This window comes from Streptomyces sp. 150FB, from assembly GCF_000818195.1.
Taxonomy (GTDB): Bacteria; Actinomycetota; Actinomycetes; order Streptomycetales; family Streptomycetaceae; genus Streptomyces.
Genome location: NZ_JTHL01000001.1, coordinates 6155398 through 6256845 on the forward strand (window position 1 = coordinate 6155398; position 101448 = coordinate 6256845).

Consider the following 101448-nt stretch of genomic DNA (forward strand, 5'->3'; position numbering starts at 1 on the left):
GCCCGCGCGGCGACGCGTAACGGCGTCACGCGTGAAGCGGCCCCGGCCGGACGCACCTGGCGTCCGGCCGGGGCCGCTCCGGCGGTAAAGCGGTACGGCTTCACGCGCCGCTCAGCCGCCGTTGACCTTGGCCGCGATCCGGTCGCCCACCGTCTTGTCGATGTTGCGCCAGTACTGGAGCGCCCGGTCCAGCACCGGCCGGGTCACGCCCTGCGCCAGGTGACCCGCGACGTTCGACACGAGCCGGTCACGCTGCGCGTCGTCCAGCACATTGCGGACCTGGGTGCCCGCCTGGCCCCAGTCGTCGTCCTCGCGGCGCATGGTGTACGCCTCGCGCACCATCTCGCCGCCCTCCGCCTCCCAGCCGGCGGGACGGCCGAACCGCTGCTGGTAGTCGGCCGCAGGACCGCCGTACGAGTTCGGCGCGTACGGCATCGAGGCGTTCGACGACTCGTACCGCATCGGCCCGTCCTGCGCGTACGAGTTGATCGGCACGCGCGGCCGGTTCGGCGGAAGCTGCGCGTAGTTCGGCCCGATCCGGTAGCGGTGCGTGTCCGGGTACGAGAAGAGCCGGCCGAGCAGCATCTTGTCCGGCGAGGGGCCGATGCCCGGCACCATGTTCGCGGGCTCGAACGCGGCCTGCTCGACATGGACGAAGAAGTTCTCCGGGTTCTCGTTCAGGGTCATCCGGCCGACGTCGATCAGGGGATAGTCGCTGTGCGGCCACACCTTGGTCAGGTCGAACGGGTTGAACCGGTAGTCCGGCGCGTCCTCGAACGGCATGATCTGGACCTTGAGGGACCAGGTCGGCGCGTTCCCCGACTCGATCGACTCGTACAGATCGCGCCGGTGGTGGTCGGCGTCCGAGCCCGCCATCTCGTCGGCGGTCTGCTGGCTCAGGTAGTCGATGCCCTGGTCGGTCTTGAAGTGGTACTTCACCCAGAACCGCTCGCCGCCCGCGTTCACCCACATATAGGTGTGCGAGCTGTAGCCGTTCATGTGGCGGAAGGACTTCGGGATGCCCCGGTCGCCCATCAGCCAGGTCACCTGGTGCGCGGATTCGGGCGACAGGGTCCAGAAGTCCCACTGCATGTCGTTGCTGCGCAGCCCGGTGGCCGGGTGGCGCTTCTGCGAGTGGATGAAGTCCTGGAACTTGATGGTGTCGCGCACGAAGAAGACCGGCGTGTTGTTGCCGACCAGGTCGTAATTGCCCTGCTGCGTGTAGAACTTGAGCGCGAAACCACGCGGGTCGCGCCAGGTGTCGGGCGAGCCCTGCTCACCGGCGACCGTCGAGAAGCGCGCCAGCATGTCCGTACGCCGGCCGGGCTGGAAGAGGTCGGCCTTGGTGAACTGGCTGACGTCGTTGGTGACTTCGAAGAAGCCGTACGCTCCCGCTCCCTTGGCGTGCACCACCCGTTCGGGGACCCGTTCACGGTTGAACTGGGCCATTTTCTCGATGAGGTAGTGGTCCTGGAGCAGGATCGGACCGTCGGGCGTGATGGTGAGCGAGTGTTCGTCGCTCTCCACCGCGATACCGGCGTTGTTGGTCGTGTATGGCGGGATCTTGGGGGATGACTCGGTCACAAGCGGCCTCCCGTCGAGAGAAGGCCCGGGGGTCCGGGGACGGCCCCGGGGTGTCAGCGGGTACGGAACCCGCCTGCCCCAGTGAACCTCCCCGACACCCCCTCGGCAACATTTGGACTTCGTCCAGAACCGCACGGGGTACGGACTACGTACGGGTCGCGATCTCGAACCAGACGACCTTGCCGGTCGACAGACGCGTCGCTCCCCACCGCCGTGCCAGCCGGTTGACCAGGAACAATCCCCGCCCGCCCTCATCGGTGTCACGTGCGCGCCGCTGCCTCGGCAACTGCGGCGAATCGTCGCCGACCTCGCAGCGCAGTACGTCCGTACGCAGCAGTCGCAGCGTCACGGGACGCTCGGCGTACCGCACGGCGTTGGTCACGACCTCGCTGATGAGCAGCTCGACGGCGTCGCTCATCTCCTCCAGGTCCCAGCGGGCCAGCGCCTTGCGGGCGAGGCGTCTCGCCCTTCCGGGCGCCGCGTCCTCCGGCTCCAGGAACCAGTAGGCGACGTCGCTCGGCGCGATCCCGTCGAAGCGGGCGGCCAGCAGCGCGATGTCGTCGTCCCGGTCGCCCGGGCCGAGGACATCGAGCACGTCGTCGCAGAGCGCCTCCAGCGGCGGCGCGTGGTCGGGTCCGGTGAGCTGCGCGGTGGCGGCGAGGCGCTCGCGCAACTGCTCGATGCCCGTCCACACGTCCCGGACCCGCGACTCGACGAGCCCGTCCGTGTACAGCAGCAGGGTCGCCCCGGCGGGGGCGTCCAGCTCGACGGCCTCGAAGTCCACCCCGCCGACGCCGATCGGCGCTCCCGGCGGTACGCGCAGCACCTCGGCGCGCCCGCCCAGATGCAGGAGTATGGGCGGCGGATGGCCGGCGTTGGCGATGGTGATGCGGTGCGAGACCGGGTCGTAGACCGCGTACAGGCAGGTCGCCATCCGGTCGGTGCCGAGCCGCTGGGCCTGCTCGTCCAGATGGTGCAGCACCTCCTGCGGGGGCAGGTCGAGGCCGGCGAGGGTCTGCGCCGTCGTACGGAGCTGGCCCATGATCGCCGCCGAGGTCATGGAGTGGCCCATGACGTCGCCGACGACCAGGGCGACCCGGCTGCCCGGCAGCGGGATCGCGTCGTACCAGTCGCCGCCGACCCGGGCGGTCTCCGCCGCCGGAAGGTAGCGCGACGCCAGCCGTACGCCGGTCGGCTGCGGGAGGTTCTCGGGGAGCATGGTGCGCTGGAGCTCGTCGGCGATGTACGCCTCGCGGCCGTACAGCACCGCCTTGTCGATGCCCAGCGCCGTATGGGTCGCGAGCTGCGCGGCGACCAGCAGGTCGTTCGGCTCGAAGGCGGCCCGGTCCGGTCTGCGCAGGAACACGGCGGCGCCGATGACGCGGCGCCTGCCGCGCAGCGGCGCGAGGATCGCCCGGTGCCCGGTCGGCACGACCCGGTCGGCGCCCAGCAGTTCGGGCAGCGCGGCGCGGGCGGCGGCCGAGTCGCCGAAGACGGGGCGCACCCCGCGCAGCACCTCGTTGAGCGCGCCGCCCGACCGCACCTCGCACAGCTCGTTGGCCGGCATGACGTCGGACTGCGGGTCGAGGACCGGCAGCGGGGCGTTCTCCGTCGCCAGCAGCGGGATACCGCCCGCCGTCTCGGTGTCCTCGTCGGACAGCCGCAGCCGGTCGGTGCGCCGCAGCCGCAGGACGAACGGCGACACGGGCCGCTCGTCACCGACGGGCAGCGGGTCGCGCAGATAGACGAGTATCGCGTCGGAGAACGTGGGTACGGTCGCCCGGCAGAGGCCGAGCACGATCTCGTCCAGGTCTATGCCGCGTGCGATACGCCGGGTGGCCGCCCCGACGAAGCGCAGCCGGTCGCCTTCGCGCCGCGCCGTGATCGTGGGGTCGAGCACAGGTCCTGCCGCCGGGGGCAGCGCGGGCTGCGGAACAGCGGCGGTGGCCGCCGCCTCCGGCCTCGGCCGGGTGCGTTCCTGCGACCGGGCAGCCAAGGGCTGCCGGCCTTCGTGGGAGGTGGGCTGCTCCGTCACGCGTGGGATTCCGTCCGTCCGGGCCGGTGGTGCGATGCGATCGCTTCGACTGGTTTCCTGCGCTGTCGGGGTCTCCACCGCGAGCGACAGCCGCCGCTCGTCCCCGTACTTCCAGCCGAACCTACCGCTCGGTGCGCGGCGTCGAAAGGGATGCAGCCTTCCCGCACGGCTCCACCCCCTCGTAGTGACATTCGGTGTGACTTACGGTCAGGTCGTCTTACGGAGGACGATCCTACGGTCGAACCCTGTGGCCTCAACAAGGGTCTCACGACGTCGTATGCGCCGGAGCGCGATCTTAGGACCGGAATCGGGTCAGTTCACAGGAAGCGGACCGGTGGGCCCGATCCGCCGGGTGGGTGAGTGTGTTCGAAGCGGCCCGCCCACCCGGCGGGGCTGACGGAAACGGCCCCCGGAACACGGCGCCCACCGGGCGCCGGAGGCACGCATCCGCTGATCATCGCGGTGATGGACCCCGTCGCGGCACTCCCGCCCGGAAACCTCCCGGGGCGCGAGGGCGGCGCGCGGACGGCGCACGGCCCGAGGGGATGTGCTCGAATCCGCTGCCGGGTTTCATCCGATCGGTGACAGGAGCGCGGGCGACCTGTCCGACCGACGAGCCCGTGCCGGGTTCTGGCTGAAACTTGTCCGTACCACCGATCTCCGTCCTCCCGCCTGCCCGCGCCCGGACGGGCCGCTCTCCCGCGCGGAAGGCCGCTCTCAGGCGGAGGTGCGTGAGGTGCCAGGTACGGGAGACACAACCGAGGCGGGCGGGGTGAGACGCGTGGCCGTCCGGTCCCAGTCCTCCGGCAGCGGCGGAACCGGCCAGGCCGGGTCAGGGCGCCAGTCCTCCCAGCCGTCGCTGTACGGCGTACCCCACGCGGTGATCGACTCGATCGCCGCGCGTCCCGCCTCCCGTACCCGCAGCGCCTGGGCCTCGTCCATCAGCCCGTCCTGGCGCGCCTGGGCGAACTCGTCCTCGTCGCGCCAGCGCCAGGTGCGGTCCGGGTAGACGTCGATGTCGAGGAAGTGGTCCTCGGAGTCGATACCGCCGTCCCAGCGGACCCGGGGCTCCTCAAGGTTCACGTACCAGCTCTGGAAGCGCCAGCCGTGCTGCCACCACAGCCAGACCGACCAGGGCTCGCCGGGTCTCGCGAGCTTCAGCACACCCATGCCGTACCACGGGTCGCGGACCACCGTGCGCGCCGTGGTGTAGCGGGTCGCGAGCGGTTCGTGGTGGACCGGGGCGCCGTCGGCCAGGGCCGGGCGTACGCACTCGGTGCCCGGCGCCAGCCATACGGCCAGCACCTCGTCGGTGTCCCGCACGACCGTGACAGGACGGCAGATGTGTATACGGTTTCCGGCGTTCTGCCGGTACCGCCACAGGATCTGAGTGCCGGGCGCCCAGGTCCCGGCCGATTCCGTCTCTGTCATGCGCAGATCTTAAAGGTGAAGGGCCGTCAGCGCTGCGGGGCGTCGTGCCCGCAGCGCCGGGGCCTGTGCCTCAGGGGCGCGCCGGCGACGGCTCAGGGACGCGTCATCCGCAGGACGTCGAGTGCCTCGTCGAGCTGCTCCAGCGTGAGATCGCCGCGCTCCACGTAACCCGAGGCGAGGACCACCTCGCGGATCGTCTTCCGCTCGGCCAGGGACTTCTTGGCGACCTTGGCCGCCTCCTCGTACCCGATGTACTTGTTCAGCGGGGTGACGACGGACGGCGAGGACTCCGCGTACGCGCGGGCGCGCTCCACGTTCGCCGTGATGCCGTCGACCGTACGGTCGGCCAGCAGACGCGTGACATTGGCCAGCAGCCGTACGGACTCCAGGAGGTTCTTGGCGATCACCGGGAGCATCACGTTCAGCTCGAAGTTGCCGGCCGCTCCGGCTGCGGCGACCGTGGCGTCGTTGCCGGTGACCTGGGCGGCGACCTGGAGCACCGCCTCCGGGATCACCGGATTGACCTTGCCCGGCATGATCGAGGAGCCCGGCTGGAGGTCGGGGAGGTTGATCTCGGCGAGGCCGGTGCGGGGGCCCGAGGCCATCCAGCGCAGATCGTTGGAGATCTTGATGAGCGAGCCGCCGAGCGTACGGAGCTGACCCGAGGTCTCCACGAGTCCGTCGCGCGCGCCCTGCGCCTCGAAGTGGTTGCGTGCCTCCGTCAGCGGAAGGCCCGTCGCGCTCGCGACCTCGGCGATGACGGCGGCCGAGAACCCGGGCGGCGTGTTGATGCCGGTGCCCACCGCCGTACCACCCAGCGGCAGTTCGGCGAGGCGGGGCAGCGAGGCGGTCAGCCGCTCCACCGCGTACCTGATCTGCGCCGCGTAGCCGCCGAACTCCTGGCCGAGCGTGACGGGCGTCGCGTCCATCAGGTGCGTACGGCCCGACTTCACGACCTCGCTGAACTCCTCCGCCTTGCGCTCCAGGGACGCGGCCAGATGGTCCAGCGCCGGGATCAGCTCACCGGTGACGGCGGCCGTCGCCGCGATGTGGATGCTGGAGGGGAAGACGTCGTTGGACGACTGCGAGGCGTTGACGTGGTCGTTCGGGTGGACCGGGCGGCCGAGGCGCTCGGTGGCGAGGGTCGCGAGGACCTCGTTCGTGTTCATGTTGGACGACGTGCCGGAACCCGTCTGGAACACATCCACCGGGAAATGAGCGTCCCACCGGCCGTCGGCGACCTCGGCGGCCGCGTCCTGGATGGCGCCCGCGATGTCCTTGTCGATCACGCCGAGATCGGCGTTGACCTTGGCGGCGGCGGCCTTGATCCGGGCCAGGGCCTCGATGTGGGCCCGCTCCAGATGCTGTCCGGAGATGGGGAAGTTCTCCACGGCGCGCTGTGTCTGGGCCCGCCATTTGGCGTCCACCGGCACCCGTACCTCACCCATCGAGTCGTGCTCGGTCCGGTACTGGCTCTCGTCCGTCGTCATCGTTGTCGTACCTCCTGAGGAAGGTCAGCGCTCGTCCGGGGCGATGTGTTCCCCTTCCTCCCGCCTTCCCTCCTCGTCTTCCGGAAACAAGGTGCTGTTCCGGAAACGGGGCCCGGCAGCCGAGGCGGTCGGCGCAACCGAAGTTCCGCCGACCCGCCCCGTCCCCGCTGCCGTGCCCCGTCCCCCTCCATGCGCTCTCCGGGCAACCCCTGTACGCCCGGCTGAGCGGTCCTGCCCGCCCCCGCCCCGGCGAGTCCTCTGTGGTCGACAGGGGGAACTCACCCGGCGGGAGCCGGCCTCGGCCGGACGCGTGGGTTGAAAGCCGCTCGGAGAGATGGTCGGCGGTTCCGGTCCGCGACACGGCATCGGCCGTCCGCCGGACACGGGTGGGCCCATGTTCAGGTAGGTGTCGGTGGCCCCGTGCCACCTCCACATCGTCGCCGAGGATCGGCCATACGGATGTGGCTCTGGTCCGTACAAATGTAATCTGCATATTTGTGAAGGACGATCATTCCCGCACACGCCTGTGTGATTGCCGCGAATCGTCGCCCGACCAGCCATGTGACACGGCGATGGAGGTCTACCGCCGGGCCCTGGTGGAGGGCGGTCTGCCGCGCGCCGAGGTGCCGGACTGCCTCTCCCGCCTGCATCTGGTCACGGAGGGCCCCGACTCGCCGGGGTTCATGGTGCCCAGCACGCCGGAGAGCGCGTCCTTCGCCACCCTGGGCCCGATCGAGGAAGCCATCGAACGGGAGCGCAGGAACCTCACCGCCACCCGCGCCACCCTCTCCGTCTTCGACCGCCTCTACGCCGAGGTGCACCGCCTCGACCAGCCCCCGCTCACGCTGCTCGCCGGGAGGGCCGCCATCAAGGAGGCCATCGACGCGGCGGTGGACGGCTGCGCCGAGGAACTGCTCACGATGCAGCCGGGAGGCGGCCGGCCCGAGCGGGCCCTCGGCGACTCCCTGAGCCCCGTCATGCAGGCGCTGGCGCGCGGGGTCCGGCAGCGCACGGTCTACCAGCACGCCGTCCGGTCGCACCGCGCGACACTCTCGTACATCGAACGGGTCACCGCGGCCGGAGCCGAGGTCAGGACGCTCGCCGAGGTCGTCGACCGGGTCATCATCTGCGACGGTACGACCGCGTTCATCCCGTACTCCGACGAGAAGAACAACGCCCTGCTGATCCAGCACCCGTCCGTGGTGCGCTTCCTGATCAGGAACTTCGAGAACGCGTGGGCGCGCTCGGTGCCCGTAAGGCCGGCCGGGGAACCGCCGCGGACGCCCGTCATCACCTCCGACCTGCAACGCACGATCCTGCTCGCCGTGGTGAGCGGGGAGACGGACGAGTCGATCGCGCGCCGGGTCGGGCTGAGCCGGCGCAGCGTCGCGGAGCACATGCGGAAGGTCTCCGAGCAGTTGGGGAGCACCAGCCGCGCCCAGTTGGGCTATCTGCTCGCGACCTCGGGGATGCTCGACGAGCCCTGAGGCGTGGGTGGGCCCGGTGTGCCGCCCGGAGAAGCGCCCGGCGTGCACGGGCGGCGCCCGAACGGGCATGCGAAGGTAATCTGCCTTCTCGTGAAGGACGTTCATCCCGGCGCCTGGACCTGCGAGTGCCCGGAGGCCTCACGGGGAAAGCCCTGCGCCACCGCCCTGGCGACGTACCGCCGCGCCCTGCTCGACGGGCGTGTCCCGCGCGGTGAGGTGCCCGACTGCCTGCACGCGCTGCGTCTGTTCGTGGACGACACGGACTCCGCCGGCTTCATGAGTCCCGTACCTCCCGCGACGGCCTCGACGGCGGCGCTCGGTCTGGTCGAGGAGGAGATCGCCGAGCAGAACCGGACGCTGCGCTCCCTGCAGTCGGCGTTCACCGAGTTCCAGGAGCTGTACGCCGAGGCCTCGCTGCCGGATCAGCCCGTCATCACCCGGCTCGCGGGCCGGGCCGTGGTCAACGCGGCCATCGACGCCGAAGTGACCAACTGCCGGGAGGAGATCCTCACCATGCAGTCGGGGAGCGCCCGGCCGCCGCATCTGCTGGCCGAGGCGCTGCCGCGCTCCTTGGCGCTGCTGGCGCGCGGTGTCCGGCAGCGGACGGTCTACCAGCACGCGGTGCTCTCGGATCCGGCGACGCTGTCGCACATCGAACAGCTCACCCCGGCCGGCGCCGAGGTCAGGACCATCGCCGAGGTCACCGACCGGGTCCTGATCTTCGACCGGGAGGTCGCCTTCCTTCCGGTCGACGACACGGGACCGCCGGTCGTGGCGCTGCGCGTGCAGCACCCGGCGCTGGTCCGCTTCCTGGTCAACCACTTCGACAGCGCCTGGACCAGGTCGGTCCCGGTACGGCCGGAGGCGACGCGGCATACGCGCGTCATCACCTCCGACCTTCAGCGGACCATCCTGCTGGCCGTGGTCAACGGCGAGACGGACGACTCGATCGCGCGCCGGATCGGGATGAGCCGCCGCAGCGTCGCCGAGCACATGCGCAAGGTCTCCGAGCAGTTGGGCAGCACCAGCCGGGCCCAACTGGGCTATCTGCTCGCCACTTCGGGCCTGCTCGGCGACCCCTGACCGGGCAGCGGCCCCAACTGACCGCCGCCCCGGCCGACCACGGCCGTACGGTCCTCAGCCCAGGCCGGGGCCGCGCACCGGGATCGAGGTGAACGTCGGGGACGGCGCCGGCTCGGTGAAGAAGTCGTTGCCCTTGTCGTCCACGACGATGAACGCGGGGAAGTCCTCCACCTCGATCCGCCAGACCGCCTCCATGCCCAGCTCCTCGTACTCGACGACCTCGACCTTCTTGATGCAGTCCTGCGCGAGCCGGGCGGCGGGGCCGCCGATCGAGCCGAGGTAGAAACCGCCGTACGCGTCGCACGCGTCGGTGACCTGCCGGGAGCGGTTGCCCTTGGCGAGCATGACCTTCGAGCCGCCCGCCGCCTGGAACTGCTTCACGTAACTGTCCATACGCCCGGCCGTCGTCGGGCCGAAGGACCCGGAGGCGTACCCCTCGGGCGTCTTCGCCGGGCCCGCGTAGTAGACCGGGTGGTCCTTCAGGTACTGCGGCATCTCCTCGCCCGCGTCCAGCCGCTCCTTGATCTTGGCGTGCGCGATGTCGCGCGCCACGACCAGCGGTCCGGTGAGCGAGAGGCGGGTCTTGACGGGGTACTTGGTCAGCTCGGCGAGGATGTCGTCCATCGGCCGGTTGAGGTCGACCCGTACGACATCCGTCTCGTCCAGGTGCTCGTCGGTGGTCTCGGGCAGGAAGCGCGCCGGGTCCGTTTCGAGCTGCTCAAGGAAGACCCCCTCGGCGGTGATCTTCGCGACCGCCTGGCGGTCCGCCGAGCAGGACACGGCGATCGCGACCGGCAGCGAGGCGCCGTGGCGCGGCAGGCGCACCACGCGTACGTCGTGACAGAAGTACTTGCCGCCGAACTGCGCGCCGATCCCGATCCGCTGCGTCAGCTCGAAGACCTGCTGCTCCAGCTCCTTGTCACGGAAGCCGTGCCCGGTGGGGGAGCCCTCGGCGGGCAGCTCGTCGAGGTAGTGCGCCGAGGCGTACTTCGCGGTCTTGAGCGCGAACTCCGCCGAGGTGCCGCCGACGACGATCGCGAGGTGGTACGGCGGGCAGGCCGCCGTGCCGAGCGAGCGGATCTTCTCCTCCAGGAACTTCATCATGGCGTCCTCGTTGAGGATCGCCTTGGTCTCCTGGTAGAGGAACGACTTGTTGGCCGAGCCGCCGCCCTTGGCCATGAAGAGGAACTTGTACGCGCCGCCGTCGGTCGCGTACAGCTCGACCTGCGCGGGCAGGTTGGAGCCGGTGTTCTTCTCCTCCCACATGGTGAGAGGGGCCATCTGCGAGTAGCGCAGGTTGAGCTTGGTGTAGGCGTCGAAGATGCCGTGCGACAGGGCCTCTTCGTCGCCGCCCCGGGTGAGGACGTTCTGTCCGCGCTTGCCCATGACGATCGCCGTACCGGTGTCCTGGCACATGGGCAGTACGCCGGCCGCCGCGATGTTCGCGTTCTTCAGCAGGTCGAGCGCCACGAACTTGTCGTTCGACGACGCCTCGGGGTCGTCGATGATCCGGCGGAGCTGCGTGAGGTGGGCGGGGCGCAGGTAGTGCGAGATGTCGTGCATGGCCTCGGCTGCGAGCGTGCGCAGCGCCTCGGGCTCGACCTTGAGGAACGTACGCCCGTCGGCCTCGAAGGTCGAGACACCCTCGGCGGTCACCAGCCTGTACGGGGTGGTGTCCTCTCCTACGGGGAGCAGATCGGAGTACGCGAACTCTGGCATTACGGCCATTCCTCACTCGACAGACGGCGGCGGGCCCCCTTGGGCGGCGCGGCCTCCAGCGTAGGGCGCGGCCGGGGGCGGCGGTGATGTGAGGTAGGGCTCAGTTCGGGCGGGCCGGCACCACGGGGTGTCGAAGACGCGCCGCTCCTGCCACTAGTTGCGATCTATCGCGTTTCGCTACCCTGGGGTCGTGGACCTCGAAAAGCACCCTCAGAAGCCGCTCGCGCCGGCGGAACCCGCGGGCATCCGGGCCTCCGACGCCGACCGTGACCGGATCGCCGACATCCTCAGGGAGGCGATGGCCGAGGGGCGCCTCGACGCGGAGGAGCACTCCGAGCGGATCGAATCCGTCTACCGGGCCAAGACGATGGGCGAACTGGAGCCGCTCGTGAGGGATCTGCCGTCCCCCGGCGCGGCGGGCGGGTCCTCCTCCGGTGCCTCGGCGTCCCCCTCGTCCTCGTACGGCTACGGGGGAGGGCAGCCGGACGCCCAGGCCGAGACGCTGGTCGCGGTCTTCAGCAGCTCGACCCGCAAGGGCCGTTGGCGCATCGGAGCCAGGACCAACGCCTTCGCGCTCTTCGGCAATATCGAGATCAAGCTGACCGAAGCGCTGTTCGAGCAACAGACAACCGTGATCAATGCGACGTCCATTTTCGGCAATGTCGAGGTGCTCGTTCCCGAGAACATCACGCTGCGCGGCAACGGCGCCGGTATCTTCGGCAACTTCGAGGTCACCACGTGTCACGCCGACGATCCGGACGCCCCGATCGTCGAGGTGCGCGGCTACTCGGTGTTCGGGAACATCGAGGCCAAGCCGAAGCGTGGCGTACGTATCGCGAATCTGTACGAGCGGAACCGCCGCCGGAATCGCGACCGCTGACTTTTTTCGGCCAAAGCGACACGATCACGGTTGAGAACGCGTAGTTCCGTACGGCGTTCCGCCCTCCGGAACTGAGTGCCACTCAGTGCATAGGCGTGCGTACAGCGGGTAGGGAAAGCTGCATCGTCTCTCGCTCGCGAAGCCGTCGTCAGGAGTAGACCGTGCTGCAACCGCCGCATCAGCCCCTGGGGGTCGCCGCCGTTCCGTCTCAGCGGAGTCCCGCTCGGGAGGATCAGGCCGGCCCCTGGCATTCGGAGGCGGTGTGCCGCCGGGATGAAGCCGGATTGTTCTTCGCCCCCTCGAAGGAGCCGACAGCCGCGAGGCTGTCGCGTGAGGAGGCCGCGAAGCGGGTCTGTGCCCGGTGTCCGGTCATGGTCGAATGCAGGGAACACGCGCTGGTCCAACCCGAGCCCTACGGAGTGTGGGGCGGGCTGACGGCGGCCGAGCGCAGGGTGGTGCTCGCGCGCCGCAGGCGGCGCGAGATCGAGCTGAGGCAGGCGGCCTCGGCGAGCCGGATCGCGGCGGCCGGCTGACACCGGCCACTCGGCTTCCGGCCCTTCCGCGATTTCGCCGGCGTTCTCGCCTCCGGCTTCGGTGACCGGCCGGCACCGCGGACAGGTACGAACAGACACGAACAGACACGAACGGGTACGACAAGTACGACAGGTGCGGCGAAGAGGCGCCCCGGCCGCACAGCGGGGGCGCCCCTTCGTCGTGCGGGCCCGGTGGCTACTTGGCGCGGTCGAAGTCGACCGAGCTGTACGCCCGCAGCTTCGACAGCCGGTGCGTCGAGTCGATCTGCCGGATCGTGCCCGACTTGGAGCGCATCACCAGGGACTGGGTGGTCGCGGTCTCCGAGCGGTAGCGCACACCGCGCAGCAGTTCGCCGTCGGTGATACCGGTGGCGACGAAGAAGACGTTGTCGCCGCCGACCAGGTCGTCGGTGGTCAGGACGCGGTCCAGGTCGTGCCCGGCGTCGATCGCGCGCCGGCGCTCCTCGTCGTCCTTGGGCCAGAGCTTGCCCTGGATGACGCCGCCCAGGCACTTCATGGCGCAGGCCGTGATGATGCCTTCGGGGGTGCCGCCGATGCCCATGAGCAGGTCGACGCCGGTACCTTCCCGTACGGCCATGATCGCGCCGGCCACATCGCCGTCGGAGATGAACTTGATCCGGGCGCCGGTCTCCCTGATCTCCTTGACGATGCCGTCGTGGCGCGGCCGGTCGAGCACCACGACCGTCACGTCTTCGGGGGAGGAGTGCTTGGCCCTGGCGACCTGGCGGATGTTGACCGCGACGGGCGCGTTGATGTCGATGTAGTCGGCGGCCTCGGGGCCGGTCACCAGTTTGTCCATGTAGAAGACGGCCGACGGGTCGAACATGGCGCCCCGGTCGGCGGCGGCCAGCACCGCGATGGCGTTGGACATGCCCTTGGCGTTCAGGGTCGTCCCGTCGATCGGGTCGACGGCGATGTCTACCTCGGCGCCGGTGCCGTCGCCGACGTGCTCGCCGTTGAACAGCATCGGGGCTTCGTCCTTCTCGCCCTCACCGATGACGACCACGCCGTTCATGGAGACCGTGGAGACGAGCGTCCGCATGGCGTTCACCGCGGCGCCGTCCGCTCCGTTCTTGTCGCCGCGTCCGACCCACCGGCCCGCCGCCATGGCGGCGGCCTCGGTGACCCGGACGAGTTCCAGGGCCAGGTTGCGGTCAGGCGCCTCGGGAGGCACATCAAGAGGTTCGGGTAGCTGATGTTCGGTCATCGGTACGCACCTTTCTGTACGACGACGGCCGGATAAGAGGGTGATACGACTCTATCCGCAGAACGACCTATTGAGCAGAGGGGCCCACGGATGAGCAGGAAGCCCTGATGGGAGCATGGTGTCCGTGGCAGCGAAAAGAGGCAGACAGACGATCCGGGACATGGTCCTGTCGATGCTGGTCATCGGAGTCGTCGTCGCGGGCATCTACGTGTTCATCCCGCACGACAAGAACACCGACCCGGTCAAGCCGGTCGACTACCGGGTCGAGCTGCTGACGACGCGGCGCGCGGCCCCGTACCCGGTGGCGGCTCCGGTCGGGCTGCCCGGGAAGTGGACGCCGACCTCGGTGACGTTCGAGCGTCAGGACGCCAATGCCTGGCACCTCGGCTTCCTGGACCCCGAGCGGCAGTACGTGGCGATCGAGCAGTCCACGGCCCCGGCGCTGAAGTACGTCAGCGAGGTCAGCCAGCAGGCCACCGACACCGGCAGGACGCAGCAGGTCGCGGGCCGGGCGTGGCAGCGCTGGAAGGGCCCGAAGTACGACGCCCTGGTGCTCGCGGAGAAGGGCTCGACGACGGTGGTGACCGGTACGGCGTCGTACGCGCGGCTGGCCGAGATGGCGGCGGCGCTGGAGTTCAAGCACACGAAGGTCTGAGCGGGAGTTTCGCGGACCGTACGGCGGAGGGCCGCCACCCCCGCGTGGGGTGGCGGCCCTCCGTGGTGGCCGGCCGCTGTTCGAGGCGGAGGCCCGGGGTCGAGGCCCGAGGCCGAGCCCGAAGCCGGGGCTCAGACCGTGGTGATGACCTCGTCGAAGTCCAGGCGCGGCGCGCGGTTCGGACGCCAGGCGTCCTTGCCCGGCTTGCCGATGTTGACGATCATCAGCGGCGTGTGGTCGTCGTCCAGGAACTCCTTCTGGACGCCGGCGAAGTCGAAGCCGGTCATCGGTCCGGCGGCCAGGCCGGCGGCGCGGATCCCCACGATGAAGTAACCCGCCTGGAGGGCGCTGTTCATCGCGGCGCTGCGCTCGCGCATCTCGCGCTGCCCGAAGACGACGTCCTTGAGGTGCGGCGCGTGCGGGATGAGCCGGGGGATCTCCTCGTGGAACTCGTTGTCGGCGGCGAGGATCGCCACGAGCGGCGCGACGGCGGTCTTGGCCCTGTTCCCCTCGGACATGTACGGGACGAGGCGCTCACGGGCCTCGGCGGAGCGCACCAGGACGACGCGCAGCGGCGTCTGGTTGAAGGCGGTCGGGCCGTACTTGACCAGGTCGTAGATCGACCGCATCTGCTCCTCGGTCACCGGCTCGTCGGTGAACGTGTTGGCGGTGCGGGCCTCGCTGAAGAGCAGGGCCTGGGTGGCGGGGTCGAGGACGAGGGACATCTGTGGACTGCCTTCCGAACGCGCAATTGATCAAGCGATCAGTTGAGGCTACACATATTATTGTTGGAGTTTCAACTAAATGCCCGCTCCGGTGACTCGACTCACAGCCGGTCCGGGGCGTCGCCCTGCCCCGACTCACCCGACTCCGGCGGCTCCGGCTCGGCGAGTGACGCGTCCAGCCGCGCCCTGGCGCCGTCCAGCCACCGCCGGCACACCTTCGCCAGCTCCTCGCCGCGCTCCCACAGCGCCAGCGAGTCCTCCAGCGAGGCGCCTCCCGCCTCCAGTCGGCGCACGACCTCGATCAGCTCGTCCCGCGCCTGCTCGTAGCCGAGCGTGCCCTCTTCTGTACCGGTCATCTGATCCACCCTGTGAACGCCCAACTACGACACATTACGACTACAACCCTCACCACGGCCGCGCGGCGGCACGCCCGTCCTCACTCCCCGGCCTCCGCGACCCGCACCGCGAACTCGCCCCCCGACACCCGCGCCCGCAGCTCGTCGCCCGCCCGGACGTCCCCCGGTGCCCGTACGACCGTCCCGTCCGCCCGCTGGAGCACCGCGTACCCCCGCTCCAGCGTCGCCGCCGGGGACAGCGCGACCACCCGCGCGCGGGTGTGCGACAGCTCGGAGTCGGCCCGGTCCAGCAGATGCCGCAGCACCCGCCGCCCCCGGTCGGCCAGCGCGCCCACCTCGGCGGCGCGCTCGTCCACCATCCGGTGCGGCCGTTCCATCACGGGCCTCGCCAGCGCGTGCGCGAGGCCGCGCTCCTCGCGGTCGAGCAGTCCCCGTACGGTCCGCAGCGCCCGGTCCCGCAGCGCCTGTACGCGCTCCAGCTCCTCCCCGACGTCCGGCACGATCTTCTTCGCCGCGTCCGTCGGCGTGGAGGCCCGTACGTCGGCCACGAGGTCCAGCAGCGGCGAGTCCGGCTCGTGCCCGATCGCCGAGACGACCGGCGTACGGCACGCGGCCACCGCCCGTACCAACTGCTCGTCCGAGAACGGCAGCAGATCCTCCACGCTGCCGCCGCCGCGCGCCACGACGATCACGTCCACCTCGGGCAGCGCGTCCAGCTCCTTGACGGCGGCGACGACCTGGGTGACCGCGTTCACGCCCTGTACCGCCGTGTTGCGGACCTCGAAGCGGACAGCCGGCCACCGCCGCCGCGCGTTCTCCAGGACGTCGCGCTCGGCCGCTGAGGCGCGCCCGCAGACCAGCCCGATGAGCTGCGGAAGGAAGGGCAGCGGCTTCTTGCGGTCGGCGGCGAACAGCCCCTCGGCCCCCAGCGACTTCTTGAGCTGCTCCAGCCGCACCAGCAGCTCGCCGATGCCGACCGGTCGTATCTCGGTCGCGCGCAGCGACAACTGCCCGCGCGGCGCGTACCACTCGGGCTTCGCCAGCACGACGACCCGCGCGCCCTCCGTCACCACATCGGCGATCGCGTCGAAGACCTGCCGGAAGCACGTCACGCTCACGGAGATGTCGTACGAGGGATCGCGCAGCGTCAGGAAGACCACCCCGGCACCGGGCCGGCGCGAGAGCTGGGTGATCTGCCCCTCGACCCAGACGGCCCCGAGCCGGTCGATCCACCCGCCGATGAGCCGCGACACCTCGCCGACGGGCAGCGGGGCGTCCGCGGACGTGTTGAGAGCCATGGTGGGGAGCGTATCCGTCGGCGGTGACATCACTCGTGGAGTCCGGCGGAAGCGCTGTTCAGGCGGGTGTCCGGGAGGAGTGTCCAGCGCGCGTGTCCGGCACGGACGGCTTGCGGTCTACGGCGCCGACTCGCGCGGCTCGTCACCGCGCCCGCCGATCCGCTCGTCGTGCCTCTCCCGCCCGCCGCGCTTCCACTGTCCCAACAGCACCAGCAGCCCCACCGCCAGCCAGCTCGCCCCGACGATCTGGGCCGAGCCCGCCGCCTCGACGATCACCGCGACCAGGATCGCCGCGCCGACCACCGGCAGCACCACATGCGCGAACCAGTCCGGCGGCCCGTCACCACGCCGTACGGCGAACCACCCCACCACCGACGCGTGCAGCAGCACGAACGCGGACAGCGCCCCGACGTTCACCACGGAGACGAGATGGTCGAGGCCGTCGGCGCTGCGCGCCGCCCACACCGCCGCCACCAGCGTCACGACGGCCGCCAGCAGCAGCGCCACCCGGGGCACCCCGTCGTACGTACGCGACAGCACCCTCGGCAGCCGCCGCTCCCTGCCCATCGCGAACAGCAGCCGCCCGGCCGCCGCCTGGCCCGCCAGCGCGGCGAACGCCGCGCCGATCGCCTTGCTGGCCGCCACCAGGTCGTGCAGCCAGGTCCCGACCCCGCTGTCCACCGCGTCGTAGAACGCCGTTCCCTGCTTGACCGGGTCGGCGGCGAGCTGGGCGGACGACGCCGGCTCCAGCAGCGCCGCCAGATACGTCTGCACCACGAACAGCAGCCCGGCGAGCACCAGGCAGAACAGCACGGCGCGCGCCACCTGCCGCGAGCCGCCCGTCACCTCCTCGGCGAACGAAGCGATCGCGTCGAACCCCAGATACGACAGCACGGCCACCGACACCGCCCCGAGGATCGCCGACGCCGAGAAGCCGGAGTCGCCGGTGAAGGGCGTGGACCAGCCGCGCGTCGGACCGTTCTGCACGAGCACCACGACGGCGGACACCGAGAACACCAGCAGCACCACGATCTCCAGGGCGAGCACCGCGAAGCCCACCCGGGCGGCCGCCCGTACCCCCCACAGATTGAGCAGCGTGGTGATGACCACGGCGATCGCCGTCCAGACCCACCGGTCGACGGACGGCACCAGCGCCTCCATCGCGATTCCGGCGAAGAGGTAGGCGACGGCCGGGATCAGCAGATAGTCGAGCATCGCCATCCACCCGGCGATGAACCCGGGCCCCTCGCCGAGCCCCTTGCGCGCGTACGCGAAGACCGAGCCGGCCTGCGGGGCGACCCGTACCATCCGGGCGTAACTGAGCGCGGTGAACGCCATCGCGACGGTCGACACCACGTACACCAGGGCGACCGAGCCGTGCGACTTCGCGTCGAGCGTGCCGAACACGCCGACCGGTGCCATGGGGGCGATGAAGAGCAGCCCGTAGACGACCAGGTCCCGGAAGCCCAGGGTGCGCCGGAGCCCGCCGTGCCGCGCCGTACTCGCCGGCGTATGCGTATGCGTATGCGTATGTCCGTCGTCCGTACCGTCCCCGCTGTCGGCCCGCGAGTCGTCGGCCATCGAGTCCCTCCGTCAGTCGCGCCTTCGGTCCCGTACGCCCACGTCCCGGTCGGCCGTGTGGTCCAGTGTCAGCCGGACGGGGGACCGCCCGCCTCTTGTGGGCGGCCTTACGATGGAGCACATGACTGCTACGTCCCGCCCCTCGCCCGCCGGCAAACGCGTCCTGCTCGCCGCCCCGCGCGGTTATTGCGCGGGAGTGGACCGCGCCGTGATCGCCGTGGAGAAGGCCCTGGAGCAGTACGGGGCCCCGATCTACGTACGGCACGAGATCGTCCACAACAAGTACGTCGTACAGACCCTGGAGAAGAAGGGTGCCATCTTCGTGGACAGGACGGCAGAGGTCCCCGAGGGATCGATCGTCATGTTCTCCGCGCACGGTGTCGCACCCGTCGTCCACGACGAGGCCGCGCAGCGCAACCTCGCCACCATCGACGCGACTTGTCCCCTGGTCACCAAGGTGCACAAGGAAGCCGTCCGCTTCGCGGGCGAGGACTACGACATCCTGCTGATCGGCCACGACGGCCACGAAGAAGTCATCGGCACCTCGGGCGAGGCGCCGGACCACATCACGCTGGTCGACGGTCCCGACGACGTGGCGGGGGTGGAGGTCCGTGACGAGTCGAAGGTCGTCTGGCTGTCGCAGACCACGCTCTCCGTGGACGAGACGATGGAGACGGTCGACAAGCTCAAGGAGAAGTTCCCGCTGCTGATCTCGCCGCCGAGCGACGACATCTGCTACGCCACGCAGAACCGTCAGATCGCGGTCAAGCAGATGGGCTCCGACGCGGACCTGGTGATCGTGGTCGGCTCCAAGAACTCCTCGAACTCGGTACGCCTCGTCGAGGTCGCCCTCGGCGCCGGCGCCGGCGCCGCCCACCTCGTGGACAGCGCGGACGAGATCGACGAGTCGTGGCTGGAGGGTGTCACCACGGTCGGCCTCACGTCGGGCGCCTCCGTTCCCGAGGTCCTCGTCGAGGGCGTGCTGGAGTGGCTGGCGCCGCGCGGCTTCGAGGACGTCGAGATCGTCAAGTCGGCCGAGGAGTCGATCACTTTCTCGTTGCCGAAGGAACTGCGCCGCGATCTGAGGGCCGAGGCCGCCGCGATGGCGGCGAAGTAGCGGCCCACCGGGGCGCCGTACCGGCCCACTGGCGCACCGCACAGGCCCACTGGCGCACGGCAGGACGCCTTCTGCCCGTAACGTTGTGTCCATGAACGTCTTCGGAGTGGACATCGGCGGCTCGGGCATCAAAGGCGCGCCCGTGGACCTGGCCCGCGGCGACCTGGCGGAACCGCGGCACAAAGTACTCACCCCGCACCCGGCCACGCCGGAGAGCGTGGCCGACGGTGTGGCCGAGGTCGTCACGCACTTCGGCTGGTCGGGCCCGGTCGGCATCACCTTCCCCGGCGTGGTCACGGGCTCGGTGATCCGTACGGCGGCCAACGTCGACAAGAAGTGGATCGACACGGACGCCGGGAAACTCCTGGGCGACCGCCTGGGCCTGCCCGTGACCGTCCTGAACGACGCGGACGCCGCCGGGGTCGCCGAAATGACCTTCGGCGCCGGGCGCGGCCGTAAGGGCACGGTGCTGGTGCTGACCTTCGGTACGGGCATCGGCAGCGCGCTCTTCGTGGACGGGACGCTCGTACCCAACACCGAGCTGGGCCACCTGGAACTGCACGGACACGACGCGGAGAAGCACGCCTCGACGAAGGTGAAGGACGACGAGGACCTGAGCTGGCACCACTGGGCGCACCGCGTCCAGAAGTATCTGGCGCACGTGGAGATGCTGTTCTCGCCGGCGCTGATCGTGGTGGGCGGGGGAGTCAGCCGTAAGTCCGACAAGTTCCTGCCGCTGATCGAGGGAATCAGGGCGGAGATCCTTCCGGCGCAGCTCCAGAACAACGCGGGGATCGTGGGCGCGGCGATGTCGGCGGCGCCGAAGAACTGAGACGGCTGAAGGAGCGACCGCTAGCCGCGCCGCAGGGCCTTGGCGGCGGTCGCTCCCCTCGCGGCCGCGAGGTCGCGGGCCCGCTGCCGCCGCCCCATCTGCCGTACCTTCCGTACGGAGGCGATGAGCCCGGCGATGAGCGTGCCGCCGTACAGCCAGCCCGCGTGCATGGCGAGCGAGGTGACGACGGCCATGGCCTGCCCGCCGAGGCCGCCGCTCCCGGCGGCGATCGGTACGGTGCCGCACGCGAAGGCGATCGGCACGCTGATCGGCGCGGTCACGAGGTCGGCCGTACGTACCCAGAGCGCGGTCAGCGCGCTGACGAACAGGAACAGCACCGCGTACACCACGGGCTCTCCGTCGAGGAGCAACTGATCCAGGAACCCGATCCCGACCATCGTCGCCATGGCGAACAGCCCGGCGCCGAGCCCGGTCAGCCGGGGATTGGGCAGCCCGCGCGGGCCGGACGCCACCTGCGCCCCGCGCCCGGCCGACGTCAGAGAAAAGCGGGAGGCACCCGAGGCTTGCGCCGCGGCTCCCGCCTGGGCGAGGGGGGCCTGCGGCTGCTGCCGGCGCTGAGGGGGACGTGTCCTGTGCTGCTCCACCCCGACAAGGTAGGTGGGGGAGGGCGGGGATGCGGGGATGGGACACGCCCTTTGGCCGATCTTGGCGTTGAGTTCGAGAGCGGCGCACCGGGGCCGCCGTCCCGCCGGCCGCCCCGGACCCGTCGTGGACCGCCGCGCCACGCCCGTAAACTGGGCAGCCGGCCAGTTCTCAGTTCTCCCACTTCAGGAAGTCGCCACCGTGTCGCTCACGATCGGAATCGTCGGTCTGCCGAATGTCGGCAAGTCGACCCTGTTCAACGCCCTGACCAAGAACGACGTGCTGGCGGCCAACTACCCGTTCGCCACGATCGAGCCCAACGTCGGCGTCGTCGGCGTCCCCGACCCGCGTCTGGACAAGCTCGCCGAGATCTTCGCCTCCCAGAAGATCCTCCCGGCGACGGTCGACTTCGTGGACATCGCCGGCATCGTGCGGGGGGCGTCGGAGGGCGAGGGCCTGGGCAACAAGTTCCTGGCGAACATCCGCGAGTCCGATGCGATCTGCCAGGTGATCAGGGCCTTCAAGGACGAGAACGTCGTCCACGTCGACGGCAAGGTCTCGCCGAAGGACGACATCGAGACGATCAACACCGAGCTGATCCTCGCCGACCTCCAGACGATCGAGAAGGTCCTGCCGCGCCTCCAGCGCGAGTCCCGCATCAAGAAGGACGTCGGCCCCAAGGTCAAGGCGATCGAGGAGGCCCAGGCCATCCTGGAGAAGGGCGACACGCTGTTCTCGGCGGGCATCGTCCAGGGCACGGACCGGGTGGAACTGCTGCACGACCTCCATCTGCTGACGACCAAGCCGTTCCTGTACGTCTTCAACGTGGACGAGGAAGAACTGACGGACGACACATTCAAGGCCGCCCAGCGCGCCCTGGTGGCCCCGGGCGAGGCGATCTTCCTCAACGCCAAGCTGGAGTCGGACCTGGCGGAACTGGACGACGACGAGGCCCTGGAACTCCTCCAGTCGGTAGGCCAGGAAGAACCGGGCCTGGCCACCCTGGCCCACGTGGGCTTCCGCACCCTGGGCCTCCAGACATACCTGACGGCAGGCCCCAAGGAGTCCCGCGCCTGGACGATCAAACAGGGCGCGACGGCCCCGGAAGCGGCGGGCGTGATCCACACCGACTTCCAGAAGGGCTTCATCAAGGCCGAGGTCATCTCATTCGAAGACCTGGTCACGACGGGCTCGGTGGCCGAAGCCCGCTCGGCGGGCAAGGCACGCATGGAGGGCAAGGACTACGTGATGCAGGACGGCGACGTGGTCGAGTTCCGCTTCAATGTGTAACCGGTTCGTTACTGCGAGCCAGTTCGGCTGTCAAGTTCGCAGGTGGCAAGGGGTCGGTTCTTTCGGGAGTCGGCCCCTTGCTGGTTCCCGTGCTGGATGTGTGCTGGTTTTTTTGACGCTTCGTCATCTGCGCGTCCTGGAGCGCCTTAGTCGGCAAGCGGTTCGAGCATCGGCTGGAAGGCGGAGTTCTCCTCGTCGGGAACGTGCGGGAGGGAGCCGTCGGGGACGGTGCGGGAGGCAGTGGCGAGTAGGCGGTCCAGGACTTCCTGCTCGGTGGCCGGGGGGAGCCGAAGGGTGGCGAGGAGACGGTCGCGGACGACGGGGTGGTCCGGGTGGTCATCGAGGTAGTCGGAGCTGAGGGCCGGGGGCCGGAAGCCGGCCAGTGCGTCGTGCCAGGACGGGAGGGCGATGGCGAGGGTCAGGGCCTCGGCGAGCGACTCGGCGATCAGGGAGGCCTGCCCCTCGGAGTCGGTGTAGAGGACGGGGCGGGGGCCGCCAGGGACGGCTGGGCCGCAGAGGTAGTGGGTGCCGCCCGCGTTGCAGCCGGCGACAGGCTCCACCGGGAGGCCGTTGGGCAGGGCGACCGGCTCGATCGGGTCGGTGCGGGCGAGGTCGAACTCGCCGTCGCAGGCCAGGTAGGAAGCGACCTCCGGATGCGCGGTGATCCTGCGGAGCAGGGCGTTGCCTGAGAGGGCGGCCGGGTTGAGTGCTGCGGCGACCGCAGGGGTGAGGGGATTCCCGGCGAGGATGTGGCGGACGGCTTCGAGGGCGACGGGGCGCTGGTAGTAGTCCTCGAAGTGGGCCTGGACGGCCTCGGGGGAGCGGTCGGCGAGGAGGTGGAAGAGGAAGCCGGAGCCGTCCGGGTCCTCGTTGCCGGGCGGGAAGTCGATGCCCGAGCCAGTGCGCCAGGCCGTGTCGCCGGTCTCCCGCCACAGGCAGGCGGTGACCCGAGGGGCGTCGATGCCCTCATCGCGGAAGGCGGGTTAGTCCAGGAGCGGGCGCAGTACCGCGGGCACTTCGTCGATGACTCCGGGCCAGACCTGCTCGTCGTCCGTCCCGTACGGGCTCATCGCCGACTCGTGGTCGAAGCCGCGTATGAGCACGCCGGCCGGGGTGAAGAGGGCGGAGAAGTCGTCCCCCGAACCGTTCTCCATCAAGGCCGCCTCTTCGGTGGGACCCCAGGAGCCGTTGAAGGTGTATTGGCAGTACTGCGGATCGTCGGCGATCGCAGTCTCCAGGACAGCCAACGCGCCCAGGTGGGTGCGGAGTTCGGAGGGGTCGGGAAGGAGGGCGGCGGTATCGCGCACAGTGCTCATGGCGTCATGAAAGCAGTCGCCAGCGACAACGCGGCCTGCTGGACGGTGACGTCCCTGACTCCAGCGGATTCTGGCCGACCGCACGTGTCCTGGCTCAGAATCAGGTGTCGTACACGGTGGAGCGATGCCCGATGTGTACAACCCACACCACCAGTTCACCGTTGTCGATCGTGTAGACGACCCGGTAGTCACCCACTCGCAGGCGGCGGCGTTCCGACTGGGACACGAGTGCGGTGGTGTTGAAGCCGAGGGGATCGCTTTCCAGTTCGGTCAGCTTGGCCAGGATGCGGAGTGCCATGTCCCGGGGAATCTTGCGTAGCTCCGACTGGGCCTCGGGTCGGAAGACAGTGCGGTAGTCACTCATTGCGCGCGAGCGTCTCCCTCATGATGTCCTCAATCGGGATGCCCGCTGTCGGATTCGCCATGCGCTCATCGATGATCCGGTTGATCTCGCGCTCTTCCCACTCCTGGTACTTCCGAAGTACCTCGATGGACACGACCGCGGCGACCTCCTTGCCTCTGCGTGTGATCACGGTGGGTACGTCATCCCGGTCGGCCCGCTCCACGACCTCGGCAAGATGTGCGCGCACATCGCGGATGGACTCTATGGGCAAGGGCTGCGTCATGCGCTCAAGCGTACCAAGTGTCTCATGTGTACACAACGCACAGTTGATCGGCCCTGGTCCTTTGCCGCGACCTGGCGTGCTGGATGAATCCCGACGGTGCTGGATTGGTGCTGGATGAGTTCTTCAGGATCCCTGTTTTTGCAGGTGGGAGCTCTGTTCTGTATGTTCCGCTTCAATGTGTAGCGGGTTGGTTACTGCGAGCTTGCCGACTCGTCAGGTATGCAAGTCAAAGGGGCCGGGCTCGGGTGAGACCGGCCCTTCCGCATTCCTGTGCTGACTTGGTGATGACTCGGTGGCGGCGGAGCGGAGCGAGCTTCTGTAGGTCGAGATGATCTCGAAGGGCACCGGACGGTGGAGCGAGCCCCTGAAGATGCCAACGGGTACGTAGGTGGCGGGCGGCTCGTCAAGTTCGTAGACGTGGACGATGGGCGCTCCGTCCTCGTCCTCGATGCGCCAGTAGTGCGGGATGCCGGCCTCCGCGTATTTGTGGAGCTTTACCGTGCGGTCCCGGTGGGCGGACTCGGGGGAGACCACCTCGACGGCGAGTCGTACTTCATCCGGCGCGAACCAGGTGCGGTCACCGTCGAAGTCGGCCGTCGTCACCAGCAGATCCGGCTCGGGCCGATTGCGTTGATCTAGCTTGATGGTCATCTCCCGCCCGACTCTTACGTCGGCCGGCGCCTGCTCCATGAGAGCCACGGTGAGCATGGTGACGAGATGGCCGTGCCACCACCGTTGCGGGGACGTCATGAAGACGAGGGCTCCGTCGATCAGCTCGGTGTGGCGCGGCGCTTCCGGGAGGCGGTCCAAGTCCTCCGCGAACCAGCCTTCCGCGCGAGGCGGGCGCATCCAGTCGGGCAGTGCGGGCATGCTGCGACCCTAGCGATTTCGTCCGTCGGACGTGGGGGTGCTCGTGCTGCCCGATAAGTCGGGCGTATGGATGTCGTCGGAGTGATGCGGAGTTCGACGGGGTCGGGCAATGCGCGGCCCTTGGGTTTCCCCGTTCGATTCAGCAGGTGAGGTGAGATCCAATGTACGTAAGAATCCATCTACGTTAATCGTGGAGCAGGATCGGGAGTTCGAGGGCGCACTCCAGACCGTCTGGGACCGTCATTTGTCCTCCAAGCCCGTGCTTCTGCTGCTGGTTGGCGGCGATGCGTCGGTGATGGAGGCGCTGGGGCCGCACGAGCGCCCGTTCTTCGGGCGGGCGGCGAAGATGACCGTCCGTCCCCTGAATCTGGCCGACGTGCGGGCCATGACGGAACTCGACGCGGCAGGAGCCGTCGACGCCCAGGTGATCACTGGCGGATTTCCCGAGATCGTGCAGTCGTGGCGGCCGGGAATGGGGCGTACGGCCTTCTTGCGGGCGTCGGTCGCCAACCCGCTCTCGCCGCTGCTGGTGGCCGGCGAGCTGTCCCTGCTGGGCGAATTCCCCGACGCCTCGCACTCGCGGGCCGTACTGGAAGCGGTGGGAAGCGGTGAGCGTACGTTCAGTGCGATCGCGGCCCGGGCCGGCGGCGCCGGCGCGTTGCCGTCCCGGGCCGCTCTCCCCGCTGCTGGCGACGCTGGGGGCCAAGCGCGTCCTGGCTGCCCGCTGCCTGCGTCTTGCCATGTGGGGCTGGGCGTGGAGCAAAGAATTACGCATATCGGTTTATGTGATCGCATAACTCGGGTAAAGCACAAAAATGGACCGGAGCGAGAGGGGTGCCGGGGGGCGCCCGGCCGATATACGTAACGCCTCGCACACAGCCACTGCCGCGGTGGACGCGCAGGGCACTGTGGAGGCGTGGAGCCCCGGCGCCACCCTGCTCCTCGGTCACCGGGCCGACGAGGTGGTGGGGCGGCCCGCGGACACGCTGCTGGACGCCCGGGTGTCGGCGGCCACCCGGCGTGCTCTGCTGGAGGACGGGGGCGGGGCCGTCCGGACCGTGATGCTCAGGCAACGCGACGGGCGCACCGTGGGCGCCGAGGTGCTCGCGCAGCCGTGGGTGGACAGCCTGGGCATGACCCGGAGGCTCTGGGTCTTCGCGCGGATGACGGACGGCGATCTCGTCGACCGGGATCTCACCGAGTGGTCGTTCGACCAGACCCCTTACATCGGCGGAATCCACGGTCCGGACCTCGGCTACGTACGGGTCAACCAGCTCGCGCGCACGATGTGGGACGGCACCGAGGACGAACTCATCGGCAAAAAGCCGGCCGAGCTCATGCCGACGGCCGAGGGAGCCGAGATGGAGGCCGCCATGCGCCGCGCGATCGCGAGCGGGGAGCCGGTCTACATCGAACAGGTCTCACGGATGCCCGGAGACGCCCTGGCACATCCCTGGGCGGGCCACTACACCCCGCTCAAAGACCCGTCCGGCCGTGTGCGGGCGGTGCACAGTCTCGCGATCGACATCTCCGAGCGTTATCGGGCGCAGGAGCGGCTGGCCCTGGTGAACAGGGCCGGCAACGCGATCGGAAGCACCCTGGACGTCGACCGCACCGCGGAGGAGATGACCCGGGTACTGGTCCCCGACCTCGCCGATTTCGTCACGGTCGACCTGCTCGTCTCCGTACTGACCGACGTAGAACCGAAGCCGGGCCTGGTCTTCAGTTCGGTCACCCTCCGCCGGTCCGCCGTGCTGTCCGTCCTCGACGGGTGTCCGGAGGCGGTGCTCCAACCCGGTGAGACCGAAGAGTTCCCGGACTTCTCACCCCATGCGCGCGCGATCTCCTCCCACCGCCCGCTGCTCAGCCCGATCGTGGGTGATCAGGAGTTCGTCCGGTGGACCGAACTCAACAACATCCAGCCGGAGAAGTACGGCATGCACTCGGCGATGATGGTCCCGCTGCGCGCCAGGGGCACCACACTCGGCGTCGCCACCTTCGTCCGCCACCGGAATCCGGCCGACTTCGACGACAACGACCTCCTGCTCGCCGAGGAGATCACCAGCAAGGCCGCGGTGTCGGTGGACAACGCCCTGCGCTACACACGTCAGCGCGGCACGGCCCTGGCACTCCAGCGCAGTCTCCTTCCCCAGCGGTTGCCACGGCAGTCCGCCGTGGAGGTCGCCACCCGGTACCTGGCCGCCGACACCGGGGCGGGGGTGGGCGGGGACTGGTTCGACGTCATCCCGCTGTCCGGGGCGCGGATCGCTCTGATCGTGGGCGATGTGGTCGGCCACGGTGTGCGCGCCTCGGCGACCATGGGCCGGCTGCGCATGGCCGTACGGACTCTCGCGGAACTGGAGCTGCAACCGGACGAGCTGCTGACCCACCTCGACGATCTGGTCGACCACCCGCTCATGGTCGACGACGACGGGGAGGAAGACCTCGACGCGGACTCCGTGATCGGTGCCACCTGTCTCTGCGCGGTCTACGACCCGATCTCGCAACGGTGCACCATCGCGCGGGCGGGACACCCGGCGCCGGTGCTGGTGCGTCCGGGCGGCGAAGCCGAGATCCTGGACGTACCCGCGGGCCCGCCGCTGGGACTTGGCGGACTGCCTTTCGAGAACTTGGAGATCGACCTTCCCGAGTCCAGCCTGCTCACGCTGTACACCGACGGGCTGATCGAGTCCCGCGGACGGGATGTGGACGGGGAACTCGCCAGGCTCGGACGTACGTTGGCCGTGCCTGCCGCGTCCCTGCACGACACGTGCGAAAGAGTGCTGAGCGCCCTGCTGCCCGAACAGCCGGAAGACGACGTCGCGTTGCTCATCGCACGTACCCGGAAGCTCGATTCCGGTCATGTCGCCACGTGGGACTTCCCCGATGACCCGGTCAGTGTCGGCAAGGCCCGCGATCAGGCCCTGCGCCAACTGACCACGTGGAGACTGGAGGAGGCGGCGTTCACCACCGAGATGATCGTGAGTGAGCTCGTCACCAACGCCGTGCGTTACGCGGAGGGCTCGATCCGGCTCCGCCTGATCTGGGAGAACTCCCTGATCTGCGAGGTGTCGGACGGCAGTAACACCGCACCGCACCTGCGCAGGGCCCGCAGTACGGACGAAGGGGGGCGCGGGCTGTTCCTGGTGGCTCAGCTCAGCGACCACTGGGGGACGCGGCACACCGCCAACGGCAAAACCATCTGGGCGGATCAGTCGGTCCCCCTGCCGGACGTCACCGACGGCCGCCGGGACCACCGTCACGTGGCTTGAGCGGAACCCCGGCCGGGGCTCAATCCGGGGCCGGGGTCCCGGCCGGGGCCGGGGACCGAGCCGGTTCAGGCCGCGGTGAGCCGGGTGCCGCGGCGCCAGACGGCGCGGGTGTTCAGGGTGTCGGAGATGGTGGTGGTGGGGTCGCCGTCGACCAGGAGCAGGTCGGCGCGCAGGCCTACGGCTATCCGGCCGCGGTCGGTCAGGCCGAAGCGCCGGGCGGTGGTGGAGGTGGCCGCGCGCAGGGCCTGGGCCGGGGTCAGTCCCGCCCGTACGAGGTACTGCAGTTCGTGGTGGACGCTGGCGCCGTGGGCGAGCCCGCCGAGGAACGGCAGCGGCATGGACACATCGGTGCCGGCCAGGATGTCGACGCCGGCGTCGCTCAGGGCGCGCACGGACGCCAGTACGTCGGTGATCCTGCCCTGCGGGTAGTGGTTGAAGCTGCTGCGCAGGGTCTTCATCCAGTCCTCGCCCAGGCGGTCGGCCACACGCGGGTCGTCGGCCAACTGGTCGCCGGTGATGCCCATCATGGAGGCGTTCAGCACGACGCAGGGCACGACGAAGGCACCGGAGTCGCGGATCAGGGTGATGATCTCGTCGGTGTGGGGGCCGTCCATGAACAGGTGGGCCAGGCCGTCGATGCCGGCCTCGATCGCCATCCGGGTCGCCTCGACCGTCAGGGCGTGGGCGACGGTGAGCTTGCCGTACCGTCCGGCCTCGGCGACACCCGCGTTCAAGGTCGCCTGGTCGAGTACCGGCAGGCCCGGGTGGCCCTCGACGGAGCCGTCGTCGACCATGAACTTGATGTAGTCCGAGCCGCGTTCGACCAACTGCGGGATGAACGCGACCGCCTGCTCGGGGGTGGTGGAGAACGGCATCAGCGGCGCCGGTCCTGACGGCCTGGATCCGCGGTTCGCACCGGGCGGCGGGCCGGGGCGGAAGCCCTCGGGGAACAGTTCGCTGGGGTGGCCTCCGGGCGGCGTGATGCCGAACCCGGAGGAGCGTACGTCGGCCACGGCGTCGTTGTCGGTGATGTGCGCCCGGTTGTCGGCGGTGTGCGTGCCCTGCATCTCCAACTCGGTGGTCACCCCGAACCGCAGCGCCAGGGCGAGGGATTCGGCATTGGTGTGCACGTGGGCGTCGATCAGTCCGGGCAGCAGCGTCGCGCCGGCGGCGTCGACCACCTGTGCGTCCGCGGGGGCGTTTGCGCCCACCGTGAGGATGCCGGTGTCGTCGAAGACGACGGTGGTCGCCTCCAGGGGCCGGTCGCCGTCGAAGACGCGCGCGTTGATGATGGCGGTACGGGGGGCGGTACGGGGGGCGGGGTCGGTGGTCACGGGGGTGCTCCGTTCGTGTCGCGTGGCGCTGTGCTGCCGTACGCGGGGTGGTGTCAGTACGCGGGGTGGTGTCAGTTGGCCGTGGCGACGGGGGTGTTCTCGGGGGCCTCGGCGGGCGCGGGCGGGCCGGCCCTCTTGAGCGGGACTTCGATGACGAAGAGTGCGGCGATGAACGCGAGGGCGCAGACGATCGCGGCGGTGACGAAGATGTGGCTGGTGCCCTCCGTAACGGCGGTGAGGTACGCGTCCTTGGCACCGGCGGGAAGGTCGCGCAGGGCGTTCGGGTCGGCGTCGGCGCCGGCGGGCAGGTGGGGCTGGACGGCGCGGGTCAGCAGCGAGCCGAAGACGGCGACGCCGAGGGATCCGCCCAGGGTGCGGAAGAGGTTGGCCGAGCTCATCGCGGCCCCCATGTCGCGCAGGGAGACGCTGTTCTGCGCGATGGTGCCGGCCATCTGCATGGTGAAGCCGAGGCCGATGCCGACGAGGACCATGTACAGGCTGGTCAGCAGGAATGAGGTGTCGGCGTCCATGGTGGCCAGCAGGCCGAGCCCGACGGTGAGGAACACGGTGCCGACGACGGGGAAGATCTTGTACTTGCCGGTGGCGGACATGACCTTTCCTGCGATGGTCGAGACGATCACGACGGGGATCATCATGGGCAGCATCAGGAGGCCGGAGTTGGTGGCGGACGCGCCCTGGACGTTCTGCTGGAACAGCGGCAGGTAGAGGCCGGCGCCGAACATGACCACACCGGCGGCGAGGGTCATGATCATCGCCAGCGGGTAGTTCGCATGGCCGGTGAACACGGACAGGGGCAGCAGCGGCTCACTGACCCGCTTCTCCACCAGGATGAACAGGGCCAGGCCCACGATCGAGACGGCTCCCAGGGCCAGGATCTGCCAGGAGGTCCACGCGTACGTGCTGCCCGCCCAGGTGGCGGCCAGGACGATCGCGGTGATGGAGAGGGTCAGCAGGCTGATGCCCGCCCAGTCGATCTTCGCCTTGATGCGCGCGGCGGGTACGTGCAGCTTCAGCCACAGCCACACCAGGGCGACCAGGCCGAGCGGCAGGTTGACGTAGAAGGCCCAGCGCCAGTCGAAGTGGCCGGTGACGAACCCGCCCAGCAGCGGGCCGCCGATGGTGCCGATCGCCATGACGGAGGCGGTCATGCCCTGGTACTTGCCCCGTTCGCGGGGCGGCACGAGGGCGCCGATCAGGGCGAAGGCGCCGGCGCCGATGCCGCCGGCGCCGATGCCCTGGACGACGCGGAAGGCGATCAGTCCGCCCATGGACTGGGACGCCCCGCACAGGGCGGACCCGGCGATGAACACGGCGATGGACGCCAGATACATGGGCTTGCGACCGAACAGGTCGCCGAACTTTCCCCAGACGGGGGTCGTCACGGCGGTGATCAGCGTGTAGGCGGTCACGACCCAGGAGATGTGATCGAGGCCGCCGAGGTCGCCGACGATCGTGGGCATCGCGGTGCTGACGACCATGTTGTCGAGCATGGACAGCAGCATCGCGAGCATGACGCCGAGCAGCACCCAGCGCACGTTTTTCGGCACGGCCGACGGGGTGGTGGAAGGGAGGGACGCGGTTGCGGACATGGCTGATCACTCCTTTCAGGCATGGGGAAGGAGGCGGGGAAAGGGGCGGGGAAAGCGGCGGGAAGGGAGCGGGCCGCCGTCGCGTCGACCGCTTCCCCAGAAGAGCACACTCGTACACTAAGTGCAACTGTTGCACTTTTGAAGTCGCACAACCTTGGGGGTACGATCTGAGGCATGCCCCAGACAGACTCCCCAGCCTCGGTGGCGTCGGCGGCCTCGGCGGCGTCAGCGGCGCCGATGGGGCGCCGCGAACGCAAGAAGGCCGCCACCCGCCAGGCCATCGCCGACGCCGCGCTGCGCCTGTTCCTGGAACGGGGGTACGACGACGTCGGCATCCGCGAGATCGCGGACGCCGCGGACGTGTCCACGACCACCCTGTTCAAGCACTTCGCCGTCAAGGAGGCCCTCGTCTTCGACGAGGACGCCGACCAGGAGGCCCGCCTGCTCGCCGCCGTGCGCGAGCGCCCCGAGGGCCAGTCGATCCCCGCGGCGCTGCGCGAGCACGCGCTGCGCTATCGCATGGCCGCCACGGCCGGCGACGCCCGTTTCGCCGCCTTCTTCGACCTGATCGACAACACGCCGGCGCTGCGCGATTACGTCCAGGCCATGTGGCTGCGCCACACCGACGCCCTCGCCCGGACCATCGCGGAGGAGAGCGGACTGCCCGCGCGCGATCCCGCCTGCACCGCCCTGGCCCACTTCGCCCTCGAAGCCCCCCGCACCTCCCGAGGCGACCGCGACCCCCGCGAAGCCGTCATTCGCGCCTTCGACCTCCTCGAAACGGGCTGGGCCGCTGTCGCCTCCAGCCCCTGAGGCCTTCCGCCCCGACCGCAGGGCCCAAGGCCTCGCAGGCCGCGCACAGCGGAAGGGTCACCCCCGCTCGCGCGAGGGTGACCCGTTGCCGCCGTTCCTGGAGGGCTACTTGCGGGGGAGCGAGGTGTTGGTGATCGGGAGCGTCCGGCTCGCGCCCGCCACGTAGAGGTCCGTCGGAGCCGTGCGCAGCACGAACGTGTCGTCGTCGCGCGAGACGCGCACGGACAGCACGAAGAAGCCGTCGTCCTCCGTGGTCGTTTTCACGTGGTCCTCGTCCTCCCAGTAGGTCTGGAGGAAGACCTCGGTGCCCTGGGGGTCGACCCCTTTGGGAACCGTGACCTTGCCCTGGACGGTGAGGATGTCGCCCGCCTTCACCTTCGTCTTGTTGACCTGGTAACTGACGGAGCTGGGCTTGGCGTTGGCTGCGACGGTGGTGTCCGTGTAGTAGCCGTCCTGCGGGGTGTTGAGGTCGCCGTCCTCGTCGTAGAGGGCCGTGATCCGCACCTCGTGCTGGACGTTGAGCAGGCTGCTGCCGGTCACGTGGTCGATGTCGACATCGGGGATGGTGAACTTCCCGTTGGCGTCGCTGACCGGCTTGCCCAGCTCACGCGGCTCGTAGTAGGTGGGGTCGATGGGGTCGCTCCACGGATTCCAGGTGGTGAAGAGGACGACCTCCTGGACGGTGACGGGGATGTTGGGCGCGGGGGTGCCGTCGGCCTTGGTGACGGTGCCGGTGACGTCGACGGTGCGGTTGTCGTAGTCGGTACCGGCCGGGTTGGTGCTCACGGTCAGCACGTACGCGTCGCCGGGGGAGGCGTCCGAGGGCTTCGCCGAGGCGGCGGGCGCGGACAGGGCGCCTGCGGCGAGCAGAAGCGCGACGGTGGCGGCAAGTCGCGTCGGCAGGGACTTTCTGAGCACGGGGTAACTCCAAGTTCGGTCGGGGCTGAAGGAGTTCGCGCCGGGCGGCACCGGTTCCGCCGCGGCGCAGGAGTGCGACGCGCCAGGTTCGACGGGCGGTTCGGGGCGGGAGTTGTCCCCGGTGGGGCCCCTGTTACGCGGCTGTGGCAGGAGGCGGGTTTGTCCCGTTTGCGGGTTCACCTGGACGTCGGCCGGGGGCCACCCGGCATTGCCCTCGGCGGATGGACGACGGGCGGGCAGGGGAAGAACCGGACCGGAGACAGCTTCAGGAAATCCGGGAAGACCGCAAACCTGTCCCCGCCGCCCAATGAATCCGCTGCCACGCTGCCGCCGGATCAGTTCCTCCCGTGAAAGAGAAAACGCCCGGCGTCGTCAGGCACACCGGAAGGCCGTGGCCCGGTAGCGGCCCCGGTCGAGGGCCGCGGCACATCGCTTTCGGCCATGTCGTCCAGCGCTGCCCCGGCGCCCCGTTCGCGCGACGGGCGGCGGGCAGCGTGCTCGGCGCGGTCCCGCGCGGGCTCCCCGACCTGCGGGCGGTGGCGCCGTCGGCGGACCTCTCGGGGGGAGCGGCCGGGGTGACGCGTGGTCCGATACGGCCGCTCGTGCGCTTCGTACGGTGTCTGGTTCGCGCGGCGGGACAGGCCCGCTGAACAGCGCGTGCGTCGCGGTCAAAGGCGCACCGCGGTACAGGAATTGATCAATTTTGTGTGTCCAGGAACAGCCGGTGAGCCAGGATGAGCCAGGATGTCCCTGGCGCCCCGCCCGGCTTACGGGTCGTCATGCGCCCCGATTTACCTGTCGAATGCGGGAGTTGATCCACCCTTATGGTCAACAACCGCGATCCGGTCAAGAAAACACGGAAGCTTAAGCCGGCGGGTCTGCCGCATTCACCTGATCGCGACAGCCGAGTTACTGTAGCCAGCGCGTGCGGTGGGTCCGGCGAAGGCGCAGGTCAGATTGGACAGCCGGGAATGGTCTGGTCCGACCCGGCCCGGGGAATGTCGGTGTCTGTGGGGTAGCAGCCGATGCGTCACCGAGTTGCTCAGATGGCTGTCCGAGAGGCCGATGGAGGGACACTCTTCGTGCGTGAAAACAGACAGGTACGGTTCTGTATCCTCGGCTCGATCGAATGCTGGGACGGTCAGGAGCGGGTACGGATCGGCGGCCCCGTCCATGAGCGCGTGCTGGTCATGCTGCTCCTCGCCCCGGAGCGTGTGCTCCCGGTGTCGCGCCTGGTCGACGCCGTGTGGGACGAGGATTCTCCGGCCACCGCGGCCCATCAGGTCCGCAAGGCCGTGGCCGAGTTGCGCCAGCGCATCCCGGACGGCCGGACGATGATCGTCACCGACGGGCCCGGCTATCGCGCCGTGGTCGACCCGGAGCAGTTGGACCTGAGCCAGTTCACCGAGGGGCTGCGCCGGGCGCGCGAGGCCGCCGTGGCGGGACGGACCGCCGAGTCGGCGGACTTCCTGCGCGGGGCCCTGGCCCTGTGGCGGGGCCCGATCCTCTCGGGCAGCGGCGGATCGGTGATTCTGGCCGCCTCCGCCGCACTTGAGGAGCGCAGGCTGACCGCTGTCGAACAGCTCTTCGACCTGCGGCTGGCCGGCGGCGAGAGCAGCGAACTCGTCGGCGAACTGCGGGAGTTCATCAGCGCACAGCCGCTGCGCGAGACGCTGCGCGGGCAGTTGATGCTGGCGCTGTTCCGCTCCGGCCGGCAGGCCGAGGCCCTGGAGGAGTACGGCAGGGTCCGCGAACTGCTGGTGGAGGAGCTGGGCATCGGGCCCGGGGACAGTCTCAGGGAACTCCACCAGGGGATCCTGCGCAACAGTCCCGAACTCGCCGCCCCGCCCCTCGCCGAGGGCCCGCCGGGACCGCCCCCGCTCGTCCCCGACGAGCCGCGCTCCACTCTGCCGTACGACCTGCGGGACTTCACCGGCCGCGAGGAGGAACTGAGCAGGCTGCTCGGGTTCGTCGAGGAGGCGGAGGGATCGGGCCCGCTCATCGTCGCGATCGACGGCATGGGGGGCAGCGGCAAGACATCCCTCGCCGTGCGCGCGGCCCACAAGCTCGCCGACCGTTACGGGGACGCGCAGCTCTACCTCGACCTGCGCGGCTTCACCCCCGGCGAGCAGCCCCTCTCGGCCGCCGCCGCCGCGGAAGCGCTGCTGCGCATGCTGGGCGCGCCGAGCGAGCGGATTCCCGACGAGGCGGAATGGCGGATCGCCCTGTGGCGTACGACGATGGCCCGGCAGCGCATGGTGCTGCTGCTGGACAACGCCGTGGACGAGGCCCAGGTGCGGCCCCTGCTCGCCTCCTCCACCGGCACGCTGGTGCTCGTCACCAGCCGGGCCCTGCTGGTCGATCTGGACGCCGCGCACTGCGTCTCGCTCGGCACCATGCCCCCGCAGGACAGCGCGGCTCTCGTCGTCGGGGTGCTCGGGGCCGCCCGGGCCGAGGCGGAGCCGGAAGCCGTCGCCGAACTGGCCGAGTTGTGCGGGCACTTACCCCTGGCGCTGCGCATCGCCGCCGCGCGACTGCGCAAGCGGCCCCGCTGGACCATCCGCTACATGGTCGACCGGCTGCGCGACGACGCGCACCGGCTCGCCGAACTCAGCGCGGGCGAGCGGAGCGTGGAGGTCACGCTCCGGCTCTCGTACGAGGGCCTCGAGGCGAAGAACCGCGCGGCCTTCCGGCTGCTGGGCCAGCACCCGGGCGCCGAGCTGGACGTCTACGCCGCCGCAGCGGTGCTCGGCACCGGAGCGAGAGAGGCCGAGGCCGTCCTGGAGTACCTGCTCGACATGCATCTGATGCAGCAGCACGAGACCGGCCGTTACGCCTTCCACGACCTGGTCCGCAGCTTCGCCCACAGCCTGTCGCGGGTGGCGGTCCCCGAGGGCGAGGGCGGCCCGGCGGGCGGCGACGAGGAGGCCGCCGGCGCGGTGCGCCGGCTGCTCGACTTCTACCAGGCCGTTACCGACACCGTGTGTGACCTGCTCTTCCCCGGGCGGGCCAGGATCGACCGTCCCGCTCCCGGCTTCGCCGCCGAACTGCCCCGGCTGGACAGCTCGGACCAGGCCCGTGACTGGCTCGAAAGGGAGCAGGACGGGCTGCTCGCCGCGATCTCCCTCGCGTACCGGTGGGGGATGGACCGGCAGGTCGCGTCGCTCGCGGGCAACGTTGTCTTCCAACTGGACGTGCGTGGACGCTTCGAGGAGTTCCGGGAGCTGGGCCGGACCGCCGTCGCCGCCTCGCGCAGGCTCGGCGACCAGGTCCTGTTGCGGCTGAGCCTGTCCAACCTGGCGGTCGCCGACTGGAAGCTCGGCCGCTTCGAGGAGGGCATCGAGGCCGCTCAGGAGGCCCACGGCCTGGCCGTGAAGCTCGACGACCAGCGGGGCATGGCCAAGGACACCGGCGTGCTCGGACTGCTGCTCGCCGCGCTCGGGCGGTTCGACGAGGCGCTGCCGCGCCTGGAGGAATCGATCGCGCTCAAGCGGGAGTTGGGGGCGGCCCGGGCGGAGGCCGAGTCGCTTACGTTCCTCAGCGGGCTGTACGCGGTGTTCGGGCGCTACGCGGAAGCGGCACAGGCCGCCGCCCGCGCGGTCGAACTGGACCGGCGCATCGGGGCCGACGACCACGAGATAGCGGCCCTGTCCGACCTGGCGCTCGCCAGGCTCGGTCTGGGTGAGTTCCAGGAGGCGTCCGAAGCGCTCAGCCGGGCACGGGAGTTGGCCATGGGAGTGGTCTCGCCCGCCAACATGTCGCTCGTACTGGCCCTGTCCGCCGAGGTCCACGACCGGCTCGGCAAACACGCGGACGCCATAGACAGCGCCGAAGCGGCCCTGGAGCAAGCCGTGTTGAGCGGCGCGCCGATCCGCGAGGCGGCGGTCGGGAACATCGTCGCGCGGCTGTACCGGCGCCGCGGCGAGCACGAACGTGCCCTGGAACTGCACCAGCAGGCGCACCGGTCGGCGGCGGGCGCGGGGTACCGGGTGGAGGAGGCGCACGCGCTGGACGGCATGGCGGCGGCCCTGGAGGGCCTCGGCGAGACCGTGGCGGCACGGGAGTACCAGGTCAGGGCCGACGAGTCGTTCGACGCGATGGGCATACCGCCCGAGTGCCGACGGCGGAGCTGAACAGGCCCTGACGGCGGAGCTGAAAACCGGTTCCGACCGCGGGCCGGCGAACGGCGCGTACGACCGGGTGACCGACGCACGGATGCCCCGCACCGGGAAGGTGCGGGGCATCCGTGCGTCGGCGAGGGCCCGATCAGAGGTTGGGACCTTCGTCGGACTGGGGGGTGACCGGCGTCCCGTTCGGGCCTTCGTCCGAGGCGAGCACCATGTGACTCGTGGCGGAGACCGGTGCGGCGACCGCGGCGACAAGCCCGGTCGAGACGGCGGTTCCGATCCCGAGGGTGAGGACGGCCGCCGCGAGGATCTCTGCCGTGCGAACCACGATGCTGCTCATTGATGCCTGCCTTGTGTGTGGGGTTTTCGTTGCTGACAGGCATCAAGTTCTCGGAACCCGCTCCCGTTGAGTTCCGCTTTCGCTACCCCCTGCTACCACTCCGGGGGGAACGGGGCGGGAAGCAGTGAGGTGCCGCCCATAGGCGCAGGTCAGAGGGGGTAACGGCGGTGCAGTGCGGGGGAGTTGTCCCGTCGGGCAGCGCCTGGCCACGGTCCGGCACATTCCACCCGCATGTGCGCGTACCGCGTGGGACGTTCCTGACGCCGGCCCGCCGTCAGCCTGTCCCTGAGCCCGCCCTCAGCCCTTCTCGGCGCCGAGCAGCCGCAGCGTCGAGGCGACACGGAGCGACGCCTCGGCGGGAGAGCCCGCGGTGAGCACCACATGCCCCTGACCGTCCCCGTCCGCACCGGCGTCCGGGACGGGATCGTTCCCGCGCGGGTGCGGCAGCCGTACGTCCCGCACTCCGGGCAGGCCGGTGATCTCCTTCAGCCTGCACGCGGGCAGCTCCTCCCCGGGCGACAGCCGGAAGGGCACCGCTGACGCGTACCGGTGCGCCACCGGCGGCTCCACCGGCGCCCCGGTCAGCGCGCGGAGGAGTTCGGCCTCCGGGGCGAAGCCGGTGGCCAGTTCGATCAGCCGGCCGATCGGTTCGTCCGCCTGCCGTGCCTGCGAGCGGACGATGCGGGGCCCGTCGGCCGTCAGGACGGCCACGGTGTACGCGAACCCGAACTCGTACCCGGCGAGGCCGAGCAGCCCGGTGGTCGCCGCGCGAATCTCCGCCTCGTCCCCCGCCGCCAGCGGCGCCGGGAAGAGGTGGTCGTGCCCGGCCGGTCCCGCGCGGTGCAGCGCGGTGATGCCGAGCACCCGGTGCATGCCGTCCACCGTCAGGGTCTCCACCCCGTACTCGGGACCGTCCAGGAACGTCTCGACGAGGTAGGGCCCGGGATGGTCCGACAGTCGCTCCCGCACGCGTCCAGTGTCGATGTCCGGGCGTTCCCGTACGAGAACGGCCCGCGGCCCCGCGGCCCCCGCCCCGAGCGGCCTGACCATCGCGGGCATGCCCACCCGCTCGACAGCCGTGGGCAGTTCGTCGAACGACTGCGCACAGACGGATGTGACGTACGAGTGCTCGCTCCCGTTGAGCAGGCCGCGCATCGCGGACGGGTCGCCGAGCAGGCGGACGGACTCGGCCGGGTTGGGGGACAGCTCCAGTCGCTCCGCCGTCTCCAGCAGCGCGGGCAGGGTGCTCACCTCGCCGAAGGCCAGCAGCCACCCGATGTGGTGGTCACGCGCCGTCTCGGCGATCAGGTCGCACAGCGCCCGCGCGTCGCCGAAGTCGGCCCGGAGCGGCACGGGGGCCGGACCCGGGGACGGACCCGGCGGCCCGACCTGACCCGTGAGCCCTTCCGCGCCCGGATCCGCACCCGCGGACACACCCGCGGGCCCGCTCGGGCCCGCGGGTGTGCCCCAACCGGTCGGCTCCGCACCGGCCTCCCTCGAATCGCTCACCGTCCAGACGGCGTAGCCGGCCGACACGGCCTCCTGTACGAGCCGGGGCGACGGCGCGACCAGCAGCAGACGCCTCTGGTCGGGCCCGTCGGGCGCCGGCCCGCTACAGCCGTCCGGTGGCGTCATGGCGTCGCCCCGGAGGCCGCCGTGCTCGCCGCGCCCGCCACCGCTGCCGCGAAGGCGTCCCCCGGACCGTCCGCGTTCTCCACGGTTTCCGGGTGCTCGGTGTCCTCCGGAGAACTTCCCGAGACAAGCGTGTCGGCCATGACGCCGCCTTTACCCCAGTACCCGGGATCCACATCTCTCACGATGACCGTGACGGCCTCCTGCGGGCAACCGGCAATCCGAGCGACGGACGAGGTCAATTCCGCGACGAGCTCGGCGCGTTGACTACGACCGTTCCCTTTCCACCAGTCCACGGTGACAACAGGCATGACGGTCTCCTTCCCTACGTATACGGGAGCGGGCCCCACGTCACGACATTTCAGTCGCGCGCGACGGTCCCGCCGATCCAGCCGAGCCTGGGCGGTGCCGTTCCCGTATCCCTCCCGCCGAGTTCCCGTTCCGTGCCCCCCGATGCGTACGGGACCGGAGGAACCAGCCGGGAAGCAATCGGGAACCGGCGCGGGCACGCTTTCTCCCAGTAACCGAACCCCAACACTCGGTCGACGAAGTCCCCAGGAGCGTCCGATGAGAATCACGACGACGACGGAGCCGCAGCCCGCACCCGACAGGCAGCACGCCCCGCAGCCGCGGCAGACGCCGCACGGGCAGCCGCCCACGCAGGACGCCGCGGCCCGCGTACTCACTCCGCGTCCGGAGTCCGGACCCCTCGGCATCCTGCGGATGATGCGCGAGGACCTGCACGTGGTGGTGGAGCGCGACCCCTCTGTACGGGGCGTGTTGGAAGCCGCCCTGCACCCCGCGCTCACCGCGCTGTGGACCCACCGCGTCGCCCACCGGCTGCACCGCCGCGGGCTGCGCATCACGGCGAAGGTGCTGTCGCGGTGGGCCCGCCGGGTGACGTCCACGGAAATCCACCCGGGCGCCGTGCTCGGCCGCCGGGTGTTCATCGACCACGGCGCCGCCGTCGTCATCGGCGAGACCTGCACCGTCGGCGACGACGTGACGATCTACCACCAGGTGACGCTGGGCGCCGTGGGCTGGTGGAGCGACAACGAACGGCCCGAGGGCGCACGCCGCCACCCGGTGGTGGGCAAGGGCGTCATCCTCGGCACCAACGCGACGGTCCTCGGCCCGGTGACCGTCGGAGACCACGCGGTCATCGGCGCGCAGGCGCTGGTGAACAAGGACGTGCCCGCGGGCGCCCGGGTGCTCGCGCCCACCGCCGTGGTCAAGCATGTCGGGCGCCGCCCCGAACTGATGGAGGACGTCTTCGCGACGATCGCCTCGGCCGGCTCCTGGTGACCCCGGCCGCCACCCGCCACCCCGCTCCCACCGCTGCCCCGCCCCCTGCCCGCGCCGCTGCCCCGACCCGGAGGACGAGACTCATGCAGACCGTCGAACACGAACGCACCTACGCCCCCACCACCCCCACCGCACTGGTCGTCGCCGACAGCATCGAGGACCTGGTCGGCTCGACTCCTTTGATACGGCTACGACTTGACGGCCAGGCCGCCGGCGCGCAGGTGCTGGCCAAGCTGGAGTCGGCGAACCCGATGTCCAGCAGCAAGGACCGGGCGGCCCTGGAGATGATGCGGGCCGCCGAGCAGCGCGGGCAGTTGGTGCCCGGCACCGGCACGGTGGTCGAGGCCACCTCCGGCAACACCGGCATCTCCCTCGCCGCCTTCGCCGCCTCCCGCGGCTACCACTGTGTGATCGTGCTGCCGGACAACGCGACCCCCGAACGGGTGCGGCTGCTCAAGGCGTTCGGCGCCGAGGTGGTCCAGACCCCGAGCGAGCGGGGCTACCCGGGCGCGATCGAGAAGGCGCAGGAGATCCACGCGGCCACGCCCGGCTCCTGGTTCCCCTGCCAGCACGAGAACCAGGACAACGTACGGGCCCATTACGAGACCACCGGACCCGAGATCCACGCCGCGGTGCACGCCACGGGCCGCCGCGTCGACACACTGGTGTGCACGGTCGGTACGGGCGGCACGCTCACCGGGATCGCCAAGTACCTGAAGGAGATGGACCCTTCGGTGCGGGTGATCGCGGTCGAGCCGGAGAAGTCCCCGGTGCTCTCGCGAGGCGTGGCGGGACAGCACCGTATCCCCGGTCTCAACGGCGGGTTCGTCGCGATCACCACCGATGTCTCGCTCATCGACGAGGTGTTCACCGTCTCCGACGAGGACGCCCTGGAGATGGCCCGCCATCTGGCGCGCAGCCAGGGGCTGTTCGTCGGGGTCTCCTCCGGCGCCGCCGCCTTCGCGAGCGCGGCGGTGGCGGCCAGGCCGGACCACGCGGGCAGCACCGTCGTCACCGTGCTGCCCGACACCGGCGAGCGCTACCTCAGCATGTGGGGGGCGTGACAGCGTGCGACGCCACAAGACAGGTGATCCGTCATGAGCCTGGCCGCTTTCCGCGCGTTCGGTGACGCCGTCAAGGTCCAGATAGGCGAGACCACCACCACCCGGTTCATCACACTCGCCGACACCACCGACGGCCGGCTCGGACTCTTCCACCATTCCATGCTGCCCGGTGCGACCGGCGCCGCCCCGCATTACCACACACGTATCTCCGAATCCTTCTACATCATTTCCGGCGAAGTGACACTGCACGACGGAAAAGGCTGGCGCACCGCGACGGCCGGGGATTTCCTGCACGTTCCTGAGAACGCCGTGCACGGATTCCGCAACGACAGTGACAAGACGGCGGAGATGCTCATCATCTTCACCCCTGCCGAGAACAGGGAGGAGTACTTCGAAGGGCTCGCCCGGCTGGTGGCGAACGGCAACAGGCCCACCAGGGAAGAAATGGTCGCGCTCATGGAGAAGTACGACCAGTTCGAGATCGACGAATCAGAAATCCACCACCACCACACATCATCGGGAGTGTAGGACCATGAATACTGCAAGCTGGGGACGATTCGGCCTGCTGGCCGCACTGTGGGGATGCAGCTTCGCCTTCATCAAGGTGTCGTTGGACTCCTTCGCACCTCTTCAACTGGTCTTCGGCCGCCTGCTCGTGGGCGCCCTCGTCGTCCTCGCCATCATCGCCGCCAAGCGCATCGCGCTGCCGAAGCGGAGCATGTGGGGACACATCGTGGTGGCGTCGGTGTTCGGCAACGTGATCCCGTTCACGCTGTTCGCCATCGGTGAGCAGCACACCACAGCGAGCACCGCCGGCGTGATCCAGGGCGCGACCCCGCTCGTCACCATGGGGCTCGCCACCTTCGCCATCGCCAGCGAGAAGCCGACGAGGCGCAAGGTCATCGGCCTGATCGCGGGCTTCATCGGCCTGATCGTCGTCGTCGGACCCTGGCGCTCCTCGGGCTTCGGCTCGCTCGGCGGCCAACTGGCCTGCGTGGGCGCCGCCGCAAGCTACGCGGTGGGTTTCGTGTACGTGCGCCGGTTCATCGCCCCGTACAAGATCCCCTCGCTCGCCGTGACCGCGGGGCAGTTGACCTCGGCGACCGTGATCACCGCGCTGATCACGTCCTTCACGACCGGCTGGAACCCGACCGGGGACGTCACCGTCAAGCCGCTGCTCGCCCTGCTGGTGCTCGGCGCGGCCTCGACCGGTATCGCCTTCGCCCTGATGAACCGGCTGATCGCGGACGTCGGTCCGACCACGGCCTCCGGCGTGAACTACCTGGTCCCGATCTTCTCCGTGATCGTCGGCGCGGTGGCGCTGGCCGAGCCGGTGAGCTGGAACGTGCCGGTGGGCGGCGCCGTCGTCATCGCCGCGCTAGCCCTGGCGGAGGGCCGTATCTCGACCCTCGTCGGACGGACCTCAAAGGCCCCGGCTGCCGCACCGGCCGCGGCGCCGGTGGCGTCAGCCGGCGTACCGCAGAAGGCCTGCCCGTAACCGCGGGGGCCTCAGCTCCCCGCCGCCCCCGCCTCCCCGCGCGTCCCCATTTCTCCACCCACCGCCACCCCCCACACACGGGCCGGGGCCGGCGCCGACACCCGCACACGGGTGTTCCGCGCCGGCCCCGGCCCGTGTCGTGCGTACGCCCGTATGTACGGGTCACGCGCCCGGGTCCTGCCCGCGCCCGTCGCCCCCCGTACCGCGCCCGTACCCGACGGGTCCCGTACCGACGGCACCCGGTCCGCACGCGTTCCCGTCTGCCTCCCCTGACCCACGAACGCGCAGTACCGGCGCGGGAGTCGACCGGGAACGCCCCGACGGAGTCTGTAGAAGCCAAAGCAGAGACGCCCCCGGCCACACAGGGAGTAGCCATCATCATGCAGACCTCCACCTTCCTGGGCACCGCCCGGATCATCCACCGGTCCGAGTTCGTCTTCGAGCCGGTGCTCGACCGGCCCGACGCCCTCACCACCCTCGCCACCCCGGTCAGTCCTGCCGCCGGCGCCACCCACGTCACCCTGCACGTCGTACGGATCGCCGCGGGCGAGTCCTTCACCCCCGAGGCGAGCGTCGCCGAGGAGAACACCGTCGTCGTCTTCGACGGTTCGGGCACCGCCCGCGTCGGCACCGAGACCCGCGCGGTCGGCCGCGCCGACGGCGTCTACGCACCCACCGGCCGTGTGCTCACCCTGAGCGCCGACAACGAGGGCCTGACCGCATACGTGTGGCGGGCACCGCTGGCCGAGGGACGCGTCCTGGGCTCCGACCCCGCGCTGTTCTCCTCCCTGTGGAACGAGACCACCCGGCTGCAGGGCTTCGCCGGAGCCGGGAAGGGCGACGGCGAGACGGAGTTGGCGGCGATGAACTTCGTCTTCTGGCCGGGGACCGGTAGCTGCCAGCTCTGCCTGCACTGCGGCATCCAGCAGCCGGGCCAGACCTTCAACGTCCACCTGCACCCGGACAGCGACGAGGCGTTCATCGCCTTCGAGGGAATCGGTCAGATGTACCTCGGCGACCACTGGGTCGACGTCGAAGCGGGCGACGTGCTGTACGCGTCCGCCGGCGTCCTGCACGGCGCGCGCAACCCGTACACCGGCCCCGACGCACGGCGCTTCGTCACGTGCGGCGGACCCACCCCCTACGACCCGGCGCTCTACGCCGCCGCGGGCGTCTCCTCCGAGGTCAGGTAACCGCCATGTGCCGCATATACGGATCCTTCAACACCCACTCCAGCGACGAGGAACTGAACTCCGTCGCCACGCTGCTGCACCACGGCGGCCCGGACGCCCAGTCCTTCACCCGCGAGCCCGGCTGGGCACTGGGCAACAACCGCCTCTCGATCATGGACCCCGAGGGCGGGGCGCAGCCCTACCACCACGGCCGGATCACCGTCGTCTTCAACGGTGAGATCTACAACCACGAGGAGCTGCGCGCCAGGCTCGCCCGGCGCGGCTTCCACTTCGCCGACCGCTGCGACGGCTCGATCCTGCCGGCCCTGTACCTCACGTACGGCGACCGGTTCACCGAGCAGTTGGACGGCATGTACTCGGTCGCCGTGCTCGACCTGCGGACGAGCCCCCGCCTGGTGCTGGCCACGGACGACTCCGGCATGAAGCCGCTCTACTACAGTTGGGACGCGCCCAGCGGCCGTCTCCACTTCGCCTCCGAGATCCCCGCGCTGCTGGGCTTCAGCGAAGTGACCGCGGACGAGGACGAGTTCGGGCTCGACAGCTACCTCACCTCCAAGACGCCGTTCGGCGACCGCACCATGTTCCGCGGCATCAACGTGCTGCCCCCGGCCGCCACTGCGGTCGTCGGCCGCCACGAGCCGCTGCGGATCACCACCCGCCCGATGGGCTACACCGGCGGTCCCGGCCTCGATGTGTCGCGCACCCTGCGCGACGCGGGCAGCGACCTGGGCTCACTGCTCGCCCACGAGGTCTCCCGGCTGCTGATCGCGGACGCCCCGGTCGCCGCCATCACCTCGGGCGGACTCGACTCCAGCCTGGTCACCGCGCTCGCCGCCCGCGCCGTGAGCGCCATGTCCGGACCGAGCGCACTGCACACCTTCAACATCGCCTACACCGGCAACTGGCCAGGTGACGAACGGGCGTTCGCGGCCGAGGTCGCCGCAGCAGTCGGGACCACGCACCACCAGGTCGAGGTCGACCCCGCGACCTTCCCCGAGCTGCTCTCGGACGTCGTCTGGCACCTGGGACAGCCCAACGCCGACCCCATCACGCTCAGCACCTTCTCCCTGTTCCGCGCCGTGCGCGACGCCGGGTTCAAGGTCGCGCTCACCGGCGACGCCGCCGACGAACTCTTCGGCGGGTACTCGCGGATGCAGGCGGCCGTGGAAGCCAACGAGTGCTCCGACTGGGCCCAGACGTACCTCGACCACCTCGCCGCCGTGCCCCGCTCCCTGCGCGAGCGGCTCTACACCAGCGACTACGCCGCCGGCGTCCGCGCGCACGGCCCCGGGCTGCCCTCCGGGCTCACCGAGACCCTCGCGCACGGCGAGGGCACCCGGCTCCAGCGCATCTGCGCCATCGAGCAGCAGTACCGGCTGCCCTCGTACCACCTGCGGCGCGTCGACCACCTGTCGATGGCCAGCTCGGTGGAGGCCAGGCTCCCCTTCTGCCAGCCCGCCGTCGTGCGGTACGCCGCGACCCTGCCCGACTGGCACCGCATCATGCCGGGCGGCGGTGTCAAGCGCGCGCTCTACCGGGCCGCCGAGGGGCTCGTCCCCAGCAGCGTCCTCAACCGCCCCAAGCAGCCCTTCACCCTGCCCATCACCGCCATGCTCACCCCCGGGCAGCGGCTGTGGAGCATGGCCCGCGACGTCCTCTCGCCCGCCACGCTGCGGGCCGACGGCCGGATCAGGCCCGACACCGTGGAATCCCTCTTCGCCGAGCAGGCCGAGCGGCCGAGCGACAGCGGCTCCCTCGCCCTGTGGTCCCTGATGTCCCATCAGATGTGGCGCCGGCAGTTCTTCACCCCGACGTCCGTACGCGGGCTCGCATCGCAGTCGACACCCGTCCTTCTGGAGGCCGCCGTATGATCGCCACCTTCGCCAGGTCGCACGGAGCCCCGTGCCCCACCGTCGTACTCGACGGCCGCACGCTGCCCGAAGCGGATCCCGAGCTCCTCGACGCACTGGCCGGACTGCGCTCCGACATGAGCGAGCACGGCGCCGGCGACATCCTCAAGAACGCCATCATCTGGCCTTCCAAACATCCGCTCTTCGACCTCGACTACCGCTTCGTGCAGTCCCTGCCGCGCGACTTCGACAGCTTCGACCTGCGCGGTTCCTGCGGCCACTCGATCCTGGCCGCGGTGGAGGTGGCCGCGAGGACCGGCATGATCCAGCCGCTCATCCCCGGCTGCCGGGTCCGGGTCAACGTACTCAACAACGGCGACAACGTGGTCTGCGAGACCGAGGAGACCTCCGACGGCGGCACCCGCTTCACCGCGCACTTCCTGTGCTCCCCGCCCCGCCCGATCGCCGAGCTGCTGACCACCGGCGAACCCGTCTCCCTCATCCCGTTCGAGGGCGGGACCGTGCCGGTGTCGCTGGTCACCATGGGCAACTCGTACATCTTCGTGTCCGGCGCCGAGTTGGGCGTGACCGGCACCGAGGAACTGTTCACCGACGACCCCGACCTCTTCGACCGGATGCTCGGGCTGCGCCTCGCGGTGTGCGAGGAGTACGGCTGGGACCCCTCGGGGGCCTTCCCGAAGATCGCCGCGCTGCTGCCGGAGAGCGACGGTGTCCTCGCCGTACGGGCCATCTCGGTGCCCTCGTGGCACCCGACCGTCGCGATGACCGGGGCCACCTGCCTCGCCACCGCTGTCGGCATCGAGGGCACCGTGCCCTGGGCGCTGGCCGCCGAGGCCGGCCACCAGGAGGGCCTCCTGTCACTGCGTACCGCCGGCGGCCCGATGCGGGTCTCCGCCTACGTCACCGGGGAGGGCGACGGCCGACGGCTGGCCTGGGTCTCGGTGGCCGAGAAGCAGGTCGACTACCGCGGCAAGCTCCCGCTGCCGCACCAGTCCGTCAGTACCTCCGCCGCTCTCTCCACCTCAGCCGCTCTCAGCACCTCCGCCGCCGTCTCCACCTCCGCCGCTCTCTCCGAGGAGTCCTCATGGCTTCCGCTGACAGCCTGACGCGCACGCGCCAGGACCTCGATCTCACGCTGCCCGACGACCTGACGGCCGTCGCCACCCTCGACCCCGCCGTCCGCGACCGCCTCGCGGCCTGCGCCGAGGCCGCCGACCGCAGCGGCGAACCGGACCGCGACGCCGTCGCCGTCATGCGGGACAGCCGGCTGCTCGGGCTCGCCGTACCGTACGAGTACGGAGGGGCGGGAGGCGACGCCGTATCGCTCAACGCGTACATCGAACAGGTCGCAGCGGCCAACGCGTCCGCCGCCATCATGCTCTTCCAGCACTACGCGGTGAGCAGCCGCATCGTCGAGTACGGCACCCCGGAACAGCGCCGCGAACTGCTGCCGAAACTGGCGGCCGGCGAGTGGCTCGCCGCCTCGGCCTGGAGTGAGACCGGCGCGGGGGCCGACAAGAAGAAGCTGTCCACCACGGCGCGCCGGACGCCCGACGGCGGCTGGCTGCTGGACGGCGCCAAGTCCTTCACCACCAGCGCCGGACTCGCCAACATCTATCTGGTGCTCGCCCAGAGCGACGAACTCGACCCGGCGGCCGGGGACACCGGCTACGGCGCGGCGGGCCAGACGTTCTTCCTCGTCCGGGGCGACAACCCCGGGCTGCTGCCCGACACCTCGATGCGGCTGGCCGGCATGCGCGGCTCGGCCACCGGCTTCGTCTCCGTACGGGACTGCCTGGTCCCCGACACCGCCCGGCTGGGCGAGCAGGGCATCGCCGCCTCGATCATCGCGGGGGTACGGGAGAGCGGCGCCACCCTCGGCGCGGTCGCCGTCGGTGTCGCGCAGGCGGCGCTCGACGCCGCACACCAGCACGCCCAGCGGCGCGGGCTCCTCGGCCACCAGGCCGTACGCCACCGCCTGGTCGACCTCGGCACCCAGGTCGAGGCCGCGCGCGGGCTTGTGGAGCGCGCCGGCCGGCGCAGCTCCGCCGACCCGGGCATGACGACGCTGCACTCCAAGCTCTTCGCCGCCTCCGCCGCCGACCACATCATCGCCGACATCGAGCGGATGCTCGGCTCGGCGGGGTACGTCGAATCGCACGCGATCAACCGGTACGGCCGCGACGCACGCGCCGTGGCTCTGATGGGACCGACCAACGACCTCTGCAAGGAACTGGTGAGCCTGCCGTGGAACCGCTGACATCCCAGCACGCCGACCTCGTTGTCGAGGGCGGCCGACTGATCACACCCACCGGCGTGCACGACGGCGCCGTCGTCATCCGCAACGGCCGCATCGACGCCCTCCTCGACGCCGGAGCCCCGCTGCCCGACGGGCCCCGGCTGAGCGCCCACGGCCGCTACGTACTGCCCGGTCTGATCGACTCGCACGTGCACTTCCGCACTCCTGGCATGGAGTACAAGGAGACCTGGGAGCACGGCAGCCGCGCCGCCCTCGCCGGCGGGGTGACCAGCGTGATCGACATGCCCAACACCCGCCCGCCGTCGCTGGACGCGCGGTCCGTACAGGACAAGGCCGCGCTGATCACCGGGCACTCGCGGGTCGACTACCGCTTCCACATGGGCGCCGACCCCGACCACCCCGAGGTCCTCGCCGACCTCGACCCGGACATCGCGACCTCCGCCAAGATCTTCATGGCCGGGCACCACACCGCACCCGTGGTGTTCCGCGAGGCGCACCAGTTGGAGGCGGCCTTCGCCGCAGCCGCGCACGGCGGCATCCGGCTCGTGCTGCACGCCGAGGACCAGCATGTGTTCGACCTGCTCGACGCGGGACACGACGAGCCGGGCTCGTACGGCGAGTACGAGCCGCACCGCCCGCGCACCGGCGGCATCGTGGCGGTGGCCAACGTGGTCCAGTTGGTACGCCGATTCGGCACGAAGACGCATGTGCTGCACGTGTCCTCGGCCGAGGAGACAGACCTGCTGGTGGCCGCCGCAGCCGAGGGGCTGCCCATCAGCTTCGAAGTCACCGGGCACCACCTGTCCTTCACGGACGCCGACACCGCGGCCCGCGGCCCGCGCACCCGGCTGTCGCCCGCCATCCGAGGCACCCGCGACCAGGACCGCCTGTGGCGGGCCGTGCTCGAAGGGGAGGCGTCCACCCTCGGCAGCGACCACGCGCCGCACACCGTCGAGGAGAAGAACCGGCCCCCCTCCGACGCCCCGCCAGGGCTGCCCGGGGTGCAGGAGCTGGCCACCGCCGTCTGGACGGGCATGCTCGCGCGCGGCGTCCGGCCCGACGACGCCGCCGCGCACCTGGCCCGGCTGATGGGCGAGGGCCCGGCCCGGCTCTTCCAACTGCCGGGCAAGGGACGCCTGGTGGTCGGCGCCGACGCCGATCTGGCGCTGCTCGACCCGGCCCGGCGCTGGCAGTTCTCGGCGAACCACGTCGAGTCGCTGTGCGGCTGGTCCGCGTACGAGGGCTGGACGTTCACCGGCAGGTTCACGACCGTGGTCACCTCGGGCCGGGTGGCCTGGGACCTGCACGAGGGAGTGTCCGGCGAACCCACGGGCCGCTGGCTGCCGGCGGCGATACCCCCGAGCCCGGTCCCCGTCGCCCCGCTCGCCTCACCCGGACGGATGGAGGTGACCCGATGAGTTCCGCACTGCTCAGCTCGACGGCCACAGTCAGTGCCGACGACGTACCGGCGGCGGAGTTCCGCGCGGCGATGGCCACGCTGGCGGCCCCGGTGACGGTCGTGACCTGCTACGACGACCAGGGCGTCGCCCGCGGTCTGACCGCGAGCGCGGTCTCCTCACTCTCCATGGACCCGCCGCTGTTCCTGGTCTGCCTCGACCGAGGCTGCCGTACGCACGACGCCCTGACCAGCGCCGCGTCGTTCTGCGTCAACCTGATGGGGCCGGGGAACGAGGGCCTGGCACTACAGTTCGCGGGCCCCACGGAACAGCGCTTCTCCGGCGTGGAGCTGACCCAGGGACCGCTGCCGGAGGGCTGGTCCGCACCTTCCCTGGCCGACTCGGCGCTACGCCTCACGTGCCTGCGGCACGAGGTGGTGGACGGCGGCGACCACACGATCCTGATCGGCCGGGTCATCGCGATCGACACCGAGGCCCGCCCCGCCGGGGGCCTGCTGTGGCACGAACGGAACTTCGCCCACGCCCGCCCGGCACGGCCCTAGCGGAGGGGGAGAGAAAGACGGAGCCAGATACCGGATGTTGCGCCTCCTCACCACGGTGAGGAGGCGCAACGGCGTTCCGGCCCCGGTGGACGCGCGCCCCAGCCGGCCCGCGAAGCGGGCCCCAGGACACGCCACCGACACGCGGACACGCCGCGGCGGCCGGGGCTCGTCGTACGCAGCGCGGGGTCGCCCTCCGTAACGGTCCTGCGGCCGGGCCGCCTCCGTCGGGGAGCCGTCCCTGGCCTCGCGCTGCAGATGATCGACGCTCAGGGGTTGTCGTGCAGTAAGCGATTACTAGATGATTGCGATTGTTCGTCGAACGCCTGTCATCCGTATGTAGCAAGCGATTGCTATAAGGTGCCGTTCGTTCGCCGACCGTCCGGCCGCAGACGACCGCCGCCCCGGGAGGAGGGGGCTTGAGCGCTTCGCGGAAGTCTCGGCCCGCGGCCCGCTGGTCCCGTTCCGTCGCTGGTTCCGTCCTGTCACTGATCCCATCAAGGGGTGACTCATGCACCGAAGAATCCTGTCCGGTCTTTGTGGCGTCGCACTGCTCACAGCCGGCGCCCTGTCCGTCCTCCCTCGCAATGACATCGGCCCGGACAGTGTGGTGGCGCATGCCGAGCCGGTCGCCGCGGTCGGTGCCGATGTGGCTGCCGCGGCCGGTGCCACGACCCCCTTCGTGACGGTCGAGGCCGAATCCGGGAAGCTCAGCGGTGCCGCCCGGGTGCGTTCCATCAGCCCCGGAGCGCCGAAGCAGACCGCCGCGTCGCTGGAGATCGAAGCGTCGGGGTACGCGCTGGTCGAACTGAAGAACAACGCCGATTCGGTGACGATCCCGAACGCCACCGGAAAGCCGGCCAACACTCTTGTGGTCCGCGCCTCGATTCCGGACGCACCGAAAGGTGGCGGTATCGACGCGTCGTTGAACCTGTATGTGGACGGAAAGTTCCGACAGGCGATCACGCTGAGTTCGCGTCAGGCGTGGAACTACCGTATGGCGACCACCAATCCGGACGATCCCAACGCCGGTGGGATGCCCTACCGCTTCTACAACGAGTTCCCCGTCTGGGTCACAGGCGCTCCCATCGCACCGAACAGCACCATCAAACTCCAGAAGGACGCGGCCAATACGGCCGCCGTCTACGATGTCGATTCCGTTGACCTGGAGAATGTCGGTCCCGCGCTGGCCCAGCCGGCCAACTCGCTCTCCGTCGTCAGCTACGGCGCCGATCCGAATTTCGTGAAGGATTCGACCGTCGCCATCCAGAACACCGTGAACGCCGCCAAGCAGCAGGGGAAGTCGGTGTGGATTCCCAAGGGCAAGTATCTGACGAACAGTGTGGCGCCCACTCCGCTCGACTTCGGCGGAGCGAAGGTGCAAGGCGCCGGAATGTGGTACTCGACCATTTACCGCAAGGTTCCTCTTCCCACCCCCAAGGGGTGGCGTTCGCAGGTCATGGTGGGTTCGGGTTCCGATCTGTCGGACTTCCAGATCGACGCCAATGCCATCTGGCGGGGATTCGCCGGGGACGGCGGTTCGGACTACGGAGTCAGCGCGAGCGGTGCCGGCGGCTGGCACATCAACCGGCTCTGGACGCGGCACACCGACGCCAACTGGCTGTCGGGCAGCAACGGTCTGGTCGAGAACAGCCGTACCGCGGACTCCTACGGTGACGGTTTCAACGCCAACAACAGCAATGCGCCGAGCCCCGACAAGCTCGGCCACAACATCACGATCAGGAACAACTTCGCCCGGAACACCGGGGACGACTCCTTCGCGACGTACTCGGACGCGGGCGCCGACGGTACCAACGGTGAGGTCGTCGGTACGAAGATCCTCAACAACACGGCGGTCGCGCCCTGGTGGGCCAACGGCATTCGGGTCGCCGGTGGCAAGGACATCGAGGTGCGGAACAATCTGGTGAACAGCGTGTCATCGGACAGCGCCATGGAACTCAGCGTCTTCGGCGATTCGGGACGCCCCCTAGAGTCCGCCACGGTCACCGGAAACGTTCTGCGGGGTGGCGGCGGCTGGAACGGTATCCGGCAAGGTGTGCATATCGGCTCTCCGTCCAACACCTCGCAGTTCCCGAGCGCCTACTCGAACGTAACTTTGAGCGACAACCTCATCACCGGATCGCTCACCGCAGGCCTCGTCATCGGTCCGAAGAACGTCAAGGCGACGGTTACGAACAACACGGTCGATCACCCGGCGAAGCAGGGAATCTGGGTCAATGCCGGAGTCACCGGCACCGGGGCCTTCACCGGTAACAAGGTGCAGAATCTCCTGCCGGGTCAGGTAGCGAACCAGAACGACTCACCGAACACGTTCAAGATCACCCCTTGAGGTTTTCGAGTCGGTGATGCATGCGGATGGTGCGGATGGTGATGCCGGGATGAACTAATCAGGCACCGTCCATTCGCTGCCGCAGTCCTTGGTGGATTTGACGACGAAGCCACCAAGGACTGCGGCTCCGTGCTTTCCGGGGGCGTCGTGGTCCATCCAGGGCGTCCTTCCAGGGCGATATAATTGAAGAATGGGAGAGTCGGATCCTGGTTCAGTGAGTGCCGAGATGGGGCCACCGATGGGTGGTGTCCCAGGGCAGGCGTTGCGGGATCTCGAACTGCTTTCGAGCGCCATCTCGATCGGCTCGTCATTGGATGTCGGCGTTACGGCGCGCCATCTCGCCGACCTCGTGGTCCCGAGGCTGGGAGATCTCTCGATCGTAAGCCTGGCCAGGGAAATCAGTGACGGGGAGGAGCCTCCGGAACGGACCGGAGGCGGCGAATTGCACCTGCGTCGCATTGCCCTGGCGCCGGCGGACCACGAGTGGCCGGAGGGGTTCCTGGTGGTCGGCGACGACACCCCGCCGCAGCCGGACAAGGCGCTGATAAGGAAATTTCAGGCCGGGGAGAGCTTCGCGCTCACCGGCCGCTCCCGGATCACCGCAGTGGAGAACGACGACCCGGCCCTCGTCAGGGCCGTGGTGCCGGTCGCGGGGGACGACGAAGAGCTCTCCGTGATGATCGTCCCGCTGGTCACGGAGAGGGGCCGCGACGCGCACGCTGCGCCGGGTCTGCTGTTGGGCGTGGTCGAGGTGTGGCGCAAGGAGCCCTTCACGGACGCCGACGTGCAAGTGGTCGAATGGCTCTCGACGTATGCCGCGGTGAGCATCGACAACGCCCGTCGCTACACGCGCGAGCACCGTACGGCCCTCACGCTCCAGGAGAGTCTGCTGCCGCGTGCGCGGGCCACGGTGGCCGCCGGGGAGACGGCGGGGGTCTATGTGCCGGCCGGGGCCGGGGGCGGCGGACTGAGCGGGGACTGGTTCGACGTCATTCCGCTGTCGTCCGCCCGGGTGGCGCTGGTGGTGGGCGATGTCGTCGGCCGCGGCGTGCGCGCCGTCGCCACCATGGGCCGGATGCGTACGGCGGTCCGTACCCTCGCCGACCTCGATTTCCCGCCCGACGAGCTGCTCACCCACCTCGATGACCTGGTCATACAGCTCGCGGAAGGCGACGAACCGGGTCGCGGGGACGTCTCCGGGTGTACGTGTGTCTACGCGGTGGTCGATCCCATCGCCCGCCGCGGCGCGGTGGCCAGTGCGGGGCATCCACCGCCCGCGCTCGTCAGGACCGACGGCACCACGGAATACATTCCTCTCGTACCGGGGCCCTTGCTGGGCGTCGGCGGCCTGACATTCGAGGTCGCCGAGTTCGATCTGCGGGACGGTGACGTGCTCGCGCTCTACACCAACGGCCTGATCGAACACCAGTGGAGCGACATGGGCCTGGGAATGGACACCCTCCGTGAACGGCTGACGGCGGTCTGTCCCACCAGCGGTGATCTGCACGCGGCCGCGTCGAGCCTGGTCGAGGGGATCCCGGCGAACAGCCTGGTCGACGACATCGCTCTCCTGCTCGCGCGGGTGCGCGGGGTGCCCGACGAGGACACCGTGTCGTGGAAGATCCCGGCCGATCCGGCGATGGTCGCCGACAGTCGCGAGAGGGCCGCCGACAGGGTCAGCGCATGGGGCCTGGACGACCTCGCGTACACCACCGAGATGGTGGTCAGCGAACTGGTCACCAACGCCATCCGGTACGGCGGCGGCGACGCGACGCTGCGCCTGATTCGCGGGAGGGACCGGCTGATATGCGAGGTCTCCGACCCGTCCAACACCGCTCCCCACCTCAAGCGCGCGAGGGAGGCGGACGAAGGCGGCCGTGGCCTGTTCATCACCGCGCGGCTTGTCACGCGCTGGGGCGTCCGGTACACGCCGGCGGGCAAGACCATCTGGACGGAGCAGCGCCTGCAGCGGGATGGGCGGGATGGGCGGGATGCCGGATGAGCGGAACCGCCGGGCCGGCTTTCAGCGGCTCCGTGGTGGGGTGAGCGCGTCCAGGTCGAGGCCGATCTTGAAGGGCAGCGGACGCTTGAGCGAGCCCCGGAAGATACCGGCGGGGGCGTAGGCGCTGGTCGATTCGTCCAATTCGTAGACGTGGACCACGGGCCTCTCGTCCTCGTCCTCGACGCGCCAGTAGTGGGGGATACCGGCCTCGGCGTACTTGCGGAGCTTTACGGTGCGGTCCCGGTGGGCGGATTCGGGGGAGACGACCTCGACGACAAGCTGAACGTCTTCCGGCGCGAACCAGGTGCGGTCGGCGGAGTAGGCGGCGGTCGTCACCAGGAGATCCGGCTCCGGGCGGTTGCGGGCGTCGAGGCGTACGGTCATCTCCCGCTCGACCTCGAAGCCGGCGGGCGCGCCGGCCATCAGCGCGGTGGTCAGGCCCGTGACAAGGCGGCCATGCCAAGACCGCTGGGGCGACATCATGAAGACGAGGGCTCCGTCGATCAACTCGGTGTGGCGGGGTGCCTCGGGGAGGCGGTCCAGGTCCTCCGCGAACCAGCCTTCCGCGCGTGGCGGGCGCATCCAGTCGGGCAGTGCGGTCATGGTGCAACCGTAGCGATTCCGGGGAGCGGGGGCCATCGCGAAGAGTTGCCGTGAGGCGGTCGCGCGGCCCTGCGCCTGGGAAGTGCGAGGGGGAACATCTCGGAAACGTGCACGGCATCGCCCGGCCGCGCGTAACTGAGCGGCTCGGTGAACTTCGGGCTTCGGGCGCCGGAGCGGGTGGCGGCGGCTGGAGGTTCTGACGGCCGGTCGACTGCTGGTCGGTCCGGCGGCGCGTACGGACGGCGCCGGCCACGCGGCGTTCGCGCGCGGCGGTGAGCCCCGGGCCCCTGGGCCTGTCCCCACCTCCGATCCGGACGGTAGCCCCATTACGCCGCCCCGCACGCGCCGGAAACCATGGGGGCGGCGCAGGACGACGCGACGTCAGCCCGAGTACGACGCGCGGCGCCGGACCATGACGGCACTCACCACCGAGGACGCACACATGACCCCATACCGGCGCGCGTTGGGCGGCCTACTGGCACTGGTCGCGGTGGCCGGCGGCACGGCGGGCGCCCGTACTGACGACACTTCGGCGCGGCAGAACGGCGCGCAGGTCACCACCGCGTACGTCATCACCGACCACCCCCAACTCCGCTCGCTCCTGCACCGGTTGACGACGGAGGACGGCGGCCCCGGTGCGCTCGTCGCGCTTCAGGGCCGGCCCGGCGGCACGGTGCTGACCAGCGGTGTCGCGGACGTGCGGAGCCACGCGCCGATGCGCGGGGACAGCCGGTTCCGGATCGGCAGCATGACCAAGCCGTTCGTGGCGACCGTCGTGCTCCAACTGGTGGGCGAGGGCCGCGTGGCGCTCGACGCGCCGGTGGAGCGCTACCTGCCCGGCGTCGTCCGCGGCCACGGCAACGACGGACGGAGGATTACGGCCCGTCAGCTCCTCCAGCACACCAGCGGCATCCCCGACTACCTCACCTACCTCAGCCTGGAGGACGTCCTCAACGACCCGCTGGCGCACCACGACACCGGCGACCTCGTGAAACTGGCGCTCGCCCACCCTCCGACCTTCGAGCCCGGCACCGACTGGAGCTACTCCAACACGGGCTACCTGCTGGCCGGCATGATCATTGAGCGGGTGACCGGCCACTCGTACGGCCAGGAGATTCGCCAACGCGTCATCAAGCCGCTCGGCCTGCGTCAGACGTCCGTCCCGGGCGACGGCTCGGAGATCCGCGGGCCGCACCCGCGCGGCTACGCCCGGCCGGGCGAGGACGTGCCGCTCAAGGACCTCACCGGGCTGAACCCCACGGTCGCGGGCGCGAGCGGCTCCATGATCTCCAGCGGCGCCGACTTCAACCGCTTCCTCGGCGCACTCGTCGGCGGCAAGCTGCTCCGCCCCGCCGAGCTCCACCAGATGATGAGCACCCGTCCGACCGGCAACCCGGACGGCGGGGCCTACGGCCTCGGCCTGGAGAGCCACCTCCTGCCCTGCGGCGACCTCGCCTGGGGGCACGACGGCGGCATCCTCGGCTACCAGACGACGGGCGCCGCCACGGTCGACGGCAAGCAGGCCACGGTCATGGTGAACGTCTACCCGGGCGAAACGGAAGCCCAGGACGACGACATGACGTCCGCCGTCCGGGCGGCACTCTGCGAGGGCCGCTCTTCGAGTGCGCACTAGGCCCGGTTTCCCGGCTCCGGACGGTTACGGGCGTCGACAGGCAGGGGCCAGCACGGGAGGCGGGAGCTACTCGTCCAGGCGTCGGCTGATGAACTCTCGCGTCCGCAGCGCCCGGGAATCGTCGAACGCGCCCAGAAGCACCAGTGCTTCGGCCCAGTGACCACGGGCCGCTTCCGGGGCATCGGCGATCAGAGCGTCCGCCAGACCGGCGAGGTCGAGGGCGTGATTCCAGGCGTCGCCCAATTCCCGGTGGACGGCTGCTGCCTCGCGGTGGAAGGAGGCGGCCTCCTCCGGGCGGTCGAGGCGCAGACAGGTCTCCCCGGTACCCCGCCAGGCGAGTGCCTCCCTGCTCCGGTCGCCCAGGCGGCGATGGAGCATGGCGGAACGCTGGTACGACGTCAGCGCGGCGGCGTACTGTCCCGCGGCCTGCCGGCAGTTGCCCAGGGTAAGGAGCCAGTAGCCCTCCAGGCGGTGGTGACGCAGGCGGAGAGCGATGTCCACCGCGTCCTGGGCTTCCTGGAGCGCCGTGTCGAGGTCGCCCTGTTCCCGGTGGAGTTCGGCCATCTCCCGCAGGACGCCGCCCTCGCTGCGTTCGTTTCCCGCCGACCGGTGCATGGCCAGGGCCCGTTCGGCGGCCTCGTACGCCGCCGGAAGGCGCCCGCAGTCCAAGAGGGTGGTGGCGAGATTGGAGAGGGCGACGGCCTGTCCCCGGGTATTGCCCTCGTCCAGGAAGATGCCCGCAGCCTCTTCGAAGAGTTCTGCCGCGGCGTCGAGCCGGCGGGTCCGCAGATGGATCAGCCCGACGAGGTTGAGCGCGTCCGCCTCGTCATGCCGATTTCCCAGGGACCGGGAGATGTCGAGCGCCTGGCGAAGACAGTCCAGAGCGTCGTCCAAGCGGTTCGCGCTCCGGTAGGCCATGCCCAGGCAGAGCAGCAGGAATGCCTGGGCCCGTCGGTCGTCCGACCGCGCGGCGGCCGCCAGTCCGGCCCTGCCTGTGTCGAGCCAGTCGGCGAGAGAGGCGGAAGGCGGCAGCGCGTTCCACAGGACGGCGGCGAGCTGCCAGGTGAGCTGGTCGAGTCCGGCTGCCGCCGCTGCTCCGGCAGCGTGCCGGAGGTTGGTGTACTCGCGCTCCGACCAGTCGACGGCACCGTCGTAATCGGCGAAATCCATGGGCCCCGCCCCTGGTGCGGGCTCGGCCAGCGGGATGTGTTCCTCGTCCGGTTCGATCCAGGTCGCTGCCGAGTCGGCGGTGTGCAGGTACCAGTCCAGGACCCGGCGCAGCGCCGCATCCCGCTGCTGGGGTGGCTCCTCCCGTATTGCCTGGTCGGCGGCGTAGGCACGGAGGAGGTCGTGGAACTGGTAGCGGTCCGGAGCGGTCTGCTCCAGCAGGTGCGCGCCGACGAGGTCGTCCAGAAGCTGTCGGGCGCGACCGACGCCGAGATCGGCGAGCGCGGCCGCGGCGCGCAGAGCGAACTCGGGGCCCGGGTGCAGACCGAGCAGACAGAAAAGGTGGGCGGCGGGCGGGGACAGCGCCCGGTAGGACCACGTGAAAACCGTACGGACCGCATCGGCCTCGTCGTCGTCCCCCGTACTGAGAGCGTCCCAGAGGGCGGACTCGTCGCGCAGGTCGGCGATCAGGTCGTCGAGCCGTAAGTGTGGATGGCTGGCGGCGCGTTCCGCCGCGATACGGAGAGCCAGCGGAAGACGAGCGCAGAGCTGGGCGAGTTCCCGCAGGGCGCTCTCGTCGTCCTCGGGCCGAAACCCACGGGTGACGGCCCGCAGCAGGGCGACCGCCTCCGGCTCGTGGAGCGTGCCGAGGGTCAGTCGCCGTGCCCCGTCCCGGACCGCCAGGCTGGACAGACGGCTGCGGCTGGTGACAACGACCAGGCTGCCGCCGCTGCCGGGCAGCAGCGGTCGCACCTGGCCGACCGTTGCCGCGTTGTCCAGGAGGATCAGCACGCGGCGGTCGGCCAGCAGCGAGCGGTAGAGCGCGGCGGCGTCGTCGACGTCCTGAGGGATGTCGGCGGCGGACGCCCCCAGTGCCCGGAGGAATCCGCGGAGTGCCTGTCGCGCGGTGACGGGTTCGCCCGGGTCGTAGCCACGCAGATTGACGTAGAGCTGGCCGTCCGGGAACTCGTCCTGGACCTGATGGGACCAGCGCAGCGCCAGGGAGGTCTTCCCGGCGCCCGCCGTACCCGCGATCACACAGAGGCATACGACGAGTCGGCCGCCGCCCCGGCCGGGCAGAACGGCATTCAACTGGCACAGTTCGTCCGTACGGTTGACGAAGACCTGTATGTCGGCGGGTAGCTGTCGCGGAGTGGGGCCCGACGTGCCGTGCCCGGCCGCTTCGGCGTGATGGAAGTGGATGCCACCCGATACGCTGCCCGCCTGCACGACGTCACGGGACGTTCCCGACAGGTCGTTGGCCGAGTTCCTCGGGTGCGCGTCGTCTCTTCTCGGCTCGCTCATCGTTTGCTCCGGTCCTACGGTCCTGTTACACGGGCGGGGCGAGAGGCGCGACGGCGCGTTCGAAGTAGGCCGCCAGGTCCTCCGCCGCTCCGTAGAGCGCCTTCAGATACGCCGTCCACGAACCGACGAAGGCAGGATCGGTGTAATGGACCGCTCCGTCCGGCGCTCCTGCCTCCGTGTACAGAACGCGGAAGAGGGTGGTCCCGCCGAGGACCGTCACCTCGGGGAGAGGTCCGACAGACTCCGAGGAAGCGACCGCCTCCGCGTTGAGAACGCGCACCTTCTCGCCTCCGAACCGCACGCGGTGCCAGTGCGAGTGCAACTCCCATTGCAGATAGGGGGTCAGCGGTTCCTCGACCACCCGGATCCGGTGGAAGGTCACGCCCTGGTTCTCGTCGTCCGCGGCCTCGGCGAGCAGGGCGTCGCGCCGTGCGTCGAGATGGCGGAGCGCCTCCGGCCAGTCGCCTCGCCTTAACGCGTCACGGCTGGCGTTGTCCTTCTCCTCGAAGTGCTGTTCGCGTTCGAGTTTCCAGGAGTGGACGTCGCGCATGGCCGCGTAGCGCTGTCCGAAGTCCTCGCCGTATTCCGGTCGGGAGAGGATGCCGCCCTGGTCGACGGGGAGTTCGGGGGCCCGGAGATCAAGCATCAGGGATGTCCACCTTGGCGGCGCTCAGCCTTGTCCCCGGAGTTACCCAGCTCTTGTGCGGACTTGCCGAGCCGCCGCACGAGCAACGCGGACGGATCGGCTTCCCAGGCACGGGACATACCCACCTCCAGGGCGCTACGGAACGTCGCCACCAGACTACGGGGGTACGGTCCGGGGCCGCCTCGTTTTCCCGGTCGCCGGGGCGGGGTGTGCCCCTCGCCCGGGGGTTACCCCGCCGCCAGGCCCGTCTTCATGCCCGCGCCGCACAGTGGTACGACCAGTGAGCGGTCCGTCCAGTCGTTCACCGCCGCCCAGCAGGCGACGCCCGTCGACTCGACGAAGAGTCCCCTGGCCGCCAGATCCCGCTGGGCCGCCCGCAGTTGGTCCTCCGTCACCGTCAGGAACGTGCCGCCCGAGTCGCGTACGGCGCTCAGGATCTGGCGGGCGCGCGGTGGGTTCGGGATGGCGATGCCCTCGGCGAGTGTCGGGGCGGAGGCCGTGGCGGTCGCGGCAGTCGGGCCCAGGTCGTCGTCGCCCGCGTGGAAGGCGGTGGCCAGTGGTGAGACCGCCGCCGCCTGTACGGCGATCAGCGCCGGGCGCTCCGCGATCAGCCCGTGGCCGAGTAGTTCGTCGATCGCGAGTGCCGCCCCCAGGAGCAGCGTGCCGTTGCCCACGGGCACCACGACCGCCTCGGGCAGCCGGCCCCCGAGGTCCTCCCACAGCTCGTAGACGTAGGTCTTCGTGCCGTGCAGGAAGTACGGGTTGTGGACATGGCTCGCGTAGAACGTGCCCGGTTCGCCGGCCGCCGCACGCGCCGCCTGGGCCGTGGCCTCGCGGTCGCCCGCGACCCGTTCGAGCCGTGCGCCGTGGGCCCGGATCTGCTCGGTCTTCTTGGGTGAGGTGGCCTCCGGCACGTACACGGTGCAGGGCAGTCCGGCCCGCGCGCAGTAAGCGGCGACGGCCGTGCCCGCGTTCCCGCTGCTGTCGGCGATCACCCGCTCGGGCCCGAGCCGCAGCGCGAGTTCGGCGAGCATCACCGCGCCGCGGTCCTTGAAGGAGAGCGTCGGCATCAGGAAGTCCAGCTTGGCGCTGACGTGCGGGGTCAGCGGTACGAGCGGGGTGCGGCCCTCGCCGAGGGTGGTCGCCGGCGCGGAGAGCGGGAGGGCCTCCTCGTACCGCCAGAGCGAGTTGACGCGCGCGGCGAGTGACCTCAGAGGTACGGGCTCCGCCTCGAAGTCGAGGTCCCAGGGCCCGCCGCAGACCGGGCAGCACCAGGCGGCGGAGGTGACCGGGGAGCGGGTGCCGTCGGCCGGGCAGCGGTACGTCGTCATGATCACCAGCATGCCAGCCGCGCGGCGTGCGGGAGGGGCCGGCCACCGGCGGCGGTGGCGGGGCGCGCGCCGTCGGGCAGCGCGCCGCCGGACAAACGGTGCGGGACATTCGGGTAAACCTCAGGTCATCACTTCGGGTGAAACATTGGCCCATGCTTGCGGTGATCAACCGACGGTTGCCAGGCTGTTGCTGTCTGTCAACCTTTTGGGGGAGTGGCCAGTGGCTTTCGGTGAGCAGCCCGCCTATCTGCGCGTTGCGAGCGATCTTCGGCAGAAGATCACTGACGGCGCGCTGCCGCCGCACACCCGATTGCCATCGCAGGCCCGTATCCGCGAGGAGTACGGCGTCTCCGACACGGTCGCGCTGGAGGCGCGCAAGGTGCTGATGGCCGAAGGCCTCGTGGAGGGCCGCTCCGGGTCCGGTACGTATGTGAAGGAGCGCCCCGTCCCGCGCCGTATCGCCCGCTCCGGCTACCGGCCGCCGGCCGGCGCCAATCCGTTCCGCCAGGAGCAGTCGGAGGACAGCGCGCGCGGCACCTGGGAGTCGAGCAGCGAGCAGGACGCGGCTGCCGCCGACATCGCCGCCAGGCTCGGGATCGAGCCGGGCGACCGCGTGATGCGTACGCGCTATCTCTTCAGGGACGGGGGCGAGCCGATGATGGTCTCCACCTCCTGGGAGCCGCTGGCCGTCACGGGGCGTACGCCGGTGATGCTGCCCGAGGAGGGACCGCTCGGCGGCTGCGGGGTGGTCGAGCGGATGGCGGCCATCGGTTTCGTCGTGGACAACGTGCTGGAGGAGGTCGGCGCGCGCCGGGGCCTGGCGGAGGAGCTGATGGAGCTCGGCGGAGTGCCCGGCCATGTGGTGATGGTGCTGGAGCGTACGTACTACGCGTCGGGGCGGCCGGTGGAGACGGCGGACGTGGTCGTGCCCGCCGACCGGTATCGCATCGCGTACCACCTGTCGGTCAAGTGATTCCGAGCTCCTGCGCGACCAAGTGACGTCCGGCCCCTCCGCGACATCCCTGCGCCCTGGCGGAACCCTCAGTCCGGGCGCCCCGGCACCGTCAGCCCCGTCTCGTAGGCGAGGATCACCGCCTGGATGCGGTCGCGCATGCCCAGCTTCGTCAGCACATTGCTCACATGCGTCTTCACGGTGTGCTCGCTGATCACCAGCGCCCTGGCGATCTCGGCGTTGGCCAGCCCCCTGGCCAGCAGCCGCAGCGTCTCCCGCTCGCGCGCGGTGAGTACGGCGAGACGGCCGGCGGCGTCCGGGGAAGGGGCCGGCCGTTCCGTGTAGCGGGCGATCAGCTTGCCGGTGATGGCCGGGGCGAGAAGCTGTTCGCCGGCGGCCACCACCCGTACGGCACGGGCGAGTTCGTCGCGGCGTACGTCCTTCAGCAGGAACCCGCTCGCCCCGGCGCGCAGCGCGTCGTAGACATAGCTGTCCAGGTCGAAGGTGGTCAGGATCAGCACCTTGCAGTCGCTCTCGGCGCTGACGATCCCGGCCGCCTCGATGCCGTCCATGCCGGGCATCCGGATGTCCAGCAGCAGCACATCGGGCCGGTGGGTACGGACCGCCTCGACCGCCGCCGCCCCGTCGCCCGCCTCAGCGACCACCTCGATGCCGGGCTGCGCCTGGAGGATCATGCCGAACCCCGCCCGGACCAGCTCCTGATCGTCGGCGACCACGACGCGTACGGTCATGCCCGTTCCCCGTCCGCCGCGCGGGCGAGCGGCAGTTCGGCGCGAACGACGAATCCGGCGCCGTCCTCGCGCGGTCCCGCCGACATCGTGCCGTTGCTCGCCGCCGTGCGCTCGCGCATCCCGATCAGACCGTGACCGGTGCCCGGCAGGGCGGGGCCGCCGCCGCGTCCGTCGTCCTCGATCTCTATCACCAGCGTCCCCTGCCCCCAGTGCAGCCGGATGTCGGCGTGTGCCGCTTCGGAGTGCTTCACGATATTGGTGACGGCTTCCTGGGCGATGTGGAAGACGGCGATCTCGGTGTCGGGTGCCACCGGCCGCGGCCGGCCGGTGGCAGCGTACGTCACCCGCAGCGCGGGGCCGCAGGCGCGCTCGGCCAGTGCGGGCAGATCGGCGAGTGTCCGCCGCGGTGTCCGGGCGCCGTCGTCGTCGCTGAGCACCGTGAGGATGCGGCGTAGTTGGAGCATGGCGTCCCTGCCGGTGTCGGCGATGGTGTCGAAGACGCCCTCGACCCGGGCCGGGTCGGCCACGGCGACGACCGGTCCGGCCTCGGCCTGGACCACCATCAGCGCGACGGCGTGCGACAGGATGTCGTGCATGTCCCTGGCGATCCTGGCCCGCTCCCGCTCGGCGGCCCGCTGCGCCTCCACCACCCGGTCCCGCTCCAGTCGCGCGGCGCGCTCGCGCAGTGCCCGGGTGTAGGACCGCGATGTCGCGGCCGCCCTGCCGAGCGCGTACGCGGCCACGAACATCACGGTGCTGCGCAGCGCGGTCTCCGGGGAGCGGGCGAGCAGGCTGCCGCCGACCGTGACCACCAGCATGGTGACCCTGGCGCGCGGCCCGCTCCGGTCGGCGACGCCGTGGACGGCGATCAGCCCCGCGTACCAGACCGGTTGGGAGGGCACATGCTCCGCCAGGTCGTAACTGGCCGTGGTGGCGAGGCTGATGAGGAGAACGGCGACCGGGAAACGCGCGCGCAGCAGTAGCGGCAGAGCCGAACCCACCACAACCACATAGCCCCACCAGTGCCAGGGGCCGCCCGCCGGATGGAAGTCGGCGAGGAACGGCCAGAGTTGGGCCACCAGGACGCACAGGATGAGCAGTACGTCGCGAGCGCGCGGCGGCAGCGACCCCACCCGCCGCCGGACCTCGGCGGCGGCGCGGGTCACGGCTGCGGTCGGCCCCCGGCCCGGCCCGGCGACGTCCCCGGCCTTCGTCGTCGCGATGAGATTCGGCACGGCGTCCAACTCTGTCGCGCCCCGCCTCAGCGGGTAGCGGCGGGGTTCGGCAGGGCCTCCCCCGGGGCGGCTCCGGGACGAACGGCACCGGCGGCACCCGCGGCACGGACGGCGCGCAGGATCATCACGTACGACACCAGGAGCAGCAGCGCCCCGAAGGGGATGAGGTCCTTGTCGATGAGCGGAGTCGCCATGTCGACGAGCACCAGCAGCGGGGTCCATGCCTTGATCCTCCGGCCGAGGGCGAGTTGGACCACCAGGGCGACCTGGCCCACGTAGAACAGATAGGGCCCGACGGTGTACGCCAGCGGCATGAGGCCCGGGAACGACTGGATGTCCTCGGTGCGCGCGCTCATCGCGAGATGGCTGTCGGACAGCAGCCCGGAGACGATGTCGATGCCGAACTGCACCGTCAGAGCGAGCGCGCCGAGCGTCGCGACGCCGACGAAGAAGGTGGCGAGCCGCGTGCGGCCCCCGAGTGCGCGCATGTGTGTGAAGGCGACGACGGAGAGCGCCATCGCCCCGACGAAGGCCAGATGGCCGGTGGTCCACGCGAGCCCGGGGCCGCGCGTCCCGTCGAGTCCGTCGAGGATGCGGATGACGCCGTAGGCGAAGGTGAGCAGGGGCGCGCCGATGAAGGCGGTGCGGGGGTTCATGGGCGCCATCCTTCTCGGGCCCGGGGCCGAAGTAATCGCCGGAGCGAGCCGTTGTCGTATCCCTCGCGCGGGGGAGTCCGTGACGGCGAGTTAACCGGCGCGCCGCCGCCGTAACCGCGGGGCAATCACTCGCTGATGTGGCCTGTCATGTCCAGCTCCTACCTTCCGGTCCGTACCGGTATACCGCTGACGAACGGGAAGTCACCGATGACGGACACCGCTCTGCCCGCCGCACCCACGCCACCAGGACCGCCCGGCACTCCGCCCGGAGCGCCCCCGCACGGCGAGGACCCGCCGAAGCGCAGCTACGCCAAACTCGCCGCCGACGAGAGCCGCGAGGACTTCTCGCTCCGCTACGCCCCGCACGCGTACCGCCGCTGGTCGCCCTCGACCGTGGCGGGCACCGCCCTCGGCGGGATCGCCTATCTGGCCGACTTCGCCATCGGCGCCTCGATCGTCTTCACCTACGGTTTCACCAGCGGCCTCGCCTCGATCCTCACGGCAGCGGTGATCATCTTCGTCACCGGCATCCCGATCGCGCGCGCCTGCGCCAAGTACGGCCTGGACATGGACCTCATCACCCGGGGCGCCGGCTTCGGCTACTTCGGCTCCACGCTGACGTCCCTGATCTACGCCTCCTTCACCTTCATCTTCTTCGCGCTCGAAGGCTCGATCATGGCGCAGGCCATGCACCAGGCCATCGGGCTCCCGGTCCAGTTCGGCTATCTGCTGACGACGCTGATCGTCATCCCGATCGTCTTCCGCGGCATGGGCGCCCTCGCGAAGGTGCAGGCCTGGACGCAGCCGGTCTGGCTCATCGGGCTCGTCCTGCCGTTCGTCGTACTGGCCTTCAACGCCCCTGACTCCTGGGGCGCCTTCACCTCCTTCGGCGGTACGGAGGGAGCGGGCTCCGGCTTCGACTGGATCGGCTTCGGACTCGGTACGGGCGTGGCCCTCTCGCTCATCGCCCAGATCGGCGAGCAGGCCGACTACCTGCGCTTCATGCCGGCCCGTACGGAGCGGAACAAGCGCCGCTGGAACGTCGCCGTCCTCGCGGCCGGACCCGGCTGGGTCGTCATCGGCGCCGCCAAACAGCTCGGCGGCGCCTTCCTCGCCTTCGTGGCGCTGGAGGCGGTCGGCAAGACGCACGCCCTGGAGCCGATAGCACCGCAGATCGAGGCGCTCAAGCCGTGGCTCGGCTCGTTCGCCCTGCCGGCGGCGGCGCTCTTCGTGATCGTCTCGCAGATCAAGATCAATGTGACCAACGCCTACAGCGGCTCGCTGTCCTGGTCGAACTTCTTCTCCCGCCTCACCCACCGGCATCCCGGGCGGGTCTGGTACATCTTCCTGAACCTCGCCATCGCGCTGACGCTGATGGAGATGGACATGTTCGCCGCGCTCAACAAACTGCTCGGCTTCTACTCCAACGTGGGCATCGCCTGGATCACCGCCGTCGCCGCCGACCTCGTCATCAACAAACGGATCGGGCTCAGCCCCAAGTACATCGAGTTCAAGCGCGCCTATCTGTACGCGGTGAACCCGGCCGGCTTCGGGTCGATGGTGATCGCCTCGGTCGTCTCGATCCTCGCGTTCTTCGGCCTGTTCGGGGAGTACGCGGAGGCATTCTCGACCTTCATCGCGGCCGGACTCGCCCTGATCCTCTGCCCGTTGATCGCCTGGGCGACCAAGGGGAAGTACTACCTGGCCCGTCCGAACCCGGTCAACGGCCCCGGCGCCGAGGTCCCCGACATCACCGCCACCCACCTCTGCGCGGTCTGCGACACGGCGTACGAACTCCCGGACATCGCCGACTGCCCGGCGCACGCGGGCCCGATCTGCTCGCTCTGCTGTTCGCTGGACTCGACATGCGGGGACGCGTGCCGGAAGGCCCCGGCCGCCGGTGCTGTCCTGATGCCGATGCCGACCGTACGGGGGGAGTGAGCGGCCCCGCGCCGACAGGGGCCGGAAAACGCCGACGGGTGCCGGAAAAAGAAGGGGGCGCGCGCTGTGAGTGCGCCCCCTGTTTTGGTCGGTTGTTGGCCGGATGCGTACGTCTTTGTGGGAACCCATATCCGCTGCGTAAAGGTCAGGCGTACGCTCGGGCATATGCGGAGTGCGGTTTCCTGGAGATCTTCAGCGAGATGCGGGCCGGCAGCGGGAGGGGCGCGATGAACGAGAACGCCGCCCTGCTGCCCTGGGTGGTCATACGGCAGGACGACAAGGACAACCGCTATCGCGTCGGCCGGTTCGCCACGAAGGACGAGGCGGAGAAGACCGCCGAGGGCCTCGACGCCTCGGGCCACCAGCGCCTTTACTGCGTGGAGCGCGTCGGCCAGGGCCTCCCGCAGCCGTAACACCCTCCCTCCGTGCCCGGGTAAGGTCCCGTTCGATCACCTTCAGGACGAGCGGGAACGGGACGTTGGCTGTGCTCATCGACACGGTGGCCTGGGTACGCATCGAGGGCGGCCGCATTCTGTGCGCGCGGCCGCGCGGGAAGGACGTCTTCTACATCCCCGGCGGTAAGCGCGAGGGTGCGGAGAGCGATCTGGAGACCCTGGTGCGCGAGATCGAGGAGGAGCTGACGGTTCTCCTCGCCCCCGAGTCGGTCGCGCACGTGGGCACGTACGAGGCAGGGGTGCCCGGCCTCAGCGACGACACCGTGGTCCGGATGAGCTGCTACACCGCCGAGTACCGGGGGACGCTGGCCGCCAGCAGCGAGATCGAGGCGATGACCTGGTTCTCGTACGCCGACCGCGCGGCGGTGCCTCCCGTCGACCAGCTCCTCTTCGACGACCTGTACGCCCGCGGCGAGCTGGCCTGAACCGGGGGCGGCCGGCCGGAACGCCAGCGAGCGCCGCCCGCCCCGCAGTTGCTCCGTCATCGGCCCCGCCGCCGGCCCCCGCCATGGGCTCCCGCCGCGCGCCGCGCATGTTTCATGCCGCGTTTCATGCCGCCACTCGCCGTTCCCGCCGCTTCCCCCACATGGCGGGCGGCGCACGACCCCATGCGATCCGGCCGGAGAATGGCCGGGACCAAGGGGGTTGCCATGCGCTCCGCGCGCCCCGTTAACGCGCTCCGTACGCCGTTGGTGCCACCGTGCGCCCACCTTGACGATAGGCGACCCCAATTGCGGGGTATGTCACAGTTTGAACCCCCTGAACCAGGGACGAGGGGGCCCCGGCTGGGCTTGGGAAGTGGTCGGCTTGATCGGCACAGAGGGCGCGTGCGCCGAGTGGATTTTTCCTGCTGAGCCCGGCGCCGTGCGCTCCGCCCGCCATGCCGTGCACGAGGCGCTCCAGACCTGGAACGTACCCCCGGCGGTCTCCGACGTGGCCGTGCTGCTGGTCAGCGAGCTGGTGACCAACTCCTGCCTGTACGCCCTCGGACCGATCGGGGTGCGGCTGAGTCTTCCCGATCCCGACGTACTGTTGGTCGAGGTCTCCGATCCCGTGCCGGACGCGCCGGTCGCGCGCGCCGTCGGCCCGGAGGACGAGGGTGGTCGCGGACTTCAGCTCGTGGCCGGTTCCGCGCGCCGCTGGGGCACGCGACGCGGGAAGACAGGTAAGACCGTGTGGTTCGAGCTGCCCCTCCTTGGTTAGAAGTGTGAAGGGACAACGATCACGTCGGCTCGGCTCAAAAAGAACGAGACCGTGATGTGATCGTGAACGCCGTGTCGGCTGGGGCCGTAGTGCTGAATACTGCGGGCATGGCCGGTCCGGTGCGTGAGCTGGAGGGGACGGTCGCGTGAGCGAGATACCTGAGACGACGGGCGACGTCGTGTGGCAGAGCAGCCCGCCCGGCTCTATCTATGACTACATCCGGGTCGCTTCGTTCTCGATCGGGCCCGACGGCCTGGTCGACCAGTGGAGCGCCCGGGCTGCCGAGCTGTTCGGAATCAGCGCCTCCGAGGTCAGGGGCAAGGATCCGGTCGAGGTCTTCATGCCCGCCGGACTGCGTCCGCGCGGCCATCGGAAGATGAGCGAGATCCTGGACGGCAAGGAGTGGACGGGCCTGGTCCCGTTCCACACGCCCGGCGGGAGCGGAGCCGACGAGACCTCGATCGCCGAGGTCTATGTGATGCCCAGTGAGACGGACCGGGGCGAACGGGGCGCGGTCTGCATCGTCGTCGACGTCCGCGTACTGCGCCGGATCGAGACAGACCTCGCCTCTTCGCAGTCGATTTTCGGCCAAGCTCCGTTCGGCTTCCTGCTCTTCGGCACCGACCTCAAGGTGCAGCGCGTCAACGAGCGGTTCGCCAAGGTCTTCGGCGGCCCTGTCGAGAGCCATCGCGGCCGTACCGCGTACGACTACCTCTCGCGCGGCGAGGCCGAGCGGCTGACGTCCGCCGTGCAGCGGGTGCTGCGGACCGGAGAGCCCGTCACCGACCTGCCGGTCGTGGGCACTCCGCCCGGCGCCACCGAGCGCAGACACTGGTCGGTCAACCTCTACCGCGTCAACGGCGCCGCCGGCCGGCCCCTCGGCATCGCCGGTCTCAGCACCGATGTCACACGCCGTCATATCGCGGCCCGCGAGGCCGCGAACGCCCGCCGCAACCTCGCCCTGCTCAACGAGGCGAGCGCCCGGATCGGCAACTCGCTCGACCTGGAGACGACGGCCAGGGAACTGCTCGACGTCGCTGTCCCCGGCTTCTGCGACCTCGCCGCCGTCGACCTCTACCAGTCGCTGCTCACCGGCGAGGAAGCCCCGCCCGGACGCTGGAGCTCCACCGGTTCCGACTCCGGCGACGGCAGCGCGCGGCTGCGCAGGGTCGCCTTCGCCAGCGCCGTCTCCGACGTCCCGCTGACCGGCCCCGACGGCGCCGTGGCCGGCGGCTACGAGCCCCCCGACGTCGGGGCCGTGCACCGCTTCCCGTTCAGCTCCCAGGCGGCAGGTGCCCTGCGTACGGCACGCGTGCAGACGATCCCGGGGGCGCCCGGCAGCCTCGTCCAGTCCACGTTCGCCGTCCCGATGGTCGCGCACGACACGGTGGTCGGGCTCGTGCAGTTCTCCAGGACGAAGGGCAGCGAGCCGTTCGGCGACCGGGACAGGGCGCTCGCAGTCGAGCTGGCCGCCCGCGCCGCCGTCTGTATCGACAACGCCAGGCTCTACCGCAGGGAGCACGAGCGCGCGCTGATCCTGCAGCGCAGCCTGCTCCCGCCCGGCGACCCCGAGGCGGCGGGTCTCGACATCGCCTGCCGCTACCTCCCCGGCAACACGGCGACCGAGGTCGGCGGTGACTGGTTCGACGTGATCGAGCTGCCGGGACACCGCACCGCGCTCGTCGTCGGGGACGTGATGGGACGCGGGCTGCGCGCCGCCGTCGCGATGGGCGAGCTGCGTACGGCCGTACGCACCCTCGCCCTGCTCGACCTCGAACCCGCCGAGGTGCTCTCGGCGCTCGACGAGATCGCGCGCGGCCTCGGCACCCCCAGCGGCGCCCAGCAGGCCTCGCGCGTCGCCCACAAGGCCCGCGACGCCGACCTCTCCGAGGTCTACCTCGCGACCTGCGTCTACGCGGTCTACGACCCGGTCACCCGGCGCTGCACCTTCGCCAACGCCGGTCACCTGCCGCCCGTCGTGGTGGAGCCAGGCGAGAAGGCGCTGCTGCTCGACGTACCGCCCGGCATGCCGCTCGGCGTGGGCGGCGAACCCTTCGAACAGATCGAGGTCGACCTGCCGGAGGGCGCGCTCCTCGCGCTCTACACGGACGGTCTCGTCGAATCCAGGGACCACCCGCTCGACGAGGGACTCACGGGGCTGCGCGCCGCCCTCACCAACCCGGCGCGCCCGCTTGAGGACGTCTGCGACCACGTCCTCAACACCCTCGACACCCGGCACGGCGAGGACGACATCGCCCTCCTGATGGCCAGGATCCAGGGGCTCGCGACGGACGCGGTGGGCGACTGGCGGATGCCGCGCGAGCCGCGCTCGGTCGGCCGGGCGCGCGAGCTGGCCCGTGGACAGTTGGTCGAGTGGAATCTCGAACCGCTCGTGGACACCGTGGAGCTGCTGGTCAGCGAGCTGGTCACGAACGCCATGCGGTACGGCGAGGGCGAGATCAGGCTACGGCTGCTGCTCGACCGCACGCTCGTCTGCGAGGTGTGGGACGCGGGCCTCGTCCAGCCGAGGCGCCGCCGGGCCCGTGACACGGACGAGGGGGGCAGGGGCCTCCAGTTGGTCGGGCTGCTGAGCGCCGCGTGGGGCTCGCGCCGTACGCCGCGGGGCAAGACGGTCTGGTTCGAACTCGCGCTGCCGGACGGCGACTCGACGACCGAGCCGTCGGCGGAGCAACTGCTGAGCATGTTCTGAGCCGGGGGCGGCTCCGGCACGGCCGCCGGAAGCCGCGAGGACCGGGCGCTACCGCTTGCCGCCGTGCGGCGTCGTACGCCTCGCCGCCCGCCGCTTGCGCTTCCGGTAGGAGTAGGTCACGAGCGCCGACACCGCGACCAGCACGCCGATCGGCAGCAGCAGATTGACCGAGGCCCCGCCGGCGTCGGTGTCCTTACGGGCGGCGCCGGCCAGCCCCCACATCGTGACCAGTACGGACGCCAGGACCAGGGAGGCCCTGCGCGTCCGGGGCCGTATCCGGCACCCGGTGCGGGCGCGACCACGGCCCCGGAGGCGGGCGCGGAACTCCGTACGCGTACGGCTGCTGCCGTTTCGGCTTCCGGGCGGCGTCATGTTTTGGACCGTATGTCCGGTCACCGCCGACCGCTACCCCACGGGCCTCGCATAATCTGTGGCTGTCCCGCCCAGGGGGGCCTGGGGCTGATGGGGATGCCAGGGGGAGGCATGTTGTGAGTGCACGGCTGCGTGGATTCGGACGATTCGGACGGACCGCAGGGACTGGGGAGTCCGCGGAGACCGCGGAGACCGCGGGGGCCACGGCGATCGCGGGGACTGCGGAGACCGCCGGGACTACGGAGACCGCCGGGGACGCGGGGACAGCACGGACCACGGGGCGGCTCTGGCGCAGCCCCCGCCTGAGGTGGCCCAAGCGCGTCGCGCTGGCGCTCGCCGTCCTGCTGGTCGTCCCCGCCACCACCGGCGCCGTCGCGCTGCGGGTCGGCTACGCGGGCACGATCGAGGACGGCACCCGGACGCGCGGCCGCGACGCCATCTGGCTCGGTCACGCCTGGGTCGACGGCCGGAAGAAGGACGCGGATCTCAGGGCGTTCGCGCGCCAGATCAAGGGGACCGGCCTGCGGGACCTGTACGTCCACGCGGGGCCGCTCGAACACGACGGCACCCTGCCCGCCTCGCGCTACTCGCGCGCGGCCTGGCTGATCGCCGCCGTGCACCGCGAGATACCCGGCGTACGCGTGCACGCCTGGCTCGGCGACAGACTCGCCACCGAGGGCCCGGCCGGGCTGCGCCTGGAGCGCGCGGCGACCCGCGCCAACGTCGTGCGCTCGGCGGCGCAGGTGCTCGACGACGGCTTCGACGGGGTCCACTTCGACCTGGAGCCGCTGCACTCCGGCGACAGCCACTACCTCACGCTCCTCGACGCCCTGGGCGCGCTGACGAAGGCACGGGGCAAGCCCCTGTCGATCGCCGCCCACCAGATCGACCCGCTGCCCGGACAGCACGCCGTCGCCGGGGCGCTCACCGGGCACCCCAAGTGGTGGTCGCAGGCGTACTTCGCGGAGGTCGCGCGCCGCGTCGATCAGATCGCGGTCATGTCCTACGACACGGCCATGCCGCTGGAGAGCCTGTACGGGGGGTACGTCGCCCAGCAGACCACCCTCGCCCTCGAAGTCACCCCGAAGTCCACCGATCTGCTGATGGGCCTGCCCTTCTACCACGAGAACAAGCTCGGCCACCGGGAGAAGGCCGAGACGGTGGCGGCCGCCGTCCGGGGCACGCGCCTCGCGCTCGGCCGTACCGACCTGCACAGGGAGCACTTCGGAGTCGCGCTCTACGTCGACTTCGCGGCGGAGGAGAGCGACTGGACGGCGTACCGCGAGGGGTGGGGCTGTACGACCTCCGCCTCGTGCGACCAGGGTTGACAGGCAAACTTGCAAGGCTTCCTGTCCATCCCTATCCTGAATGTATGTCCGAAGAGTCCGGAGAGCTGACCGCCGAGCAGGTCGCCGTCGACCTGGCCGCCGTCGTGAGCACCCTGATGCGCAGGCTGCGCACGGCCACGCCCGACAGCCGGCTCACCCCCTCCCAGCGCTCGGTCCTCTCCCGTCTCGACGTCGAGGGTCCCTCGACCACGGCCGCGCTCGCCCGCGCCGAGTACGTACGGCCGCAGTCGATGCGGCTGACGCTCACGGCCCTGGAGGAACAGGCGCTGGTCGAGCGGACCCCGGACCCCCACGACGGCAGGCAGTCGGTCGTCTCCGCCACCGCGCTCGGCCGCAGCACCCTCGCCGTGGTCCGGGCCGCCAAGCAGAGCTGGCTGGCGGGGGCGATCGACGAGGAACTCGACGGCGCCGAGCGCCGCGTCCTCGCCGACGCCGTGGACCTGTTGCGCCGACTGGTCGAGAAATGAGCCTGCGTGACGACACGAGGAGCGTGACCCGGGGCGGTACGGACCTCACGAAGCACGCGCACCTGCCCGCGCAGGCGACTGGACCGGCTCCCGGCCACGCTCCCGACCACGACGGCTCCGATCGGGGCCCGGACCGCGCCGCCAGGGGCTTCAGCGGCCGTCTCACCGCGCCCCTGCTGATCGGCTCGCTGCTCAACCCGCTCAACACCACCATGATCTCCACCGCGCTGGTGTCGATCGGGCAGACCTTCGGGATCGGCTCGGCCGACACCGCGTGGCTGATCTCCGTGCTCTACCTGGCCAGCGCCGTCGCGCAGCCCGTCCTCGGCAAGCTCGCCGACGCGCTGGGCCCGCGCCGGATATTCCTGGCCGGTCTGGTGGTCGTCTTCGCCTCCGGACTCGTCGGTACGGCGGCCACGTCCTTCACCTGGCTCATCGTCTCCCGGCTGCTGCTCGGCATCGGCACCTCCGCCGCGTATCCGGCCGCCATGTCCGTCCTGCGCGACGAGGGGAAGCGGGTCGGCAGGCAGCCCCCGCGCACCGTACTGGCCCGCGTCTCCTTCGCCGCCCTCGGCAGCGCGGCCGTCGGCCCCACCCTCGGCGGCCTGCTCGTCACCCTCGTCGGCTGGCGCGGCATCTTCGCCGTCAACCTGCCCGTGGCGCTGATCGCCTTCGTGGCCGCGCTGATCTGGATCCCCGCCGACCCGCCGCGCGCAGCACGAGCCGGTACGGGCGCCGACCGGGCCGACAGGCCCGAGCCGCTGAGGACCGCGCTCGACCCGCTCGGCATCACCCTCTTCGCCACCGCCCTGACGGTGCTCGTCTTCTTCCTGCTCGACCTCGCGCACCCCGCCTGGTGGCTGCTCGCCCCCTTCGCCGTACTCACGGCCCTCCTGGTCCGCTGGCAGCTCCGCACGCCCCGCCCCTTCATCGACCTGCGCATGCTCGCCGGCAACGGCCCGCTGGCCCGCACCTACCTGCGCCACGGCCTGAGCTACCTGCTCATCTACTGCGTGATGTACGGCTACACCCAGTGGCTGGAGGAGGGGCGCGGCTTCTCCTCCGGGTACACCGGCCTGCTCATGCTGCCGATGTCGGTGGCCGCGCTGGCCTGCTCGCTGCTCGGCGCCCGTACGAAGAGCATCCGCGGCCCGCTGACCCTCGCCTGCCTGCTGCTCACCGCCGGAGCCGGCCTGCTGGCCTTCATCGGCGGCGACAGCCCGCTCGCCCTGCTGCTGGTCGCCGGAGCGTGCTTCGGGATCCCGCAGGGCCTGATCGGTACGAGCAACCAGGCGGCCGTCCAGGCGCACGCCCCGCCGAAGGACATCGGCTCGGCCGCCGGGCTCCAGCGCACCGCGCAGTACATCGGCGCCATCGCCGCCTCAAGCCTGATCGCCCTCGCCTACGGCCAGAAGGCCGGCGACAGCGGTCTGCACCTCATGGCCTTCGTCTCGGTCGGCCTCGGGGTGCTCCTGATCGTCCTGACACTCACGGACCGGGCGCTGCGCGTGCGGTCCTGAACCCTTCCGGGTCTTCCTGAACCCCGACCCACCAACCCGGATCCACCAACCCCGAACCACCAACCCCCGATCCACCCCACCAGCAAGGAGCAGCACCATGAGCGCCACCGTTCTCGACCCGAAGACCGCACTGGTCGTCGTCGACCTCCAGAAGGGCATCGTCGGCCTGCCCACCGTCCACTCCGCCGACACCGTCGTCGAGCGCTCCGGCAGGCTGGCCGCCGCGTTCCGCGCCAAGGGCCTGCCCGTCGTCCTCGTACGGGTCACCGGCGGCGCCCCCGGCCGTACCGAGGGCGGCGCTTCCGGCGGCGGCCAACCGCCGGCCGACTGGGCGGACCTGGCCGAGGGCCTGGGCCGGCAGGACACCGACATAGTCGTCACCAAGCAGGTCTGGGGCGCCTTCCACGGCACCGACCTCGACCTCCAGCTCCGCCGCCAGGGCGTCACCCAGGTCGTGCTGACCGGCATCGCCACGAGCATCGGCGTGGAGAGCACCGCGCGCGCCGCGTACGAGCACGGCTACCACGTCACCGTCGCCGTCGACGCGGTGACCGACATGGACGAGGGCGCGCACGACAACGCCGTGGAGAAGGTCTTCCCGCGCCTCGGCGAGACCGACACCACGGACGCGATCATCAAGCTGCTCGGCTGAGCACCCGCAGCCGTAGGGGGGTCCGCGCCCGTCCGAAGGACGGACGCGGACCCCCGCGCTTACGCCCGCCCCGCTACTGGCCGCGCCGCATGATCTTGTTGCCCAGCCACACCAGCGGGTCGTACTTCCGGTCCGCCGCCCGCTCCTTCAGCGGGATCAGCGCGTTGTCCGTGATCTTGATGCCCTCGGGGCACACCTCCGTACAGCACTTAGTGATGTTGCAGTACCCGAGACCGTGCTCGTCCTGAGCCGTCTTCTTCCGGTCGAGCCCCGACTCCCCGGCCGCGTCCAGCGGATGCATGTCCAGCTCTGCCACCCGCATCAGGAAGCGCGGCCCCGCGAAAGCGTTCTTGTTCTCCTCGTGGTCACGCACCACATGGCAGGTGTCCTGGCAGAGGAAGCACTCGATGCACTTGCGGAACTCCTGCGAGCGGTCCACGTCCACCTGCTGCATCCGGTACTCACCCGCGGCCACCCCCGGCGGTGGCACGAACGCCGGGATCTCGCGCGCCTTCGCGTAGTTGAAGGACACGTCGGTCACCAGGTCCCTGATCACGGGGAAGGCGCGCAGCGGGGTGACGGTGATCGTCTCCTCGCGGCTGAAGACGGACATCCGGGTCATGCACAGCAGCCTCGGGCGGCCGTTGATCTCCGCGCTGCACGAACCGCACTTGCCCGCCTTGCAGTTCCAGCGCACCGCCAGATCGCCCGCCTGGGTGGCCTGGAGGCGGTGGATGATGTCGAGAACGACCTCGCCGTCGTTCACCTCGACGGTGTAGTCCTTCAGCTCACCGCCGTCCGCATCGCCGCGCCAGACCCGGAACGTGGCCTCGTACGTGGTGGAAACAGCGGGAACAGCGCTCGGGCTCATTCGTGCAGCTCCTGTTCGGCGAGGTATTTGACCAGCTCTTCCTTGTCGAACAGGGCGAGCAGGTCGGGACGGATCGGCTCGGTCGTCTCCCGCGTGAGCGCGATCTGACCGCCGGCCCGGCCGGTCGGGGAGTCGGACGCGGGACCGGCGAGGGTGCAGTGGAGGTTGATCCGCCGCCAGTCGAGGTCCATGCCGGGCCAGTCCTCGCGGGTGTGGCCGCCCCGGCTCTCCGTACGCTCCAGGGCGGCGCGTGCGACGCACTCGCTGACCAGCAGCATGTTGCGCAGGTCGAGCGCGAGGTGCCAGCCCGGGTTGAACCGCCGGTGCCCCTCGACGGTGGCGCGCCGTGCCCGTACGCGCAGTTCGGCCAGCGTTTCGAGGGCCTGCTCCATCTCGCCCTCGCGCCTGATGATGCCGACGAGGTCGTTCATGGTTTCCTTGAGCTCCTGGTGCAGGGTGTACGGGTTCTCGCGCGGCCCGTCGCGGTCGCCGTCGGACCCGTCGGACCCCGCGCCCCCGCCGCCCTCGGGCGATCCCGCCGGGTGGAAGGGGCGCAGGGCCTCGGCGGCCGCCTCCTCGATCCGGTCCTCGTCGAGGGCGGGGCGTCCACCCTCGCCGAGTCCGGCCGCGTACTCGGCCGCGTACAGACCGGCCCGCCGCCCGAAGACCAGCAGGTCCGACAGGGAGTTGCCGCCGAGGCGGTTGGAGCCGTGCATGCCTCCCGCGACCTCACCGGCCGCGTAGAGGCCCCGTACGCCGGGGGTGGCTGCCGTGTCCGAGTCGACGGCCACGCCGCCCATCACGTAGTGGCAGGTCGGCCCGACCTCCATCGGCTCGGCCGTGATGTCGACATCGGCCAGCTCCTTGAACTGGTGGTACATCGACGGCAGCCGGCGCTTGATGACGTCTGCCGGCATCCGCGTCGACACATCGAGGTAGACACCGCCGTGCGGGGAGCCGCGGCCCGCCTTGACCTCGGAGTTGACGGCCCTGGCCACCTCGTCGCGGGGGAGCAGCTCGGGCGGGCGCCGGTTGGTGTCAGGGTCGTCGTACCAGCGGTCGCCCTCGTCCTCGGACTCCGCGTACTTCTCCTTGAACACGTCCGGGATGTAGTCGAACATGAACCGCTTGCCCTCGGCGTTGCGCAGCACCCCGCCGTCGCCGCGCACCGACTCGGTGACGAGCAGCCCCTTCACGGACGGCGGCCAGATCATCCCGGTCGGATGGAACTGCACGAACTCCATGTTCAGCAGGGGAGCGCCGGCGAGCAGCGCGAGCGCGTGCCCGTCGCCGGTGTACTCCCACGAATTCGATGTCACCTTGAAGGACTTGCCGATGCCGCCGGTGGCGAGCACGACCGACGGCGCCTGGAGCACGAAGAAGTCTCCGGACTCGCGCTCGTAGCAGAAGGTGCCGGCGACCCGGTCGCCGTCCTTCAACACCCGCGTGACCGTGCACTCCTGATAGACTTTCAGGCGCGCCTCGTAGTCCCCGAACTCGCGGAAGTCCTCCTGCTGGAGCGAGACGATCTTCTGCTGGAGGGTACGGATCAGCTCCAGGCCCGTCCGGTCGCCGACATGGGCGAGGCGGGGGTATTCGTGTCCGCCGAAGTTCCGCTGCGAGATCTTGCCGTCGGCCGTACGGTCGAAGAGCGCGCCCCAGGCCTCCAACTCCCAGACCCGGTCCGGCGCTTCCTTCGCGACCAGCTCGGCCATCCGCCACTGATTGAGGAACTTCCCGCCGCGCAGGGTGTCCCGGAAGTGCACCTGCCAGTTGTCGCGGGAGTTCACATTGCCCATGGAGGCGGCGATCCCGCCCTCGGCCATCACCGTATGGGCCTTGCCGAACAGGGACTTGCAGATGACAGCGGTACGGGCGCCGCGCTCGCGCGCCTCGATGGCGGCCCGCAGCCCGGCGCCTCCGGCGCCCACCACCACGACATCCCACTGCCGGCGTTCCAGTTGCGTCATGTGTGCAGGCTCTCCCTAGAAGAAGCGCGGATCGTCGAAGGCACCGGAGCTGAGCAGATAGACATAGAAGTCGCTCACGGCGACGCTGATCAGCGACGCCCAGGCGAGCTGCATATGCCGGTTGTTCAGCTTCCCGACCCAGCCCCAGAGCCGGTAGCGCACCGGATGCTTGGAGAAGTGCCGCAGCCGGCCGCCGATGACATGGCGGCAGGAGTGACAGGACAGGGTGTACGCCCAGATCAGCACGATGTTGGCGACGAAGATCAGCGAGCCGAGACCCATGTGGCCCCAGGCGTAGCTCTCGTCGCGGAAGGAGAGCACGGTGTCGTACGTCAGGACGCAGGCGACCAGCACTGCCGCGTAGAAGAAGTAGCGGTGGATGTTCTGGAGGATCAGCGGGAACCGCGTCTCGCCGCTGTACGCGGTGTGCGGTTCGGCGACCGCGCAGGCGGGCGGGGAGGCCCAGAAGCCCCGGTAGTAGGCCTTGCGGTAGTAGTAGCAGGTCAGCCGGAAACCCAGCGGGAAGATCAGGATGATCAGGGCGGGGGACAGCCCCCACCAGCTCCCGAACAGATCCCAGTTGGGGCCGTGCCGCATCGTCTCGCAGTTCTGCGCCACACAGGGCGAGTAGAACGGGGAGACGTAAGGGGCCTGGTAGTAGAAGGAGTTGGCGAAGGCGCGCCAGGTGGAGTAGACGATGAAGGCGAGCAGCCCGGCCGTCGTCAGGGCGGGCTCCAGCCACCAGCGGTCGGTGCGCAGATGGCGCGGAGCGATGGCGGCGCGCGAGGCGTCGTGCACGCCCGTACCGCCGCGGCGTCCGGTGCTGACGGGGGGTGCGACGGGGGGTGGTGGGGGTTCGGTGCTGGTGGCCAACGAGTTCTCTCCTAAGGAGCACGCCGGTCGCGTACGCCCAGGCCTTCGTCGTCCGAGTCCGTCCACAGGGCGTGGTTGTACGGGGTGTCGGGGATGCTGACCAGGTCGTCGGCGCGGCCGGCCGACTGGGGCCGAAGCTCTTTCCCGCCGGGCTCGGCGAGAGTCTGTTCCAGCCGTCCGACCGTGCGGACCAGGTCGTCGAGGCAGCGTCTGACGGCTGTCAAATCTTCCTGTACGGACATGGAGGTGCCCTCACTTCCGCGCTCGCGGGTGGCATGCGGGAGTCCGGGGAGCGGCCCCGGGGATCTCTGTATGCGCCTGAGAGTGTCGCGCGTCACACACCCCTTTCACAAGGGTGCGTAGCGATCCGGCGCGGGCCCACATGGCAGTGGCCCGCGTCCACTTGGGGGCGCGGGCTGCTGCTGTCTGCGGTTATGGGCAGGCGGGGGAACCGCTGTTCGGTCAGGGGCGCCGGTAGCTGACGCCGACTCCTTCGTCGTCCGAGTCCGTCCACAGGGCGTGGTTGTACGGGGTGTCGGGGATGCTCACCAGGTGCACGGCGCGGGCGGGTGCCCGCGGCCCCGCTTCCTGGCCGCTCCGGCCGTCCTGCTCGCTCTGCTCCGCGAGCCGCTGTTCCAGCCGGGCGACCGTGCGGGTCAGGTCATCGAGGCAGCGTCTGGCTGCTGTCAGTTCGTCCTGCAGGGACATGGTGTGCCCTCACTTCCGCAGTCGCTTGGGGATATGCGGGGTCCAGGATTGGATACTGTATGCACTTACGAGTGTCGCGCGTCACAAGCCTTGAGCGCAAGACCCCCGCACCCCTCCTTTTGGGGAGCGTTCCGGAGGTGTTGCGGGAGTGGCGCGAGGGTGGCTCCGGGGCGGTTCGGCGCGCCGGTTCGGCGGCCGTTCGGCGGTGATTGCTCCGGGCGGGTGAGGTTTGCCGCTCCGGCCGCCGTGTCTGCGTCGCCCCCGCTCCTCCGTCCCCTTCAGTGGGTGGGCAATAGGTGTGATCATCTATAAATTCCACCAAAAAGGACGAAGAGGTATCGCCATGTCCCACGTCGGCGCCCCACGCGGGAGGACATGCTCCCGAACGCTCCGCTCCGTCGCGCTCCTCACCACCGGTGTTCTGGCCCTGCCCGCCCTGGCCGCGTGCAGCTCCGACCAGGACGACGCCGCAGGCCATGCGGCCGCCGCCGACATCTCCCCGGCGGGCCGGGGAGCGGTCGCCGACGGCGGCACCCTGCGCTGGGCGATGGACGCGATGCCCGCGACGCTCAATGTCTTCCAGGCCGACGCCGACGCCTCCACCGCGCGGATCGCCGGCGCCGTACTGCCTTCGCTGTTCACGATCGACCACAACGGACGTCCGCGGCTCAACCCGGACTACCTGGAGACCGCGAAGATCGTCGACCGCGAGCCCAAGCAGGTCGTCCTCTACAAGCTCGACCAGCAGGCGGTCTGGAGCGACGGACGGGAGATCGGCGCACCGGACTTCGTCGCCCAGTGGCAGGCGCTGCGCGGCAAGGACTCGGCGTTCTGGACCGCGCGGAACGCGGGGTACGAGCGGATCGAGAAGATCGAGCGCGGGGCGAACGACCTGGAGGTGCGCGTCACCTTCAACAAGCCCTACGCGGACTGGAAGTCTCTCTTCAGCCCGCTCTACCCGAAGACCGTGACCGGCAACGCCAACGCCTTCAACGACGGCTCCAGGAACACCCTGAAGGACTCGGCGGGGCCCTTCACGCTGGAGAAGCTGGACCGGGAGGGCAAGGAAGCCGTCCTCGTCCGCAACCCCCGCTGGTGGGGGAGCAGGGCCAAGCTCGACTCGATCGTCCTGCGCGCCGTTCCGGCCGGCCAGCGCGCCGCCGCCCTCGCGGCGGGCAAGCTCGACCTCGCGGACGTCGACAGCGGCGTGGTGAAACGTATCTCCTCGGCCAAGCACGACGCGGACAAGGCCGCGGGCAGGGTACGGGCGACCGCCACCGCCTCGGCGCCCGCCGCCGGCCAGCAGGCGGACCACGACGGGAAGTCGGGGGCGGCGGGTGAGGAGGGCGAGGAGAACGAACGTACGGTGCGGGCCGCGACGCGGTTCGCGGTCGAACAGATCTCCCTGCGCGACTACGTGGTCCGCAAGTCGCTCGCCCCCTCCTACACGCAGCTCGCCCTGAACGGCGAGTCGGGCCCGCTCTCCGACGACCGGGTACGCAGGGCGGTGGCGCGCGCGCTCGACCGCAAGGAGCTGGCGGAGAGCGTGCTGAAGCCGCTCGGACTGCCGGCGAACGCGCTGGGCAGCCACCTGGCCCTGGCGGGACAGCAGGCGTACGCGGACAGCAGCGACGCACTCGGCGACCAGGACACCCAGGAGGCGCAGGCGCTGCTGGGCGACGCGGGCTGGACGGCGGACGGGGCGCTCAGGATCAAGGGGGACACGAAGGCGGGCAGCGAGGGCGAGAACAAGAAGACCCCGGCGGACACGTCCGACGGGAAGAAGGAAGAGAAGGGCCAGAAGGAAGAGAAGGACCAGAAGAAGTCCGACGAGAAGAAGTCGGACGACCGGAGCGGCGCCGACAAGTCCTCCGCCGGCTCCGGCGACGCCTCCGACGACAAGCCCGCCCAGGCCGGCGCCCCCGAGGCCGAGGCCGCCAAGGACCAGAAGCCCGGCGGCATGGCGGGCGCGTACGCCCCGCGGGGTACGGCGGCCCCCGCGGCCGAGAAGCGCGGTCCGCTCGGCAAGAACGGCAAGCCGCTCCTCCTGCGCTTCGTCCTCCCGTCGGGCGAGGACTCAGCGACACTGCGCGGCGTGGGGACGCGGATCTCGCGGATGCTGGAACACGTGGGCATCCGTACGCAGATCACCAAGGTCGCCGACGACAGTTTCTTCAAGGACCACATCGCCTCGGGCGACTACGACCTCGCGCTCTACTCCTGGCCCGCCACCGCCTACCCGGCCACCGACGGACGGCCGATCTTCGCCAAGCCCGTGCCGGCGTCGGACGGTTCGCTCATCGTGGAGCAGAACTACACCCGCGTCGGTACGGACCACATCGACCAGCTCTTCGACCAGGCGGCCGGCGAGCTGGACGAGGGTGCCGCCCGCGACCTGATGAAGCAGGCCGACGCCCGGATCTGGGCGGCGGCAGGATCGATTCCGCTGTATCAGCGTCCGCAGCTCGTCGCCGCCAAGCGCTCCCTCGCGAACGCGGGAGCCTTCGGCTTCGCCGTCCCCCGCTACCAGGACATCGGCTTCCGCAAGGCCGGCGCCTCGGGAGCTGAAGTTCCGGCGAAGAAGTAGCGGCCGAAGCGCGACGCCAAGAAGAAGTTGCTGGTCGGAGCCGATTTTTCGGCTGAGTTCCGACCGGAAGAGCTTGCCCGCCGGCCGGTCCGGCGGGCAAGCTCGTATCTGCCACGACCCGGGCAGCTCAGCACCCCGCGTACCCGTTCGGCACCGCTGCCTCCCCTGCCGGTGCCGACCACCGATATCAAGCCCCGCCGGGCCCCGCCCGGCCCTCCCGATCGCACCGGGAACCCCCCGGCGCCGCAAGGCCCGTACCATGGGACAAGCCGTGGCGTGTCTGCCCGGCGGGCGGAAGAGGAAATCGCCGCATCCCACGATCGAGAGAAGCGCCAGCCAGCATGCCCACGCGCCACGACATCCGTAACGTCGCCATCGTCGCCCACGTCGACCATGGCAAGACCACTCTGGTCGACGCCATGCTGAAGCAGGCCGGCGCTTTCGCCGCGCACGCCGCCGAGCACCTCGACGACCGGATGATGGACTCGAACGACCTGGAGCGTGAGAAGGGCATCACGATCCTGGCCAAGAACACCGCCGTGAAGTACCACCCGAAGACGGGTGGCGATGTGATCACGATCAACATCATCGACACCCCCGGCCACGCCGACTTCGGTGGTGAGGTCGAGCGGGGCCTGTCGATGGTCGACGCGGTCGTGCTGCTCGTCGACGCGTCCGAAGGCCCCCTGCCCCAGACCCGGTTCGTCCTGCGCAAGGCGCTGGACGCCCGGCTGCCCGTCATCCTGTGCATCAACAAGACCGACCGCCCCGACGCCCGGATCGCCGAGGTCGTCGACGAGACGTACGACCTCTTCCTCGATCTCGACGCCGACGAGGACCAGATCGAGTTCCCGATCGTCTACGCCTGCGCCCGCGACGGCATCGCCTCGCTGACCAAGCCGGACGACGGTACGGTCCCGGCGGACAGCGACAGCCTGGAGCCGTTCTTCACCACGATCCTTCAGAGTGTCCCGGCCCCGGAGTACGACGAGGCCGCGCCGCTCCAGGCCCATGTCACCAACCTGGACGCCGACAACTTCCTCGGCCGTATCGCGCTCTGCCGCGTCGAGCAGGGCGAGCTGAAGAAGGGCCAGACCGTCACCTGGATCAAGCGTGACGGCTCGATGTCCAACGTCCGCATCACCGAACTGCTGATGACGGAGGCGCTGACCCGCAAGCCCGCCGAGAAGGCGGGCCCCGGCGACATCTGCGCCATCGCCGGTATCCCGGACATCATGATCGGCGAGACCCTGGCCGACCCCGAGAACCCGATCGCGCTGCCGCTGATCACCGTCGACGAGCCGGCGATCTCGATGACCATCGGTACGAACACCTCGCCGCTGGTCGGCAAGGGCGGCAAGGGCCACAAGGTCACCGCCCGCCAGGTCAAGGACCGTCTCGACCGCGAGCTGATCGGTAACGTCTCGCTGCGGGTCCTGGACACCGAGCGCCCCGACACGTACGAGGTGCAGGGGCGTGGTGAGCTGGCGCTGGCGATCCTCGTGGAGACCATGCGCCGCGAGGGCTTCGAGCTGACCGTCGGCAAGCCGGAGGTCGTCACCAAGCAGATCGACGGCAAGCTGCACGAGCCGATCGAGCGCATGACGATCGACTGCCCCGAGGAGCACCTCGGTGCCATCACCCAGCTCATGGCGGTCCGCAAGGGCCGCATGGAGACCATGACCAACCATGGCTCGGGCTGGATCCGGATGGAGTGGATCGTCCCGTCCCGCGGGCTCATCGGCTTCCGTACGGAGTTCCTCACCCAGACCCGCGGTACGGGCATCGCCCACTCGATCTTCGAGGGCCACGAGCCGTGGTTCGGCGATCTGCGGACCCGTAACAACGGCTCGCTCGTCGCCGACCGCGCCGGTTCGGTGACTCCCTTCGCCATGGTCAACCTCCAGGAGCGCGGGGTCATCTTCACCGAGCCCGGCACCGAGGTCTACGAGGGCATGATCGTCGGCGAGAACTCGCGCTCCGACGACATGGACGTCAACATCACCAAGGAGAAGAAGCTCACCAACATGCGAGCCGCCTCCGCCGACACCACGGAGAACGTGGTGCCGCCGCGCAGGCTGTCGCTGGAGCAGTCCCTGGAGTTCTGCCGCGACGACGAGTGCATCGAGGTGACCCCGGAGACGGTCAGGATCCGCAAGGTCGTCCTGGACCAGAAGCAGCGTGGCCGCGCGGCTTCCCGCGCCAAGCACGTGTGACCTAAAATTCACACAGAGCCTGACAGCGTGTCACGACGAACGGCCCGGAACCCGCGAATTCGCGTGGTGCCGGGCCGTTCGTCAACCCGTTTTTCTGCCCGGAGCGTCCGGATTCCGGACCCTGTTCTCCGGAAGTGGTGTTAACGGTCCGTTTCGGGGGTGTCTGTCTGTGCTCGCTTTGTCCAGATATCAGGCAAGTGCGACTCGCTGATGTTGTCAAAACGAGACCCTTTAGCTGTGGTTTACGGCCCGGCTGTACTTAATAGTTGGCTCCATTGAGCTCGGGTCAATGGGTCATGCGCGATGGGGAGCGCCGACTCACGAGCACACTTCAGGGCATTTGGGGAGCACGTCGGCAGGGGTGTCAGCGCGCGTAGACAGTGCCCTTCTTGTAGTGACTAGTGGACTCATGAGGAGGAACCCATGCGTGGTGCCAAGAGCGCCAAGTGGGTAGTGGGGGCGGCTGTCGTCGCCTTGGCGGCAACGGCCTGTGGTGGCGGTGGCGGTGACAGCTCCAGCGACAAGGGGGCTGCCGACCCGAACGGGAAGGTCGTCTTCGACTCGGGCGAGCCGCAGAACGCGCTCCAGCCCGCGAACACGCAGGAGTCGTACGGCGCCAGCGTGATCGACGCCCTTTTTGTCGGCCTGGTGAAGTACGAGCCCGGCAACGGCAAGATCACCAACGTGAACGCGCAGTCGGTGACGAGCTCGGACAACAAGGTCTGGACGGTCAAGCTCAACCCGGGCTGGAAGTTCACCAACGGCGAGACGGTGACTTCCAAGTCCTACGTCGACGCGTGGAACTGGGCCGCTGACACCAAGAGCAACCAGATCAGCAGCTCCTGGTTCTCCGACATCGCCGGTTACACCGACGTGCACCCGGAGAAGGGCGCGCCGAAGACCGACAAGATGTCCGGTCTGAAGGTGGTGGACGACAACACCTTCACCATCACGCTGACCTCCGCACTTCCTTACTTCCAGTACAAGCTGGGCTACCGGGCGTTCGACCCGCTGCCCGCGGCCTTCTACAAGGACCCGAAGGCCTACGGCGAGAAGCCGGTCGGCAACGGTCCGTACAAGTTCGACAGCTGGCAGCACAAGAAGACGATCACGGTCAGCAAGAACGCGGACTACAAGGGCCCCGACCCGGCGAAGAACGGCGGTGTGGTCTTCAAGAACTACGCCACCGAGGACGCCGCTTACCAGGACCTGCTGTCGAACAACCTCGACATCATCCGCCAGATCCCGCCGAGCAGCCTCGCCAACTACAAGAGCGACCTCGGCGACCGTGCGGTGACCGAGTCCTACTCGGCCATCCAGACGATCAACCCGGCGTTCTACACGAAGCAGTGGAAGGACATCGACGTCCGGGTCCTCCAGGGCCTCTCGATGGCGATCGACCGCGACACCATCACCAAGACGGTCCTCCAGGGCACCCGTACCCCCGCCACCGGCTGGGTCGCGCAGGGTGTGCTGGGCTACAAGGCGGGCGCGTGCGGCGAGTTCTGCTCGTACGACCCGGCCAAGGCCAAGGCGCTGATCAAGGCCGGCGGCGGTGTCCCGGGCAACAAGATCACCGTCCAGTACAACGCTGACGGCGGTCACAAGGAGTGGGTGGACGCTGTCTGCAACAGCATCCGCCAGGCGACCGGCGTGGACTGCACCGGTGACTCCAAGCCGGACTTCCAGACCGACACGCAGATTCGTGACGCGCACCAGGTCAAGTCGTTCTACCGGTCCGGCTGGGTGCTGGACTACCCGTTCAACGGCAACTTCCTCCGTGACCTCTACGGCACCGGCGTCGCCGGTAACTCGGGCGGCTTCTCGGACAAGAAGTTCGACGCGCTGACCAAGGAGGCCGACCAGGCCAAGACGGTCGACGAGTCCGCCGCGGCGTACCAGAAGGCGGAAGCGGAGCTGGTCAACAGCTTCCCGTCCATCCCGCTCTGGTACTACAACCTGAACTCGGGCTTCTCGACGAAGGTCTCCAACGTGAAGTACGACCAGGCCGGCGACCCGATCCTCACCGGCGTGACGGTGAAGAAGTAGGCATTGTCGGATTGACGGTTCCGCGGCGCGCCGGACACGGCGCGCCGCGGGCTACGGGGGCGGCCGGGGACCTTATCGGGGAACCGGCCGCTTCCGGCCGACCAGAACGGAGGCACCCATGGGGCGCTATGTCGCACGGCGACTGCTCCAAATGATCCCGGTCTTCATCGGGACCACTTTGCTTATCTTCCTCATGATCAGAGGCCTGCCGGGCGACCCGATCCGGGCCCTGTGGGGCGACAAGATTCCAGACCCGTCCCAACTCGCGGCTCTGCGGCACCAGTTCGGCCTGGACAAGCCGCTGTGGCAGCAGTACCTCGACTACATGGGCGGCCTGTTCAAGGGTGACTTCGGTGTCACCGTGGCAGGCAGGCCGGTCTCCGAGCAGATGAGTCAGGCGTTCCCTGTCACCATCCGGCTCACGATCATGGCCATGATCTTCGAGATGGTCATCGGCCTGGCGCTCGGTGTGTGGACCGGTATGCGCCGGGGCGGCGCGGCCGACAGTTTCGTTCTGGTGCTCACGCTGCTGGTCATCTCGACACCGGTCTTCGTGCTCGGCTACATCTTCCGGCAGGTCTTCGCGACCTGGCTCGGCTGGGTCACGCCAACCGTGCAGAATTCCACGGACATCGCCCAACTGGTTCTACCGGCGATCGTCCTCGGCTCGCTCTCCCTGGCGTACGTGGCCCGGCTCTCCCGCACCACCGTGGCGGAGAACCAGCGGGCCGACTACATGCGTACCGCCATGGCCAAGGGGCTGCCCCGCAGGCGCATCGTCGTCAACCACCTGCTGCGCAACTCCCTCATACCCGTCGTGACCTTCCTGGGTACCGACTTCGGCGCCCTGATGGGCGGCGCGGTCGTCACCGAGGGCATCTTCAACATCCAGGGTGTCGGCGGTGCGTTGTACCAGGCTCTGATCCGTCGCGAGGGCACCACCATGGTCGGGATCGTCACGATCCTGGTCCTCATCTACCTCGCCATGAGCCTCATCATCGACCTGCTGTATGCGGTCCTGGACCCGAGGATCCGGTATGCCTGAGACCACGAAGTCCCCGGTGAAGCCGGCCGACGAGCAGCCGGCGGTGACGGCGGACCCGGCCGGCCCCGAAGGAGCCAAGACGGAGAAGCCCCGCGGCCTGTGGGGCGACGCCTGGTACGACCTGCGCCGCAAGCCCTTCTTCATCATTTCGGCGACGCTGGTCCTGCTGCTGCTGGTCATCGTCCTCTTCCCGTCGCTGTTCACCAGCGCCGACCCGCGCCAGGGCGACCTTCAGCACCACTACCTGACCGGACCCGCCTGGGGACACTTCTTCTCCCCGGAGTGGTTCGGCTACGACGGCCAGGGCCGGAGCATCTACACCCGGATCATCTTCGGGACCAGGGCATCGGTGGAGGTCGGCGTCGGCACCACCGTCCTGGTGACCGTCCTCGGCGGCCTGCTGGGCATGATGGCGGGTTACTTCGGCGGCTGGCTCGACGCGCTGCTGTCCCGTATCACCGACATCTTCTTCGGCATTCCGTTCCTGCTCGGCGCGCTGGTCGTGCTCAACGCCTTCACCGACCGGAACGTCATCGTGGTCATCGGGGCCCTGGCCTTCCTCGGCTGGACCCAGATCGCCCGCGTCATGCGCGGTGCGGTCATCACCACGAAGCACGCGGACTACGTGCTGGCGGCGAAGGCGCTCGGCGCCGGCACCGCCCGCATCCTGATCAAGCACATCCTGCCGAACGCCATCGCACCCGTGATCGTCGTAGCGACGATCGCGCTCGGCGGCTACATCTCCGCCGAGGCGACCCTGTCCTACCTGGGCATGGGCCTCGCCGATCCGACGGTTTCCTGGGGTACGGACATCTCGTCCGCCTCGAACGTGATCCGTAACGCCCCGCACACGCTGTTCTTCCCCGCGGCCATGCTGAGCGTCACGGTCTTCGCGTTCATCATGCTCGGCGACGCGGTGCGCGACGCTCTCGACCCCAAGCTGCGCTGAGGGAGGCGTACGTGACCACCATTGACACAACGGACACCAGCCCATCCCGGCGCGTCAAGGACGAGAGTGGCGTCCCGCTGCTCGAAGTCCGTGATCTGCACGTGGACTTCCACACCCGTGACGGCGTCGCCAAGGCCGTCAACGGCGTCAACTATTCGGTCAACGCGGGTGAGACGCTCGCCGTGCTCGGCGAGTCCGGCTCCGGGAAGTCGGTGACCGCGCAGGCGATCATGGGCATTCTCGACATGCCGCCCGGCCGGATACCCAAGGGAGAGATCCTCTTCCGCGGCGAGGACATGCTCACCATGTCCTACGAGGAACGGCGGAAGATCCGCGGCCGCAAGATCGCCATGATCTTCCAGGACGCGCTCTCCTCGCTGAACCCGGTGCTCTCCGTCGGCTACCAGCTCGGCGAGATGTTCCGGGTCCACGAGGGCCTGTCGAAGAAGGACGCCAAGGCCCGGTCCATCGAGCTGATGGACCGCGTGCGCATCCCGGCGGCCAGGGAGCGGGTGGGGGACTACCCGCACCAGTTCTCCGGCGGTATGCGCCAGCGCATCATGATCGCCATGGCGATGGCGCTCAAGCCCGACCTGATCATCGCCGACGAGCCGACGACCGCGCTCGACGTGACGGTCCAGGCCCAGGTGATGGAGCTGCTGGCCGAGTTGCAGCGTGAGCTGAACATGGGCCTGATCCTGATCACCCATGACCTCGGCGTGGTCGCGGACGTCGCCGACAAGATCGCGGTGATGTACGCGGGCCGGATCGTAGAGACCGCCCCGGTCCACGACATCTACAAGGCGCCCGCCCACCCGTACACCCAGGGTCTGCTCCAGTCGATTCCGCGGCTGGACCAGAAGGGCCAGGATCTGTACGCGATCAAGGGCCTGCCGCCCAACCTGCTGCACATCCCGCGGGGCTGCGCCTTCAACCCGCGCTGCCCCAAGGCGCAGGACATCTGCCGTACGGACGAACCGCCGCTGCTCCAGGTGACCGGTCCCGAAGGGGCCGAGCTGGCGGGTCGCGGCAGCGCCTGTCACTTCTGGAAGGAGACGCTCCGTGGCTGAGCTCAGCAAGAACAACGAGCCGGTGGACGCCACCCCGAACCTGGCGAAGACCGAGATCTCGGACGCCGTCACCGAGACCGAGATCGACGCGGCGCTCACAGCGCCGGTCGAGCGCGGTGAGCCGATCCTCCAGGTGCGGAATCTGGTCAAGCACTTCCCGCTGACGCAGGGGATCATGTTCAAGAGGAAGGTCGGCGCGGTCAAGGCCGTCGACGGCATCTCCTTCGACCTGTTCCAGGGCGAGACCCTGGGCATCGTCGGCGAGTCCGGCTGTGGCAAGTCCACGGTCGCGAGGCTGCTGATGACGCTGGAGCAGGCGACGGCCGGCGAGGTCTTCTTCAAGGGCCAGGACATCACCAAGCTGTCGGGACGCGCGCTGAAGGCGGTGCGCAGGAACATCCAGATGGTGTTCCAGGACCCGTACACCTCGCTCAACCCGCGTATGACGGTCGGCGACATCATCGGGGAGCCCTTCGAGATCCACCCCGAGGTGGCGCCGAAGGGTGACCGGCGCCGCAAGGTGCAGGACCTGCTGGACGTCGTGGGTCTGAACCCGGAGTACATCAACCGCTATCCGCACCAGTTCTCGGGCGGCCAGCGCCAGCGCATCGGCATCGCCCGGGGCCTGGCTCTCAACCCCGAGATCATCATCTGCGACGAGCCGGTCTCCGCGCTCGACGTGTCGGTGCAGGCGCAGGTCATCAACCTGATGGAGAAGCTCCAGGACGAGTTCAACCTGTCCTACATCTTCATCGCGCACGACCTGTCGATCGTGCGACACATCTCCGACCGCGTCGGCGTGATGTACCTCGGCAAGATGGCCGAGATCGGCTCGGACAGCTCGATCTACGACCACCCGACGCACCCGTACACCCAGGCGCTGCTGTCGGCGGTCCCGGTGCCCGACCCGGAGGCGCGCGAAGGGCGCGAGCGGATCATCCTCACCGGGGACGTGCCGTCGCCGGCGAACCCGCCGTCGGGCTGCCGCTTCCGTACCCGCTGCTGGAAGGCGCAGGACCTGTGCGCGACCGAGGTACCGCTGCTGGCGATCCCCGAGCGCTTCAAGAGCGTGGAGGGTCCCGTCGCCCATGAGTCGGCGTGCCACTTCGCCGAGGAGAAGGACGTCGTCCACGCGGCCTGATCCCCGACCCGTACGCGGGACACACGTATACGGGAGACCCGTACGCGCACGGCGGTGCCCGGACCATCACTGGTCCGGGCGCCGCCGTTTCCGTATCTCCTCCGGCTTTCCCCCGGCTTTCTCTTCCTGTGACGGACGGACACGGATGGCCCCCGATAAGGGCGCACTGTGCACATCTTGCGGCGATATTTGGCCTAGATCCGATGTGCGACAGAGATGTGCGACATAGAGGAGGCACTCCATGCGCGGAGCCACACACGCCAAGTGGGCCGCATGCGCGGTTGCCGTCGCCCTTGCCGCGACGGCCTGTGGCGGGGGCGGGGGCAGCGGTGGAGGCGGCGGAGGCGCGAACGGAGTCGTGAGTGCCTCCTGGGGCGACCCGCAGAACCCGCTGGAGCCGGCCAACACCACCGAGGTGCAGGGAGGCAAGGTCCTCGACCTGATCTTCCGGGGACTCAAGCGCTACAACCCCAAGACCGCCAAGGCGGAGAACGCGCTCGCCCAGAGCATCACGACCAAGGACGCGCGGAACTTCACCGTCACCGTGAAGAACGGCTGGACCTTCAGCAACGGTGAGAAGGTCACGGCCAAGTCCTTCGTGAACGCCTGGAACTACGGGGCGAACCTCAAGAACAACCAGCTCAACTCCTCGTTCTTCCAGTACATCGACGGATACACCCAGGTCCACCCGAACTCGGGACAGCCCAAGGCCGCGACCATGTCGGGCCTCAAGGTCACCGGCCCGCAGACCTTCACCGTCCGGCTGTCCCAGAAGTTCTCCACCTGGCCGGACACCCTCGGCTACGCCGCGTTCGCGCCGCTGCCGACCACGTTCTTCAAGAACCACGCGGCCTGGCTCGCCAAGCCCATCGGCAACGGCCCGTACACCATCCAGAACTACGCCAAGGGCTCCCAGATGAGCCTGCGCACCTGGAAGGGCTACCCGGGCCCCGACAAGGCCGCCAACGGCGGTGTCGATCTCAAGGTCTACACCGACAACAACACCGCCTACACGGACCTCACCGCCGGCAACCTCGACCTCGTCGACGACATCCCCTCCTCGCAGCTCAAGAACGTGCAGGCGGACCTGAGCGGCCGCTACATCAACACACCGGCCGGCATCATCCAGACCCTCGCCTTCCCCTTCTACGACAAGGCGTGGAGCGGGGCGAACGGGGTCAAGCTGCGCACCGGCCTGTCCATGGCGATCAACCGCAAGCAGATCACCAGCACCATCTTCGAGAACACCCGCACACCGGCCACCGACTGGACGTCCCCGGTGCTCGGCGCCGCCGGCGGCTACAAGGCCGGGCTCTGCGGTGCGCGGTGCGACTTCGACGCGGCGGCGGCGAAGAAGATGATCCAGTCCGGCGGGGGCCTGCCCGGCGGCCGGATGACCATCTCGTACAACGCGGACACCGGCTCCCACAAGGTGTGGGTCGACGCCGTCTGCAACAACATCAACAACGTGCTGGGCAACGACCGGGCGTGCGTGGGCAAACCCGTCGGCACCTTCGCCGACTTCCGCAACCAGATCGGCCAGCGCAAGCTGACCAGCCCCTTCCGGGCCGGCTGGCAGATGGACTACCCGCTGATCCAGGACTTCCTCCAGCCGCTCTACTTCACCAACGCCTCGTCCAACGACGGCAGGTTCACCAGCCCCCAGTTCGACAAGCTGATCAACCAGGCGAACTCGGAGACGAACAGGCCGAAGTCGATCGCGCTGTTCCAGCAGGCGGAAGGCGTTGTACGGGACCAGATGGCCGCCATCCCGCTCTGGTACCAGAACGGCAGCGCCGGCTACTCGGACAGCATCACCCATGTCGCGCTGAACCCCTTCAGCGTCCCGGTCTACAACGAGATCACGGTGAAGTGACCCCGGACGGTGCCCGGCTCGGCGCGTCCCCCGCGCCGGGCCGCCCGCCGTTTCCGCGGCCCCGCACGCACCCCGTATCCCACGACACCCGGAGCGCCTGATGGGACGTTATGTGATCCGGCGCCTGTTGCAGATGATCCCGGTCTTCATCGGCACCACGCTGTTGATCTTCCTCATGGTCAATGTGATGGGCAACCCCATCGCCGGCCTCTGCGGCGATCGGCAGTGCGACCCGACGACCGAGGCCCAGTTGCGCAGGGACTTCGGCCTCGACAAGCCGGTGTGGCAGCAATACCTCACCTACATGGGGCACGTGTTCACCGGCGACTTCGGCACCGCCTTCGACGGGCAGAAGGTCATCGACCTGATGGGGCAGGCCTTCCCCGTCACCATCCGGCTGACGATCGTGGCCATCATCTTCGAGATCATCATCGGCATCATCTTCGGAGTGATCACCGGACTGCGCCGGGGCCGGCCCGTCGATACGGGCGTGCTGCTGCTGACGCTGGTCGTGATCTCCGTACCGACCTTTGTCACCGGTCTGATCGTGCAGCTCCTGCTGGGCGTGAAGTGGAACATCATCGAGCCGTCCGTCTCCTCGTCGGCGCCCTTCGACGAACTCATCGTGCCGGGGCTGGTGCTCGCCTCCGTCTCGCTGGCCTACGTCACCCGGCTGACCCGGACCTCCATCGCCGAGAACGCGCGCGCCGACTACGTACGTACCGCCACCGCCAAGGGACTGCCCAGACGCCGGGTGATCGTCCGGCACCTGCTGCGCAACTCACTGATCCCGGTCGTCACCTTCATCGGGACCGACGTGGGCTCGCTGATGGGCGGCGCGATCGTCACCGAGCGGATCTTCAACATCCACGGCGTCGGATTCCAGCTCTACCAGGGCATCCTGCGCCAGAACACCCAGACCGTGGTGGGGTTCGTGACCGTCCTGGTCATCGTCTTCCTGGTGGCGAACCTGCTGGTGGACCTCCTCTACGCCGTTCTCGACCCGAGGATCCGGTATGCCTGAGCCGCGGAGTCCCGAGCCCGGCGACGAGGCGATCGCCGCCACCGGAGCCGGCGGCCCGATGGACCTCGCCGCGAGCGAGGGGATCAGCCTGGAGGGCGGCGGAGCACCCGAGGGCGGCGCGCCGTCGGGGCAGGCCCGCTCGCTGTGGTCCGACGCCTGGCGCGACCTGCGCCGCAACCCCATCTTCATCATCTCCGGGCTGATCATCCTGTTCCTGATCGTCATCGCGATCTGGCCGCAGTCGATCACCTCGCTCAACCCGCTCTCCTGCAACCTCGCCAAGGCTCAGGAAGGCTCGGCCCCTGGACACCCCTTCGGCTTCGACGCGCAGGGCTGCGACGTCTACACCCGTACGGTGTACGGCGCGCGCGCCTCGGTCACCGTCGGCGTCTGCGCCACGCTCGGCGTCTCCATCCTCGGGTCGGTCCTCGGCGGCCTCGCCGGCTTCTACGGCAGGTACTCGGACGCGATCCTCTCCCGGCTCACCGACATCTTCTTCGGCATCCCGGTGATCCTCGGCGGTCTGGTGCTGCTGTCCGTGGTGACCAACTCCAGCGTCTGGCCGGTGGTCGGCTTCATGGTGCTCCTCGGCTGGCCGCAGATCTTCCGTATCGCGCGCGGCTCCGTCATCACCATCAAGAACAACGACTTCGTCGAGGCGGCCCGCGCCCTCGGCGCATCCAGCTCCCGGATGCTGCTGCGGCACATCATGCCCAACGCGATCGCGCCGGTGATCGTCGTGGCGACCATCGCGCTCGGTACGTTCATCTCGCTGGAGGCGACCCTCTCGTTCCTCGGCGTCGGCCTCAAACCGCCGACCGTCTCCTGGGGCATCGACATCTCCAACGCCTCGCCGAACATCCGCAACGCGCCGCACATGCTGCTCTGGCCCGCCGGCGCGCTGGCCGTCACCGTGCTCGCTTTCATCATGCTCGGCGACGCGGTGCGCGACGCCCTCGACCCCAAGCTGCGCTGAGGAGTTGCGATTCATGTTGCTCGAAGTGCGAAACCTGGAAGTGGAGTTCCGCACCCGCGAAGGAGTCGTCAACGCCGTCAACGGCGTCAGCTACTCGGTCGACGAGGGCGAGACGCTCGCCGTGCTCGGCGAGTCGGGGTCGGGCAAGTCCGTCACCGCTCAGGCGGTCATGGGCATCCTGGACGTGCCGCCGGGCCGGATCACCGGCGGTGAGGTGCTCTTCCAGGGCCAGGACCTGCTGAAACTCAAGGAGGAGGAGCGGCGCAGGATCCGGGGCCGGCGGATGGCAATGATCTTCCAGGACGCGCTCTCCTCGCTCAACCCGGTGCTGAGCGTGGGCGCGCAGCTCGGCGAGATGTTCATCGTGCACCAGGGCCTGTCGCGCAAGGACGCCAGGACGAAGGCCGTCGAGCTGATGGACCGGGTACGGATCCCGGCGGCGAGGGAGCGGGTGGGGGACTACCCGCACCAGTTCTCCGGCGGCATGCGCCAGCGCATCATGATCGCCATGGCGCTGGCGCTGGAACCGTCGCTGATCATCGCCGACGAGCCGACGACCGCGCTCGACGTGACCATCCAGGCCCAGGTGATGGAGCTGCTGGCCGAACTCCAGCGGGAGCTGAACATGGGGCTGATCCTGATCACCCATGACCTCGGGGTGGTCGCTGACGTGGCGGACAAGATCGCGGTGATGTACGCGGGCCGGATCGTCGAGACCGCCCCGGTGCACGACATCTACAAGGCGCCCGCCCACCCGTACACCCGGGGCCTGCTCGACTCGATCCCGCGGCTGGACCAGAAGGGCCAGGAGCTGTACGCGATCAAGGGGCTGCCGCCGAACCTGCTCAACATCCCGTCGGGCTGCTCCTTCCACCCGCGCTGTCCGCTCGCCCAGGACGTGTGCACGACGGACGAGCCGCCGCTCTACGAGGTGTCGGCGACCCGCCGCAGCGCCTGCCACTTCTGGACGGAGGCAATCCGTGGCTGAACCCATTCTGGAAGTGCGCGACCTGGTCAAGCACTTCCCGCTGACCCAGGGGATCCTGTTCCGACGCCAGGTCGGGTCGGTGAAGGCGGTCGACGGGGTCACCTTCTCGCTGGACGCCGGCGAAACGCTCGGCATCGTGGGGGAGTCCGGCTGCGGCAAGTCGACCGTGGCGAAGATGCTGGTCAACCTGGAGCGTCCGACGGGGGGCCAGATCCTCTACAAGGGCGAGGACATCACCCGTCTCTCCGGGCGGGCGCTGAAGGCGGTGCGCAGGAACATCCAGATGGTGTTCCAGGACCCGTACACCTCGCTCAACCCGCGTATGACGGTCGGCGACATCATCGGGGAGCCGTACGAGATCCACCCCGAGGTGGCACCGAAGGGTGACCGGCGCCGCAAGGTGCAGGACCTGCTGGACGTCGTGGGCCTGAACCCGGAGTACATCAACCGCTATCCGCACCAGTTCTCGGGCGGCCAGCGCCAGCGCATCGGCATCGCCCGCGGTCTCGCGCTCCAGCCGGAGATCATCGTCGCCGACGAGCCGGTCTCGGCGCTGGACGTGTCGGTGCAGGCGCAGGTGATCAACCTGATGGAGCGGCTCCAGGCGGAGTTCAACCTGTCGTACATCTTCATCGCGCACGACCTGTCGATCGTGCGGCACATCTCCGACCGGGTCGGCGTGATGTACCTGGGGCGGCTGGCCGAGATGGGCACGGACGAGGAGATCTACGACCACCCGACGCACCCGTACACGCAGGCGCTGCTCTCCGCCGTACCGCTGCCCGACCCGACGCTGCGGGACCACCGCGACCGGATCATCCTGGTCGGCGACGTACCGTCCCCGGCGAACCCGCCGTCGGGCTGCCGCTTCCGCACCCGCTGCTGGAAGGCGCAGGAGCGGTGCGCGCTGGAGGTCCCGCTGCTGACGGTCCCCCCGGCCTTCCGGGACCTGCCGGGACCCACGGCGCACCCGTCGGCGTGCCACTTCGCGGAGGAGAAGCAGATCGTACCGACGGAGGGCAACCAGGGGCGGACGACGGAGACCCTGCCGTACGAGGGCCGGGACCCGGATGACGAAACACCGTAAATCACACCAATTTCTTTAACACGCAGGCAACTTGGCGGACGCGACCCGGATATACGGAAGCGTCAGGCTGAACGCCGTACGGCCGTGCGGGTGCCGTAGACCGGCCGGGACCTCAGGGTCCCGGCCGGTCGCCTTTTCCGGTGTGGGCTTTCCGGGCCGGCCTTCAGGCCTTCGGGGCGAGGCCCAGGGCGCGCTTCAGGAAGTCGACCTGGAGCAGCAGCATGTTCTCCGCGATCTGTTCCTGCGGTGTCATGTGCGTCACACCCGTCAGCGGCAGCACCTCGTGCGGGCGGCCCGCCGCCAGGAGTGCCGAGGAGAGCCGCAGGCTGTGGGCGACCAGGACGTTGTCGTCGGCGAGGCCGTGGATGATCATCATGGGGCGGGCCGGGTTCTCCGGGGCCGACAGGCCGTCGTCCGTGACCAGTGAGTTGAACGCGTACGTCTCGGGCTCGTCCTCGGGGGTGCCGAGGTAGCGCTCCTGGTAGTGCGTGTCGTACAGCCGCAGATCGGTGACCGGCGCACCCACGACGGCCGCGTGGAAGACGTCGGGGCGGCGCAGGACGGCGAGGCCGGCCAGGTAGCCGCCGAACGACCAGCCGCGCATCGCCACCCGGCCGAGGTCCAGCGGGAACCGGTCCGCCAGGTCCCGCAGCGCCTCGATCTGGTCGTCGAGGACCAGCGGCAGGTTCCGGTGGACCGCCTTCTCCCAGCCCGGCGAGCGGCCCGGGGTGCCCCGGCCGTCCGCCACGATCACCGCGAAGCCCTGGTCGGCGAACCACTGGGAGGTGAGGTGCGGATTGTGCGCGGCCAGGACGCGCTGGCCGTGCGGGCCGCCGTACGGGTCCATCAGGACGGGGAGCGGGCCGTCCGACTCCCGGTAGTCCGTGGGGAGCAGTACGGCACACGGGATGCGGTGCGCGCCCGCCTCGGTGAGCCGTGCGTGGGCCGTGAGCGGCGGCTGTTCGGCGTACGACGCGATGGTGGCCAGCGGGTCGCCGTCCCGCAGTACCTGTACGGCGGCCCCCGGCGACGCGGGCCTGGCCGAAACAAGGACCGTGACCCGGCCGCCGCGTACGGCCGTGTGGACGCCGGGACCGGCCGAGAAGCGCTCCACGCCCAGTTCGTTGACCCGGTACACATGGATCTCGCCCGTCTCCGGCTCCGGAGCGTCCTCGCCCGCCGACGCCGAGATCAGGACGTCGCCGTCGCCGATGTCGAGCACCCCGCGCACATGGAGCTGGGGCCCCGTCAGCGGCCGGTCGCCGACCACCAGGACGCGTGCGCCCCCCTCGTCGGCGATCCGCACGAGCCGGCCGTCCGGCGCCCAGGCGGGCGCGCCGGAGAACAGTTCCAGCCAGATCGGGTCCTCGTCGTGGTGCACCATCCTGGTCGCGCCGGTGTCCGTGTTGACCGCCAGATACAGCAGTCCGCGCTGGTCGCGGGTCTGTACGAGCAGCAGCGGCGCCCCGGAGGCCGACCAGTGCACCCGCGCCAGATACGGGTGACGCGCCCGGTCCCAGACCACCTCCGTGCGCGTGCCGTCCAGGCCCTGGAGGAAGAGCCGTACCTCGGCGTTGGGCGTACCCGCGGCGGGGTACGCCACCTCCGTCGGCCGCCGGTCCGGGTGCGCGGGGTCGGAGATCCACCACCGCCGCACGTCCGTCGTGTCGGCGCGCGCGACCAGCAGCCTGTCCGATTCGGGCGCCCACCAGAACCCGCGATATCGAGCCATTTCCTCGGCCGCGATGAACTCCGCGAGACCGTACGTGACATCGCCGCTCTCGGGCTCGGCGAGGGCGCGGTCGCCCCGCCCGTCGGCGCCGATCACGCGCAGCGCGCCGTCGGCCACGTACGCGACGTGCCGCCCGTCCGGCGAGGGGCGGGGGTCGAGCACCGGTCCTGGGACGGGCAGTTCGCTGACCGTGCCGTCCCGCAGCCCGGCGGTGAACAGCCGTCCCGACAGGGCGAAGGCGGCCAGTTCGACGGCGTCGTCAACCGCGTAGCCCACGATTCCCCCCGCGCCCTCACGGGTCCGCTCGCGCCGCGCGCGCTCCTCGGCCGAGAGGTCCTCCTCGGCGCCGCCGAGCAGCTCCAGGGGGTCGGCGACCGCGCGCTCACGTACGGCTCTGGCGGGGCCGTCAAGGTCCAGCACCCAGAGCTGGTTCGCCCGGTCGGTGCCGGAGGAGGAACGCAGGAACACCACGCGCGCCCCGTCCGGCGACACGGTGAAGGCCCGCGGGGCACCGAGTGTGAACCGCTGGGTCCTGGCGTACTGACGTGGGAACGAGAGCTGCTGCCGCAAGGTCATATGACCGAACCTAGCGCTCGTGCGCCCCCATAGTGCTGCTGTGCACCGATCGATGCGTTGGCACGGATAGTTATGATCCGTAGCGCTTGGTGGGTAAGAACCTTCCGGCACATGCAGGTTGCGTCTACCCGATCGAATATTTATGGAGGTGAACCGCCGTGGCCCTGTCGATTTCGGTGGTCGTGCTGCTGGCGATCGTCGTCTTCCTGCTCATCCGGAAATCCGGGCTCAAGGGGGGACACGCGGTGGTCTGCATGCTGCTCGGCTTCTATCTCGCCAGTTCCACCATCGCCCCGACGGTCAGGGACCTGACCTCGAACGTGGCGAGCATGCTCGGCGGGATCAAGTTCTGACCGGGCCTTCGTGTCCCTGACGGGGCACCTCCGACGTCCCTGACCGGGCACCTCCGGCCTGGCCGACCTGGCTCCCCCCGGTGACCTGGCACCGCGCCCCTGTGACCGGACGCCCGCTCCCGGGGCCGCGGGGGCGCCCTCGTAGGCTGTTTCCATGACCGACTCCCCCGCCCGCCGTCTCCTGCTGGTGCACGCGCACCCTGACGACGAGACGATCAACAACGGCGTCACCATGGCCAAGTACGTGGCCGAGGGCGCCCAGGTCACCCTGGTGACCTGCACGCTGGGCGAGGAGGGCGACGTCATCCCACCTGACCTCGCCCACCTCGCGGCGGCCAGGGACGACCGTCTCGGTCCGCACCGCGTCGGTGAACTCGCCGCGGCGATGGCCGCGCTGGGCGTCACCGACCACCGGTTCCTCGGCGGCCCCGGCAGATACCGGGACTCCGGGATGATGGGTACGGAGCAGAACGACCGCGAGCACGCCTTCTGGCACGCGGACGTCGACGCCGCGGCTCCGTACCTCGTCGAGGTGATCCGTGCCGTGCGCCCGCAGGTGCTCGTCACGTACGACCCGAACGGCGGCTACGGCCACCCGGACCACATCCAGGCGCACCGCGTCGCCACACGCGCCGCCGAGCTGGCGGCGGACGCCACGTACGGAGCCGGCCTCGGCGCCCCGCACGCCGTCGGGAAGATCTACTGGAACCGGGTGCCGCGCTCGGTCGCCGACGAGGGCCTGGCCGGACTGCGCGCCACGGGCACCGACTTCCCCGGGATCGCGGGGATCGACGACATCCCTGGCGTGGTCGACGACGCGCGGATCACGGCGGCGATCGACGGCACCGCGTACGCCGACCGCAAGACGGCCGCGCTGCGCGCGCACGCCAGCCAGATCGCCGTGGACGGGCCGGTCTTCGCCCTCTCGAACGACCTGGGGCAGCCGATGTTCGCGACGGAGTACTACCAGTTGGTGCACGGCACCTCAGGCGCGCCGTCGGGTGAGCGTGAGAGTGATCTTTTCGCCGGGGTGGTCGCATGAGCCCGGGCGGTCGTGCGAATGCGGGCAATCGCGTGAGTTCGGACGTGAGTTCGGGTACGGGCGCGGGGTCGGGCGCGGGTTCCGGCCAGGGGCCCGGGCCCGGCCGGATCGCCGCTTACCTCGGCCTGGTCGTGCTCGGCGCCGTCGTCGGTGTCGCGGGCGCCCTCGCCCAGGGCGGCCTGTTCCCCGGCGGTCTGGTGCTGGCGCTGCTCGCCACCGCCGGGCTCTTCATCGGGGGCCTGCGGCTGACCGGCACCCAGCTCGGGGTGGGGGCGCCGGCGCTCGGCTGGCTGGTCGCCGTCATCCTGCTCAGCCTGGGCAGGCCCGAGGGCGACGCGGTCTTCTCGGGAGGTCTCGGCCCGCTCGTCTACCTGCTCGGTGGCGCTTTGGTGGCTGTGATCTGTGCCACCATGTCGCGGTTGCCGCAACCGGGCGCGGAGCCCGGCCGACTTGGGAAGTGACGCGCCCGTCTGCTGCTGAATTGACCATGTCCGTACGGTCGGCGTTGCAACCGCTTCACACGGCCGTCGGATGTCTGTCCGCGGAGGCCAGTATGGTGGTGCGCGCTCCGGGCCCTCCCCTCGCCTCCGGCATGGGGGACCTGAACAGTTGAGTACCAGCAAGAAACGGGCGGCGGAGCCAACCGGGAGAACCTGCCTTGAGTCGTGAAACTGACAGTTCGTCCTCCGGGCCCCAGGGGCGCGGCGGAGCCGCGTACCCCTCGGGGACACCGCCGTACGGATCACGCCAGTATCCGTCGCTGCATCCCCAGCAGGACGCTCCGGAGGAGATTGACGCCGAGTCCGCGCCGCGGCCGGACGAGCCGAGAACCGAGACCACTCTGACCACGCGTATCCGGATCAACATCCCGGGCTCGCGGCCGATTCCGCCTGTCGTCATGCGTACGCCCATGGGCGAGAGCGAGTCCATCGACGGACGTGGCGCTCCGGCCGGGCCGAGCAGTGAGCGCACGGGCGCCGTCCCGCGCCCCGAGGCGGCCCAGGAGCCGGCCGACGGACGGGGTACGGGCGCGGGCGCCGCCGACGAGAAGCCGGCCGCCGACACGCCCACCAGTGACTGG

The 101448-nt window shown here is 70.0% G+C and carries 85 protein-coding genes and 2 pseudogenes; 51 read left to right on the forward strand and 36 right to left on the reverse strand.

The window, feature by feature from the left end; genetic code table 11:
- Nucleotides 1–111: 111 nt before the first annotated feature.
- From QR77_RS26620 to QR77_RS26635, 4 genes are all read right to left on the reverse strand, one after another.
- Nucleotides 112–1584 carry a catalase gene (locus tag QR77_RS26620; RefSeq protein ID WP_040024597.1) on the reverse strand — a complete coding sequence of 491 codons (1473 nt, stop codon included), beginning with the start codon at nucleotides 1582–1584 and terminating at the stop codon, nucleotides 112–114.
- Nucleotides 1585–1729: 145 nt separating this feature from the next.
- Nucleotides 1730–3619 carry an ATP-binding SpoIIE family protein phosphatase gene (locus QR77_RS26625; RefSeq protein WP_040024598.1) on the reverse strand — a complete coding sequence of 630 codons (1890 nt, stop codon included), beginning with the start codon at nucleotides 3617–3619 and terminating at the stop codon, nucleotides 1730–1732.
- 717 nt (nucleotides 3620–4336) lie between these two features.
- Nucleotides 4337–5050 (reverse strand): DUF402 domain-containing protein, encoded by a 714-nt coding sequence (locus tag QR77_RS26630; RefSeq protein ID WP_052489083.1) that lies wholly within the window; start codon nucleotides 5048–5050, stop codon nucleotides 4337–4339.
- A gap of 92 nt (nucleotides 5051–5142) precedes the next feature.
- Complete coding sequence (locus QR77_RS26635; protein ID WP_040024599.1) at nucleotides 5143–6540, reverse strand: class II fumarate hydratase; 1398 nt, start codon at nucleotides 6538–6540, stop codon at nucleotides 5143–5145.
- 572 nt (nucleotides 6541–7112) lie between these two features.
- On the opposite strand from QR77_RS26635, the gene QR77_RS26640 reads away from it, so the two are divergent.
- Both QR77_RS26640 and QR77_RS26645 read left to right on the forward strand, forming a co-directional pair.
- Nucleotides 7113–8027, forward strand: coding sequence for a LuxR C-terminal-related transcriptional regulator (locus QR77_RS26640; protein ID WP_236710826.1), 915 nt, complete (start codon nucleotides 7113–7115; stop codon nucleotides 8025–8027).
- A gap of 90 nt (nucleotides 8028–8117) precedes the next feature.
- Nucleotides 8118–9110: a LuxR C-terminal-related transcriptional regulator gene (locus QR77_RS26645; RefSeq protein ID WP_040024601.1), complete on the forward strand. Its 993-nt coding sequence runs from the start codon at nucleotides 8118–8120 to the stop codon at nucleotides 9108–9110.
- A 54-nt stretch (nucleotides 9111–9164) separates the two neighbouring features.
- Here QR77_RS26645 and QR77_RS26650 read toward each other — a convergent pair whose 3' ends face one another.
- The gene (locus QR77_RS26650; protein WP_040024602.1) at nucleotides 9165–10829 is read right to left on the reverse strand and encodes a fumarate hydratase; all 1665 of its coding nucleotides are present in this window, start codon (nucleotides 10827–10829) and stop codon (nucleotides 9165–9167) included.
- Nucleotides 10830–11019: 190 nt separating this feature from the next.
- Between QR77_RS26650 and QR77_RS26655 the strand changes: the two genes are divergently transcribed.
- Both QR77_RS26655 and QR77_RS26660 read left to right on the forward strand, forming a co-directional pair.
- Nucleotides 11020–11709, forward strand: coding sequence for a DUF1707 domain-containing protein (locus QR77_RS26655; protein ID WP_040024603.1), 690 nt, complete (start codon nucleotides 11020–11022; stop codon nucleotides 11707–11709).
- Between the two features lie 161 nt (nucleotides 11710–11870).
- Nucleotides 11871–12242 (forward strand): WhiB family transcriptional regulator, encoded by a 372-nt coding sequence (locus QR77_RS26660; protein WP_040024604.1) that lies wholly within the window; start codon nucleotides 11871–11873, stop codon nucleotides 12240–12242.
- A gap of 196 nt (nucleotides 12243–12438) precedes the next feature.
- Here QR77_RS26660 and glpX read toward each other — a convergent pair whose 3' ends face one another.
- Nucleotides 12439–13470 (reverse strand): class II fructose-bisphosphatase, encoded by a 1032-nt coding sequence (glpX, locus tag QR77_RS26665; protein ID WP_040024605.1) that lies wholly within the window; start codon nucleotides 13468–13470, stop codon nucleotides 12439–12441.
- A gap of 124 nt (nucleotides 13471–13594) precedes the next feature.
- Here glpX and QR77_RS26670 point away from each other — a divergent pair, with 124 nt between their 5' ends.
- A complete protein-coding gene (locus tag QR77_RS26670; RefSeq protein ID WP_040028711.1) occupies nucleotides 13595–14125 on the forward strand; it encodes a DUF4245 domain-containing protein in 531 nt (176 codons plus the stop codon).
- A gap of 131 nt (nucleotides 14126–14256) precedes the next feature.
- On the opposite strand, the gene QR77_RS26675 is transcribed toward QR77_RS26670, so the two are convergent.
- The 4 genes from QR77_RS26675 to QR77_RS26690 form a co-directional block, all read right to left on the reverse strand.
- Entirely contained in the window at nucleotides 14257–14850 is a 594-nt protein-coding gene (locus QR77_RS26675) for a malonic semialdehyde reductase (protein WP_040024606.1), read from the reverse strand.
- A gap of 101 nt (nucleotides 14851–14951) precedes the next feature.
- Nucleotides 14952–15206 carry an exodeoxyribonuclease VII small subunit gene (locus tag QR77_RS26680; RefSeq protein WP_040024607.1) on the reverse strand — a complete coding sequence of 85 codons (255 nt, stop codon included), beginning with the start codon at nucleotides 15204–15206 and terminating at the stop codon, nucleotides 14952–14954.
- Between the two features lie 80 nt (nucleotides 15207–15286).
- The gene (gene xseA / locus QR77_RS26685; protein WP_040024608.1) at nucleotides 15287–16504 is read right to left on the reverse strand and encodes an exodeoxyribonuclease VII large subunit; all 1218 of its coding nucleotides are present in this window, start codon (nucleotides 16502–16504) and stop codon (nucleotides 15287–15289) included.
- 117 nt (nucleotides 16505–16621) lie between these two features.
- Nucleotides 16622–18085 (reverse strand): APC family permease, encoded by a 1464-nt coding sequence (locus QR77_RS26690; protein ID WP_078877182.1) that lies wholly within the window; start codon nucleotides 18083–18085, stop codon nucleotides 16622–16624.
- 121 nt (nucleotides 18086–18206) lie between these two features.
- On the opposite strand from QR77_RS26690, the gene QR77_RS26695 reads away from it, so the two are divergent.
- The gene (locus QR77_RS26695; protein WP_078877183.1) at nucleotides 18207–19202 is read left to right on the forward strand and encodes a 4-hydroxy-3-methylbut-2-enyl diphosphate reductase; all 996 of its coding nucleotides are present in this window, start codon (nucleotides 18207–18209) and stop codon (nucleotides 19200–19202) included.
- A gap of 91 nt (nucleotides 19203–19293) precedes the next feature.
- Nucleotides 19294–20034 carry a polyphosphate--glucose phosphotransferase gene (gene ppgK, locus QR77_RS26700; protein ID WP_040024610.1) on the forward strand — a complete coding sequence of 247 codons (741 nt, stop codon included), beginning with the start codon at nucleotides 19294–19296 and terminating at the stop codon, nucleotides 20032–20034.
- Between the two features lie 20 nt (nucleotides 20035–20054).
- Here ppgK and QR77_RS26705 read toward each other — a convergent pair whose 3' ends face one another.
- Nucleotides 20055–20639: a DUF6542 domain-containing protein gene (locus QR77_RS26705; RefSeq protein WP_063798084.1), complete on the reverse strand. Its 585-nt coding sequence runs from the start codon at nucleotides 20637–20639 to the stop codon at nucleotides 20055–20057.
- A gap of 199 nt (nucleotides 20640–20838) precedes the next feature.
- On the opposite strand from QR77_RS26705, the gene ychF reads away from it, so the two are divergent.
- Nucleotides 20839–21927, forward strand: coding sequence for a redox-regulated ATPase YchF (gene ychF, locus QR77_RS26710; RefSeq protein ID WP_040024611.1), 1089 nt, complete (start codon nucleotides 20839–20841; stop codon nucleotides 21925–21927).
- A gap of 146 nt (nucleotides 21928–22073) precedes the next feature.
- On the opposite strand, the gene QR77_RS49140 is transcribed toward ychF, so the two are convergent.
- The 5 genes and pseudogenes from QR77_RS49140 to QR77_RS26730 form a co-directional block, all read right to left on the reverse strand.
- Nucleotides 22074–22487 (reverse strand): hypothetical protein, encoded by a 414-nt coding sequence (locus tag QR77_RS49140; protein WP_052489084.1) that lies wholly within the window; start codon nucleotides 22485–22487, stop codon nucleotides 22074–22076.
- Nucleotides 22488–22910: 423 nt separating this feature from the next.
- A complete protein-coding gene (locus QR77_RS49145) occupies nucleotides 22911–23243 on the reverse strand; it encodes a hypothetical protein (protein WP_052489085.1) in 333 nt (110 codons plus the stop codon).
- Between the two features lie 100 nt (nucleotides 23244–23343).
- The gene (locus QR77_RS26720) at nucleotides 23344–23607 is read right to left on the reverse strand and encodes a type II toxin-antitoxin system RelE/ParE family toxin (RefSeq protein ID WP_040024612.1); all 264 of its coding nucleotides are present in this window, start codon (nucleotides 23605–23607) and stop codon (nucleotides 23344–23346) included.
- The gene (locus tag QR77_RS26725; protein ID WP_040024613.1) at nucleotides 23600–23869 is read right to left on the reverse strand and encodes a type II toxin-antitoxin system Phd/YefM family antitoxin; all 270 of its coding nucleotides are present in this window, start codon (nucleotides 23867–23869) and stop codon (nucleotides 23600–23602) included. Before QR77_RS26725 ends, QR77_RS26720 begins: the two co-directional genes overlap by 8 nt.
- A 298-nt stretch (nucleotides 23870–24167) precedes the next feature.
- Nucleotides 24168–24739, reverse strand: a pseudogene (locus QR77_RS26730) (Uma2 family endonuclease); the annotation flags it as partial.
- Between the two features lie 190 nt (nucleotides 24740–24929).
- On the opposite strand from QR77_RS26730, the gene QR77_RS26735 reads away from it, so the two are divergent.
- Nucleotides 24930–25604 carry a hypothetical protein gene (locus QR77_RS26735; RefSeq protein ID WP_236710828.1) on the forward strand — a complete coding sequence of 225 codons (675 nt, stop codon included), beginning with the start codon at nucleotides 24930–24932 and terminating at the stop codon, nucleotides 25602–25604.
- Nucleotides 25555–28011 (forward strand): SpoIIE family protein phosphatase, encoded by a 2457-nt coding sequence (locus QR77_RS26740; protein ID WP_052489086.1) that lies wholly within the window; start codon nucleotides 25555–25557, stop codon nucleotides 28009–28011. The genes QR77_RS26735 and QR77_RS26740 overlap by 50 nt, the downstream gene beginning before the upstream one ends.
- A 65-nt stretch (nucleotides 28012–28076) precedes the next feature.
- Here the strand turns inward: QR77_RS26740 and QR77_RS26745 are convergent, their stop codons facing one another.
- Nucleotides 28077–29345: an amidohydrolase family protein gene (locus QR77_RS26745; RefSeq protein ID WP_052489087.1), complete on the reverse strand. Its 1269-nt coding sequence runs from the start codon at nucleotides 29343–29345 to the stop codon at nucleotides 28077–28079.
- Between the two features lie 71 nt (nucleotides 29346–29416).
- Entirely contained in the window at nucleotides 29417–30955 is a 1539-nt protein-coding gene (locus QR77_RS26750; RefSeq protein ID WP_052489088.1) for an MDR family MFS transporter, read from the reverse strand.
- 174 nt (nucleotides 30956–31129) lie between these two features.
- Here QR77_RS26750 and QR77_RS26755 point away from each other — a divergent pair, with 174 nt between their 5' ends.
- Nucleotides 31130–31768: a TetR/AcrR family transcriptional regulator gene (locus QR77_RS26755; RefSeq protein WP_040024614.1), complete on the forward strand. Its 639-nt coding sequence runs from the start codon at nucleotides 31130–31132 to the stop codon at nucleotides 31766–31768.
- Nucleotides 31769–31873: 105 nt separating this feature from the next.
- On the opposite strand, the gene QR77_RS26760 is transcribed toward QR77_RS26755, so the two are convergent.
- Nucleotides 31874–32686: a hypothetical protein gene (locus QR77_RS26760; RefSeq protein WP_040024615.1), complete on the reverse strand. Its 813-nt coding sequence runs from the start codon at nucleotides 32684–32686 to the stop codon at nucleotides 31874–31876.
- 1082 nt (nucleotides 32687–33768) lie between these two features.
- On the opposite strand from QR77_RS26760, the gene QR77_RS26765 reads away from it, so the two are divergent.
- Nucleotides 33769–36819, forward strand: a complete 3051-nt coding sequence (locus QR77_RS26765) for a BTAD domain-containing putative transcriptional regulator (RefSeq protein WP_040024616.1) — start codon at nucleotides 33769–33771, stop codon at nucleotides 36817–36819.
- A gap of 133 nt (nucleotides 36820–36952) precedes the next feature.
- On the opposite strand, the gene QR77_RS26770 is transcribed toward QR77_RS26765, so the two are convergent.
- The 3 genes from QR77_RS26770 to QR77_RS44045 all read right to left on the reverse strand — a co-directional run bounded on the left by QR77_RS26770 (nucleotide 36953) and on the right by QR77_RS44045 (nucleotide 39096).
- A complete protein-coding gene (locus QR77_RS26770; RefSeq protein WP_150130449.1) occupies nucleotides 36953–37141 on the reverse strand; it encodes a hypothetical protein in 189 nt (62 codons plus the stop codon).
- Between the two features lie 309 nt (nucleotides 37142–37450).
- Nucleotides 37451–38506 carry a hypothetical protein gene (locus QR77_RS26775; protein WP_160310955.1) on the reverse strand — a complete coding sequence of 352 codons (1056 nt, stop codon included), beginning with the start codon at nucleotides 38504–38506 and terminating at the stop codon, nucleotides 37451–37453.
- 278 nt (nucleotides 38507–38784) lie between these two features.
- Entirely contained in the window at nucleotides 38785–39096 is a 312-nt protein-coding gene (locus QR77_RS44045) for a 4-oxalocrotonate tautomerase family protein (protein WP_040024618.1), read from the reverse strand.
- Between the two features lie 412 nt (nucleotides 39097–39508).
- Here QR77_RS44045 and epsC point away from each other — a divergent pair, with 412 nt between their 5' ends.
- From epsC to QR77_RS26840, 12 genes are all read left to right on the forward strand, one after another.
- Nucleotides 39509–40090, forward strand: a complete 582-nt coding sequence (gene epsC, locus QR77_RS26785) for a serine O-acetyltransferase EpsC (protein ID WP_173476460.1) — start codon at nucleotides 39509–39511, stop codon at nucleotides 40088–40090.
- Between the two features lie 83 nt (nucleotides 40091–40173).
- Nucleotides 40174–41154, forward strand: a complete 981-nt coding sequence (locus QR77_RS26790) for a cysteine synthase family protein (RefSeq protein WP_052489090.1) — start codon at nucleotides 40174–40176, stop codon at nucleotides 41152–41154.
- Between the two features lie 33 nt (nucleotides 41155–41187).
- Nucleotides 41188–41682 carry a cupin domain-containing protein gene (locus QR77_RS26795; RefSeq protein WP_040024619.1) on the forward strand — a complete coding sequence of 165 codons (495 nt, stop codon included), beginning with the start codon at nucleotides 41188–41190 and terminating at the stop codon, nucleotides 41680–41682.
- Between the two features lie 4 nt (nucleotides 41683–41686).
- Nucleotides 41687–42652, forward strand: a complete 966-nt coding sequence (locus QR77_RS26800; RefSeq protein ID WP_040024620.1) for a DMT family transporter — start codon at nucleotides 41687–41689, stop codon at nucleotides 42650–42652.
- Between the two features lie 380 nt (nucleotides 42653–43032).
- The gene (locus QR77_RS26805; RefSeq protein WP_040024621.1) at nucleotides 43033–43845 is read left to right on the forward strand and encodes a cupin domain-containing protein; all 813 of its coding nucleotides are present in this window, start codon (nucleotides 43033–43035) and stop codon (nucleotides 43843–43845) included.
- Nucleotides 43846–43850: 5 nt separating this feature from the next.
- On the forward strand, nucleotides 43851–45716 hold the full coding sequence (gene asnB / locus QR77_RS26810) for an asparagine synthase (glutamine-hydrolyzing) (protein WP_040024622.1): 1866 nt from the start codon (nucleotides 43851–43853) through the stop codon (nucleotides 45714–45716).
- Nucleotides 45713–46822, forward strand: coding sequence for a PrpF domain-containing protein (locus QR77_RS26815; RefSeq protein WP_040024623.1), 1110 nt, complete (start codon nucleotides 45713–45715; stop codon nucleotides 46820–46822). Before asnB ends, QR77_RS26815 begins: the two co-directional genes overlap by 4 nt.
- Complete coding sequence (locus QR77_RS26820; RefSeq protein WP_078877188.1) at nucleotides 46801–47976, forward strand: acyl-CoA dehydrogenase family protein; 1176 nt, start codon at nucleotides 46801–46803, stop codon at nucleotides 47974–47976. The genes QR77_RS26815 and QR77_RS26820 overlap by 22 nt, the downstream gene beginning before the upstream one ends.
- Nucleotides 47964–49394, forward strand: coding sequence for a dihydroorotase family protein (locus QR77_RS26825; RefSeq protein ID WP_040024624.1), 1431 nt, complete (start codon nucleotides 47964–47966; stop codon nucleotides 49392–49394). Before QR77_RS26820 ends, QR77_RS26825 begins: the two co-directional genes overlap by 13 nt.
- Nucleotides 49391–49936: a flavin reductase family protein gene (locus QR77_RS26830; protein WP_063798085.1), complete on the forward strand. Its 546-nt coding sequence runs from the start codon at nucleotides 49391–49393 to the stop codon at nucleotides 49934–49936. The genes QR77_RS26825 and QR77_RS26830 overlap by 4 nt, the downstream gene beginning before the upstream one ends.
- Nucleotides 49937–50444: 508 nt before the next feature.
- Complete coding sequence (locus QR77_RS26835; RefSeq protein WP_040024625.1) at nucleotides 50445–52283, forward strand: glycosyl hydrolase family 28-related protein; 1839 nt, start codon at nucleotides 50445–50447, stop codon at nucleotides 52281–52283.
- Between the two features lie 238 nt (nucleotides 52284–52521).
- Nucleotides 52522–54285, forward strand: coding sequence for an ATP-binding SpoIIE family protein phosphatase (locus tag QR77_RS26840; RefSeq protein WP_150130450.1), 1764 nt, complete (start codon nucleotides 52522–52524; stop codon nucleotides 54283–54285).
- Between the two features lie 21 nt (nucleotides 54286–54306).
- Here QR77_RS26840 and QR77_RS26845 read toward each other — a convergent pair whose 3' ends face one another.
- Nucleotides 54307–54888: a Uma2 family endonuclease gene (locus QR77_RS26845; protein ID WP_040024626.1), complete on the reverse strand. Its 582-nt coding sequence runs from the start codon at nucleotides 54886–54888 to the stop codon at nucleotides 54307–54309.
- Between the two features lie 442 nt (nucleotides 54889–55330).
- Here QR77_RS26845 and QR77_RS26850 point away from each other — a divergent pair, with 442 nt between their 5' ends.
- On the forward strand, nucleotides 55331–56521 hold the full coding sequence (locus QR77_RS26850) for a serine hydrolase domain-containing protein (protein ID WP_040028723.1): 1191 nt from the start codon (nucleotides 55331–55333) through the stop codon (nucleotides 56519–56521).
- 66 nt (nucleotides 56522–56587) lie between these two features.
- Here the strand turns inward: QR77_RS26850 and QR77_RS26855 are convergent, their stop codons facing one another.
- The 3 genes from QR77_RS26855 to QR77_RS26865 all read right to left on the reverse strand — a co-directional run bounded on the left by QR77_RS26855 (nucleotide 56588) and on the right by QR77_RS26865 (nucleotide 60970).
- Nucleotides 56588–58993: a tetratricopeptide repeat protein gene (locus tag QR77_RS26855; protein ID WP_040024627.1), complete on the reverse strand. Its 2406-nt coding sequence runs from the start codon at nucleotides 58991–58993 to the stop codon at nucleotides 56588–56590.
- 25 nt (nucleotides 58994–59018) lie between these two features.
- Complete coding sequence (locus QR77_RS26860; RefSeq protein ID WP_040024628.1) at nucleotides 59019–59639, reverse strand: DUF6879 family protein; 621 nt, start codon at nucleotides 59637–59639, stop codon at nucleotides 59019–59021.
- A gap of 227 nt (nucleotides 59640–59866) precedes the next feature.
- A complete protein-coding gene (locus QR77_RS26865; RefSeq protein ID WP_078877879.1) occupies nucleotides 59867–60970 on the reverse strand; it encodes a threonine synthase in 1104 nt (367 codons plus the stop codon).
- Nucleotides 60971–61190: 220 nt separating this feature from the next.
- On the opposite strand from QR77_RS26865, the gene QR77_RS26870 reads away from it, so the two are divergent.
- A complete protein-coding gene (locus tag QR77_RS26870; RefSeq protein ID WP_040024630.1) occupies nucleotides 61191–61943 on the forward strand; it encodes a GntR family transcriptional regulator in 753 nt (250 codons plus the stop codon).
- A gap of 68 nt (nucleotides 61944–62011) precedes the next feature.
- Here QR77_RS26870 and QR77_RS26875 read toward each other — a convergent pair whose 3' ends face one another.
- Genes QR77_RS26875 through QR77_RS26885 form a run of 3 tightly spaced genes read right to left on the reverse strand, consistent with a single transcriptional unit; the run spans nucleotide 62012 to nucleotide 64565 of the window.
- Nucleotides 62012–62674: a response regulator transcription factor gene (locus QR77_RS26875; RefSeq protein ID WP_040024631.1), complete on the reverse strand. Its 663-nt coding sequence runs from the start codon at nucleotides 62672–62674 to the stop codon at nucleotides 62012–62014.
- Nucleotides 62671–63909, reverse strand: coding sequence for a histidine kinase (locus tag QR77_RS26880; RefSeq protein WP_201778825.1), 1239 nt, complete (start codon nucleotides 63907–63909; stop codon nucleotides 62671–62673). Before QR77_RS26880 ends, QR77_RS26875 begins: the two co-directional genes overlap by 4 nt.
- Before the next feature lie 26 nt (nucleotides 63910–63935).
- Complete coding sequence (locus QR77_RS26885; RefSeq protein ID WP_052489092.1) at nucleotides 63936–64565, reverse strand: hypothetical protein; 630 nt, start codon at nucleotides 64563–64565, stop codon at nucleotides 63936–63938.
- A 207-nt stretch (nucleotides 64566–64772) separates the two neighbouring features.
- Between QR77_RS26885 and QR77_RS26890 the strand changes: the two genes are divergently transcribed.
- The 5 genes from QR77_RS26890 (at nucleotide 64773) to QR77_RS26910 (ending at nucleotide 70874) form a co-directional block, all read left to right on the forward strand.
- The gene (locus QR77_RS26890) at nucleotides 64773–66506 is read left to right on the forward strand and encodes a hypothetical protein (RefSeq protein ID WP_173476356.1); all 1734 of its coding nucleotides are present in this window, start codon (nucleotides 64773–64775) and stop codon (nucleotides 66504–66506) included.
- Nucleotides 66507–66733: 227 nt separating this feature from the next.
- Complete coding sequence (locus tag QR77_RS26895; RefSeq protein WP_173476357.1) at nucleotides 66734–66919, forward strand: SPOR domain-containing protein; 186 nt, start codon at nucleotides 66734–66736, stop codon at nucleotides 66917–66919.
- A gap of 65 nt (nucleotides 66920–66984) precedes the next feature.
- Nucleotides 66985–67386: an NUDIX domain-containing protein gene (locus tag QR77_RS26900; RefSeq protein WP_078877193.1), complete on the forward strand. Its 402-nt coding sequence runs from the start codon at nucleotides 66985–66987 to the stop codon at nucleotides 67384–67386.
- 373 nt (nucleotides 67387–67759) lie between these two features.
- A complete protein-coding gene (locus QR77_RS26905) occupies nucleotides 67760–68164 on the forward strand; it encodes an ATP-binding protein (protein WP_040024634.1) in 405 nt (134 codons plus the stop codon).
- A 145-nt stretch (nucleotides 68165–68309) separates the two neighbouring features.
- On the forward strand, nucleotides 68310–70874 hold the full coding sequence (locus tag QR77_RS26910; RefSeq protein WP_040024635.1) for a SpoIIE family protein phosphatase: 2565 nt from the start codon (nucleotides 68310–68312) through the stop codon (nucleotides 70872–70874).
- A 48-nt stretch (nucleotides 70875–70922) separates the two neighbouring features.
- On the opposite strand, the gene QR77_RS26915 is transcribed toward QR77_RS26910, so the two are convergent.
- Nucleotides 70923–71246, reverse strand: a complete 324-nt coding sequence (locus QR77_RS26915; RefSeq protein WP_040024636.1) for a hypothetical protein — start codon at nucleotides 71244–71246, stop codon at nucleotides 70923–70925.
- A gap of 302 nt (nucleotides 71247–71548) precedes the next feature.
- Between QR77_RS26915 and QR77_RS26920 the strand changes: the two genes are divergently transcribed.
- From QR77_RS26920 to QR77_RS26935, 4 genes are all read left to right on the forward strand, one after another.
- A complete protein-coding gene (locus tag QR77_RS26920) occupies nucleotides 71549–72574 on the forward strand; it encodes a glycosyl hydrolase family 18 protein (protein ID WP_052489727.1) in 1026 nt (341 codons plus the stop codon).
- 44 nt (nucleotides 72575–72618) lie between these two features.
- Entirely contained in the window at nucleotides 72619–73062 is a 444-nt protein-coding gene (locus QR77_RS26925; protein WP_040024637.1) for a MarR family transcriptional regulator, read from the forward strand.
- Nucleotides 73059–74582 carry an MFS transporter gene (locus QR77_RS26930; RefSeq protein WP_078877197.1) on the forward strand — a complete coding sequence of 508 codons (1524 nt, stop codon included), beginning with the start codon at nucleotides 73059–73061 and terminating at the stop codon, nucleotides 74580–74582. The genes QR77_RS26925 and QR77_RS26930 overlap by 4 nt, the downstream gene beginning before the upstream one ends.
- A gap of 97 nt (nucleotides 74583–74679) precedes the next feature.
- Nucleotides 74680–75234, forward strand: coding sequence for an isochorismatase family protein (locus QR77_RS26935; protein WP_040024638.1), 555 nt, complete (start codon nucleotides 74680–74682; stop codon nucleotides 75232–75234).
- Between the two features lie 73 nt (nucleotides 75235–75307).
- Here QR77_RS26935 and QR77_RS26940 read toward each other — a convergent pair whose 3' ends face one another.
- The 5 genes from QR77_RS26940 to QR77_RS26960 all read right to left on the reverse strand — a co-directional run bounded on the left by QR77_RS26940 (nucleotide 75308) and on the right by QR77_RS26960 (nucleotide 79656).
- Nucleotides 75308–76105 (reverse strand): succinate dehydrogenase/fumarate reductase iron-sulfur subunit, encoded by a 798-nt coding sequence (locus QR77_RS26940; protein WP_040024639.1) that lies wholly within the window; start codon nucleotides 76103–76105, stop codon nucleotides 75308–75310.
- A complete protein-coding gene (locus QR77_RS26945) occupies nucleotides 76102–78075 on the reverse strand; it encodes a fumarate reductase/succinate dehydrogenase flavoprotein subunit (protein WP_040024640.1) in 1974 nt (657 codons plus the stop codon). The genes QR77_RS26940 and QR77_RS26945 overlap by 4 nt, the downstream gene beginning before the upstream one ends.
- A 15-nt stretch (nucleotides 78076–78090) precedes the next feature.
- The gene (locus QR77_RS26950; protein WP_052489093.1) at nucleotides 78091–78873 is read right to left on the reverse strand and encodes a hypothetical protein; all 783 of its coding nucleotides are present in this window, start codon (nucleotides 78871–78873) and stop codon (nucleotides 78091–78093) included.
- An 86-nt stretch (nucleotides 78874–78959) separates the two neighbouring features.
- Complete coding sequence (locus tag QR77_RS26955) at nucleotides 78960–79190, reverse strand: hypothetical protein (RefSeq protein ID WP_040024642.1); 231 nt, start codon at nucleotides 79188–79190, stop codon at nucleotides 78960–78962.
- A gap of 220 nt (nucleotides 79191–79410) precedes the next feature.
- Nucleotides 79411–79656, reverse strand: a complete 246-nt coding sequence (locus tag QR77_RS26960; protein WP_040024643.1) for a hypothetical protein — start codon at nucleotides 79654–79656, stop codon at nucleotides 79411–79413.
- Nucleotides 79657–79999: 343 nt separating this feature from the next.
- Between QR77_RS26960 and QR77_RS26965 the strand changes: the two genes are divergently transcribed.
- The 12 genes from QR77_RS26965 to QR77_RS27020 all read left to right on the forward strand — a co-directional run bounded on the left by QR77_RS26965 (nucleotide 80000) and on the right by QR77_RS27020 (nucleotide 96664).
- A complete protein-coding gene (locus tag QR77_RS26965; RefSeq protein ID WP_040024644.1) occupies nucleotides 80000–82243 on the forward strand; it encodes an ABC transporter family substrate-binding protein in 2244 nt (747 codons plus the stop codon).
- A 341-nt stretch (nucleotides 82244–82584) separates the two neighbouring features.
- Nucleotides 82585–84459, forward strand: coding sequence for a translational GTPase TypA (typA, locus tag QR77_RS26970; protein WP_040024645.1), 1875 nt, complete (start codon nucleotides 82585–82587; stop codon nucleotides 84457–84459).
- Nucleotides 84460–84882: 423 nt separating this feature from the next.
- Nucleotides 84883–86508, forward strand: coding sequence for an ABC transporter substrate-binding protein (locus QR77_RS26975; protein WP_040024646.1), 1626 nt, complete (start codon nucleotides 84883–84885; stop codon nucleotides 86506–86508).
- Between the two features lie 118 nt (nucleotides 86509–86626).
- Nucleotides 86627–87553 (forward strand): ABC transporter permease, encoded by a 927-nt coding sequence (locus QR77_RS26980; protein WP_040024647.1) that lies wholly within the window; start codon nucleotides 86627–86629, stop codon nucleotides 87551–87553.
- Nucleotides 87546–88502 carry an ABC transporter permease gene (locus QR77_RS26985; protein ID WP_040024648.1) on the forward strand — a complete coding sequence of 319 codons (957 nt, stop codon included), beginning with the start codon at nucleotides 87546–87548 and terminating at the stop codon, nucleotides 88500–88502. The genes QR77_RS26980 and QR77_RS26985 overlap by 8 nt, the downstream gene beginning before the upstream one ends.
- A gap of 11 nt (nucleotides 88503–88513) precedes the next feature.
- Nucleotides 88514–89572, forward strand: a complete 1059-nt coding sequence (locus QR77_RS26990) for an ABC transporter ATP-binding protein (protein WP_040024649.1) — start codon at nucleotides 88514–88516, stop codon at nucleotides 89570–89572.
- Nucleotides 89565–90713, forward strand: a complete 1149-nt coding sequence (locus tag QR77_RS26995) for a dipeptide ABC transporter ATP-binding protein (protein ID WP_040024650.1) — start codon at nucleotides 89565–89567, stop codon at nucleotides 90711–90713. The genes QR77_RS26990 and QR77_RS26995 overlap by 8 nt, the downstream gene beginning before the upstream one ends.
- A 241-nt stretch (nucleotides 90714–90954) precedes the next feature.
- Nucleotides 90955–92589 carry an ABC transporter substrate-binding protein gene (locus tag QR77_RS27000; protein WP_040024651.1) on the forward strand — a complete coding sequence of 545 codons (1635 nt, stop codon included), beginning with the start codon at nucleotides 90955–90957 and terminating at the stop codon, nucleotides 92587–92589.
- Between the two features lie 100 nt (nucleotides 92590–92689).
- A complete protein-coding gene (locus QR77_RS27005) occupies nucleotides 92690–93613 on the forward strand; it encodes an ABC transporter permease (RefSeq protein WP_040024652.1) in 924 nt (307 codons plus the stop codon).
- Nucleotides 93606–94589 (forward strand): ABC transporter permease, encoded by a 984-nt coding sequence (locus QR77_RS27010; RefSeq protein ID WP_040024653.1) that lies wholly within the window; start codon nucleotides 93606–93608, stop codon nucleotides 94587–94589. The genes QR77_RS27005 and QR77_RS27010 overlap by 8 nt, the downstream gene beginning before the upstream one ends.
- A gap of 13 nt (nucleotides 94590–94602) precedes the next feature.
- Nucleotides 94603–95577, forward strand: coding sequence for an ABC transporter ATP-binding protein (locus tag QR77_RS27015; RefSeq protein ID WP_040024654.1), 975 nt, complete (start codon nucleotides 94603–94605; stop codon nucleotides 95575–95577).
- A complete protein-coding gene (locus QR77_RS27020; protein WP_052489094.1) occupies nucleotides 95570–96664 on the forward strand; it encodes a dipeptide ABC transporter ATP-binding protein in 1095 nt (364 codons plus the stop codon). The genes QR77_RS27015 and QR77_RS27020 overlap by 8 nt, the downstream gene beginning before the upstream one ends.
- A gap of 163 nt (nucleotides 96665–96827) precedes the next feature.
- On the opposite strand, the gene QR77_RS27025 is transcribed toward QR77_RS27020, so the two are convergent.
- A complete protein-coding gene (locus QR77_RS27025) occupies nucleotides 96828–98972 on the reverse strand; it encodes a prolyl oligopeptidase family serine peptidase (RefSeq protein ID WP_040024655.1) in 2145 nt (714 codons plus the stop codon).
- 158 nt (nucleotides 98973–99130) lie between these two features.
- Between QR77_RS27025 and QR77_RS27030 the strand changes: the two genes are divergently transcribed.
- The 4 genes and pseudogenes from QR77_RS27030 to QR77_RS49150 form a co-directional block, all read left to right on the forward strand.
- The gene (locus QR77_RS27030) at nucleotides 99131–99325 is read left to right on the forward strand and encodes a hypothetical protein (RefSeq protein ID WP_040024656.1); all 195 of its coding nucleotides are present in this window, start codon (nucleotides 99131–99133) and stop codon (nucleotides 99323–99325) included.
- A gap of 154 nt (nucleotides 99326–99479) precedes the next feature.
- On the forward strand, nucleotides 99480–100367 hold the full coding sequence (gene mshB / locus QR77_RS27035; RefSeq protein ID WP_040024657.1) for an N-acetyl-1-D-myo-inositol-2-amino-2-deoxy-alpha-D-glucopyranoside deacetylase: 888 nt from the start codon (nucleotides 99480–99482) through the stop codon (nucleotides 100365–100367).
- Nucleotides 100364–100828 carry a DUF6113 family protein gene (locus QR77_RS27040; RefSeq protein WP_236710829.1) on the forward strand — a complete coding sequence of 155 codons (465 nt, stop codon included), beginning with the start codon at nucleotides 100364–100366 and terminating at the stop codon, nucleotides 100826–100828. The genes mshB and QR77_RS27040 overlap by 4 nt, the downstream gene beginning before the upstream one ends.
- Before the next feature lie 197 nt (nucleotides 100829–101025).
- Nucleotides 101026–101448: pseudogene (locus QR77_RS49150) on the forward strand (hypothetical protein); the annotation flags it as partial.

Excerpts from the sequence above, each read along its gene's own strand:
- QR77_RS26630 (WP_052489083.1), bottom strand. The coding sequence starts at position 5,050 with ATGACAGAGACGGAATCGGCCGGGACCTGGGCGCCCGGCACTCAGATC.
- QR77_RS26635 (WP_040024599.1), bottom strand. The coding sequence starts at position 6,540 with ATGACGACGGACGAGAGCCAGTACCGGACCGAGCACGACTCGATGGGT.
- QR77_RS26640 (WP_236710826.1), top strand. The coding sequence starts at position 7,113 with ATGGAGGTCTACCGCCGGGCCCTGGTGGAGGGCGGTCTGCCGCGCGCC.
- QR77_RS26650 (WP_040024602.1), bottom strand. The coding sequence starts at position 10,829 with ATGCCAGAGTTCGCGTACTCCGATCTGCTCCCCGTAGGAGAGGACACC.
- glpX (WP_040024605.1), bottom strand. The coding sequence starts at position 13,470 with ATGACCGAACATCAGCTACCCGAACCTCTTGATGTGCCTCCCGAGGCG.
- QR77_RS26675 (WP_040024606.1), bottom strand. The coding sequence starts at position 14,850 with ATGTCCCTCGTCCTCGACCCCGCCACCCAGGCCCTGCTCTTCAGCGAG.
- QR77_RS26680 (WP_040024607.1), bottom strand. The coding sequence starts at position 15,206 with ATGACCGGTACAGAAGAGGGCACGCTCGGCTACGAGCAGGCGCGGGAC.
- xseA (WP_040024608.1), bottom strand. The coding sequence starts at position 16,504 with ATGGCTCTCAACACGTCCGCGGACGCCCCGCTGCCCGTCGGCGAGGTG.
- QR77_RS26690 (WP_078877182.1), bottom strand. The coding sequence starts at position 18,085 with ATGGCCGACGACTCGCGGGCCGACAGCGGGGACGGTACGGACGACGGA.
- QR77_RS26695 (WP_078877183.1), top strand. The coding sequence starts at position 18,207 with ATGACTGCTACGTCCCGCCCCTCGCCCGCCGGCAAACGCGTCCTGCTC.
- ppgK (WP_040024610.1), top strand. The coding sequence starts at position 19,294 with ATGAACGTCTTCGGAGTGGACATCGGCGGCTCGGGCATCAAAGGCGCG.
- QR77_RS49145 (WP_052489085.1), bottom strand. The coding sequence starts at position 23,243 with ATGAGCACTGTGCGCGATACCGCCGCCCTCCTTCCCGACCCCTCCGAA.
- QR77_RS26720 (WP_040024612.1), bottom strand. The coding sequence starts at position 23,607 with ATGAGTGACTACCGCACTGTCTTCCGACCCGAGGCCCAGTCGGAGCTA.
- QR77_RS26725 (WP_040024613.1), bottom strand. The coding sequence starts at position 23,869 with ATGACGCAGCCCTTGCCCATAGAGTCCATCCGCGATGTGCGCGCACAT.
- QR77_RS26740 (WP_052489086.1), top strand. The coding sequence starts at position 25,555 with ATGGACCGGAGCGAGAGGGGTGCCGGGGGGCGCCCGGCCGATATACGT.
- QR77_RS26750 (WP_052489088.1), bottom strand. The coding sequence starts at position 30,955 with ATGTCCGCAACCGCGTCCCTCCCTTCCACCACCCCGTCGGCCGTGCCG.
- QR77_RS26755 (WP_040024614.1), top strand. The coding sequence starts at position 31,130 with ATGCCCCAGACAGACTCCCCAGCCTCGGTGGCGTCGGCGGCCTCGGCG.
- QR77_RS44045 (WP_040024618.1), bottom strand. The coding sequence starts at position 39,096 with ATGCCTGTTGTCACCGTGGACTGGTGGAAAGGGAACGGTCGTAGTCAA.
- epsC (WP_173476460.1), top strand. The coding sequence starts at position 39,509 with ATGATGCGCGAGGACCTGCACGTGGTGGTGGAGCGCGACCCCTCTGTA.
- QR77_RS26790 (WP_052489090.1), top strand. The coding sequence starts at position 40,174 with ATGCAGACCGTCGAACACGAACGCACCTACGCCCCCACCACCCCCACC.
- QR77_RS26795 (WP_040024619.1), top strand. The coding sequence starts at position 41,188 with ATGAGCCTGGCCGCTTTCCGCGCGTTCGGTGACGCCGTCAAGGTCCAG.
- QR77_RS26800 (WP_040024620.1), top strand. The coding sequence starts at position 41,687 with ATGAATACTGCAAGCTGGGGACGATTCGGCCTGCTGGCCGCACTGTGG.
- QR77_RS26805 (WP_040024621.1), top strand. The coding sequence starts at position 43,033 with ATGCAGACCTCCACCTTCCTGGGCACCGCCCGGATCATCCACCGGTCC.
- asnB (WP_040024622.1), top strand. The coding sequence starts at position 43,851 with ATGTGCCGCATATACGGATCCTTCAACACCCACTCCAGCGACGAGGAA.
- QR77_RS26815 (WP_040024623.1), top strand. The coding sequence starts at position 45,713 with ATGATCGCCACCTTCGCCAGGTCGCACGGAGCCCCGTGCCCCACCGTC.
- QR77_RS26820 (WP_078877188.1), top strand. The coding sequence starts at position 46,801 with ATGGCTTCCGCTGACAGCCTGACGCGCACGCGCCAGGACCTCGATCTC.
- QR77_RS26830 (WP_063798085.1), top strand. The coding sequence starts at position 49,391 with ATGAGTTCCGCACTGCTCAGCTCGACGGCCACAGTCAGTGCCGACGAC.
- QR77_RS26835 (WP_040024625.1), top strand. The coding sequence starts at position 50,445 with ATGCACCGAAGAATCCTGTCCGGTCTTTGTGGCGTCGCACTGCTCACA.
- QR77_RS26840 (WP_150130450.1), top strand. The coding sequence starts at position 52,522 with ATGGGTGGTGTCCCAGGGCAGGCGTTGCGGGATCTCGAACTGCTTTCG.
- QR77_RS26845 (WP_040024626.1), bottom strand. The coding sequence starts at position 54,888 with ATGACCGCACTGCCCGACTGGATGCGCCCGCCACGCGCGGAAGGCTGG.
- QR77_RS26850 (WP_040028723.1), top strand. The coding sequence starts at position 55,331 with ATGACCCCATACCGGCGCGCGTTGGGCGGCCTACTGGCACTGGTCGCG.
- QR77_RS26855 (WP_040024627.1), bottom strand. The coding sequence starts at position 58,993 with ATGAGCGAGCCGAGAAGAGACGACGCGCACCCGAGGAACTCGGCCAAC.
- QR77_RS26860 (WP_040024628.1), bottom strand. The coding sequence starts at position 59,639 with ATGCTTGATCTCCGGGCCCCCGAACTCCCCGTCGACCAGGGCGGCATC.
- QR77_RS26865 (WP_078877879.1), bottom strand. The coding sequence starts at position 60,970 with ATGACGACGTACCGCTGCCCGGCCGACGGCACCCGCTCCCCGGTCACC.
- QR77_RS26875 (WP_040024631.1), bottom strand. The coding sequence starts at position 62,674 with ATGACCGTACGCGTCGTGGTCGCCGACGATCAGGAGCTGGTCCGGGCG.
- QR77_RS26885 (WP_052489092.1), bottom strand. The coding sequence starts at position 64,565 with ATGAACCCCCGCACCGCCTTCATCGGCGCGCCCCTGCTCACCTTCGCC.
- QR77_RS26890 (WP_173476356.1), top strand. The coding sequence starts at position 64,773 with ATGACGGACACCGCTCTGCCCGCCGCACCCACGCCACCAGGACCGCCC.
- QR77_RS26895 (WP_173476357.1), top strand. The coding sequence starts at position 66,734 with ATGAACGAGAACGCCGCCCTGCTGCCCTGGGTGGTCATACGGCAGGAC.
- QR77_RS26915 (WP_040024636.1), bottom strand. The coding sequence starts at position 71,246 with ATGACGCCGCCCGGAAGCCGAAACGGCAGCAGCCGTACGCGTACGGAG.
- QR77_RS26925 (WP_040024637.1), top strand. The coding sequence starts at position 72,619 with ATGTCCGAAGAGTCCGGAGAGCTGACCGCCGAGCAGGTCGCCGTCGAC.
- QR77_RS26930 (WP_078877197.1), top strand. The coding sequence starts at position 73,059 with ATGAGCCTGCGTGACGACACGAGGAGCGTGACCCGGGGCGGTACGGAC.
- QR77_RS26935 (WP_040024638.1), top strand. The coding sequence starts at position 74,680 with ATGAGCGCCACCGTTCTCGACCCGAAGACCGCACTGGTCGTCGTCGAC.
- QR77_RS26940 (WP_040024639.1), bottom strand. The coding sequence starts at position 76,105 with ATGAGCCCGAGCGCTGTTCCCGCTGTTTCCACCACGTACGAGGCCACG.
- QR77_RS26945 (WP_040024640.1), bottom strand. The coding sequence starts at position 78,075 with ATGACGCAACTGGAACGCCGGCAGTGGGATGTCGTGGTGGTGGGCGCC.
- QR77_RS26955 (WP_040024642.1), bottom strand. The coding sequence starts at position 79,190 with ATGTCCGTACAGGAAGATTTGACAGCCGTCAGACGCTGCCTCGACGAC.
- QR77_RS26960 (WP_040024643.1), bottom strand. The coding sequence starts at position 79,656 with ATGTCCCTGCAGGACGAACTGACAGCAGCCAGACGCTGCCTCGATGAC.
- QR77_RS26965 (WP_040024644.1), top strand. The coding sequence starts at position 80,000 with ATGTCCCACGTCGGCGCCCCACGCGGGAGGACATGCTCCCGAACGCTC.
- typA (WP_040024645.1), top strand. The coding sequence starts at position 82,585 with ATGCCCACGCGCCACGACATCCGTAACGTCGCCATCGTCGCCCACGTC.
- QR77_RS26975 (WP_040024646.1), top strand. The coding sequence starts at position 84,883 with ATGCGTGGTGCCAAGAGCGCCAAGTGGGTAGTGGGGGCGGCTGTCGTC.
- QR77_RS26980 (WP_040024647.1), top strand. The coding sequence starts at position 86,627 with ATGGGGCGCTATGTCGCACGGCGACTGCTCCAAATGATCCCGGTCTTC.
- QR77_RS26985 (WP_040024648.1), top strand. The coding sequence starts at position 87,546 with ATGCCTGAGACCACGAAGTCCCCGGTGAAGCCGGCCGACGAGCAGCCG.
- QR77_RS27000 (WP_040024651.1), top strand. The coding sequence starts at position 90,955 with ATGCGCGGAGCCACACACGCCAAGTGGGCCGCATGCGCGGTTGCCGTC.
- QR77_RS27005 (WP_040024652.1), top strand. The coding sequence starts at position 92,690 with ATGGGACGTTATGTGATCCGGCGCCTGTTGCAGATGATCCCGGTCTTC.
- QR77_RS27010 (WP_040024653.1), top strand. The coding sequence starts at position 93,606 with ATGCCTGAGCCGCGGAGTCCCGAGCCCGGCGACGAGGCGATCGCCGCC.
- QR77_RS27015 (WP_040024654.1), top strand. The coding sequence starts at position 94,603 with ATGTTGCTCGAAGTGCGAAACCTGGAAGTGGAGTTCCGCACCCGCGAA.
- QR77_RS27025 (WP_040024655.1), bottom strand. The coding sequence starts at position 98,972 with ATGACCTTGCGGCAGCAGCTCTCGTTCCCACGTCAGTACGCCAGGACC.
- mshB (WP_040024657.1), top strand. The coding sequence starts at position 99,480 with ATGACCGACTCCCCCGCCCGCCGTCTCCTGCTGGTGCACGCGCACCCT.
- QR77_RS27040 (WP_236710829.1), top strand. The coding sequence starts at position 100,364 with ATGAGCCCGGGCGGTCGTGCGAATGCGGGCAATCGCGTGAGTTCGGAC.